Genomic DNA, 113208 nt, shown 5'->3' with positions numbered 1-113208 from the left:
GGTCGGGCCGGGGGAGCTGGCGCTGCCCTACACCTCGCGGATCGGCGTGATGCTCTGGGTGACGATCCTGCTCAGCCCGGTCGAGATCGTCGCGGTCCACCTGCTGCTGCCCTGGCACGTGGTGCGGACGGTCGTCCTGGTCGTCAGCCTGGTGTCGCTGGTCTGGATGCTCGGGCTCACCCTCGCGCTCCAGCAGCGGCCGCACGTCCTCGGCCCGGACCGGCTCGTGCTGCGGTTCGCCCACCTGCGGGAGGTCGTCGTCCGGGTGGCCGACGTCGCCGATGCCCGGGCCGCGACGACCGTCGACCACCCCCGGACGCTGGAGGTGGGCGAGGGCTCGGTCTCCCTCAGTGTGCTGGGGGAGAGCAGCGTCCGGCTCCGGCTGGAGCCGGGGGCGACCGTGCTGGTCGACGGTGCCCCGGTCCCCGCCGAGCAGGTCACGTTCTTCGCCGACGACCCGCGCCGCGCCGTCCGCGAGCTCCGGGCCCGCCCCGCCGAGCGCGCGCTGGACTGACGGCGCGGCCGGCGGGTCAGCCCGCGGCGATCGCCTCGACGAGCAGCCCGCCGGTCAGCTCGACCTGCCACTCCCGGGCGCCACCGGCACGCAGCGCCGCAGCCACCGAAGCAGCGTCGGCGGGCCGCGGCGGGGTCCACATCAGCCGGCGCACCAGGTCGGGGGAGAGCAGGTTCTCCACCGGCACCGACCACCGCTCGGACACCTCGGCCAGGCTCGCGCGGGCGGCCTTGAGCCGGGCGGCGGCCGCGGGGTCGCGGTCGGCCCAGCGGTTGACCGGGGGAGGGCCGTCCCCGGGCCGGCTGTGCAGCGGCAGCTCGGTCTCGGGCAGCTCCCGGCCGCGGGTCAGCGCGCCGAACCAGGTGGTCACCAGCTTGCGGTTGGCCCGCCCGCGGAACACCGGGAGCTCCAGCAGCGCGCCCTCGCTCTTCGGGTCGGCCTGCACCGCGGAGACCATCGCGGAGTCGGGCAGCACCCGGCCGGGGGCGATGTCGCGGCGCCGGGCGAGGTCGTCGCGGGCCTGCCACAGCGACCGCAGCATGCCCAGCTGACGCCGGCTGCGCAGCCCGTGCATGCCCGAGGTCTTGCGCCACGGGTCGACCTTGGCCGCCGGCGGGCCCGCGGCCAGGATCGCCTCGAACTCCTGCCGGGCCCACTCGGTCTTGCCCTGCTCCTCGAGGATCCGGGCCAGCTCGTCGCGCAGCTCGACCAGCACCTCGACGTCCAGCGCGGCGTAGACCAGCCAGTCCTCGGGCAGCGGGCGGGTGCTCCAGTCGGCGGCGGAGTGGCCCTTCTGCAGCGACAGGCCCAGCAGCGACTCGACCACCGCGCCCAGGCCCACCCGGGGCAGCCCGGCCAGCCGCGCGGCGAGCTCGGTGTCGAACAGCCGGGTGGGGACCAGGCCGATCTCGGCCAGGCACGGCAGGTCCTGGTTGGCCGCGTGCAGCACCCACTCCGCGTCGGCGATCGCCGCCTGCACGACCGACAGGTCCGGCAGCGGCACCGGGTCGATCAGCCCGGTGCCGGCCCCGCCCCGGCGCATCTGCACCAGGTAGGCGCTCTGGCCGTACCGGTAGCCCGACGCCCGCTCGGCGTCGACGGCGACCGGACCGCTGCCGGCGGCCAGCGCGTCGGCGTAGGCGACCAGCGCGGTCGAGGTCTCGATGGTCGGGGGCAGCCCGTCGCGCGGTGCCAGCAGCGGGACCGCCGTGAACTCGGGCTCGACCGGCGTCTGCTCGGCGTCGGCGGGGAACTGGTCGGTCGGGCTCTCGCTCGTGGTGTCCACCTCGGTGGTCGGGTCGCTGGTGCTCGGGTCGGTGCTCAGTTGATGACCCCGGAACGGATGCCCAGCGCCACCATGTGCGCCCGGTCGCCGGTGCCCAGCTTGCGCGCGATCCGGGCCAGGTGGCTCTTCACGGTCAGTGCGGACAGGTCCACCTTCTCGCCGATCTCCTTGTTCGTAAAACCGTCGGCCACCAGCCGCAGGATGTCGCGTTCCCGTGCCGACAGCTCGCCGACAGCCTCCTCCACCCCCGTCTGGGTGAGGCCCTGGGCCAGGCTGCTGGCGATGCCCGGGTCGGCGTAGACCTCCCCGGACAGCGCCGCGCGCAGGCCCTCGGTGAGGGTGGCCAGCGGGCTGCTCTTGAGCAGGTAGGCCTGCACGCCGGCCAGGAAGGCCGAGCGGACCACCGAGGGGTCGGTCACCGAGGTCAGCACGGCCGTCACCGGCCACCCCTCGGTGCGCAGCGTGGGCAGCAGCTCCAGGCCGCGGCCGGGGTCACCGCCGCGGCCGGCGCTCTCCGGCCCGGCCTCGGGCAGGTCGACCTCGAGCACGCACAGCGCCCGCGGACCGGACACGTGTGCCCGCACCCGCGCCTCCTCCAGCCCGGCGGCCTCCTCGACGTCGCGCGCGCCCAGCGTGCGCAGCCGGCCGGCGAGCGCCTCGCGCAGCAGGGGGGAGGGGTCGACGACGAGGGCACTGGCGTGCGGGCCGAACAGGACGCCGTCCGACCACGACCTGCCCAGCGACATCGACCCTCCCGTCGTCGGACCGGTCCCATGACGGTGTGAGCAGCAGCTCGACGCTCGACGTCCGGACCGGCGTGTCCGCGCACCCGGCGCAACGGGCGTTGGGCCGAGTGGAGTACGGCCGGGAGTCTATGCGTCGCTGGCGACGGTCTGCGCGCTCGTGCCCAGCAGGTGGACCCCCGCCGGGGGGAGGCCGGCGGCGTTGGCGAGCACGTCGAGGAAGGCGGTGAGGTGCCGGTCCAGGTCGGTGTCCTCCGCCGTCCAGGACGCGCGGATCTCGACGTCGACCGAGTGCTCGGGCGCGGCGATGGAGCCGAAGCGGGTGGAGGCGGTGCGGGTGACGGTGCCCCCGACCGCGTGGTGGCCGGCGCCGGACTCGGCCAGGGCGTCGGTCAGCCAGCTCCAGGCGACCTCGGAGAACATGCTGTCGTCGACCATCTCGGAGTCGGTCGTGGCCGTGACGTAGCCGACGCAGCGGGTGGTGCCCTGCCAGGCCTCGTGGCCCGCGGGGTCGAACAGCACGATGAACCGGCCGCTGGCCAGCTCCTCGTCGTCGTCGGCGGGGTCGGCGATGCTCATCCCGATCGCGTGCGACCACGGCGCGAGCCGCTTGGGTGCCGGGATGGACTCGAGCACGACCTCCGCGCGCGGACGGACGGTGGCCAGCGCCTCGAGAGCGGCGCGGAAGTCCGCGGGCACCGGCGGAGTGGTCCCGTCCTCCGGGCTCTCCCGCTGCTGCGCCACCCCCGCAGGGTAGGTCGCCCACCACCGGTTGACCGCACCCGACGCGCCGCCACGGTGAGCCGGCGCACAGCCGGTGCCCCCGCACGGGCGGCGCGCGGCCGGCCGCGGACCGGTCTGGGAGGATCGGCAGCCGTGGGAACAGCTGCAGGACCGGCCGCCGACTCCGACCTCGTCCGCGCCGCCCGCGGCCTGCCCGTGACGCGCACGCCGGTGTGGTTCATGCGCCAGGCCGGCCGCTCGCTGCCGGAGTACCGCGCGCTGCGCCGGGGGACGGCGATGCTGCAGGCCTGCCAGGACCCCGACCTGGTCACCGAGATCACCCTGCAGCCGGTGCGCCGGCACGGGGTGGACGCGGCGATCCTCTTCTCCGACATCGTGCTGCCGCTGGTCGTCGCCGGCGTCGACATCGAGATCAAGGCCGGCGTCGGGCCGGTCATCGCGAACCCGATCCGCAGCGTGGCCGACGTCGACGCGCTCCCGCCGCTGGAGCCCGACCGGCTGGGCTTCCTGGCCACCGCGGTGCAGCGGCTGGTCGCCGAGCTCGGTGCGACGCCGCTGATCGGCTTCGCCGGGGCGCCGTTCACCCTGGCCACCTACCTGATCGAGGGCGGCCCCTCCAAGGAGCACGCCCGCACCAAGGCCTTCATGTACGCCGAGCCCGAGGCCTGGCACCGGCTGCTCGACCACCTGGCGATCTCGGCGGCCACCTTCCTGCGCACCCAGGTGGACGCCGGGGCCAGCGCCGTCCAGCTCTTCGACTCCTGGGCCGGGGTGCTGTCGGCCGCCGACTACGCCGAGCGGGTGCTGCCGCACTCGCGCGCGGTGTTCGACGGCCTCGGCGACCGCGACGTCCCGCGCACCCACTTCGGGGTGGGCACCGGGGAGCTGCTGGCGCTCATCGGCGACGCCGGCGCCGACATGGTCGGCGTCGACTGGCGGGTGCCGCTGGACGAGGCCGCGCGCCGGGTGGGCCCGGGCTACTCGCTGCAGGGCAACCTCGACCCGGCGGTGCTGCTGGCGGACCGCGAGACCGTCGACCGCGAGGTGCGCCGCATCGTCGAGCAGGGCCGGGCCGCCCGCGGGCACGTGTTCAACCTCGGCCACGGGGTCCTGCCCGAGACCGACCCCGGCGCCCTCACGCACGTGGTGGAGCTGGTCCACGAGCTGACCGCGCGATGACCCCACCCGCCCGCCGCACCCCGACGAGCCGCCTGGTCGTCGTCGGCGCCGGGATCACCGGCCTCACCGCGGCCTTCGAGTGGCGCCGCACCCACCCGGACGACGAGGTCGTCGTGCTGGAGGCCGGCGAGCGGGTCGGCGGCAAGCTCGACACGGTCGAGCTGGCCGGGCTGGGCTACGACACCGGCCCGGAGGCGATGCTGGCCCGGGTGCCGGAGGCGGTGCAGCTGGTCGAGCAGCTGGGCCTGGCCGACGAGCTGGTCGCCCCGCAGACGACGCAGGCCTCGATCGTGCTGCCCGACGGCCGGCACCCGCTGCCCGCGGGCACGCTGCAGGGCGTGCCGACGACGGCCGACGGGCTGGCCGGGGTGCTCACGCCCGCCGGCATCGAGCGGGTCCGCGCCGAGGCCGAGCTGCCGCCGCTGCACCTGGACGGCGACGTCTCCGTCGGTGGGCTGCTGCGCGAGCGGCTGGGCGACGAGGTGGTCGACCGGCTGGTCGAGCCGCTGCTCGGCGGCGTCTACGCCGGCCGGCCCGACGACCTCTCCCTCGCCGCGACCATGCCCGCACTGGCCGCGCAGCTGCCGGCGGCCACCACCGTGCTCGGGGCCGCCCTCGCCGCCCGGGACGCCGGGGCGCGCAGCCGCGGCGACGTCGACGGCCCGGTCTTCGTCACCGTCCGCGGCGGCGTCGGCTCGCTGCCCGGCGCGCTGGTGCAGGCCTCCGGCGCCGACGTGGGGCTGCGCACCCGGGTCACCGCGCTGCGCCGCACCGCCGGCGGGTTCGAGCTCGACCTGGCCGACGGCGGGACGCTCACCGCCGACGCCGTCCTGCTGGCCACCCCGGCCGGGCCGACCGCCGACCTGCTCGCCGACCTCGCCCCCGACGCCGTCGAGCCGCTGCGGGGCATCCCGTACGCCTCGATGGCCGTGGTCGCGATGGCGTTCCCCGGTCAGCCGGTGGCCGCCGGGTCCGGGCTGCTGGTGCCGCCGGTGACCGGACGGCTGGTCAAGGGGGTCACCGTCTCCTCGTCGAAGTGGCCGCACCTGTCCGGCGACGGGCTGCTGCGGGTGCGCTCCTCGGTGGGCCGGTTCGGCGACGACGCGGCCCTCCAGCGCACCGACGCCGACCTCACCGCCGCCGTGGTCGCCGATGTCGCCGACCTGCTGGACCTGGCGCGCCCCGAGCCGGTGCAGACCCGGTTGGTGCGCTGGACCGACGGCCTGCCGCAGTACCTCGTCGGGCACCCGCAGCGGGTGACGGCGGTCCGGTCCGCCGTGGCCGCCGTCCCGGGGCTGGCCGTCGCCGGGGCCGCCTACGGCGGGGTCGGCGTCCCGGCCTGCATCCGCGACGCCCGCGCCGCCGTCGCCGCCCTGGGCTGACCTCCGGCCGGACCGCTGCCCGCGCCGACGGTCGCCGCCAGGTGCGTGCGGCTGGTGAGATGCAGCTTGGCCAGGATGTTGCGCACGTGGCTCTCCACGGTCCGCTCGGACAGGACCAGGTGCTCGGCGATCTGGCGGTTGGTCAGCGCAGCGGCCACCAGCTCGGCGACCTCGCGCTCCCGCCGGGTCAGCGGGTCGCCGCGGCGCAGGGCCCGCTGGGCGCACTCGGCCAGCTCCGCCGCCTGCCGCTCACGGACCGGCATGCCCAGCCGGCTGGCCTCGGCCCGGGCCGCACGGGCCAGCGTCGCCGCCCGCGGTGCACCGGCGGGCTCCCCACGCGCCAGCAGCGCGCCGGCCAGCCCCATCCGGTCGTTCACCGCCGCCGGTCGCGCGTCGGTCCGGACGTCGCTCGCGAGCGCCTCCTCGAACCGGGCGATGGCCTCGTCCCAGTCGCCCCGGACGGCGGCGAGCCGGGCGAGCAGCGCGGCCGTGGACCCCAGGGCGTACACGCCGGCGCCCGTGCCGGCGACGGGCCGGCCGACCAGGCGGGTGAGCCGGTGCGTGGCCTCGGCGTCCGCGAACTCCTCGACCAGCGGCACGACGGTGACGACGACGCCGGGCCCGGCCGCGAAGTCGGGGTCGGCCAGGAGCTCCCGCAGACCGGCCCAGCGCGCCTCGGCCTCCTCCCGGTGGCCCAGCAACAGGGCCACGACCGCGCGGCTCGCCACCACGACCGGGATGTCGTCGACCTGGTCGAGCACGGCCAGCGGGGCCCCGGCCAGGACCCGCGGGTCCCCGGTCACCTGGGCGTGCCACTGCAGGAAGGCCCCGGACATGCCCACCGTCGACGGGTCGTCGGCCAGCTCGGACGCGCCCACCCTGCCCGCCTCGGCGTTCCACGCCACCGCTTCGGCGTACCGGCCGCGCCGGGCGGCGATCGACGCGCGCAACCGCAGGTCGTGCCACCGCACGAGCGGGAGGGGGGCGCGCTGCGCCAGGGCGGTCACCCGGTGCAGTTCCGTGTCGACGCCGCGGACGTCACCGAGCTCGAGGAACGCGTCGATCCGCCACTTGGCACCCCAGAGCTCGGCCAGTGGCCGGCCGGTGACCGTGGCGTGCCGCACCGCCAGGTCACCCAGCCGGGCCCGCTCGGCGGCGTCCAGCCCGTCCTGACCGGCCTTCATCCGGGCGCGGACGGCGTCGACGACCGCCGTCGCCTCGTTGGTCTCCTCCGCGAGGGCCAGCGCCTCGGCCGCCAGCCGGCCGGCTGCGGTCAGCCGCCCGGCGTCGGCCAGCACCGACGCATGCTGCGCCAGCAGACGCGACCGGAGGGCGGGCCGGGCGTCGACCGCCCCGTCGGCGAGCGCCCGCTCGCACATGGCGCCGACGGCGGCGGCCACCCCGGGCCCGTTGACGTCGTGGACGACGAGGGCCGCAGCGGCCACCAGCTCGGGTCGCCGGCACGCGGCGGCCGTCACGGAGGCCTCCGACGCGTGCCGCAGCCCGATCGCCAGCCGGCCCGCCCGGAACTCCGCCGTGGCCAGCTCCACGAGCAGCTCCGCCCGCTCGGACTCCCCGGCCCCGGCCCGCACGGCCGCGTCCCAGGCGGTGAGGAGGAAGCGGGCGGCCTCGTCGAGGGCCAGCGAGCGGGTGGCCGCCGTGGCGGCCCGCCGCGCCAACGAGGACGCGCGCCGCAGCGTCGTGCCGTCGGACGCGGCGCGGAGCCAGTGCCCGGCGACGATGCCGGCGCTCTCGTCGTCGACCCCGACGGACCGTTCCCAGACCTCGGCGACCCGGCGGTGCAGCGCCTCCCGGTCGCTGGGTGGGAGGTCGGCGTAGACGCCGTCCCGGATGACGGCGTGGGTGAACCGCCGCTGTCCCGGTGCGTCGGGCGCCGCGACGAGCACCCCGGCCCGGACGGCGGCGTCCAGGCCGGCGCGGACGTCGTCCGGAGGTCGTCCGGCCACGGCGGCCAGCAGGGCGGGGTCGACCTCCTCGCCGAGCACGGCGGCGGTCCGCAGCAGGTCGACCGCCCGGCCCGGCAAGGTGGCGAGGGACGTCCGGACCACGTGCCGCACCTGCGCGCCGACGTCCCCGCCGCCGGCCTGCGCGAGGACCTGCAGGTACAGCGGGTTGCCGCCGCACCGGCGGTGCACGTCGGCGACCAGCGCCTCGTCCACCGGCCCGGGCGTGGTCGCCGCGAGGTGGGCGCGGACGGCGTCCCGGTCGAGCGGGCCGAGGTCCAGGCGGGTGGTGCCGGGGCGGCGGAGGAGCTCGGGCAGTGCGGTCCCGAGCCGGTCCGGCCCGGTCGCCGGGTCCCGGTGGGTCCCGATCACGAGCAGCCGGGAGCGGTGGACCTCCCCGGCCAGGTGGTGCAGCAGGCGCAGCGAGGTCTCGTCGGCCCAGTGCAGGTCCTCCAGGACGACGACGAGCGGCTGCGCCGCGGCGGCCAGGAGCAGCGCGTCGGTGGCCGAGGCGATGAAGCGGAAGCGGGCGGCCTCGGGGTCGCCGGCGGGCCCGCCGGTCGGCTCCGTCCCGGCGAGGTCCGTCCCGGCGAGGTCCGTCCCGGCGAGCGCGACGGCGACGGCGGTGCCCACCTCGGGGCAGGCCTGCAGCACCCGGCGCCACGGCCACAGCGGCGGGGCACCCGGGTCGTCGACCGCGCGGCCCCAGACGACGCCGGGTGCCTGCCGCAGCGCCTCCTCGACCAGCCGGGTCTTGCCGATGCCGGCCGGTCCGCCGACGAGCAGGAGACCGCCGGACCCGGCGGCGGCGGCCCGCACGGCCTGTCGCAGCCGGGCCACGTCCTCGGCGCGGCCCACGAAGGGTGCCGGGCCGGTCGTCGGCTCCGTCACCGGCCGAGTATCGCGCCGCGTGGCCGGGCCCGGAGCGGATCTGCGTACCGGATCTCCGTGCTGGCACGGATGACCGCTGCCTCCCGGTGCCCGATCGTCGGGTGCACCGGACCGGATCGGCCGCTCCGGGAGGCCCAGGGGAGGTGCCCGATGTTCGCCACGATCCACCGTCTCCGGACTCGGCCGGAGGACGGCACCCCGGCGGAGGCCGGACCGGTCCACCCGGTCCCGCACCAGGAGCAGCGACCGGCTGGCCGGGTGGTGCTGGAGAGCCCGGACGGCGCGGTGCTGTCCTGCTGGGACACCGCCGAGGAGGCCGGTGCCGCCGTGGCAGCCACCCGCGGGGACGGCCGCTGGCCGGAGGCGCGCGCCTACCGCGTCGTCGACGTGTTCACCGGCGCCGCAGCGGGGGAGCAGCCGCGGCAGGCGCAGCTGACCTGGTTCGGCCCCACGGACCGGCACCGCGCCGACGCCCGGGACCGGGCCGGCCGGGAGCGGCTGTGGCCGGCTGTCGCCCGGGTCCCGGGCGTGGTGTGGGCCGTCGCGCTGCGCGGTGACGACGGGTCCTCGGTGGTCGTGGGCCTCGGTGCCGACGACGGGACGGCGGAGGCGGTGCAGGCCGCCGTGATGGGGACCGTCCTGCTGCCCTGGGAGGACCCGGCGGACCTCACCGGACCGGACCGGGTGGAGGTCCACCGTGTCCGGTCCGCGCAGCTGCCGGCCTGGACGACCGCCGGGGTGTCCCGGTGACCGGCCGTCTGGTCACGCCCCGCGTCCGGGCGGGCGTCTGGCAGGTGTCGGACAGCCGGACGACGGTGCGGTTCCGCGCCACCGGCCTCGGGCGCAGCGTCACCGGCTCGGTCGCCGTGTGCTGGGGGTGGGTCGAGGTGGACGGCAGCGGGGCCCCGGTGCGCGCCGGTGCCGAGCTGGACCTGGCGAGCGTGTGCACCGGCATCGCCCGCCGGGACGCCGACCTGCGCACGGCCCGCTTCCTCCACGTCGACCGGCACCCGAGCGCGAGCTGGACGGCCACCGGCTTCCGGCGGGTCGACGGCGGGTGGCTGGCGGACGGGGTGCTGTCGGTGCGCGGGACCCTCGCCCCGCTCGCCCTGCGGGGTGGACCGGTCGGGCCCACGCCCGACGAGGAGCACCTGCACGTCCGCGCCGACGGGGAGCTGGACCGGCGGACGGTGGGGATCTCCGTGCCGGCGCTCCTGGTCGGCCGGACCGTGCGGATCGAGGTCGATGCCCGGCTCGCCCTCTGACGTGGCCGGCGCCGCCCGCGGCGCGCGGGCCGGCCCAGCTGCTCCGGTGGGCGGTACGTGTCCCGTGCCGCACCCGCTGACCCGGCGCCCCCTCCCGGCGCGGACGGGCGACAATGGGGGCATGAGCGAGCAGACCGAAGAGCGCAGCATCGGCAAGCGGGCCAACGAGTTGAACGCCCGGATCCGCTACACGATGTGGTCGGTCTTCAAGCTGGCCCGCCCCCTCGCCGACGACCAGCGCCCGGCCGCCGCCGACGAGGTCAGCGCCCTGTTCGAGGAGCTGGCCGGCAAGGACGTGGTGGTCCGCGGGGTCTACGACGTCGCCGGGCTGCGGGCCGACGCCGACCTGATGATCTGGTGGCACGCCGAGGCGCCCGAGGCGCTGCAGGAGGCCTACGGCCGTTTCCGCCGCACCGAGCTCGGTCGCCGGCTCGACCCGGTGTGGTCGCAGATGGCGCTGCACCGCCCGGCGGAGTTCAACCGCAGCCACATCCCGGCGTTCCTGGCCGAGGAGGAGCCGCGCCGCTTCGTCTGCGTCTACCCGTTCGTGCGCTCCTACGAGTGGTACCTGCTGCCCGACGAGGAGCGGCGCGACATGCTCAAGGAGCACGGCATGCAGGCCCGGCCCTACCCGGACGTGCGCGCCAACACCGTCGCCTCGTTCGGCCTCGGCGACTACGAGTGGATGCTCGCCTTCGAGGCCGACGAGCTGTACCGCATCGTCGACCTGATGCGCGACCTGCGGGCCAGTCGTGCCCGCCGGCACGTGCGCGAGGAGGTGCCGTTCTACACCGGCACCCGCAAGGAGATCAGCGAGCTGGTCGCCGACCTGCCCTGAGGGAACCCCCCGTCCCGCTCACCCCGAGCGAACTCGGGGTGAGCCTCTGGACGGGGCCGGGTCAGGCCTCGGTGAGCCTGATGCTCACCGAGTTGATGCAGTACCGGTCCCCGGTCGGGGTCTGCGGGGCGTCGGCGAAGACGTGGCCGAGGTGGCTGTGGCAGCTGCCGCAAAGGACCTCGGTGCGCAGCATCCCGTACTGGGTGTCGTCGCGGAGGACGACGTTGTCCTGGGCGGACGGCTCGTAGAACGAGGGCCAGCCGCAGTGCGAGTCGAACTTGGTCTCGGAGCGGAAGAGCTCGGCGCCGCACGCCCGGCAGGAGTATGTGCCGACGGTCTTCGTGTCGACGTACTCACCGGTGTAGGGCCGCTCGGTGCCGGCCTGGCGGAGGACGGCGTACTCCTCCGGCGACAGCTCGGCGCGCCACTGCTCGTCGCTCTTGACGACCTGGGGCTGGTGGGCGGATGTGGTCATGACCCCACCGTACGGCGGCGCCGCCACCCGCGGGAGCCGCTCGCCCCGGGGGGTGAGCGGCGTCATCCGCCCAGGTCACCGGCCCGTCACCGGCGGTCATGCCCAGCGGCCGGCGGACCGGTGGCGGGGTGCTCGTACCGTGGACCCGGCGCCGCGACCGGTGGCGCCGCCCCCCACGGTGAGGACCCATGACCACCCCGCTGCCCTTGGCCGACACCTGGTTCACCCGCGACCTGCCCGTGCTCCGGGCGATCGCGCGCCTGATCGACGAGCCGCCGCACGGCAGCGCGCCCTACCTCGGCGCGGTCGTCCCGGCCAGTGGCCTGCCCAAGCCGCAGGTGGTGGGCGCGGCCAACGCGCTCGTCACCGCCGGGTACGTCGAGGCGCTCACCAACCACGCCGGCGAGATCGTCCGGTTCACCGCGATCTCGGGGGAGGCCCGCCGGCTCACCGGGCTGTGGCCCACCCCGCAGTCGGAGTGGGAGCGGCTGCTCGAGCAGCTCGAGGCCCGCGCGACCGGCGCGATGTCGGACCTGGAGCGGGAGCGCTGGCGGGCCTTCGCCGACGCCGCGGCCGCCGTGGGCCCGGACGCCGGTGCCTTGCTGATGTCCGCGCTCATCGGCGGGTACGTGCCGCGCGCCCGGTGAACGCGACAGTGCCCCCGCCCGGTTCCCCGGGCGAGGGCACTGTCGGTGGTTCAGAGGGCTGCATCCGCAGCCCGGTCCGAGATCAGACCGGGTTGACGTTCGCGGCCTGCGGGCCCTTCTGGCCCTGCTCGATGTCGAACGAGATGCGCTGGCCCTCGTCGAGCGAGCGGTAACCGCTGGTCTGGATGGCCGAGTAGTGGACGAAGACGTCCGGGCCGCCACCATCAGGGGTGGCGAAGCCGAACCCCTTCTCGGCGTTGAACCACTTCACTGTTCCTTCGGGCATTGCGCGCTCCTAGCTGAGGCTGTTCGTCGGGGTCCTGCCAGTGCGCAGGGCCTTCCCGACGTGGACGACCCTAGCTGCTCGGGGCTCTCCGTGGGTGATCGGGGCGCAAAGAGTTCTCCAGATCCGGGAATCCGCGGTCCGCGTGGGCTCAGAGCAGCCGGCCCGGTGGTGCCGCCGGCCGGGCGTAGGCGTTGTCGGCGTAGGCGTTCTCGCCCTCGCTGCGGCGTCGCCGCGCCGCCGGCAGCGCCAGCGGCGGGACGACCGGCTCGGCGCGCCAGGACCGGACGTCGATGGTGCCCGGGTCGGCCCACTCGGCGGTGGCCAGCCGGGCCTCCTCGACCCGGCGCAGCGCCCGCGCCCGGCGCCAGCGGTGGCCCAGGACGTCCGTCCCGACCAGCACGCCCACCAGGACGACGACGGTGAGGAAGGCGTTGGTCAGCGCGGTGGCGACGTCCAGCGGGGTGATCTCCGGCCAGGTGACCTGCTCCAGCTGGTACCCGACGACCTCGATGACGACGTACAGCACGCCGTACACCAGGAAGGTCACCCGCATCGCCCGCACCCCCGTCTCCTCGACCCGACAGGTCCTCAACGACAGCCGGTGCCCGCGAGGCGAGCCCGGGAGACGCCTGTGCGGCGCGGGTCCACCCCTCCGGGTGAGCCGGCCGGCCCCGCCGCGGCTCAGGCCTGGGCCGCGGCCTCCGGCACCGTGGGGTGCGACCTCTCGGAGGACCGCCCGGGATCGACCACCCAGCGTGAGCAGACCGCGATCGCCAGGCTGGTGAGCACCAGCAGCAGCAGCGCCGTCCGCAGCCCGACCGCACCGGCGGCCGCCCCGATCAGCGGGGGCCCGAGGAGGAAGGCCGGCCACTGCGCCAGCGCGGCGACCGCGACCCCCTCCCCGGCGGACAGGTGGGGCTGGTTGCCGGCCAGGCCGTAGACGGTCGGGGCGACGCAGCCCGAGCCGATGCCCAGCAGCGCGAACCCGGCGAAGGCGGCCGGCGGCGTCCCGATGCCGACGGCCAGGGCCGTCCCGGCTGCCGCGACCAGCGCCGACCAGCCCAGGAAGGCCCGCTGGCCGATGCGCTGGACGATCCGGTCGCCGGCCAGCCGGGAGGCGAGCATGGCCACGGAGAAGCAGCTGAAGGTCGCGGCGCCGGCCGCGGCACCGGCGTCCAGCGCGTGCGAGGTGTAGACGGCGCTCCACTGGCTGGCCGCGCCCTCGTTGATCGACACCAGCAGCCCGATGCTGGCCAGCAGCGCCAGCTGCGGGGACAGCCGCCGGCGCAGCGGACGCCCGCCTGCGCCGGCGGGGGCGGCAGGGGCGTCCGGCGGGGCCCAGCCCAGCGTGGCCACCAGCGCCGCGCTCAGCAGCAGCCCGGTGCCGGTGAGTTGCGCCGCGGGGGTGATGCCGGCGGCGGCGGCGAGGGTGCCGAGGATGCCACCGGCGAGCTGGCCGCCGCTGTAGGTGGCGTGGAAGACCGACATGATCCGCCGGTCGTAGCGGCGCTCGACCTGGACCGCCTGCGCGTTCATCGCGGTGGCCAGGAAGTTGCCGGCGAAGCCCTGGGCGACCAGCCCGGCGACCAGCGCCGGCGTGGAGGAGGCCGCGGCCAGCAGAGGCGCGTTGACCAGCAGCACCACCGCCCCGACCCGGCTCAGCCGGCGCGCACCGGTCCGGCCGACCACGAGGAAGGTCACCACCAGCGCCAGCAGCGAGCCGGCCGTCATCGCGACGGTGAGCACGCCCCACCGGGCGTCGGTCATCCCGGAGAGCTGGTCCCGGACGTCGGGGATGCGGGCCGCCCAGCTGCCCTGGGTGAGCCCGAGGGCGACGAACAGCAGGCAGACCGCGACGCGGTTGCGCCGATCGGTCGGGCTGGGGTGGACCGGCACCCCCCGATCGTCCCTCGCCGGCTGCGACCCGGCCCGCCCGGCGGCAGTGACGCCGGTCAGCCCCGCCCGTAGAGCCCGGTGAGCAGCGCCACCGCGGCCGGCGCGGCGGGGTGCGGGTCGGTGCGCCACCAGGCCAGCCGGACGGCGATCGGCTCGGCGTCCCGGATCGGCCGGTAGACCACCTCGGGACGGCGGTACTGCGCCGCGGTGCCCTCCGCGGTCACGCCGACGCAGCGCCCGGTGGCGATCGCGGTCAGCCAGTCGTCGACGTCGTTGGTGTGCTCGACCACCGGGCGGGCGCCCACCGGCCACATCTCCGGGGTGGTGGTGCCGGTGCGCCGGTCGACCAGCAGCGTGCGCCCGGCGATCTCGGCCATGGTCAGCGACCGCCGGCGGGCCCACGGGTCGTCGGCTGCCACGGCGCACAGCCGTCGCTCCAGGCCGACCAGGGCGCTGTCGAAGCGCCGGGCGTCCGGCTCGGTGCGCAGGACGGCGAGGTCGCAGGCGCCCTCGGCGAGGCCGGCGGTGGGCGAGTTGGTGCGCACCAGGTGCAGCTCCACCGCCGGGTGCGCCGCGGCCCAGCGGCGCTGGAAGTCCAGGGTGTGCCGGCCCATCGCCGACCAGGCGTGCCCGATGCGCAGCCGGCCGGTGCCGCCGGCGGCGTCGGCCACCAGCTGGTCGGCGTCGGCGAGCAGCCGCCGCGCCCGCGGCAGCACCCGGGAGCCGGCCGCGGTCGGGGTCACCTGCCGGGCGGTGCGGTGCAGCAGCCGGACGCCGAGCTCGGTCTCCAGCCCGGCCAGCGTGCGGGACACCGCGGCCTGGGACACCCCCAACGCGATCGCCGCGTCGGTGAACGTGCCGGCGTCGGCGATCGCCACCAGGCAGCGCAGGTGACGCAGCTCCACGGCCATGCGCGCAGCGTATGGCGCAGACGGAGATTGCATTGTGCGCATCGGCGTCCCGTCGAGCACAGTCGCACCGTGCGGACGGACCAGGCCCTCGCGGACGGCGTGCAGCGGGCCGCCGACCGCCCGGTGGGACCGGTGACCCCGCTGGCCGGCGGCGCCTGGGTGGGCGTGGCGATGATGGCCGGCAGCGCGCTGTCCAACCAGGTCGGCGCCGCGGTGGGGGCGCTGGCGTTCCCGGCCATCGGCGCGGTGGGCGTGGTCGCCGTCCGGCAGTGGGTGGCCGGGGCGGTGCTGGTGGCGGTCGCGCGGCCCCGGCCCTGGCGGTTCACCGCGGCGCAGTGGCGGCCGGTGCTGCTGCTGGTCGTCGTCTTCGCGACGATGAACCTGTCGCTCTACACCGCCGTCGACCGGGTGGGGCTCGGCCTGGCGGTGACCCTGGAGTTCCTCGGGCCGCTGTCGCTGGCGCTGCTGGGCGCCCGGGGCAGGGGGCCGCTGCTGTGCGCGCTGGTCGCGGCCGGCGGCGTCGTCGTCCTCACCCGGCCGCAGCCGACCACCGACTACGTGGGCATCGGGCTCGGCCTGCTGGCCGCCGGCTGCTGGGCGGCCTACATCCTGGTCAACCGGGCGATCGGCGCCCGGGTGCCCGGCGGGGCCGGGCCGGCCACCGCCGCCGGGATCTCCGCGCTGGCCTTCCTGCCGGTCGGGGTGGGCGTGCTCGCCCAGCACCCGCCGACGGTGGCGACCGCCGCCTGCGCGGTCACCGCCGGGGTGCTGGCCTCCGCGGTGCCGCTGTTCGTCGACCTGAAGGCGCTGCGCCGGGTCGCCACCGGCGCCTACGGCGTGTTCATGAGCATCAACCCGGTGCTCGCCGCGGTCGTCGGGCTGGTGGTGCTGGGGGAGGGGCTGGGCTGGGACGCCTGGGCCGGCATCGCGGCCATCGTCGGCGCCAACGTGGCCAGCCAGCTCCTCGCGAACCGGGCCCCGGACGCGACCCGGTAGCGACACGGGGACGTGCCCGGTGCCGCGCCGTCCGCCTGGTTACCCTCGCCCCGCCGAGCCCTCCGGGCGTCGCGTTCCCCACCCCTCGCACCGGAGGTACGAGTGACCCAGACGTACGGGACGGCGGAGGTCGAGGCCGCCGCCGAGCTGGCCGCGGAGCCGCCCGCCGAGCCCGGTCCCGACCCCGAGACGGCGGTCCGCGCGCTGCTGGCGATGGCGCACCTGACCCCGGCCGAGGACGAGGTGGCCGGCCTGGTCGAGGGCTTCCGGGCCGCGCGCGCGGCGGTGCGGCTGCTCTACGCCGTGCCCGAGGCGCGCTACGACGAGCCTGCCGTCCTGTTCAGCGCACGGGCCTGAGCCCGGTCGTGGACGCACCGCGCACCGTCACCGCCGCCGCGGCCGCGCTCCGCGCCGGGGAGGTGTCCAGCACCGAGCTGGTGGAGCAGGCGATCGCCGCCGCCGACCGGCACGACACCCGGTTCGGCACCTTCCTGGACCGCTACGTCGACCAGGCCCGCGCCGCGGCGGTCACCGCCGACGCCCTGCTCGCCTCGGGCGCCCCGGTGGGTCCGCTCACCGGCGTCCCGCTGGGCGTCAAGGACCTGATCACCACGTCCGAGGGCCCGACCACGGCGCAGAGCCTGGTGCACGACCCGGAGTGGAACGGCCGCCGGGACGCCGTCGTGGTCACCCGGCTGCGCCGCGCCGGCGGGATCGTGATGGGCAAGACGACCACCGCCGAGTTCGCCATCGGCGAGTCCGACGAGGGCAGCCCGTTCCCCGAGCTGCGCAACCCCTGGGACGCCGGCCACCACCCGGGCGGGTCGAGCTCGGGGACCGGCAGCGGGGTGGCGACGGGGCAGTTCCTCGCCGGCCTGGGCACCGACACCGGCGGGAGCATCCGCATCCCGGCGGCGTTCTGCGGCATCACCGGGCTGATGCCCACCTACGGCCGGGTGCCCAAGTCCGGGTGCGTGCCGCTGGCCTACAGCATGGACCGCATCGGGCCGATGGCCCGCAGCGCGGCCGACTGCGCACTGCTGCTGTCGGTGCTCGCCGGCGCCGACGACTCCGACCCCAGCTCCGTCCGCGAGCCGGTGGACGACTACCCGGCCGCGCTGACCGGCGACCTGACCGGGCTGCGGATCGGGGTCGACGACATGTCGGCGGCACCGGCCCGGGGCGACGACCCCGCGGTCCCCGGGGTCTTCGCGGCCGCCGTCGAGGCGCAGCGTGCGGCCGGGGCCGAGGTCGTCGACGTGCGGCTGCCGCTGTGGGCGGAGATGAACCTGGTCAACGTCATGACCATGTTCATCGAGGCCGCCACCTACCACCAGCCGGACTTCGAGCGGCAGTGGTCGCGCTACGGCCGGCTGACCCGCAGCCGGATCGCGGCGAGCCTGTACTACAGCGCGACCGACTTCGTGCAGGCCCAGCGGGTCCGCCGCGTCGGCATGCGTCGCGTCGCCGAGCTCTTCGAGGTCGTCGACCTGGTGGTCACCCCGACCGTGACGGCGGGCGCCCCGCCGCTGGTGCAGTCGAGGTGGAGCCGGCTGGACGACGGCGGCACCACGGTGCGGGCCGGCTACTGGAACGCCACCGGCAACCCGGCGCTGTCGGTCCCGATGGGCTTCACCGACGGCGGTCTGCCGCTGGGCCTGCAGATCGCCGGACGCCCCTTCGAGGAGTCGACGGTGCTGCGCGCCGGGGACGCCCTCCAGCGGCTCACCGACTGGCACCTGCGGGTGCCGCGACTCGTGGAGCCCGCGCCGGCGGCGTGAGCAGCGGACGCCACCCGAGCTGCGGGAGTCCTGCGGTCTTCTCGCGGATGGCTCGCGCCGGTCGTGCGGCGGCGGCGGCAGCGTCGTCCTCGTCGCCGGGGGGACCGGCGGTGGGACGAGCACGAGGAGCGGACATGACCACCACTGCTGCCAGGACGCGCACCCGCGAGCTGCTGGGCGTGCTCGCGGTCGTCGGCGCGGCCGCGGCGGTGGCCGGCACGGGCACGTTCGGGGCGTTCACCGACAGCACCGCCCCGCTGGCCGCCACCGTCTCCTCCGGCGTGGTCTCGATCGACCTGGCCGACGCCGGTGGCTCCGCGTACCCGGTCGACGTCGCCGGCTTCGTCCCCGGCGACCGGATGACCCGCGTGGTCGACCTGCGCAACGACGGCAGCGCGCCGATGGCCTCGATCTCGCTGTCCGCCGTCCCGCTCACGTCGAGCGTGCTGGACACCGACACGACCGACGGCCTGCAGCTCACCGTGCGGTCCTGCGACGTCGCGTGGTCGATGACGCTGGTCGGCGGGGCGCCGGTCCACAGCTGCGCCGGGGCCGAGCGCACACTGGCCGCCGGCCCGGTCGCCGGCAGCCGGGCGCTCTCCGCCCCGGCCAGCCTGGCCGTCGGCGGGGTGGACCACCTGGCCGTCTCGGTCGCGCTGCCGCAGACCGCCGGCGACGCGTTCCAGGGTGCCCGCAGCCGGATGGCGGTCACCTCCACCGGCACCCAGGCCACCAGCACCGCCCGCTGACCCGCGGGCGCCGCCGGGTCACCAGCCCTGGTCGGCCAGCTTGTGCTCGAGGACGTACCGGTGGTGGTCGGCCAGCGCCAGCCGGCTGCCGGCCGCCTCGTCGACGACGACGGTGACGCGCGGGTGCAGCTGCAGCACCGACCCGGGCACCGACGCGGTGACCGGCCCCTCGACGGCGGCGGCCACCGGCGCGGCCTTCCCCTCGCCGGTGGCCACCAGCACCAGGTGCTGCGCGCCCAGGATCGTGCCCAGGCCCTGGGTGATCACGTGCCGGGGGACGGCGTCGACGTCGCCGCCGAAGAACCGTGCGTTGTCGGCGCGGGTCTGCTCGGTCAGCGTCTTGACCCGGGTCCGGCTGGCCAGCGAGGAGCCGGGTTCGTTGAACCCGACGTGCCCGTTGGTGCCGATGCCCAGCAGCTGCACCGCGACCGGCCCGGCCGCCCGCAGCAGCTCCTCGTAGGCGGGCCCGGCAGCCAGCGGGTCGGGGCCGGCGCCGTCGGGGCCGTGCACCTGCGCCGGGTCGATGCCCACCGCATCGGTGAGCTCGCGGCGGATCACCTCCCGGTAGGACTCCGGGTGGCCGACGGGCAGCCCGACGTACTCGTCCAGCAGGACGGCCGTGACGTCGGCGAAGGACAGCTCCTCCTCGGTGTGCCGGCGGACCAGCTCCCGGTAGGCCAGCAGCGGGGACGACCCGGTCGCGAGGCCCAGCACGGGCGGGGTGCCCCGGTCGCGTGCCCGGGCCAGCGCCGCCTGCAGGGCGTCGGCGACCACCCGCCCGCAGTTCTCGGGGGTGGGCAGCAGGACGACCTCCACGGTCAGCTCTCCTCTCGGACCCGGCGGCCGGCCGGGACGACGGTGCCGGGCTCGGCGACCACGGGCGGGCGGCCGAGCACGTCGGCGGTGGTCCAGCGCTCGACGACCGCACCCTGCCCGGCGGCGCGGTAGGCCAGCATGGCCGCGCCGACCCGGCCGGCGTCCTGGCCCAGCTCGGCGGCGGCGAGCCGGGGCGGGGCCCGCCAGGCGAGCAGCCCACCCAGCTCCCGGCGCAGCGGCGCCAGCAGCCGTTCCCCGGCCCGGCCCAGCCCGCCACCGAAGACCAGCAGCGCGGGGTCCAGGGCCATGGTCAGCGTGCTCGAGGCCAGGGCGAGCGCCTGCACGGCCTCGTGCCAGGCCTGGTCGGCGGCCGGGTCGGTGCCCAGCGCCGCGGCGACGTCGCCGGCCGTGCTGCCCGGCCGCCCGCCCAGCTCGGCGTAGCGGCGCGCCACGGCCGAGCCCGAGGCGTACACCTCCAGGCAGCCCTGCTGGCCGCACGAGCAGTGGCGTCCGCCGGGGTGGACGGGCATGTGCCCGATCTCGCCGGCCGCGCGGGTCGCCCCGGTCACCACGGCCCCGCCGGTGACGAGCGCCGCGGCGATGCCGGTGCCCAGCGCGACGAAGGCCAGGTCGCCGGCGCCGCGCCCGGCGCCGAGCAGCGCCTCGGCGGCGCCCGCGGCCCGTACGTCGTGCCCGACGGCGACCGGTACCGGGAGTGCCCGCTCCAGGTGCCCGCGCAGGTCGAAGTCCCGCCAGCCCAGGTTGGCGGCGAACCCCACCCGGCCGGTGCCCTCGTCCACGGTGCCGGGGGTGACCACGCCGGCGCCCGCCACGTGCAGCCCGGACCCCGCGGCCCGTGCGGCCAGCCCGGCCAGCACCGCGCTGAGCACGTCGGCGACCGGCGTGCCGTCGGCGGGGGCGGTCGGTGCGGCCACCTCGTGCAGCGGCCGGCCGGCGGTGTCGACCAGGGCGCCCTTGACCGTCGTCCCGCCCACGTCGACGGCGATCGCGATCAGGTCGCCCGTCGGCACGTCGGTCACGCGGCGTCCCGGTGGGCGCGGACGGCGGCGACGACGGCGGCGACCTCCGCCGGGGACGTGCGGGGGCGGCCGTCGGCAGGACCGGGGGCGCGCAGGTGCACCTCGGGTACGCCGGTCCGCGCCAGCAGGTCGCCGACGGTGCCCGACCGCACGGACCCGCCGGCCAGCACGGTCACCCGGCCGTCGGCGGCGAGCGCCCGCAGCTCCGCCGCGCCGGCCGCCGCGGTGGCGGCGCCACCGGAGGTCAGCACCCGGTGCACGCCCAGCGCGGCGAGCTCGTCCATCGCCGCCCGGCGGTCGGTCACCTCGTCGAAGGCCTTGCTGAAGGTGGTCGGCGCGTCGCCGCACTCCTCCAGCAGCGCGACGAGCACCGCACGGTCGACCCGGCCGTCGGCGGTCAGCCCGCTCAGCACGAACCCGACCGGCACGCCGGCGCCGGCGCCCAGGGCGCGGACGGCACGGACGTCGGCGCGCATGACCGCGACCTCGTCGGCGTCGTACCGGAAGTCCCCGCCCCGCGGCCGGACGAGCACCTGCACGCCCACCCGCGTGACCGCGGCCAGGGTGCGCTCGACCATGCCGATGCTGGGGGTGATGCCGCCCTCGAGCAGGTCGGCGCAGAGCTCGACCCGGTCCGCGCCCGCGGCCTCGGCGGTCCGGGCCCCGGCGACGTCGTCGACGCAGATCTCGACCAGGGTCACGCGGGTGCGTCCCCGAGGGCGGCCTGCAGGTCGGCGCCCAGCCGGAGCCGGCCCACGGGGCGCCCGCCGCCGAGCACCGGCACCTCGGTCAGCGCCGCGGCCGGCGCGGTGTCGACGCCCAGCGAGCGCAGCACCGCCAGGGCCAGCACCGTGGTGGCCCGCGGTGAGCCGTCGACGACCTTCATCGCCACCGCCTGGCCGGTGGCAGCCGCGGCCACGAGCACGCCCTCGGCGCCGCCCTTGGCCAGCACGCCGGGCAGCAGCTGCATGACCCGGGTGTTGACGTGGCCGGTGCCGCCGACGAACTCCGGCGCGGCCCGCATCGCGTCGGCCACCGCGCGGGCGTCGCTGCCGGGCTCGCTCAGCACCATCGACCGCACGGCGCGGGCCAGCCCCAGCACCGTGGTGCCGAAGAGCGGGGCGCCGCAGCCGTCGACCGCGGTCGCGGTGACCGGACCACCGCTGGCCGCGGCCACCGTGCGGGCCACCAGCTGCTGCAGCGGGTGGGTGGGGTCGAGGTAGGAGGCGACGTCCCAGCCGTTGTGCACGGTGGCGGCCAGCATCGCGGCGTGCTTGCCGGAGCAGTTCATCCGCACCCGGCTGCGCTGCTCGCCGGCGGCGATCAGCCGCTCACGGGTGGGCTCGTCCTCGGGCCAGTCGACCGGGCAGCCCAGCGTGGACTCGTCCAGCCCGGCCGCGGCCAGGATCTCGCGGACGACGGCGACGTGCCGGTCCTCGCCGGTGTGGCTGCCCGCCGACAGGGCCGTGGCCTCGGTGCCCAGCTCCAGCCCGGCGGACCGGCAGGCCAGCGCCTGCCACGGCTTGGTCGAGGAGCGCGGCAGGACGGCGGTGTCGGCGTCGCCCAGTCGCAGCGCCACGGTGCCGTCGGCGGCGAGGCCGACCAGGGTGCCCAGGTGCCGGCTCTCCGGGAAGCCGTTGCGCTCGAGGACGGCGAGCTCGGCGTACGGGTACTCAGGCATGGATCTCCTTCGCAGCGGTCAGCCGCAGGTCGGGGGTGCTCGGCGTGCGGCGCCGGCTGGCGTCCTGCAGCCGGCCGGCCAGGGCCGACAGCAGCCCGTTGACGACGAGGTACAGGAGGGTGACGACCAGGAAGGTCTGCACCAGCAGGCGGTTGTAGGAGGCCAGCACCTGCGCCCGGAAGAGCAGCTCGGTGAAGGCGACGACGTAGCCCAGCGAGGTGTCCTTGAGCAGGCTGACCAGCTGGGTGACCACCGAGGGGGTGACCCGGCGCACCGCCTGCGGCAGCACCACCAGCCGCATCGACTGCCCGCCGCTCATGCCCAGGCTCCGGGCGGCCTCGTCCTGCCCGCGCGGCAGGCTGAGGATGCCGGCGCGGAAGATCTCGGCGAACGCCGCGGAGTTGGCCACGGTCAGCGGCAGGACGAGCTTCCACAGCAGCGGCAGGTCGATGCCGTACCGCGGCAGGCCGAACAGCGTCACGTAGATCAGCAGCAGCACCGGCAGCGAGCGGGCGACCTCGATGTAGGCGGTGGCCGGCCAGCGCACCAGCCGTGCGCGGCTGAGCCGGCCCAGGGCCAGCACGACCCCGACCGCGGCGGCCAGCACGGCGGTGACGGCGGCCGCCAGCAGCGTGCCGCGCAGGCCCACGAGCAGGTAGGACCAGATCGGCCAGCTGGCGAAGGGCGCCCAGCGGTCGGCGTCCAGCTGCCCGTGCGAGGCGAACTCACGCAGCGCGAGCAGCAGCGCCGCCGCGACGACCAGCAGGGTGACCACGGAGGCGATCGCGATGCGGCGGCGGGTGCGGGGGCCCGGGGCGTCGTAGAGGACGCTCGCCGTCGAGGCCCGGCGCGGGCGGCGGGCGCTCATCGGGCGATCGCCACCCGGCGCTCGACCACGCCGCTGAGCAGGCCGATGGTGAGCGCGACCAGCATGTAGAGGACGCCGGCGCCGGCGAAGATCGGGATGGGCTGCGCTTCCACCAGGTTCACCTTGTTCGTGGCCGAGGTCAGTTCCACGACGCCGACCGCCGCGGCCAGCGCCGTGTTCATCACCAGCGCGATCAGCACGTTGCCCAGCGGCTGGACCACGGCGCGCACCGCCTGCGGCAGCACCACCAGCCGCAGGCTCTGCAGGAAGGTCAGGCCCAGGGCGCGGGCGGCCTCGGCCTGGCCGAGGGAGACGGTGTTCACGCCGCTGCGCACGGCCTCGGCGACGTAGGCGGCCTCGTAGACGACCAGCACGACCACGACGGTGGTGGTCAGCGGCATCAGCAGGCCGACGTCGGGCAGGGCGAAGACGAAGAGCACGAGGAGCGCCAGCAGTGGCACGTTGAGGAACAGCTGGACGTAGCCGAAGGCGACGCCGCGCAGCACGGGCACCGGGCTGACCCGGGCAGCGGCGACGAGCACGCCGAGCACCAGGGCGCCGACGCCGGAGACCGCGGCGATCCACAGCGTGGTCAGCAGGCCCTGCAGCAGCGGGCCGGCGTTGTCGAGCAGGGCTTCCACGGGCGGTCTTCCTCAGGGGGAGCGGGTCCGGTGGGGGGGGGGGACGTGCCCCCGGCCCGGTCGGGTCGACCGGGCCGGGGCGTGCGCAGGCGTCAGGAACCGGGGACGGAGCCGATCTCCGGCGGCGTCGGGGCGTCGCCCTGGACGACGGTGCCGAGCGAGTTCTCCCAGATCTCCGCCCAGGTGCCGTCGGCGTAGATCTGCTCGAGCCAGTCGTTGACGAACTGCTTCATCTGCGGGTCGTCGTGCTGCAGGCCGATGCCGTAGGGCTCCGCGGTGAAGGGGCTGCCGACGACGGTGATGTCCTTGTTGCTCACCGCGTTGCTGGCCAGCAGCGTGATGTCCTGGACGTAGGCGTCGCCGCGGCCCTGGGTCAGCGCCTGCACCGCCTGCGGGTCGGTGCCGAAGGTGATGATCTCGGCGTTCGGCGCCTGCTCCGGCACGGCGGTCACCGCGGGGGTGTTGGCCCCGACGATCACCTTCTTGCCGTCGAGGTCGGCCACCGTCGAGATGCCGGTGGTGCCGGTCTTGACCGCGATGGCCAGCCCGGAGGAGAAGTACGGCCCGGCGAAGTCGACCTGCTCGGCCCGCTCCGGGGTGATCGTGTACGTGTTGAAGACGACGTCGACGGTGCCGTTGGCCAGCAGCGCCTCCCGCGTCTCGGTCGCCGGCGGCACGATCTTCACCTTCGGCTCGCCGAGGATGTAGGTGGCCAGCGCCTTGGCCATGTCGGCGTCGAAGCCGGTGACCTGGTCGGGGTCCGCGGGGTCCTGCTGCGACAGCAGCGGGGCGTCCAGAGCCTCGGCCACGACCAGCTCGCCGCGCTCCTTGATCCGCTCCATGGTCGAGCCGGGGAGGATCGCGGCGGCGTCGGCGACGGGGGCGTCGGCCAGGAAGTCCGTGGCCGGGGCCGAGGACGGGGCGCCGCCGGGCACCGCGGAGGAGGCGGACTCCGAGCTCCCGCCGCAGCCGGTGAGCGCCAGGGCGAGCACGGTGGCGCCGATGGTGGAGCCGGCCAGCGCACGGGGGCGCAACCGGGAGCGGGTCGTCGACATGGCGTTCCTCCTGTCCCGCCTGCGCGGGGTCGTGGGTCCTGCGGGGGCCGTGCGGTGGTGCGGTGCTGCCGGGTACGGGCTCAGTGCGCGAGCACCGTGGACAGGAAGGACCGGGCCCGTTCGGTGCGGGCGCCGGCGAAGAACTCCGCGGGCGGCGACTGCTCGACGATCTCGCCGGCGTCCATGAAGACGACCCGGTCGGCGACCCGGCGGGCGAAGCCCATCTCGTGGGTCACCACGACCATGGTCATCCCCTCGGCGGCGAGGCCGGCCATGACGTCGAGGACGCCGCTGACCAGCTCGGGGTCCAGCGCGGAGGTGGGCTCGTCGAAGAGCATCACCTTGGGTTCCATGGCCAGTGCCCGGGCGATGGCGGCCCGCTGCTGCTGACCGCCGGACAGCTGCGCGGGCAGCGCGTCGGCCTTGCCGGACAGCCCCACCCGGTCCAGCAGTTCCAGCGCCCGGTCGCGGGCGACCGCCTTGGGCAGCTTGCGGACGGCGACCGGCGCGAGCATCAGGTTGTCCAGCACCGTGCGGTGCCCGAAGAGGTTGAAGGACTGGAAGACCATCCCGACCTCGGAGCGGAGCCGGGCCAGCTCGCTGCCCTCCTCCGGCAGCGGCCGGCCGTCGATCTCGATCCGTCCGGTGTCGATCGTCTCCAGCCGGTTCAGGCACCGGCACAGCGTCGACTTGCCCGAGCCCGAGGGACCCACGACCACGACGACCTCACGAGGTGCGATCTCCAGGTCGATGTCGCGGAGCACGTGCAGGTCGCCGAAGTGCTTGTTCACCCCGGAGACCGTGATCATCGCTGGCATCGTGTGGCGCTCCTCACCGTCTCGCTCGCAGGAGGCAGACATAAGTCCAATTTCTGGAGTATGTCAACGGAAGCCTGGGCAAAGTTCACAGAGCTGGTACAAAGTCTGCTGTGGCCACCGTCTCTCCCTGGACGCCCAGCGGCCTGGTGTCCCCCGACTCACCCGGCGCGGTCCTGCAGCTCGTCCGGAGCGGGCACGTCTCCTCGCGGTCGGAGATCGCCCGGTTGACCGGCACCTCGCCCTCGACCGCGGCGACGCGTGTCCAGGCGCTGCTCGACCATGGCTACCTCGAGGAGGCCGGGGAGGGCGCGTCCCAGGGGGGACGCCGCCCGCGGCAGGTGCGGCTGCGCACTGCCGGTGGGGTGGTGGCCGCGGCCGACCTGGGTGGCTCGCACGCCGCGCTGGCCCTGTTCGACCTCGGTGGCCGGCTGCTCGTCGAGCGCTCGGCGTCGATCCGCGTGCAGGACGGCCCCGAGTCGGTGCTGGGCTGGGTGCACGCCCAGCTGGTCGAGATGCTCGACGGCCTCGACGAGCCGGCGCCGCTGCGCGCGGTGACGGTCGGCGTGCCGGGTCCCGTCGACGCCCAGGCCGGCCGGGTGGTCACGCCGGCGCGGATGCCCGGCTGGAACGGCGTCGACGTCCGCGCGCTGCTGGGCAGGCTCGTCGACGTCCCGGTGCTGGTGGAGAACGACGCCAACCTGATGGCGGTGGGTGAGTACGCGGCCACCCCGGAGCCGGGCAGCCACCTGGTCTTCCTCAAGGCGGGGTCGGGCATCGGCTGCGGCGTGGTCATCGACGGGCACCTGCACCGCGGGGCGCGCGGAGTCGCGGGCGACATCAGCCACGCCTCGGCCGGCACCGACTCCGACGTCCCCTGCTCGTGCGGGCGGATCGGCTGCCTGGACGCGGTGGCCAGCGCCACCGCCCTCGCCCGGGACGCGGCCGCCGCCGGTCTGCCGGTCACCGACTCCGCGGACGTCCTCCGGCTGGCCGCCGACGGCGAGCCGGTCTCCGCCCAGCTGCTGCGCTCGGCCGGGCGGGCCACCGGTGAGGTGCTGGCCAACGTGCTGAACTTCTTCAACCCGGACACATTGGTCCTCGGCGGTCTGCTGAGCCAGGCCGAGCCCTACGTCGCGGGCCTGCGCGCCGTCGTCTACGAGCGGTGCCTGCCGCTGGCCACCGACGCCCTGCAGGTGACCGTGACCCGCGCCGGGCCGCTGGCCGGGGTGATCGGCGGGGCGCACCTCGCGCTGGAGCACCTCTTCGAACCCACCCGGGTCAACGCCGCGATCGGCTCGGGCACCGCCGGCCCGGCCACCGCGTCCTGACCCCGGCCGACCCCACGACCGCGGAGGCACGGATGGACCAGGAGCCCGAGGAGGTGCCGGTGCGCGGCTGGTTCGACCTCACCGGCCGGGTCGTCGTGGTCACCGGGGCGACCCGGGGGATCGGGCGGGCGCTGGCCTTCCACCTGGCCGAGGCCGGGGGAGAGGTCGTGGCGACCGTGCGGACGCCCCAGGACGCCGCCGCGGTCGAGGCCGAGGCCGCCGACCGCGGGCTGCCGGTGACCTCGGTGCTGCTCGACGTGCGGGACGTGGCGTCGATCGGCGCGGCCGTGGCGGAGGTGGTCGCGCGGCACGGCCGGATCGACGTCCTGGTCAACAACGCCGGGCTGGGCACCGCCCACCGCGCGCTCGACGTCACCGAGCACGACTTCGACGAGATGATGGCGGTGAACCTGCGGGGCACCTTCTTCACGAGCCAGGCCGTCGCCCGGGTCATGGTCCCGCGCGGCGGGGGCCGGATCGTGATGATCGGCTCGCAGGGCGGTCTCGTCGGGCTGCCCGACGCCGCGGTCTACTGCGCCAGCAAGGGCGGCGTCCACCAGCTCGCCAAGGTCCTGGCCCTGGAGTGGGCCGAGCACGGGATCACCGTCAACACGGTCGCGCCGACGTTCGTCCGCACCCCCGGCACCGCGCCGCTGCTCGACGGCCCGGGGCTGCGCGACGAGGTCCTCGCCCGGATCCCGCTGGGGGTGCTGGGCACGCCCGCCGACGTCGCCGGGGCGGTGGTCTACCTGTCCACCCCGGCCTCCCGGCTGGTGACCGGCACGGTGCTCGTGGTCGACGGCGGGTGGACCGCCCGCTGACCGGCGACGGTGCTCACCCCAGCGGCGGGCGGCGCCGTCCGTGGCCGGTGGCCTGCTCGAACGCGTGCCCGACCTCCAGCACCCGCCGGTCGCCCCGCGGCGGGCCGACGACCTGCAGGCCCACGGGCAGACCGTCGGCGGTGAAGCCGCCGGGCACCGACAGCGCCGGGCAGCCGGTCGGGGTGATGATCGTGCAGGAGCGCATCCAGCCCAGGTAGTCGTCCTGGGGGACGCCGGCGACCTCGGTCGGGTACTCGACCTCGACGGGGAAGGGCAGCACCTGCGTGGTGGGTGCGAGCAGGACGTCGTACTGGTCGAACCAGGCCACGACGCGCTCGTACAGCTTCGTGTGGGCGAGCTCGGCGCGCCCCACGTCGGCGCCGGTCAGCTTCGCGCCGACCTCGACGTTCCAGCGGATCGACTCCTTGAACGCCTCGGGCGTGCGGCGCACCCGCTCGCCGAAGGTCGCCTCGAACTGCCAGCTGCGCAGCACCTCGAACACCTGCTGGGCGTCGGTCAGGTCGGGGCAGGCCTCCTCCACCCGGGCGCCGAGGTCCTCGAAGACCCGGACCGAGCGGCTGAGGGTCTCGGTGATCGCCGGGTTGACGGGGATGCGGCCGCCCAGGTCCGGCGCCCAGCCGATGCGCAGGCCGTCCAGGCGCTCGGGCAGCGCCGCGGCGAAGGGGGCGCCGTCGTCGGTCAGCGAGATCGGCACCCGCCGGTCGGGCCCGGCGAGGGCCGACAGCTGCAGCGCCACGTCGGCCACGGTGCGGCCCAGCGGGCCCTGCACCTGCAGCTGCGACCACCCGACCGGCGCGGGGTGGGAGGGCACCCGGCCGGGCGTGGGCCGCAGCCCGACCACGTTGCAGAACGCCGCCGGGTTGCGCAGCGACCCGCCCATGTCGCCGCCCTCGGCGAGGGGCACCAGCCCGGCGGCCAGCGCGGCCGCCGCCCCGCCGGAGGAGCCGCCGGCGGAGAGGCCGTGGCGGTAGGGGTTGTGCGTCGCGCCGAACAGGGTGTTGAACGTGTGCGAGCCGGCCGCGAACTCGGGGACGTTGGTCTTGCCGACCCGGATCGCGCCGGCGGCCCGGAGCCGGGCGACGACCAGCTCGTCGTGGGCGGGCACGGTGTCCCGGTGCAGCGGCGATCCCCAGGTCGTGCGCATCCCGCCGGTCACGTGGGTGTCCTTGTGGGCCACGGGCAGGCCGTGCAGCGGGCCGACGTCCTCACCCGCCGCCAGCGCCGCGTCGGCCGCGTCGGCCGCCGCCCGGGCGCCGTCGGCGTCCAGCGTCACGATCGCGTTGAGCCCGGGGTCGAGCTGCTCGATCCGGTCCAGGTGGGCGTCCAGCAGCTCACGCGCGGACACCTGCCGGGCGCGGAGGAGGGCGGCCAGCTCGGTCGCCGGTCGGGTGCACAGGTCTTCGTGGACTGAGGTCATCGTCGGCATCCCTGGTCGGTCGGCAGCGCCGGGCCCGGAGCGGCTCGCCGGGACACCTTAGCGCTGAGGTATCCCCTGTGGGGGCGACGCCGCCCGGACCGGGTCAGGGCACGGCGGGCGTGCGCCCCAGGGTGATGAGCAGCCGGCGCAGCAGGCCCGCGAGCTGCTGCTGGTCCTCGGCGCTCAGGCCGGACAGCAGCCGGCGCTCGGTCTCCAGGTGGTCGGGCAGCGCGGCGTCGAGAGCCAGCCCGCCCAGCTCGGTCAGCGTGACCAGCACCGCGCGGCCGTCGTCCTCGCTGGGCTCGCGGGAGATGAAGCCCTTCTCCTCCAGCCGGTCCAACCGCTGCGTGATCGCACCCGAGGTGACCAGGGCCGTGCGCATCAGCGCCGTGGGGGTGAGCTGGTACGGCCGCCCCGCGCGGCGCAGCGCCGCCAGGACGTCGAAGGCGGCCGCGTCGAGCCCGTGCCGGGCGAAGGTCTCCCGCTGGGCCAGGTAGACCTCGCGCTGCGCCTGGGTGACCCGGGCGATGACGCCCATGGGGGAGCAGTCCAGGTCCGGCCGCTCCCGCCCCCACTGCTCCAGGATCAGGTCCACCGCGTCCGCGTCCGCCTGCGCCATGGCGGTCATGCTAGTGACCGGCTGCCGGGGTCCTCCCCGGTCAGCGGAGCCGTTCACCGGGGGACCTGCTGGTCGGCGAGGTGTTCGGCCAGGGTCCGGGCCGGCCGTCCCAGCAGCGCCTCGAGGGCCCAGGGGCTGCCGGTGAACCCGTGCTGCCGGTACCAGTCGAACATCAGCCGGCGGCAGTGGGCGGCGTACGCGGTGACCGGGGGCACCGGCCCGTCGGGGACGGCGTCCACCGCGGTGACCTCGCGGTCCAGCCGCCCGGCGAGCAGCCGGGCGATCGCCGGGGCGGTGAGCGGCTCGGGGCCGGCCACCTCGACCGTGCCGCCGTCGAGGCCGTCCTCGGTGAGCAGCACGGCGGCCACCTCGGCGACGTCGCGGAGGTCGACCAGGGACTGCCCGCGGGTGAGCCCCCAGGCGCTCACGAAGCGCCCGGTCGCCGCGACGTCGGACAACCCCGCGTCGAGGTTGTCGGCGTAGGCGCAGGGCCGCAGGACGCGCCAGGGCACACCGCCGGCGACGACCGCCTCCTCGACCCGGTCCTTGGCGGCGTGGTGCGGCATCGCCCGCACCTGCGGGTGCAGGACGGAGTGGTACACGAGCCGGCCGACGCCGGCCCGGCGGGCCGCCGCGAGGAACGCGACGGCGCCCCGCTGCTCGTGCGCGTCGAAGTTGGGCCAGATCAGGTGCACGGCCCGCGCGCCGGCCAGCCGCGACGGCAGGGAGCCGGCGTCGGTGAGGTCGGCCTCGACCACCTCGACCCCGAGCGCCTCCAGCGCCGCCGAGGCCCGCGGAGAGGAGACGAGGGCGCGCACGGAGTGGCCGCGGGCGCGCAGCGCGGCGACCACGGCCAGCCCCGTGCGGCCACCGGCGGCGGTGACGACGATCATCGGCAGCCCGCGGGCTCAGAGGTAGTCGAACTCGTTGGCGGCCGCGCCACCGGACAGCAGCGCGTAGCCGGGGCCGCGGTCGAAGAACGGCTCGACGTCGTCCCGGCCGTCCCGGACCTCCGCCCGCAGCCGGTCGGTGGCGTCGGCGTCGACCGAGCCGTCCGCGCGCACCACCACGCCGTAGTCCCGTCGTGCGCCCTCGACGCTGACCTTGCGCCAGGCGATGTCCTGGAGCACCTCGGCGACCGGGCGCTCGAGCGGGTCGCCCCACCCGCCCCCGCCCGTCGTCCGCACCCGCACGACGGTGCCGGCCTTCAGCGGCTCGGCGTCGGCCAGCGCGTCGACCTCGTGCTCGTCGGGCCCGCCGGGGTCGACGGTGATCGAGAACGGGCGCCCCGCCTTGCCGCCGTTGACGCCCCAGCAGGACAGGATCGACCGGTCGGCGATGGACATGAAGTGGGCGTCGCGGAGCACCCGGATGTCCTTCTCGTACCCGCAGCCGCCGCGGTACCGGCCCGGCCCGCCGGAGTCCTGCGCCAGCGCGAGCCGCTCGATCCGCAGCGGGAAGCGGGACTCGGTGAACTCCGTCGGCAGGTTCCGGGAGTCGGGGACGACGTGGATCGTGTCCTCCCCGTCGGCGTAGTAGCGCCCGCCCGACCCGCCGCCGAGCACCTCGCGCATGAGGTAGGGCTCGCCGTCGGCGTCGGTGCCGTAGACCCCGGTGTAGCGGATCGTCTCCTGGTCGGCGGGCATCCGGCCGCCGGTGGCCTTGGCCAGCACGCCGGCGAGCACCCCGAGCAGGCGCAGGATGACGAAGGTCCGCGCGTTGGTGGGCGCCGGGAAGATCGGCGTGAGCAGCGTGCCCTTCTCCGGGAAGCGCATCTCGATCAGCGGCACGACGCCCTCGTTGACGTCCAGCTGGGCCATCCGCTCCGGCGTGGCGGCGAGGTTGCGCAGGATCGGTGCCAGCCACTTCTTGAGGAAGTTGCCGTCGGCGTAGTCGCCGCAGTGGTTGATCGGCCCCTTGGCCTGCGGCCCGGTGCCGGTGAAGTCGATGACGAGCGGGACGTCGGCGGTCGAGTCCATGGTCAGCGTGATCCGCTGCCGGTGCAGCTGCGGGACGTCGACGCCGTCGTGCTCGGCGTAGTCCTCCCAGACGTAGGTGCCGTCGGGGATCTGGGCCAGCACCTCGCGCCGGTAGACCTCGGTGGAGCTGGTCAGGCTCGCCTCGAAGCAGGCCTCGATCGCCGCGACCCCGTAGCGGTCGAACAGCTCGCCGAGCCGGCGGGCGCCGGCCAGGCAGGCCGAGCACTCCGCGTCGAGGTCCGCGGCCAGCGAGTCGGGCATCCGCGAGTTGCGGGTCATGATCTTGAGGGCGCTCTCGTTGGGCACCCCGCGGTCCCACAGCTTGATCGGGGGGACCATCAGCCCCTCCTCGAAGACGCTGGTCGCCGCCGACGGCATGGAGCCGGGCACCGCGCCGCCGATGTCGTCGTGGTGGCCGAAGGCCTGCACGAACGCCACGACCGTGGGCACGCCGTCGACGTCGGCGAACACCGGCACCGTGACGCAGAGGTCGGGCAGGTGGCCGATCCCGCCCTCGGAGAGGTAGACGTCGTTGTGGAAGTAGACGTCGCCGGGGTTCATCGTCGCGATCGGGTAGTCGCGGACCACCGGCTGCACGAGCGCGGAGTACGAGCGCCCGGTGAGCTTGCGCATGTGCCGGTCGTGGATGCCGGCCCGGAAGTCGTGCGCGTCCCGGATCATCGGCGAGCGGGAGGTGCGCCCGATCGAGGTCTCCACCTCCTTCTCGATCGCCGCCAGCGTCCCGGCGACGATCTCGACGAGCACCGGGTCGGCCGAAGAAGGGCCGAAGTCGCGACTTTGGCCCTGGGGGGTGCTCATCGGGCGGTCTCCTTGGTCAGCAGCAGGTTGCCGTGGGCGTCGACGGCGGCGGTGAAGCCGGGGTGCACCGGGACCGTCGAGCCGAACTCCTCGACGATCGCCGGGCCCGTGACCACGTCACCGGGGGCGAGCAGGGTCCGGTCGTAGGTCGGGGTGTCTGCCCAGTCGTCGAAGAAGACCGGGCGCCGGCCGGTGACCGCGCGGTCGGGACCGCCGTCCCGGGCGGGCAGCTCGACGACGTCGGGACGGCGGATCGGGCCGATGCCGGTGACCCGCAGGTTCACCCACTCGACCGCCTGGCGCGGGTCGTCGGTGAAGTCGTAGCCGTAGAGCTGGCGGTGCGCGGCGTGGAAGGCCTGCGCCGCCTGCTCGGCCGCCGCGGCGTCCAGCTCGCCGTCGGGGACGGGCACGCGCACCTCGAACGCCTGCCCGACGTAGCGCAGGTCGGCGTTGCGCTGCAGGCGCTGGGCGTCGGGGCCGAAGCCCTCGCCGTCGAGGGCGGCGGCCGCCTGCGCCTCCAGGTCGACGTAGATCGCGCGCAGCCGGTCGAGGTCCAGGTCGGTGTGCCGGGAGACCATCGTCTGCACGTAGTCGTTGCGGACGTCGACGGTCAGCAGCCCGAAGGCGCTGACGTTGCCCGGGTTCGGCGGCACCAGCGTGCGCGGCAGGCCGAGGACGTCCATCAGCCGGCAGGCCAGCAGCGAGCCCGAGCCGCCGAACGTGGTGAGGGTGAAGTCGCGGACGTCGAGGCCGCGGGCCACGGTGACCTGCCGCAGCGCGTTGGCCTGGTTCCACGCCGAGATCTCCAGGATGCCCGTGGCGGCCTGCTCGACCGACAGGCCCAGCTTCCCGCCGAGCTCCTCCAGACCGGCGCGGGCGGCGTCGACCGACAGCGGGATCTCCCCGCCGAGCAGGTGCGGCGGGATCCGGCCCAGGACGACGTGGGCGTCGGTGACGGTGGGCTGGTCGCCGCCGTTGCCGTAGCAGATCGGGCCGGGATCGGCGCCGGCCGACGTCGGCCCCACCTTGAGCGTGCCCTCGGGGGACAGCCAGGCGATCGACCCGCCGCCGGCGCCGACGGTCACGACGTCGATCATCGGGATCTTGCTCGGGTAGTCGCCCACCGAGCCCTCGGTGGTGAGCGTGGGCTGGCCGTCGACGACCACCGTGACGTCGGTCGAGGTGCCCCCGCCGTCGCAGGTGAGCACCCGGTTGAAGCCGGCGACCCCGGCGATCAGCGCCGCGCCCAGCGCCCCGGCGGCCGGTCCGGACAGCATCGTGGTGATCGGCTGGTGCACCACCTCGGCGGCCGACAGCACGCCGCCGTTGCTCTTCATGACGTAGAACGGCACCCCCGGCGCGAGCTCGTCCAGCCGGTGCCGGATGTTGCGCACGTAGGCGCCGACCTTCGGCTTCACCGCGGCGTCGACCAGGGTGGTCACCGACCGCTCGTACTCGCGGTACTCGCGCAGCACCTCGCTGGAGATGGACACCACGGCGTCCGGGCACTCCTCGCGCAGCACCTCGAGCATCGCGCGCTCGTGGGCGTCGTCGGCGTAGGAGTGCAGGAAGCAGACCCCGATGGTGGTGATGCCGGCGTCCCGGAAGAACCGGGCGGCCGCGACGGCGTCCTCGCGGGAGAAGGGGCGGACCTCCGCGCCGGTGACGTCGAGCCGGCCGCGCACGGTGCGCACCAGGTCGGCCGGGACGATCCGCGGCGGCTTGACCCAGAAGTAGCTGTTGCCGTACCCGTCGGGCACCGACTGGCGGGCGATCTCCAGCACCGACTCGTAGCCCTCGGTGGTGACGAAGCCGATCCGGTCGAGCTTGCCCTCGAGCAGCTGGTTGGTGGCCACCGTCGTCCCGTGGCTGACCGCGGTGACGCTCGAGCCGTCCAGCTCCAGCAGGTCCAGCACCTTGCGGACCCCGGTGAGGAAGCCCTCGGCCGGGTCGGCCGGGGTCGAGGGGGTCTTGGTCGTGGCCGTCCGGCCGGTCTCCTCGTCGACGGCGACGACGTCGGTGAACGTGCCGCCGGTGTCGATGCCGATGCGGATCTGGCGGGCGCGGGCTGGTGTCCCCATGGATTTACCTTAGTGGTGAGGTACTTCGAGCGGAAGGGTCCTGAGCTGCCGGTCCGGTGCGGCCGGGGTGGGCGGCCGCACCGGACGGCCTCAGCGGCTGCGGCCGAGGCGGGAGCCCACCCACACGCCCAGCAGGGTCAGCAGCCCACCGCCGGCCGCGCCGACCAGCAGCGGCCGCGCCTCGCCGGGCACCCACCCGCCCGAGGCGGCCACCGGCCGGGGGGCGGGTGAGGGTCGGGACGACGCGGGCTGCCCGGACGACGCGGGCTGGACGGGCTGCCCTTCCGCACCGGTCGACGACACCGCCGCCGCGCTCGGCACCGCCGACGGCGTGTCGGTGGTGGCCGGGCTGGTGAGCTCGGTGTCGATCGCGGAGAAGAACTGCCCGGCCATCCGCTTGGCGACCCCGGAGATCATCCGCTGGCCGACCCCGGCGACGGCGCCGCCGACGACGGCGTCCGCCGACCAGGTCAGCTCGGTGCCCTCGCCGGCGGGGGCGAGCCCGATCTGCACCGTCGCCCGCACCGACCCCGGGCCGCCGGACCCGCTGGCGTGCATCACGTAGGAGGTGGGCCGCTGCATCTCCGCCAGCCGCACCTCGCCGGCGTAGGTGCCGCGGATGGCGCCCACCCCCGCCGAGACGGTCATCGTGTAGCTGTCCTCGCCCACCTGGTCCAGGGACAGGCACCCGGGGATGGTGCGGGCCAGCACGGCCGGGTCGGTGATCACCGACCACACGTCCTCGGGCGGGGCACTGAGCACCGCACTGCCGTCGAGGTTCACGCGGGGACTCCTGTCGCAGAGGGGAGGCGGGGCACCTGTTCGCCGTCGGAGCGCATCAGGTCGTAGAGCTCGGTGGGGCTGATCGGCATCGCGGCGATCCGCCGGCCGACGGCGTCCTCGACGGCCGAGGCGATCGCGGCCGAGCCGGGGATCACGCCGGCCTCGCCGGCGCCCTTGATCCCCAGCGGGTTCAGCGGCGAGGGCGTCTCCTGGTGGTCGATGTCGACCGCCGGCACCTCGCTGGCGTAGGGCATGAGGAAGTCCATGAACGAGGCGTTCTGCAGCTGCCCGTCGCGGTCGTAGGCCATCCGCTCGTACAGCGCCCCGCCCACCCCCTGGGCCACCCCGCCGTGCACCTGGCCCTCGACGATCATCGGGTTCACCACGTTGCCGCAGTCGTGCACCACGGCGTACTGGACGACGTCGATCTCCCAGGTCGCCGGGTCGATCTCCACCACGGCCGCGTGGGCGCCGGCGGCGAACGTCGAGCGCAGCGGCGAGTAGTAGTCGGTGTACTCCAGGCCGGGGGAGTCCCCGACCGCGATCGGCGGCTTCGAGTCGTCGCCCGGCCCGGCGAACTGGGTGGCCTGCCGGGCCGCCTCGTCGAAGGCGTAGCGCAGGGGGTTGGACAGCACGGCGACCGTGCGGAGCGGGATGGAGGCGCCCGGCGTCCCCTTGACCTGGACCAGGCCCTCGTCGATCTCCAGGTCGCCGGGGTCGGCCTCCAGCAGCTCCGCGGCGATGCGCAGCGCCTTCTCCCGCACCCCCTTGGCGGCCAGGGCCACGGCGTTGCCGCTGACCACCGCGGCCCGGGAGGCGAAGGTGCCCACCGCGTACCCGAACCGCCGGGTGTCGCCGGTGGTGACCTCGACGTCCTCCAGGGGGACCCCGAGCTCGGCGGCGGCCAGCTGGGCGAACACCGTCTCGTGGCCCTGGCCCTGCGAGGTGAGCCCGGTGGAGACCAGGACCTTGCCGCTGCCCAGGACCTCGACGTGCGCGCCCTCGTAGGGTCCGGGGCCGGTGCCCTCGACGTACATCGCCATGCCGGCGCCCAGCAGCTTCCCGCGGCCGGCGGCCTCGGCCCGCCGCGCCTCGAGGCCGGGCCAGTCGACCAGCGCCTCGAGCTTGTCGACCAGGCCGGGGTAGTTGCCCGAGTCGTAGACCAGTGGCCGCCCGTCCTGGAACGTCATGCCCCAGTCGTAGGGGAACTGGTCGGCCTGGATCAGGTTGCGGCGCCGCACCTCGAGCCGGTCCAGGCCGCGCTCCTGGGCGATCCGGTCCATCGTGCGCTCCATCGCGAACGTGCCCTGCGGCCGCCCGGCCCCGCGGTACGGGGTCACCAGCACGGTGTTCGTGTAGACGCTGTTGACCCGCGCCCGGTAGACGGGGACGTCGTAGGGCCCGCACAGCTGGGTGGCGGTGTTGATCGGGACGATGATCCCGTAGTTCGTGTACGCCCCGTTGTCGTGCCAGACCAGCACGTCCAGGGCGGTGATCCGGCCGTCGTCGTCGTACCCGACGGTGACCTCCTGGCGCTGCTGCCGCTCGTGGGCGCTGGAGATGAAGTGCTCCCGGCGGTCCTCGACCCACTTGACCTCGTGGCCGAGCTTGATCGCCGCCATCGGGACGAGCAGCTCCTCGGGCCAGGGGTGCATGATCTTGACCCCGAAACCGCCGCCGACGTCGGGGGCGATGACCTCCACCTTCTCCAGCGACAGCTCCAGCTTCGCCGCGATCGCCGCCCGCACCGAGGTCGAGGCCTGGGTGCTGGAGTGGACCCGCAGCGCGGCGTCGTCGGCGTCCCAGCGGGCGAGCACGCCCTTGCCCTCCATCGGCATCGAGGCGCTGCGCTCGAAGTACTGGGTGAAGCTCAGCGTGTGCGCCGACGCGGCCAGCGCGGCCTCCACGTCGCCCCGCTCCTGGTGGTGCCGGGCGGCGACGTTGTCCGGGACGTCGGGGTGGACGGCGTGCACCGCGGCCTCCGCGGCGTCGACGCCGACCACCACGGGGAGCTCCTCCCAGGTGACCTCGATCAGCGCCGCGGCGTCCTCGGCGACGTACCGGTCGACGGCGACCACCATGACCACGGCCTCCCCGACGTGGTGGGCGACGTCGCGGACGAGGGTGTACCCGGTGCGGGCGTGGGTGAGCTGGGGATGCGGGATGAGCACCGGCAGCGGCTCGGCCATCGGGCCGGTGAGGTCCTCGTAGGTGTAGACCGCCAGCAGTCCCTCGACGTCGAGGGCGGGGGAGACGTCGATGTCGACCACGCGGGCGTGCGCGTAGGGGCTGCGGACGAAGGCCGCGGCGTAGGCGTCGGCGCCGATGTCGTCGAGGTAGCGGCCCTGGCCGACGATCAGCCGGGCGTCCTCCCGCCGGCGCACCGGCTCCCCGAACAGCTTGGTCGTCACCGGGTGGCCTCCGTCCGCAGGGCGGTGGTGCGCATCTGCTCGGCGGCGTGCCGGCAGGCCTTCTTGATGTTGGCGTAGCCGGTGCAGCGGCAGAGGTTGCCGCCGACCAGCTCGTCGACCTCGTCGTCGGTGATCGGCACGGCGGGGTCGCGGGCGTCCAGGCCGGCGGCGATGGTGGTCAGGAAGCCCGGCGTGCAGTAGCCGCACTGCAGGGCGTGGCACTCGCGGAACGCCTCCTGGACCGGGTGCAGCACCTGCCCGCCCTGGTGGTCGGGCCGGCTCAGCCCCTCGACCGTGGTCACCGCGGCTCCGTCGACCTGCACGGCGAGCACCAGGCAGGAGCGGACCGCCGCGCCGTCGACGAGCACCGTGCAGGAGCCGCAGACCCCGTGCTCGCAGCCCACGTGGGTGCCGGTCAGGCCGAGGTCGTGGCGCAGCGCGTCCGACAGCAGCCGGCGCACCGGGACGGTGACCTGCTGGGGGACCCCGTTGACCGTCACCGTGACGGTCCGTTCGGTGGTGGTGCTCATGGCCGGCCTCCTGGCTGCTCGAGCGGTGTCGTGCGGTGCGGTGCGGTGGGGGATGCGGGTCTCACGCCGAGCGCTCCCGCGCCTCGGCCGCCGCCGAGGCCAGGGTCCGTTCGGTGAGGGTGCCGACCAGCAGTCGGCGGTAGTCGGCGCTGGCGTGCAGGTCGCCGTCCGGTTCGACCAGCCCCTGGGCCATCGCCCCGGCGGCGGCCCAGTCGGCGGTGTCCACGGGCCGGCCGGCCACGGCGTCGGTCAGGTCGTGCACCTCGGGCACCAGCCCGACGGAGATGTAGGCGGCCCGGGCCGAGGCCACCCGCTGGTCGTCGTCCAGGGTCACGACCACGCCGGCCCCGCAGACGGCGTAGTCGCCCTTGCGCCGCGCCACCTCGGCGAACGCCGTCCCCGATCGCGGCGCCAGCGCGGGGAAGAAGGCCGAGGTCACCACCGCCGGGCCGTGCACCGAGGTCTCCAGCGGGCCGAGGAAGAAGTCGGCCCACCCCACGGTCGACGCCCCGTCGGGCGCGGTCACGGTCACCGAGCCGCCGGTGAGCGCCAGCACGGCGGTCATCTCGCCGGAGGGGTCGGCGTGCGCGATGGAGCCGACCGTCGTCCCCCGGTTGCGGATGGCCGGGTGCGCGACGTTCGCCGTCGCCCGGGCCAGCAGCGGCTGGACGGCGCTCGCCTCGGCCGACCGCAGCAGCGCGGCGTGCCGCACCAGGGCGCCGACCCGGACCCCGGACTCGCCGGCCTCGATCCGGTCGAGCCCGGGGACCCGGTTGATGTCGACGAGCGTGGTGGGTGCGGCGAGCCGCATGTTCAGCAGCGGCAGCAGCGACTGGCCGCCGGCCAGCACCTTGGCGCCCTCGCCCTCCTCCGACAGGACCGCGAGGGCCTCGTCGAGGGAGCGCGGGTCGGCGTAGCCGAACGGGGCGGGCTTCACCTGTCGACCGTGCCCTCGCCGGTCGTCCGCCGGCGGGCGGTCTGGTCGACCGAGGAGGGGTCGGGGCTCTCGTGCCGGCCGCCGAACTGGTCGACCAGGGGCTCGCCGCTGCCGTAGGGGCCGGCCTCGGCCAGCAGGGCGGTGCGCATCTCGGCGGGAGCCAGGACCCGGGCCAGGTGCCAGCCGGCGACGGCCACGATCGACCCGAGCGCGATGCCGCCCAGCGAGTAGTTCTCGCTGAACACCAGCTGCACGTTGCCGATCCCGATGATGATCCCGGCGGCCAGCGGCACCAGGTTGATCGGGTTGGCGAAGTCGACCCGGTTCTCCTTCCAGATCTTCACGCCGAGCAGGCCGATCATCCCGTAGAGGATCACGGTGATCCCGCCGAGGACGCCGCCGGGGACCGCGTTGACCAGGGCGCCGAACTTCGGGCACAGCCCCAGGAGCAGCGCGACGACGGCGGCGACGTAGTAGGCCGCGGTCGAGTAGATGCGGGTGGCGGCCATGACGCCGATGTTCTCGGCGTAGGTGGTCGTCGGGGAGCCGCCGACCGAGGTGGCGACCACGGTGGCGAGACCGTCGGCGAAGATCGCCCGCCCCATGACCGGGTCCAGGTCGCGCTTGGTCATCGCCGCGACCGCCTTGACGTGGCCGGCGTTCTCCGCGACCAGGGCGATGACCGCCGGCAGCACGAGCAGGGTGAAGTTGAACGAGAAGCTCGGCGCGGTGAAGGTCGGCAGCCCGATCCAGTCCGCCGTCCCGACGCCGGAGAGGTCCAGCCGGTCGTGGGTGGTGGCCTCTGTGGCGCCGCCGAGCACCGAGGTGATCGGCCCGGCCGTGGCGTCCAGCAGGGCGGACAGCAGGTACCCGAAGACCAGGCCCAGCAGGATCGAGATGCGCGCCCAGAACCCGCGCAGCAGCAGCGCGGCGACGATGACGAAGGCCATGGTGGCCAGGCCGACCCACTGGTCCTGGGGCCAGTAGGTGTTCGCCACCACCGGTGCGAGGTTGAAGCCGATGATCAGGACGACGGCGCCGGTGACCGCCGGGGGGAGCACGGCGTTGACCATCCGGGGCCCGAGGGCGCTGATCAGCACGCCGACCAGGGCCAGCACCACCCCGGAGACCAGGATCGCGCCCAGGACGTCACCGGAGTCGCCCCCGCCGGCCCGGATGGCCACGACGCCGCCGACGAAGGCGGCGCTGGTGCCCAGGTAGCTGGGCACCTTCCCCTGCACGACCAGCAGGAAGATGATCGTGGCGACGCCGCTCATCATGATCGCCAGGTTCGCGTCCAGGCCCATGATCAGCGGGAAGACGAACGTCGCGCCGAACATCGACACCACGTGCTGGGCGCCGATGCCGACGGTGCGCGGCCACGAGAGCCGCTCGTCCGGCGCGACCGCCCCGTCCACGGGTGGGGTCTTGCCGCCCTCGTAGAGCTTCCAGCCCAGTCCCAACGCCACAGGTCCTCCTCGACAGGTGCGACACCGGACTCGACGCTGCGGGTCCCGGAGCCCGCTCCAGGCCGGTCCTGGACGTCCTCCGGCGCGTCGATCGCCGCACCGGGAAGGTGTCACGGATCACTGGGCGGGGGAAGTACCTCAGCGCTAAATCTTCTGGCTCTTACGAGAACGTAACCGGGGCGATCCGGGGGCGCGCACGCCGACGACCCGCCTGCACGGAGGGGCACCGTGCAGGCGGGTCGGACGCCGGGCCGTGCGCGGGGTCAGGCCTCGACGATCGCAGCGACCGGGCCGCCGCCGGAGGGGCCCTGGTGCACCGCGGCCACCGACACGAACACGGCCGGGTCGCCGGTCACGGCCGCGGCGACGCCACCGACGGTGGCCTTGATCTGCCGGTGCCAGAACACGTCGGAGTCGTCGAGCATCGCGTTGCGCCGGCCGCGCACGTAGCCGGTCGGGTCGGCCTCGCACTTGAGGAAGACGTTGACCAGCCGGTCGCCCAGGTCGCTGGTGCGCGGCCGCTCGGGCAGGTCGAGGCCGGCGTCGCGGATGGCGCTCCAGATGCCGTCCTGGTCGAGCGCGTCGTTCATCACCGAGTGGCCGATCCGGTACTTCCCGCCGTGCCCGCGCGCGTTGCCGACGACGACGATCTGTGCCCGGTCCAGCTCCACGCCCGAGGAGCAGGAGGCGACCGCGCTGAACAGCGAGAAGTCGCGCATCACCTGCTTCTGCTCCGGCATCTCGATCTCGCCGAGCGCGAGCGCGATGCCCAGCGCCGTCGTCCCGTTGGACAGGTCCATCGAGCCGTGCGGCTCGTCGTAGTAGGTCTCCTGGCCGCGCGACTTGGCCTCGCGGATCGTCTCGATGGTCAGCAGCGGCGTCTTGGTCTGCACGTAGTGGACGTCGGCCGGGTCGGTGATGCCCGCCTCGGCCATCGCCCGCCGCACGCCCTCGGCGACCTTCTCGACCATGGTGAGCCGGCCGATGTCCTCGGGCAGCAGCACCTCGCTCATCGCGAAGCCCACGGTCAGCCGCGGCTCGTCGGTCTTCTCGACCGAGTCCTCGGGGAGGGTCGCGAAGATCGTCGCGTGCGGGCTGATCACGCCGTCCGTGCCGCCGGACCAGACGATCGGGACCTCCCCGACCTCCTCCTTGCTCCGCGAGCCCTTCTCCATCAGCACCTCGCGGAACGCCCGGTCGGCGATGATCCGGGTGTAGTCGTTGACGCCGCCGTTGCCCTCGGTCTTGCCGATGACGGCGACCACCCGATCGGCCTCCATGACGCCGTCGTCGATGAGCTTGGCCAGCTCGGAGGCGTCGCTGACGTTGTGCAGGGGGACCTTGCGGACCTCGATCGGTGCGGGCACGGCGATCTCCAGGGGGTGAGGTGGATCGAGCAGGCTGCGGTCGGGCCACCCTAACGCCGATTCTCTTAGCAGTGAACTACTTCGTCGGCATCCCCGTGGCGCCGGTCACCGGTCGGCGGTGCGGTGGACGGGGCCCGTGCCGCCGGTGAGCCGCTCGCCGGACCCGCCCCAGCGGCCGGCGACGATCTCCGCGGCGATGGAGACGGCGGTCTCCTCGGGCGTGCGCGCACCCAGGTCCAGCCCGATGGGGGAGGACAGCCGGGTCAGTTCGGCCTCGGTCAGCCCGGCCTCGCGCAGCCGGGCCAGCCGCTCGTCGTGGGTGCGCCGGGAGCCCATCGCGCCGACGTAGGCGACCGGGAGCCGCAGTGCGACCTCCAGCAGCGGGACGTCGAACTTCGGGTCGTGGGTGAGCACGCACAGCACGGTGCGCTCGTCGACCCGGCCGGCGTCGGCCTCGGCCCGCAGGTAGCGGTGCGGCCAGTCGACGACCACCTCGTCGGCGTCGGGGAAGCGGCGGGCGGTGGCGAACACCGGCCGGGCGTCGCAGACGGTGACCCGGTGGCCGAGGAACGACCCCACCCGGGCGACCGCGGCCGCGAAGTCGATGGCACCGAAGACGATCATCCGGGCCGGCGGGGCGTAGGAGGAGACGAAGAGGGTCAGCTCGTCACCGCGCCGTTCGCCGTCGGCGCCGTAGGTCAGCGTCGCGGTCCGGCCGGCGGCGAGCATGCCGCGGGCGTCGTCGGTCACCGCCTCGTCCAGCCGCGTGGTGCCCAGCGACCCCGCCGTCCGGTCCGGCCACAGCACCAGCCGGTTGCCGAGCCGGCCGGCCGGGCCGCGCACGCAGGTGACCACCGCGACCGGCTCGTGCGCCGCGACCGAGGCGGCCACCGCGCCGAGCTCGGGGAACGTCGCGCGCGAGACCGCCTCCACGTAGACGTCCAGGATCCCGCCGCAGGTCAGGCCGACGGCGAGGGCGTCGTCGTCGCTGACCCCGTACCGCTGGAGCGTGGGCTCGCCGGTGGCGGCCACCTCGGTGGCCTCGGTGTAGACGGCACCCTCCACGCAGCCGCCGGAGACGCTGCCCACCGCCGTCCCACCCGGGCCGACGAGCATCGCGGCGCCGGCCGGCCGGGGCGCCGAGCGCCAGGTGCCCACGACGGTGCCCACCCCGACGGTCTCGCCGGCCTCCCACCAGGCGAGCAGGTCACCCAGGACGTCCCTCATCCGACTGCTCCTCTCCGTTGCCGCCCGGGACGGGGCCGGGTGGCGGGTACGTGCTCGATCACGTCCACCAGCTCCTCGAACGCGGCCAGGCTGTGGCCGGAGACGAACGCGTCGACGCTCGGCAGCGCGGCGACCATCCCCGCGGTGAGCGGTTCGTAGCCCGGCCGGCCCTTGTGCGGATTGACCCAGACCACCGCGTGGGCCAGCCGCCGGAGCCGGGCCATCTGCTCGCCCAGCAGCTCGGCGCCGCCGCGCTCCCAGCCGTCGCTGCACACCACGACCACCGCGCCGCGGGCGGTGCCCCGCTGCCCCCACCGGTCCAGGAACGCCTTGAGCACCTCGCCGATCCGGGTGCCGCCGGACCAGTCGGGGATCGCCCGACCGCCGGCGGCCAGCGCCCGGGCGGCGTCCCGCAGCCGCAGCTCGCGCGTGACCCGGGTCAGCCGGGTGCCGATGGTGAACACCTCGGTCGACGCCGGCCGGGCCCGGACGGCGGCGTGCGCGAACCGCAGCAGCGCGTCGGCGTAGGGGGTCATCGAGCCGGAGACGTCGACCAGCAGCACCACCCGGCGCGGGCGTGGGCGCGCCCGGTGGCGCACCAGCCGGGTGACCTCGCCACCGTCGCGCAGGGCGCCGCGCACCGTGCGCCCGACGTGCACGGAGCCGTGCGGCGCGGGCCGCCGGCGGCGGGAGGGCCGCATCGGGGTGGCCGGGGCGAGCAGGGCGAACAGCCGGCGCAGCTGCGCGCGCTCGGCCGCGGTGAGGTCTCCGACGTCCCGGTGGCGCAGCACCTCCGCGCCGCTGGCCCGGGTCGCCAGGTCGTCGGGCTCCTCGCCGTCCGGCGACCCGGCGGCGGTCCCCAGCGGCGCGGAGCGCACCACCCGTGGCCGCGCGACCGGCGCCGCCCGGCGGGCGCGGGGCACCTCCCCGCCGAACCAGGCGGCGAACGCGGGGTCGTAGCGGTCCAGGTCGTCGGGGCTGCCGCAGAGGGTCAGCCGGCCGGCCCAGTAGACGGCGGCCGGGTCGAGGACGTCGAGGTGCGCGACGGCGGCGAGCATCGCGGCGACCCGGTCGGGGGACGCCGCGACCCCGGCGTGCCGGAGCGTGCGGGCGAACCCGAGCAGGCTGGTGACGACGTCTGCCGGCTCCTGCGTGGCGACGGCCTCGTCCCGGGGCTCGCCCTGAGCGTGCGCGGGCTGCGGAGGACGGGGTCCGCCATCAGCCCGCACCGAAGAGCACCCCGGGCTCCGTGGCGCGCACCCGGTCGCCGTCCTCGCGGTACTTCAGCACCGCGCCCAGCGTGCGGGCCGCGGTGTCGGGATCGAGCTCGCGGGCGCCGAGGGCGTGCAGCGCGCTGGCCCAGTCCATCGCCTCGGCCACGCCGGGGGGCTTGAGCAGGTCCATCTCGCGCAGCCGGGCGGTGGCGCGGGCGACCTGCCGGGCGAGGGTCTCGGTGACCTCGGGCAGCCGGCGGCGCAGGATCGCGACCTCGCGCGCGAAGTCCGGGTGCTCGAGCCAGTGGTAGAGACAGCGGCGCTTGAGCGCGTCGTGCACCTCGCGGGTGCGGTTGGAGGTGAGCAGGACCAGCGGCGGCGTCTGTGCCCGCACCGTGCCCAGCTCGGGGATGGTGATGGTGAAGTCGCTGAGCACCTCGAGCAGGAACGCCTCGAACTCGTCGTCGGCCCGGTCGACCTCGTCGACGAGCAGCACCGCGGGGGAGTCCTCCAGCGCCTGCAGCAGCGGGCGGGCGAGCAGGAACCGGCGGTCGTAGAGACCGGCCTCGAGTTCGGCGGTGTCGGTGGCGGTGCCGGCGGCCTCGGCGGCGCGCAGGTGCAGCAGCTGCCTGCCGAAGTCCCAGTCGTAGAGGGCGGAGCTGGCCTCCAGCCCCTCGTAGCACTGCAGCCGGTACAGCGGCCGGCCGGTGACCTCGGCCAGTGCGGAGGCCAGCGCGGTCTTCCCGACGCCGGCCTCGCCCTCCAGGAACAGCGGCCGGTGCAGGGCCAGCGCCAGGAACGCCGCCGTCGCCAGCCCCTCATCGGGCAGGTAGCCGGTCGCCTCCAGCGCGGCGGCCAGGGCGGCGGGGTCGGTGAGCTGGTTCACACGCGCAGCATCCCACCGCCCTGTCGGCGGCCACCGCGCACCTGTGGTCACCCCGGCCTCAGGCGTCGTCCGCCGGCACCTTCCGGGCCCGGCTGGGCTGCACGCGCATCGGCTCGCCGGGCATCTTCGGGGAGCAGACCCGCTGCACGGTGTGCATGGCTATGAATGCGCAGGTCACACGAGAGCGAATCCGGGTGGGTTATCCGGTGAGCGCGAGCAGGCCCCGCAGCGTTCGTCGGATGTGACGAAACTCGGGAGCGGACACCAGGTCTGGCTTTGGACCGGCAGACGGCTTCGCGCGCCGAGCCACAGCACAACCCACCTGATGAGTCAACTGAACTCGGGGCAGTCCCCAGCGCGGATGAGGTCGGCCTGGTGGGCCTCGCGAGCTATTGCGTCGACGTTGAACCCGAGCATCCGCATTCCAACCCAGACTTAGATCGCTCGCCGCTCGCGTCAGTAGGGCGACTTTCGCCCTGTCGCCGCGGACTTCGACCGCCGACCGCAGTCCACGGCGGAACTGCCGCGCAACACGCCTGCTATCGAACGTCCCCGAGACGCACGCTCGCCTGTGTCAATGTGCTGCCTACTTGATACATACGAACTGAGGACGGCATGTACATCTCTCCGCTGCTCGTGCTCCTGCTCCTGGTCGGCTTGGTCGCCGGCGGCGCGGCGCTGCTCATGCGCCAGTTCGCCCATGGTGAAGACAGCACGGTCCAGCGTGCGCAACGGCACGCCCGACGGACCTCTGCGACCGCAGTCGTAGTGGGCCTCCTCGCCGCGGTGGCCGCTGCCGTCGCCGTGCTGCTGCCGGCGCCGCTGGCTCCGGCGGCCGGGCGGCCCGGGGTGGCCGCGATGATGCTGCCGCTGGCCTTCGGGGTCGCGCACACCGGTGTCATCCTGGTCGGGGAGCTGACCTGGCCCCGGCCTGGCGGGATGGTCCGGCGGGCGCGGCTGGCGCATCGGGGCCTGCTGCAGGCTCTCCCGGCCTGGCTGCTGCGAACGACGATCGGCACGCTGATCACCGGGATTGTGGTGATCGCGGTGGGAGCGGTGACAGACGACCGCTACGACGCCAACCGCAGCATCACCGTCTACGCCGGCAACGGCCTGGTCGAGGGGGCGGCGTCTCCCTACGTGGGCTCGTTCTACGGCATGCCGGCTCTGGTGGGCCTGGGATGCCTGCTCGCGCTGAGCACGGCCGCACTGTGGGTTGTCGCCAACCGCCCCGCAATCGTCACCGACGACGTCGACGTCGACGTCGACGTCGAAAACGCCCTCCGGCGGGCATCGGCCCAGCGAGTGCTGCGCGGAGCGACCGCCGCGGCGATGATCCTGGTCGCTGGCCTGGTGACCGTCAGCGGGCTGGCGATCCGCAGCGCTGCGACGACGGCAGCCCAGGCCGCCCGCCTCAAGGACCTGCCCGTCGGCGCGGCCGCTTCCGTCCTGCCATGGGTGGGCGGCGCGCTGGCCCTCCTCGGCATGGTCGGCGGTGTGGCTGGCGTCGGCGTCTTCTTCGTTCGCACCCGCGTCCCCGTACCCGCCGCCGAGCTCGTCGACGCGGAGCGGTGAGGGCCATGGACGTCACCGTCGACCTCGCTAGCCCCACCCCGCCCTATGAGCAGATCCGCGCCCAGATCGCGGCCGCCATCGACAGTGGGCAGCTCGATGAAGGCACCCGGCTGCCCAGCATGAGAGCTCTCGCCGCCGATCTCGGCGTCGCCATCGGCACCGTGGCCCGGGCCTACCGCGAACTCGAAGGAGCCGGCCTGGTCGCCAGCCGGCGGCGGCTGGGCACCGTCGTGGCCGCCCCCTCCGTACCGGCGGCCGATGCTGGCGACGTGCGACAGGCGGCCGCCGAACTGGCCAGTCGAGCCCACCGAGCCGGGATGAGCGAGGAGACCGCCCTGTCACTGCTGCGCGCAGCACTGGTCGCACTCCGCGCCTGACCTTCCTCGCCCGCTGGAACCGCAGCGCACGAGACCTCGCCCTGCAGCAGGCCACCTGCGTCTTCCTCGACCAGGCGCAGGACGCCGAGATGCGCGATCGCAACGATGCCTTCAGCTGGCTGGCGGACGACCCCTCCCCGGCCGCGCCGACCCGCTGGTAGCCCCTGCACTCCCTGGAGCCCGACCAGTGACCCGGGGCCGCCCACCAGCTGTGGCGGGAGACCTGACGGCCAAGGAGCGCGCCGGTTGTCCTTCACCCGGCGGTCACGCTCTGACCGTTAGGCCCTGACCGTCATGTACCTGTCCACGCCGCTCTTGCCCCAGCGCCAGTTGACCAGCTCCCGGGAGAGCTGATGGTGGGCGGCGGTCTCCTCGCGGCTCCAACCGCGCCGGGCGGCGTGCTGGATCGCGGTGTCCGGGAGCAGCAGCACCCCACCCAGCCAGTCGGCCTGCCGCTCGTGGGCCTCGTCGTACTCGCGCAGCAGCTGGCCATCGACCAGCTGCATCTGGCCGTGCGGGTGGCCCAGCAGGAAGTGGGCGATCTCGTGGCCGAGGCTGTTGTTGATCCGCTCCACCGAGTGGGTCGGGTTGTAGATCGTCAGGGGCCCCTGGGCGGTCTCCAGGGTGATCGCCGACCAGGTTTCGGGATGCCCATCGGACTCATCGGTGAGCTCGGCCAGGTCGCCCGGGGACAGGGAGGGTAGTTCCGCCGGGGTCAACAGGGTGATGCCGTGGTGCTCAGCGAGCAGGCGGGGGTCCAGTCGATCCGCCGGAGTCACGCTCAGCAGCGCACGCTGAGCCGCGGCCTTCCGCTGGCACTGAGCCTTGAAGCCATGCGGGAACACCAATGAGGCCGAGGGCACGTTCCTCAGATCTCCTTGTTCTCTGGACGACCGAGGTCCTGATACGCCGCTCGCACCAGGGCCGCGAGGGCGCTCGCCGTGGCCGGCGGCAGCGTGCGGTCGGCTCGCAGATGGGCCTCGATCGCTTCTGGCCCGGTGGTGCGCTGGGGTCCGGCGATGAACAGGTCAGCGGAGACGCCGAGCCAGTTCACCAACGCCGCGAAGCTGCCGGTATCAGGCAGCTTCCCATTGATCACCCGGGACAGGGTCGCTGCACTGATTCCGATCTGTCCGGCGGCCTCGCGCAGTTTGAGCTTCTCGTCACCGAGCTTGGACTCGATCGCCGAGGCCAGCTCATGAACCCGGAAGGGAGCAGCCTCAGGCACCGCGCGACCTTCTTACAAGTGAAACGATGATGCACTCTTGCAACGTGACGGTCATGGACCTATCGTCTCACATGTGCAACGCCGTTGCACGTACCGACCTCACGACCTTGGGAGGGGTCATGGCACATCGCAGCGCACGCACCGGTCGCTACGTCTCCAGCTCCACGGCGGCTCGGCACCCACGTACCACCGTCACCGAACGAGGGGGCAACACCTCGCAGTCGGTAAACCACCGGTCGGCGATCACCGGCCACTACGTCACCGCGGCCACCGCCCGGCGGCACCCGAGCACCACCGTCACCGAGCGTGGCAAGAGCTCCTGAGGCTCAGGCGGTGTGGGCCGGCCGGCCCGCACCGCCACCCCACTCAAGCGCAGTCGCGACCGTATAAGAGGCATTGCCGTGCTGACCCTGCTGTCCATCGCCTTCCTGCTGCTCATCGCCTACGGCCTGGGCAGCTCCTTGCACTCCCTGCAGGCCGGTCCCGTCCGCGAGGAGTACCTGCGCGTCGTCCGGGCCATGCGCTGGTGGATGGTCCCGCTGGCGGTGGCCGGCCTGGTGGTCGTCGTGACCGTGTACGCCGTCCTGATCACCTACGGCCCCACATGGATGGCGTGGGGCTGGTGGTCAGCCCTGGGCGGGGAGGGCAACGTCAACCTCGGTCAGACCGGTAACGAGGGGCTGTTCTGGTCGGTCACCGGGTGGCTCATCCCGGTGGGGGTCGCACTGGCGGTGCCCCTGCTGGCCCGCCAAGAGGAAGTGTGGTTTCGCCGCGGCACCGAGAACTTCACGGTGCTGCAGACGCTGGCCCGCAGCCTCGTGTTCGGGCTCGTCCACCTGCTCGCGGGCATTCCGATCGGTGCTGCGCTCGCCCTCACCGTCTCCGGCCTGCTCTTCGCCGGGACGTACCGGGTGGCCTACGACCGTCCGCGGATGCCGGCCCTGGTCGCCGCTCCGGAGATCAACTGGGGTGAGTACGAGGCGATCTCGGACACCGGCGAGCGTCTGGCGTGGCTCGGGGAGCGCCTGAGTGGCTTCGATGCGCAGGTGGCCTCCCTGCAGCAGCGCAACCGCATCCGCGCCGAGTGGGAAGCGGACTGGGATAGGGCCCGCGAGCGGGCCACCGACGTCGCGGCCGCGATGCACACCGTGAGCAACTGGTGCGCCATCGGCCTCCTGCTGGCCCTCCTGGCGTTCACGTAGACCGAGAGGGTCTCCCTTCCCACCGCACCTGATCCGGGGGTGATCCAACCCCTAGGGACACCCCCCGCACGCGGGTACCGCCGCGCTTGGTTGACGAGCACTTCCCAGCCGGCCGTCGCACTGGCCTGGCGTGGGTGCGAAGGCCCGCTGACGAGCTCAACGGATGGGGGAGCTGAAGGACGAGCTGGGGTGTGGCTGGAAGACCGCGAGGGGAGGTTCACCTCCCGCGGTGGTCTCCGAGCCGGCCGGGAGGTACCAGAAGCCGTCTCCGCTGGCGTTGCTGACGATGCGGCAGCCGTCGAGGAGAACGTGATCGCGCACCAGGTGCTCGACCTCCTCGAAGAGGCCGGGCACGCCCTGCAGCCGGACTCGGTAGGACTCGGCTGCGGGGGTGGTTGAGCTGGGCAGGATCTTGGGAAGAGTGATCATGTCCGCGATCGTGGACCCGATAGGTCGCTAGTGTCGCCTCCTCGGAAGAGGCGGCTGCCCCACCTCTATCTGAGGGCGCTCAGCGTGCCGCAGCGCCGGCTGCCCAGCGCGTGTCTGGCAACGTCGGTGCGGGTTCTTGTACGGGATGTCATGGCAGGTGAGCTCGATCGAACTCCCGCTGCAGGCGTGGCCTGCGGCGGTGGGTGAGGCGGAGCTCGGCGATGAGCCGGTCGACGTGGTCGATGTGTTCCTGGTCGCCGGTGCCGGCTGCGAGGGTGCGCATCCCGGCCAGGCGCCGGGCGGCGTCGCGGTAATGCCCGGCGTCGGCGTGGGTGAGGTCGCGCTCGATGATCCGGGCGTGGATGGGGAGTGTGGCAGGCGGGTCGATGACCTCGTATGCGGTGGCCAGCGTTCCCCAGGTGTGGGTGTCGTCGGGGTCCAGGTCGAGGTCGTGGGCGAGCTGCCAGGCACGTCGCGGGTTGCGCAGGGTGCCCAGCGCGAAGCTCACGGCGTTCTGCGGTTGCTGCGCGAGCCGGCTGATGACGTCCTCCTCGATGTCGTCCCAGGCCCGGCCGGCGGCGGTGGCGGCCTCGTGCAGTCGGGCTGCGGTGGAGTCGGTCGGCCATCGGCCGAACACCGAGCGGCGGGCGGCGAGGATGTCGTCCGCGTCGTACCGGGGCTGCTGGTGGAGCAGGGAAACCCACAGGTCGGCGCACTCCTGAGCCTGGTGGAAAGGGCCGATCTCGGCCCCCTGCCGGGCCCAGTCGGTTGCGAGATCGACCCGGCCGATCTCGATGAGGGCGACCGCGGTGTCGTAGAACCAGCGGGCGATGCGCCGGTCGCGTGCGTGGGTGCGGATGACGGCGTCGGCGTCGCGGTCGAGGACGGCGAGCCGTTGCTCGTTCCAGGACAGCACCCAGTGCTCGTGCCGGTGGCTCGAGGCCAGGCGGTCGGCCGGCGGGTCCCCGACCCGTTCCCGGATCTCGCCGAGGCGGTGGCGGTAGGCGGTGATGCCATCGGGTCCGAGGGCCGGGGCGTAGGCAACAACGTCGAGCTCGAAGTAGTCGACGTCGCCGTCGAACTGGAACGCGATCATCCAGTCGACCAGCCGGCCCGGTGGAGTCGACGCGGCGGCCGCTGTCCTCGGGTGCAGGGCGAGCAGCCGGCGGCACGCGTCACCGATGACCCCGGAGGAGTCGTCGGCTCGCGCGATCACCTTGATCGCGCTCGTCAGCGCCTTGTGGGTCACCGCGTGCACCTCGACCGGTTCTCCGGTCGGCATGGCCTGCTCGAGCAGGTCGACCGCTTCGTGCATCACCATGCCGTGCTGGCGCGCCGAACCCCATCGGTGCAGATCGGCACGAGTCCGGATCAGCGGCAGCACCGCGGCGGCGAGAGGTCCCACCTGCTCATCGTCCCGGGCTCGTGGGAACTCGCCAACCCCGCCAACTGGGCACGGCCAGCGCCTGGAGCGCATTGACACACCGCGCAACCCGGGATGTGGAAGTGGATCGACGGTCCACAGGACCGCCGCAGAAGCGTTCCGCCGTCATTACGTCGGTGCAGCTTTACGTTATGAACGAGCCCACGGAAACGGAACGGCGCATCTGTCGCTTTCCCGGCTGCCAGCGGCCGGCGGCGGCATCGCATGCCGGGGCCGGCCGTCCGCCGGAGTACTGCGACGACAGCGCGCACAACCGGACCGCCGCTTGGCATGCACGCCGCCGACTGCGAGCGGGGCAGTCCGGGCATGCGCCCGGGGTCGAGTCGCGGCCGGTGGACGCTGCGCGGCAGCGGGCCGGTGAGTTGCACGGCCAGGTCGCCGGCATGGTCGAGCACCTGGGTCAGCAGCTGCAGGGGCTGCTCGAGGAGCTGCGGACCGTGGCCGATCCGGAAGCGGCCGAGCTGCAGATTGAGGCTGCGGCGAGTCAGGCGGCCGAGCAGGTGGCGACCGCCGAGGCGCGCGCCACTCGGGCTGAGCAAGCGCAACGGCGCGCCGAGGCCGAGCGCGCCGAGGCCGACGCCGCTGCGGAGGAGGCCTCTGCGCTGAGCGAGCAGCTCGGTACCGGGCTCGAAGAGGCTCGCCAGCGGTTGGCGGAGGTCCAGGCCGAACGAGACGGGGCGATCGCCGAGCTGGCCGGCGCCCACGCGGCCGTGGAGGGGGAGCGGCAGAAGTTCGCTGCAAAGCTGGCCGATGTCTCACAGCGGCTGACCGTCACCGAGGCGCGGCTGGTCGAGGCGCACGGCGGCCGGGACGCCGCGACGCAACGGGCCGAGGCCGCCCTGGTCGCGCAGTCCGAGGCAGAGGAACGCTTCCGCAACGCCGTCGAGCGGATTGATGCCGAGTCGAAGCGCGCCGCCCGGGCCGAGCAGGCAGTCGAGTCGCTACGCCGGGACCTGGCGCTGGTCGAACGGCGAACGATGGACCTGCATGAGGAGGTCGGCGATCTGCGCGGGAAGCTGGCGACGATGACCGCCCAGCGGGACGCCGCCGTTCGCGGCGCCGAACGCGAGAAGGCCCACGGTGAGCAGCGGGTCGACGACCTGCGTGCCGGTCACGAGAAGGAACATCGCCGACTCCAGGCGGAGTTCGGCGAGCTGCGGGGTGAACTCAACGCCGCACGCGAGGAGGTCGCCGTGCAGCGCAGCAGAGCCGATCGGGCCGAAGCCCGACTCGACAGCACCCCCGTCGTACGTGAGACCCGGCGCCCCCAGTCGCCCGCCGGGCGTGGAAGGGGTCGAGGCGAGAGCACGACCCCGGGCGCCGACCAGGCCGGTGGCTGATGTCCAGGAGGCTTGGCCGGGGCCCACCGAACTGGTTTATGGGAGCGGCGCCCCGCCGGTGTGCCGTAGAACTTGTCTTCCGAAGATCGGTGGCTGGCTTCCGATCGTGTCAGGCAGCGGCCGCGAGCAAGAAGCCCACCGCGAGAGCAGGGCCGTAGGGGATCGTGCTTCGACGGTCTCCACCGCGCATCACGGTCACGACGGCCTGCGTCACGGTGATCAAGGTGAACGCGGCGAAGGCCAACAGGAGACCGCGATGGGTGGCATGACCGAGGCCCAGCCCGCCGAGCGTCGCCAGGCGGACGTCACCGAACCCCGCTCCCGCGAATCGCCAGCACAGGAGCATCGTCAGCCCCGACGCCATCGCCGCGACGTCGCTGAGAGCCAGTCCCGGCCAGTCGCCGTGCACGGCCAGTGCCACGGTCAGCAGAGCACAGGTCAGGACGCCGGCCTGCCGGACGAGTGCGGTCGGGACGCGCTGGGTGACCGCATCGCAGCACGCCGCCGCGACGAGGGCGCACCCCCAGAGCAGCAGGACGGGCGCGAGCTCCCAGATCCCCGTGCGTTGTGCCACCGCAACCGCCGCCGTCCCGGTCGCGATCCCGCCGAGAGCCCCCGCCAGACCCAGACCCCTGCTCATGGCGTCCCGTCGCGCCAGCTGCGCGAGCCCGCGTGCCAGCAGCACGGGTGTGGCCGCCGCCCCGGTGACAACGGCTGCGATCACCACACCCAGCCACACCGCGTCCATGCGCGCCAGGTGCCTCCCCGCCGGTCCGCGAACGACTGCTCCCATGCGCTGGCACCTCGTCTGCCGAGACGCGAGGGAGCGGGTTGCGAGTGTGCGGCGCAGAAACCTGACAGGGCCTCGCGATACACCCATCTGGGGGACGACCGGCAGAGCCACCGTGACTCTGAGTCACCCGAACGGGTGTCATGGTGCTCGACGTCACACCGAGTTCACGGGGGAGAGGAAGTCTCGATGCACGAGCAGGCAGACCAAGAGCGGAGCGGAGGACGCGTGCAGGTGACGCGGACGGCGGTCATGGCAGCGGTGGTTGCCGTGCTCACGATCTCGGGCTGCTCGTCGTCCGGCGGCGGGGCCTCGACTGCACCGACCAGGACGACGACCCCGGGGCCGTCGTCGAGCGCCGCACCATCCGCGACCGATCCGGCCGACGAAGCACGAGCACAGGCCGTCGAGTTCGTCCCCACCTACGTCCAGACGATCGACGACCTCTACCTGGACCCGACGCGACCCCTCGACGACCTCTACGAGGTGGCCGTCGCGCCGGAGGCCACAAATCAGGCCACTGCCATCGGAACCTTTCGTTCGCAGGGCTACCGGCAGGTCGGGCGATCCGAGCTGGTGACGGCGACCGCCGACAGCGTCGACCTCACGACCGATCCGGCGGCGTCGCCGTCATCAGCAGCCCCGACCGTCGTGGTCACCGCATGTGTCGACGTGGAGCAGGTGCAGGCGACCGATGCGTCCGGGACCTCGGTCATCCCCGCCGACCGCCCGAGATACCTCGTCGCACGGTTGACGGTGGTCAACCCGGACTATCCGGACGCCTCCGGATGGCGGGTCAGCGAGGCTCCGAACAGGCAGGCGCAGTCATGCGACGGATGACGGTCGCGCTGTCCGGGGCGCTGCTCGGCCTCTGCGCCCAAGGCGTGTACTCGGGCACGGCCATAGCCGATCCGGTCACTTGCCAGCAGTACAACTCGCTCGGCATCTGCGTGGTGGAGGCCGAGTCCGCTCCGCAGCCGGAAAGTCGGCCGGTCGCAGTGGGCTCCGGTAGCGGTGGTGCGAATCAGGAGACTTCTTGCACCCTGGACGCCACCGGCGCCGCCATCCCCTGCCAGGAGGGCCCGTCGTGGTGGGTTCAGAGCCTGCAGTGCTACGCCCAGCCGATGCTCGAGCCACCCCCCAAGGACTCGCCGATCTGGGGCGGTCACACCGACGGCGCCATCTACTCGTGCACCTTCTTCACGGACGGTGGGGCCTTTCCCGGCACGAACGGGTTCACGTTCTGGTCGGCCACCGCTCCGGCCGGCCCCGCAGCCGTCGATCCCGCGGCGCTCGCCGAGCAAGCGCTGCGCACCCTGACCCTCCCGGAGCCGACGACCGGTCGATACCCGGCCGGGACCATGCGGGATGGGCGGCCCTTCACGGTGGTCAACGCCTACACGTGGTTCTGGACCGACCCCGCATCGTTCCGGGAGTTGACCGCGCAGGCGGACGCCGGCGGTGTCTGGGCCGAGGTGACGGTGACGCCGACCGCCTTGAGCTTCACACCCGGCGACGGGGCGGACGCTGTCTCCTGCCCCGGCCCCGGGGTGGCCTGGCAGCACGGCGACGGTGTCTGGGCGCCATCCCCGACAGGCTGCCAGTACCGGTATCCGCATTCGTCGATCCACCAGCCCGATGAGCAGGTGACGGCGACCTACGGCATCAGTTGGTCGGTCGCCTGGACGTCGTCGACAGGAGCGAGCGGCACTCTGCCGGACCTGACGACGACGTCGAATGCGACGTTCGCGGTTGCGGAGCTGCAGGCGGTGGTGACCGGATGACGGCACAAGTAGAGGGGACGACGACGTCAGCCGGGCGTGCCGCGGCTCCGGTGCGTGAGGCGGCACCACCACCTGTCCCCACGCTGCGGAGCGCGGCGGCGAGGCGGCGCACCAGCCGCAAGTCACTGGTCTTGAGCGTGCTCGTCGTCCTGCTCGGTGGTCTGATCGCCTTTGCCGCCGGCCGGATGCTGACCGCCCAGACCGAGGTGCTCGCGGTCGCCCGGGACGTGCAGGTGGGCTCGACGATCACCGCCGACGACCTGACGATCGCGAACGTCACCTCGGACCCCAACCTGTCACCCATCCCCGCGGCCCAGCAGTCCGAGGTCGTCGGAATGGTGGCGCAGGTCCCGCTGACCCGTGGCGAGCTGTTGACCCGCGCCCAGGTTGGCACGGGCACCGGACTCGCGGTCGGGGAGATGCTGGTGGCCCTGCCGTTGAAGGAAGGCCAGTTTCCCGCCCGAGGGGTGACGCCGGGGCAGCAGGTGCTGATCGTTCCGACTCCTGGTGCCGCGGGCTCCACAAGCGGAACCGATGCCATGGGCGGGACGTCCGATCGGTCGACCGAGGCGACCGTCGCCGAGGTGGGACCGGTGAACCCGACCACCCAGGTGACGGTCGTCGACGTGCGGGTCCGTGAGGCCGAGGGTCCGGCGGTCGCCCAGCTCGCCTCCACCGGCAGCCTGGCCTTGATCCTGCTGCCGACCGGGCGGTGACCGGGTGCTGACCGTCGTGGCCTCCGGCAAGGCAGCCCCCGGCGTGTCCACGTCCGCGTGGGCGCTGGCCTTGTCCTGGCCCCGACCGCTGCTGCTCGCCGACTGCGATCACGCCGGCGGCGATCTGGCACCGGGGCTGCTGGCCGGACGGGTCAGCGTCGACCGGGGCCTGCTCTCCTGGTCGGCTGCCGCTCGGCGGGGGGTGCCGGCGACGGCAGCCGCCACACTGTTGGCCGAGCACGCGGCGCAGGTCCCCGAGCATCCGCAGGTGGCGCTGATCCCCGGCTTCACGACGGCCACGCAAGGCGCGTCGTTCACCTCCGAGACGTGGGAGCGGCTCGCGCTGGCACTGGCAGCATCCACGACCGCCATCGGTCGGGACGTCGTGGTGGACGCCGGACGACTGGTCACCGATCGTGGATGTTGGCCGGTCCTGCGGGCCGCTGACCAGGTCCTCCTGGCGGTGCGGCCCAGCGTGCGGTCGGTGCACGCGGCACAGGACGCCGTGCGGCGGGTGCGTCGGGAGCTCGGTGACCTGGCAAACGTGGCCGCGCTGGTGGTCGGGAACGGGCCGTACTCGGCCAGTGAGGTGGTCAAGGCGCTGCACCTGCCGCTCGCCGGCGTGCTGCCCTACGACCCGCGCGCGGCAGCTGCCCTCTCCGACAGCGCGGTCTCGAGCATGAAGACGCTGCGGCGGTCCGCGCTGATGCGGGCGGCGTCGTCCCTGGCCGGCGAGCTGGCTGGCTCCGCCGAGGCCCCTTCGATCGCTGAGGCGGCAGCCCGATGAGCCCCGAGGACACTCGGTCGCCATCCTCGACAGCATCGGAGCTCCCGCAGGTCCCGACGCGCCCGCTGCTGCCCAGCCTCGGAGCCGACGTCCCAGGAGACGTGCACCAGGCCGAGGCCACGCCGTCCGATGCCGCGGACCTCACCGAGGCCGAGTACCGCGTCGTGGGGGAGCTGCGCGACCGGGTGTCGACGCGGTTGACAGCGGAGGACAAGAACTACGCGGCCGGTCCGCGTCGGGAACTGACCAAGAAGCTGATCCGCGACGAATACGACCAGTGGCTGCTGCACGAGGCCAACCGCGGCCGTGCCGTCCCCGCGGTGTCCACCGAGGACAGGATCTTCGCCGCGGTGCTGGCCGAGCTCGACGGACTGGGGCGGTTGGCGCCGCTGCTGACTCGGGACGACGTGGAAGACATTCACTTCGAGGGCTGCGACCCGACCGTGCTGCGCACGGTGGGCGGCCAGCTGGTGGCCGGGCCACCAATCGCCTCCACCGACGAGGAACTCGAGCAGCTGCTGCGGTCGATCGGGTCACGTTCGGACGGCGGGCAGACCAGCCGGGAGTTCTCCTCGGCCAGCCCCATCCTCAACGTGCGTCTGAAGGGCGTCACCCAGCTGGGAGCTCGCCTGCAGGCCGCGATGGACGTGCTGCCCCGCCCGGCCGGAGTGATCCGGGTGCACCGCTTCTCCGACCCGAGCCTGGACGACCTGCACCGGCTCAACATGGTCGATTCACCGGTCGGGGCCTTCCTGCGCGCGGTGATCGAGGCCGGCGTCTCGCCGCTCGTAACCGGGGCACCGGGCGTCGGCAAGACCACGCTGCTGCGCGCACTCGGCAACGCGATCCCGTGGAACAACGTGGTCATCACCGTGGAGGACGAGCGGGAGCTGGGCCTGCACCTGCCGCGGTGGGATTCCGACCAGCAGCGCCTGGTCAAGCGGCACGCCGTCTGCCGCCCGTTCGAGTCGCGGCTGCCCAACGCCGAGGGCAGGGGCGGATTCGACATGGGGGACGCCCTGCACCTGGCGCTACGCGCCTCGCCGACCTGGGTGCTGGTCGGCGAGGTCCGGGGCGCCTACGTCACCTCCTTGCTGGAGGCCGCGACCAGCGGCATCGCCTCGGTGATGTGCACGATCCACTCCCCGTCGGCTGACGGCGTCTTCGATAAGGTCCTGATCAACGCGCTCAAGGCACACCCCACGCCGTCACCGGAGCTGGTCCTGCGCTCGCTGGCCGCCCTCGGCCTGGTCGTGCACGTGCAGCGCGACCACGGCTACGCCCGGTTCGTGTCCGGCATCTACGAACTGGGTGCGATCGGCGACTCCGGTCGCCCCGACCTCAAGCCGATCTTCGCGCCGCGACCCGACGACGGCCGTGCCCAGGCCACCGGGCCGGGGATGCTCAGCGACTCGCTGGCCGAACGGCTGACCGCAGTCGGCTTTGACCTGAACTGGCTGCACCCGGATGCCTCCGACTGGCCCACCGACCTCCGCCGGCAGGAGTGGGCGTCGTGACCGCCGGGACGCTGCTGCTCGTCCTCGCCGGGCTGATGGTCTCCGGCGGTCTGGTCGCCGCGGTCGCAACGGTCCGTGGGGTCGGCCTGTCCACTGGTTCGCTGTCCGTACGCCGTTCCCGCCGACGGCGGATCACGTCACTGCACCTCGGCGCCGTGGCAGGCGCGGTGCTCGCGCTGCTGATCACCGGCTGGCCGGTCGCCGCGCTGGCCACTGCCGGCGGCGTCGTCTTCATCCCCAAGGTGCTCGGCGGCGGCAAGGCCGCCAAGCGGATGATCGCCACCTCCGAGGCGCTGGCGGACTGGACACGACGGCTGGCGGACCTGATCAGCTCGGGCGCTGCCGGTTCGACCCGGGATGCGCTGCGCCGCTCGCTGAGCTCGGCGCCGGAGGCGATCGCGCCGGCGGTCACCAACCTGGTGACCCGGATGGGGCCGCAGGGCGTGGAGCCCGCGCTGCGGCAGTTCGCCCGCGATGTCGACGACCCGGCCGCCGACAAGATCGCCATGGTGCTCATCCTGCGGGAGCGGAACGGCGGGCCAGGTCTGGCCGAGGTGCTCACCACGCTGGCCGCAGACCTCGACGACCGATCGCGGATGGTTCGCGAGGTGGAGGCCGAGCGCGCCAAGCCACGCGCGAACATGCGCACCATCGTGGTGGTCACCCTGGTTCTGGTCGTCGCGATGACGCTGTTCGCCCACACCTTCCTGTCGGGCTACTCCACGCCGCTCGGGCAGGTGGCGTTGCTCCTGGTCGTCGTGCTCTTCGGGACGGCGCTCCGGTGGATGCGTCGCCTGTCCGACCCGCCCCGGCCGCCGCGTGTGCTCGTCGACCCCGACCTGGTCACGGTGGACCGGTGACCGGGCTGCAGACGGTCACCCTGGCCGGCATGGTGGTGGCCCTCGGTCTCGTCCTCGCGGCCCGCGCGCTGCGTCCCGCGCCGCCGTCGCTGACCGCGGCGCTCGAGCAGCTCTCGGCCAGCCCGACCGCGGGAGCCCTGCCCCCGCCGGGATCGACGTCGAACCCGGCGGGAGACCGGTGGACCTGGCTGCCGTCGCCGATGGTCCGCGTGGTCGAGGGACGTCTCGGCGTCTCCGATGCCGACCTGGCCATCCTCGGCCAGACCCGCAGTGAGCTTGCCGCGCGCAAGCTGACCCTCGCCCTCGCCGGGTTACTCGCCCCCGCGGTGCTCGGCCTCGTCGGCGTGCTGGCCGACATGCCGGTGCCGTTCGTCGTGCCCGGCGCCGTCGGGCTGGGGTTGGCTGCGGTCGGATGGCTGCTCCCGTCGGCCGAGGCCCGGGAGGCGGCGGGCAAGGCGCGGGCGGAGTTCCGCAGCAACCTGGAGTCCTTCCTCACCTTGGTGGCCGGCGAGCGCCGGGCGCGAGGCTCGGTGGAGCAGGCCCTCGAGGAGGCCGCGGAGATCTCGGGCAGCCTGCCGTTCGTCCGCATGCGGCGCTCGATCCGGCGCGCCGCGCTGTCCGGTCGCAAGCCCTGGAGCGACCTGCGCGACCTCGGTGACGAGCTCGCGGTTCCCGAGCTGCGCAGCCTCGCCGACATCGCAGCGGTGGCCGCCGACGGGGCGTCGGTCTACAACACCTTGCTGGCCAGCGCCCGCACCCTCCGGCACGCCGAACTGTCCGATGCCCGCAGCCAGGCCAACGAGGTCAGCGAGCGGATGTCCCGCCCGCTGGCGCTGCTCGTCACCGGACTGACGTTGTTCGTCCTGGTCCCGTTCCTGCTCCGCATGTTCGCCGTCAGCACCTGACCACACCACCAACGGGAGATCCCATGTTCCAGCTCACGACCCGTCGCCATGGCCCTCGTGCAGTCCTGGCCCTCTATGCGGCGTTGCACGCCGCGGTCCTGACAGCGTTCGCGTGGCTGCGCGCCGAGCACGTGAGCGACGACCGCGGCTCGGATTCCTCCGAGAAGGCGTTCATGGTCATCCTGGCCATCGCGCTCGGTGGCGCGGTCACCGTCGCCGCGGTGGCATTCGTGGCCAGCAAGACGGCGCTGTTCCAGTAGCGATACGCACCAGCAGCGCCATGCCTGAATCCTGTGCCCGGAGACGCACCCCGGTGCCGCCGTGCGGTGTGGTCGTGTGTCCAGGCGGGCCGAGCCGCGGTGGCGGGCGAGATCGGGGTTCGTCGAGCGTCGAGTTCGCGATCCTGTTCCCGATCATCGTCGCGCTGTTGCTCGCCGGGCCGCAGCTGGCGCTGTGGTACTTCGCCCGTGAAGCCGCCGACGCCGCCGCGCACGCCGGGGCGCGGGCAGCCAGCGTCAGCGGCGCGGCCGGGGGAGCGGGACAGGAAGTGGCCGACCAGTACCTGGCCCGACTCGGCACCGGCACCATCACCCGCTACTCGGTGGAGGAACAGAACACCGCCACCACGGTCACCGTCCACGTCACCGCCGAGGTGCCCAACGTGATCCCCCTGCCCGGCTTCGCCCCGACCGTCGACGTCACCGTGACGCGCGGCAAGGAGCGCTTCACCACGCCGGACTCGCCATGAACCGCCGCCTGCAGCCGGTCACCGCTCCGACCGGCCCGCCGCGGAGAGACGACCGCGGCTCCGAGTCCGTCGAGCTGGCCATCCTGCTGCCGGTCGGCATCCTGATCCTCGCGATGCTGGTGATCGGAGCCCGGATCGCACTGGCCGGCGACCGCGTCAGCGGCGTCGCCGGCATCGCCGCCCGAGACGCCTCGCTCGCCCGCTCAGCCAGCGCCGCTCAACAGGTCGCCACGGCCAGCGCCACCGACGCGCTGGTCGACCGGGACCTGCACTGTGCCGACGTCCAGGTGAGGGTCGACACCACCGGGTTCGACAGTGCCCCAGGCGTTCCAGCCTCGGTCACCGTGACCGTGGCATGCACCGTCGACCTGTCCGACATCGGGGTGGCCGGACTGCCCGGCTCGCGCACCCTGCGTGACACCGCCACCAGCCCGCTCGACCCCGCCCGGGACCTGTCGTGACCTGCCCGGGGCGGACCGACGCCCGAGTCCGCGACGACGAGCGCGGATCGGTGGCGGTCCTCTTCTGCTTCATCGTCCTCATCGCCAGCGTCCTGGTGACTGGCCTCGTGGACGCCGGCACGGCGATCCAGGCGGCCAACCGCGCCGACACCTACTCCGCCGAGGCGGCTCGGGCGGCCAGCATCGCGGTCGGCCCGGTCCCCACCGGAGGCAGCGCGGACGCCACGTTGGCCGTGACCGCCGCCCGCGGCTACCTCGAGCAGGCCGGCGCGGTCGGCACGGTGAACGTCCTCGGCCCCGGCGTGGTCGAGGTAAGCGTGACCGTCACCGCCTCGACGCCCCTGCTCGGCATCCCGGTCAGCCAGACGCGCACCCACACCGCGCAACTGCTGGTCGGCGTCACCCAAGGGGAGGGCTTGTCGTGACCGCGCGCGCCGTCCGCTTCCTCACGGCCGTGGGTGCGCTGGTCGTGCTCATCGCGGTCGTCGTCGGCGTCCCGCTGCTCCTCGCGGCCCTGCAATTGGTGCCGCACGGCCTGCCGTCCCTCGGCGAGGTCGTGACCTCGCTGAAGGTTCGAGACGACGGACGACTCGCCCAGATCGTCCTCGCTACGGGTGCGTGGGTGTGCTGGGCGCTGTTCACGCTCTCGACCGCGGCAGAACTGATGGGGCTGGTCCGCGACCGGCCGGCTCCACCACTGCCGGGGCTGCAGATCTTCCAACGGCCGGCGGCCGCGCTGGTGACTGCGGTCGCCGTCGGCTTGACCGTCGCCCCTGCATTCGCCAGCGCATCCCCGTCCGGGACCGCATCTGCCCGGCCGCCGCTGCCAGTCGTGACCGTGTCCACTGGCCTGTCCGCGTCGGCGCAGCCGGACATCGGCGTCCGGGTCTCCCAGACGGCGTCCGCGCACTCGACTCCAGAGGACCCGGCGGCCCCGACTGCGACGCCCCCGACGTACCAGGTTCAGCGCCGAGACACCCTGTGGGCGTTGGCCGAGCGCTACCTGGGCGATCCGCTGCGCTATCCGGAGATCGTGGAGCTCAACGCCACCGCCGTCGGTCCGGACAACGAGATCAGCTTCGGCACGGTGCTGGTCCTGCCGGCGGACGCTTCCGGCCTGCCGCCGGCCGGGGGCGGCCCGGAGCCCACCGGCGCGACCGTTACCGAGGAGGTCACCGTCGAACCGGGGGACACCCTGTGGGACCTCGCGGAGGAGGTCACCGGGAGCGGTGAGGGCTGGAGACAAGCTTGGGAGTTGAACCGTGGACGCATCCAGCCGGGCGGAGCGGCCTTCACCGATCCATCGTTGATCCGGCCGGGATGGACGCTCAGCATCCCTACACCGGTGGACAGCCCCGAGCCCGAACCGAACCCACCGCTGCCGCCGGCACCCGCGCCTCTCCCGACGACGGAGCTGCCCCCGCCGTCCGGTGACGCCCCGACGACGTCCGTGCCGGCGCCGGACACCCCGGCCCCGACGCCGTCGGAAGCGGCCGCGCCGACTGCTGAGTCGTCGCCCACCCAACAGAACGAGCACTCGACAGACGAGAGTGCATCCGAGTTGCCGATGGTCGCCTTCGCGGGTGGTGGGCTGCTCCTGGCCGGTACCTCACTCGCTGCTCTGCTGCGCTATCGGCGACGCCAATTCCGTCACCGCCGTCCCGGCCGGGTCATCAGCAGCACCCCGCCCGAACTCCTCAACACCGAGCGAGCCCTGCTTGTGGCGGGAAGCGCCGGCAGCGCTGACGTGAGCTGGCTGGATCAGGCCTTGCGCAGCTTGGTGCACGGCTTGTCGACGGTCGAGGGCGCCCGGCTGCCCGACGTCGTCGCGGCGTGTACGACTGAGGACGTCCTGACCCTGGTGCTCGCGAGTCCCTCGCCGCAGGCACCGGAGCCGTGGGCCGTGGACCCGGCGGGGACCCGCTGGTCGATCCGACGCGGCGACCCGCTGACGTATGGCGAGCACCGGCGGACCCGGTTCTTCGCCCCGTTCCCGACGCTCGCGTCCGTGGGTCACACCGCTGCGGGGGAGCACTGGCTCGTCGACCTCGAACGCGTCGGGGCCATCTCCCTGTCCGGCGACTCCGTGCGCGGCACGGACCTGGCGCGGTTCCTCGCCGCCGAGCTGGCACACAACAGCTGGTCGGAGATGCTGCAGGTGACCATGGTCGGCTTCGGCCAAGAGCTGGCCGCGATCAACCCCGACCGCTTGACCTACACCGAGGACGTCGACAAGGCGGTCGCGGCGCTCGCCGGGCGGCTGGAGTCGGTCACCGACGCCATGCGGGTTGCCGCCACCGACGTGCTTGGGGGCCGGCTGCACGACGTCGCGGCCGATGCCTGGGCTCCGCACGTGCTCTTGGTCGCCTCGGACGCGACCGAGGACTGCGACGAGCTGGCCGAGCTGGTGACTGCGATTCGCCAACAGCCGGCCCGAAGCGCGGTCGCGGTGGTGCTGGTTCACGACACCGATGCCGCCGACGACGTCCATTGGCGGTTGACCATCGACGACGACGGGGTTCTCCGGATCCCAGCACTGGACCTCAAATTGATCGCCCAACAGGTCCCGGCCCACGAGGCCGCGCAGCTGGCTCAGGTGCTCGCCCTGGCGTCTGTCACCGAAGACCAGCCCGTGCCGCCGAGCCACGGCAACCAGCCCTGGGACGCGCACGCCGACGCCTGCGGCGGCCTACGCGTCGACCCGGCCGGCACATCGCGGCGGGAGCGACCAGACTTTGTCGCGGCTGACGGCCCGGCGCCGGGCCCGACGAAGAAGCCGCTATCGCCGACAAGCTCTGTGCTGCCGTTACCCAATCGGACCTACCTGGACCAGGCGGCGACGACCGAGCAGGACCTGCAGGCGCTGGCCCCGGCCACCGATGAGGGCATCCGGCGCCAGGTAGAGAGCGCCGACCCCGACCTGGACGACGACCTGGCCGACTGGGCCGATCCGTCCTGCGCGCGACCCAAGTTGACGCTGCTCGGCCCCGTCGAGGTGCGCGCTCAGGGCTCGCTGCCGGAGCGCAATCCGCGGCGGCAGTTCTACACCGAGGTCGTCGCCTACCTGGCGACCCGGCCGGGCGGCGTGACCAGCGAGCGCTACGCCACCGCCATCTGGCCCGACGAGCCCGACGTCGTCGGCAAGACGAAGGTGCGCCAGTCCATCTCCGTCGTGCGAGCCTGGCTCGGCATCGATCCGGATACGGGCGCCGACTACCTGCCCTCCGGGCTCACCGCCGCAGCGGCGGGCCGGTACCGGATCGACGGCATCCTCATCGACGCGGAACTGTTCCGCCGACTGCGAGTTCGCGGGCTAGCCCGAGGAGCCGACGGGATCGGCGACCTGTGCGCGGCGCTCGGCCTGATCACCGGGCGCCCCTTCGACTTGCCCGCGCCGCGGAACGGCGCCGCCGGGGGCTACAGCTGGTTGGTGGACGGCAACGCTCGACTGGACCACGAGTACGCCGCGATGATCGTCGACGTGGCCCACACCGTCGCCACCCACTACCTCGCCGTCGGCCAACCCGAGCTCGCCGCGGCCGCCGCCGAGGTGGCCATGAAGGCAGGGAGCTACGAAGACGTGCCGTTGCTCGACTTGGTCGCCGCCTGCGACGCGCAGGGCAAGAGGGCCGAGGCCGACGGGTACGTCGCCCGCATTCTGGCCAACCACGACGCCGAGGTGGAGGAAGACCTGCCACCCAGGACGGCGGAGATCCTCTTCCGACGACAGTGGACCGATTGAGGCCTCCTGACCCAGTGCGGCTTCCGAGACGACCCTGGGACACAACACCCGCTGCACCACATCGGCATCCGCCGCCGCGCCGGCACCCCCGTCCTGCTGCTGGTCCACGACCTGCACATCCGGGTGCTCACCAGCAGCGACGCCTGCTCAGCGATCTACGACTCGACCCGGGACTGCCGACCACAAGCCGCAACGTGAACGATGTCGCGGGACCTGCGAACGGTGTCCGGCGACATCGCAGAACGGTAATCGAACCCGCACAGTCAGCTTGGAAGGCTAGGGCTCTTAGTGGTCCGAACCCGGGGTCAGAGCGCTGTTCGTCCTCGGTCGTGCCTTCAACGTGCCGTCGTTCACCGGGGGGCACGTGACAGTCGAGGTCGCTCGGACACAGCCGGCCGCCTGCGCCCGCCGGCTGACCGGCCCGCCGACGCGGTCACACGACGACTCGGCCGCGCAGGCGCGGCCGCAGGGAACGTTGCACGGCCACGACGCGGCGACCTCAGTCGTCGTCGGGCGTCGACGCCTCGGCGAGGGTGACCAGTTGGCGTAGGCAGTGTTCCCGCAGCGGCTCCGGGAACCCGTCGGCGAGGCGGTAGTACACGACCCGGCCCTGCTTACGGTTGACCACCAAGCCTGCCGTGCGGAGCAGGCGCAGCGCGTAGCCGACGGCGTCCTCATTAGCCTCGAGCGCCAGCGCCAGGTCGCCGACGCACAGCTCTTCCACCATGTCGAGGGCGAACAACACGCGGGCACGGGTGGGATCGGCCATCAGACTCAGCACGCTGGTCAGCTGGGCTGCTTCGTCGCGGCCGGGCAGCCGGGCACGGGCATGGGCGACCCGCTCCGGGTCGACCGGATGCGTGTGGGTGGGGTCGGACATTCAGAAACACCTCCACTGCACTCATACCCGTACGGGTCTACGGGTAGCACGGGTTCGCCGGCGAGATCCCCGGGCGGCATCCGAGCCCTCCGGCGCCGGAACACCCGAGGAGTAGTCATGACCGTGGCCGCGCAGATGCTCGACACCTACCCGAAGGACCTCGGCGGGGTGGACAAGGACAAGCTCCGGACCTGCATCGAGGCGTGCATCGAGTGCGCCCAGGCATGCACCGGCTGCGCCGACGCGTGCCTGTCCGAGGACACCGTCGCCGAGCTCACCACGTGCATCCGCACCAACCTGGACTGCGCCGACGTGTGCGACAGCACCGGCCGGGTGCTGTCCCGGCACACCGGCTACGACGCCAACCTCACCCGGGCGGTGCTCGAGGCCTGCGCCGCTGCGTGCAAGGCGTGCGGCGACGAGTGCGCCTCACACGCCGAGATGCACGAGCACTGCCGGGTCTGCGCCGAGGCCTGCCGGCGCTGCGAGCAGGCGTGCCGCGACCTCATCAGCTCGCTGAGCTGACCGAACCCGTCCTGACCAGCAGGCGTCCCGGCGCACCAGCACGCCCGAACCGGCGCCGGGACGTCGGCAGAGCACGACCATCCACATCAGCCCCCGCGGACCGGCGGCAAGCGAACGGAGCACCACCCCATGGCGACCAAGAGAAGCAACGAGGACCACCGGCGCAGTCACGGCGGCGAGGAGTCCGGCCAGCACGACGACTCCGGTCACGGCGCGATGCAGAAGAAGATGTACCTGCGCTTCGCGGCGATGATCACCACGTCGATGGTGGTCATGTACTGGACGATGTTCGCCGGCACGTGGGAGTGGAGCCACGTCCGGTTCAGCGAGAGCCGCGTGTTCATGGCCCTCACGATGGGCGGCACCATGGGGCTGGTCATGCTGGCCTGGATGCTCAACATGTACAAGAACCTGAAGGGCAACATCGCGATCGTGGCGGTGAGCCTGCTGCTGCTGGGCGGAGGCATCGCACTGGACCGCAGCCAGGCCACGGTGGACGACCGCAACTGGATGAGCGCGATGATCCCGCACCACTCGCTGGCCATCACCCGCTCTGAGCGCGCCGACATCGACGACGTCCGCGTGTGCCGATTGGCGGTCGATATCATCCGGGCCCAGGAGCGGGAGATCGCCGAGATGGAGTGGCTGATGCAGGACATCGAGGAGAACGGGGAGGCCGAGACCGCCGAGGAGGCCCAAGCCCGGCCCGTTCCGGAGTTCGAGGGCTCGGCGCTGCGCGACTGCCCGACCGGCTGACCGCGCGGCCCGCAGGAATCACGGGATGCCCTTGGGCCGGCACGAGCACCGCCGTCCAGGCTCGGGTCGCCGTGCCCGCTCTGCGTCCGACGGACACGGCACCACCCGCCGCCGTCGCCGGCCCCTAACCCGCGGCGGCGTCGCGGTCACGATCTGTCACCAGCGACCACGGCGGGGAATACAGCTCCCACGCCCTAGAACGCGAGCTACGCCGCCACAGCGCGCGGGCCAGCGTGCGCAGCGTCGCGGACTGCTTCGACAACGCCCTGGCCGAAAGCGTGTTCGCCACGCTGGAGTGCGAGCTGTTCGACCAGCAGCCCGGCGGACGCTTGACCACCCGACGCGAGGCCAAGGTCGCCGTCTTCGACTACCTCGAGACGTTCTATAACCCGCGCCGACGCCACTCTGCCCTCGGCCAGATCGCGCCGCCGGCATTCGAAGCACGGCACACTCTCACCACCGCGGCCTAAGCCTCAGACCGCAGGACACAGGTGTCCACGCAAGCGGGTCAACTCCACTCCTCGGAGTACGTCCATCTCCGTCAGGCTGAATCTTTGGCTGCGGGATTGCGAGGTCTCGATCGGTCGGAGTGGACGATGCAGCTGACCTCAGAAGCCATCCTCTGAGGGTGGATGTTCCTCAGCCGTTCTCCGCGACGTACTGCTCGGGATCCTTATCGCGGATCGGGATTCCCGTGTAGTGCCGTGCCTCGTAGGTCAGGACCTGCACGGCGATGTCGTGGCGGGTCTGTAGGTCGGCGTGGTGGCGGAAGTCCAGCAGGTCCTCGCGTTCCTCCTCGCCCATGTGGTCGTCGTTCGCCTTTCGGGCCTCCCACACCGCCGTCCACCAACCGTCCGAGCCGACCTCGTGGTCGTGGCTTGCACGAACGGCGTCTCGGATCTCGTTGTGGTCCTTGACCGCGTCCACGACCTCATCGCGCACGCCACCGTCTGGATTCCCGCGACCAAGTTGGAGCAGCTTCGGGTAGAAGAACAGTTCTTCCGCCTCGGCGTGCACCTCCAGGAACACCTCAAGCCGGGCCCAGACCACGGTCAGGGCTTCGATGTCGTCGCGCGGCAGCTCATCGAGGATGGCGAACATTCGCCGCTGCTGGTGGTGCTGCTCAAGGATCACTTCGGTGATGTCCATGCTCCTAATGTGCCCGGCTGGGCGCGAGCCCGCCTGCCGCGAGAGGAATCAACATGCGCATCGCCAGTGGCTCAGGACCCCCTGGCCGGCCCATCAGCGCAGCGGCACTGATCGGCGGTGCCGGGCCGATCGGGCTGCTGCTCGCCGCGCTGCTCACTGCCGAGGGCCTGACCGTGCTCATCACCGAGGCGAGTGCCACCCGCAAGACCAATGCGATCGAGACCGGCGTTGCCGCGCACAGCGCTGGACCCCACAGAGGGCGACGTCGCGACTCGCGTCCGAGAGTTGACCGACGGACGAGACGCCGACGTGGCTTTCGAGTGCTCCAGTGTGGACGCGTGCCGTGCGTGGTCTGACGCTGTCGCTACCTGGTGGTGCTCGTCGTCGGCGGCTGGGTCGGCGGGGTCAGCTTTCTCGTCGACCCGGACGGGAGCGGTCTCGGGATGACGACGGACCAGCTGCCGGGGTGGCCGCTGCTCGACGACTACACCGTGCCCGGGCTGCTGCTCGTGCTCGGCTTCGGGGTGCTGCCCTTACCGGCGCTGGTGCTGCTGGCCCGCCGTCGTGTGGCCGGTTTCGTGGCCGCAGGGGGAGTCGGCCTGGTGCTGGTGGCTTGGATGCTCGTCTAGCTCGCCGCGCTCGGCGTCCTGCTCCCGGGGATGCAGTTCGGCTTCCTCGCCCTGGGCGTCGTCCTCACCGCTCTCGGGCTGGTCGGTCCGCGGTCCGCTCGGCACCGGCGGCTGGACGAGCAGGGCGGGTCGTCCGGACGGGCCTGACCGGGGGAGCAGTTGACCTCCTTCCGGTCGTGATGCGGGACCGGCGGCGGGGATGCGACTCCGGCCGCGCAGGAACTGCGCGCCTTTCAGAGACCGCAGCCGATGCCGAGGTCGTCGGCGGGGAACTCCAGGAGACGTCGGAGGTCGGCGCCGAAGCGGGTGGCAGGGGCACCGTCGACGACGTTGTGGTCGACGCTCACCGTGAGGTCCAAGACGTCTCGCACGACGATCTCGTCGCCGACCACACGCGGGCGTCTGCTCAGCCCGCCCACGACGACCAGCAGCGAGGCCAGCGTCGGTGGGGCGATGGCGAAGCCACCGCCGGCGGCGAACATCCCGACTGCCGTCACTTGCGCGGTCCCGGTGAGCCGGTGCGCGCGGACCGACCGCCTCATCACCGCGTACAGCACCGGGAACAGGCCAGGGACACGGCCTGCCAACCGGGGGAAGCGCTGCAGTGCGCGCCCGGCGGCGGTGGTGGCCATGTCCGCCTGGACGCCGCGCAACTCGGTGCTGATGTCGGCCACGTCGCGGATGTCGGCGTCCCGGATGACGTGGACGAGCCCGAAGGGCGCCCTTGTTCGGTCGGCAGCTCCACGATCGTTTGGACGTCGACGTGACGGTGCTGGACCAGCCGGCCGCGCCAGTCCCGGTAGGCGTGCACCTCTGGATGGGCGGCGATGGTGCGCGCGACCGCGGCGATGACGAACGCGGTCATCGACAACGGCGGCTCGTGGTCGGCGAGCCGGCGTCGGGCCTCGGAGATGTCAATCTCGAGCAGGCCGTGCATGGGGACGATCCGGCGACCGGCGCGGACGGCCGCAGTGACGGCCCGCCGGCTCGACGGAAAGGGCAGCACCTCGAGGTCACGGGGACGGTCGATGCCGGGCATGCAATCGGCCTTCCCCATGGTCGTGCCACACCGACTGCAGGCCGCCTGGAGCGCCCGTCCCGCACCGACGGACCTCAGGCGCAGGACGACGGCCCAGATCGGACCCGGCCCGTTTCGCCGAGAGCCGGCCTGGACGGGAGGCCTTGTCATTGGTGTGCAGACACCGCGCCGGGAGCAGGAACGGACCCCCGAGTGAGCCGCAAGGCAACAGCTGTCGGCTGTCCGGGGCCGTTTCCTGCCCCGCCGACGTCGATACCTTCCCCGTGTGGGGTTATCACCGCTGGGTCTGCTCGTCAGCCTGGGTGTGCTCGCTCCGAACTTCATCCTGCTCCGGCTTCCGCCGCGCACGCCGCTTCCGCACGTGTACGTACCGCGGCTGCTGACTTGGCTAGAGCGATCGGGGCAATCGCTGTGCTTGGTGCTCCCGGTGATCACGAGGCCCGACCGCACCGTCTGGTGGTGGGCCGGCCCCGCGCTGGCGTGCTGGCCCTCTACTACGCCTTGTGGGTTCGCTACGTCGCGGTGGGGCTGGCGGGGGCAGCGCTGTATCGGCCGTTGTGGGGACTCCCGGTACCCATGGCGGTCCTGCCCGTTCTGGTGTTCCTCCTGGTCGCCGCCTGGTTGAACAACGCCTGGATAGCGGTCGCCGCCTTGGTTCTTGCCGCCGGACACCTCCCCGCGGCTGCCCGCATGCCCGATCCGTAGACGAACCGCGGTGACTGGGCGACGCAGTGCCATCCGAGGGCGGTGGCGCTGCCTTCATTCCTGACGCCTTGAGTCCTGATTGTGGACACGCTGAACCCGGGCTTGGCCATACCGGTGCGCGACGGGACTGTTTCTGGGAATCGCTCGACTTGGACTTTCACTATCCGGCGGTGTGTGCGCAAGCATTCTCTAGGGCTACGGCGATCGCGCCCATGAGCGGTGCTCGCGCTCCCAACTGTCCCGTCGCTACGTGTGCGACGCCCAGCGACCTCGCCGCGGCCGCCGCATGGAGCGACGTCCGCACGGGAGCAAGTAGCAGGGTGTCAGCGTCGGCCAGTTCACCGCCGATGACGACGAGTGCTGGATTGAGCAGGTCGCACACTGAGGCCAACGTCGCCCCCAGGTGATGGCCTGCTTCTGCGAGTACTCGACGCGCGAGCTGGTGACCATCGCGAGCCGCGGTCACCAGGTCGTCAATCGTCTGCTCACGGTCGTTCCCGTAAACATTGGCGAGTAGAGCCGGGCCCCCAATCATCGCCTCCAGACACCCGCGTTTGCCGCAGACGCAACGTGGGCCGAGCGGGTCTGTGGTGACGTGTCCGATCTCACCGGCACTTCCACCAACGCCTCTGTGCAGTCGCCCATCCAGGATCAGGCCGGCTCCCACTCCGGTGGCAACCTTCACGTACACCACGTCGGTGAACCCCTCAGCCGCACCCCAGGTCCATTCACCGAGCGCCCCGAGGTTTGCGTCGTTGTCGATCGACACCGGAAGCTGTTCAGGGAGACCCAGAGCCTGCATGACCACTGTGGGGGCTCGTGCGACGGTGCCGCGGGTGCCGAAGTCGTGAAGGGCGTCGGCGGTCGTGGGGGCCGGCGGGTGTGCCGTGCCGACCAGCCACGGCACACCCATGCCGACGCTGACCAACTCGCCGAGGTCAACGCGTGCTTCGCGCAGTACGTCTTCGATCACGCCCGCGGTCTTGGTGAGGACTTGGTCCTGTGGTAACCCCGCGACAAGCGCGAGTTCGCCCTCGATGAGGATCGTGTGGTCCGGTCCGACGAGCGCGGCGCGCACGTGTCGCTGACCGACGTCGATCCCCAGCACGATTCCGGCCCTGCGGGAGAGGGCGATGCGTGTGGCTGGTCGTCCGCCGCTCGATCCGGGAGGGGAGAACAGACCGGGCATCTCCATCAACTCGCCGACGGCGGTCAGTTCGGCTACCAGGGTCGACACCGTTGATGGGGCCAGCCTTGTCTGCCGTGCGAGCTCTGCACGTGAACACGGGCCGAACCACCGGAGCGCAGCCACGACCCGGTCGCGCGCGCTGCGGTTGCCCCACCGTTGCGAGGTCCTCATCGGCGGCAGCACGTGCCGATCCAGACCAGGCGAGCTCGGGTTCCCGTTGCGCTCTACTTCATCACCCGCTCTCATCACTCCTGACTCTGCACGGGCCCTCTGCGACGACACGCGCGGGGTTACGTCGATTTCGACCAAACGTGGTTAGAGGGCCGGGAAGTCGGGCAGTCGGGCGGGGCGACCTTGCAGCGCCGCTTCGAGAACACGGAGCAACCTCCTCAAGTTCGTCGCTGAAGTCGCTGACTCTTGCTGTGACTGGAGAGCCGGTGCCTCGACAACACCCGCCCCTCAAGTATCGGCGCCCATCGAGCGCCTTCCGTTTGGAGACTTCCGTGAGCCAACCTGAGCAGCAGCAGACCCCGCCCGGCACCACCGCCGCCATGGACCCCAAGCCCGATCACGGTGAGCAGAGCTATCGGGGGAGTGGCCGTCTGGCCGGCAAGAAAACGGTGATCACCGGTGCCGACAGCGGCATCGGGAAGGCAGTGGCCATCGCGTACGCCCGTGAGGGCGCGGACGTGCTGATCGCCTACCTGGACGAGCAGAAGGACGCCGAGGACACCAAGCGCTGGGTCGAGGAGGCCGGCCAGCAGGCAGTGCTGGTGCCTGGCGACGTGTCCGATCCCGCCCACTGCCGGGCGATCATCGCCAAGGCGGTGGAGGAGTTCGGCAGGGTCGACGTCCTGGTCAGCAACGCCTCGACGCAGCGGACCCACACCGAGTTGGAGGACATCTCCGACGAGGAGTGGGACATGACGCTGGCAACCAACCTGTCGGCGTTCTTCCACCTGACCAAGGCGGCCGTTCCCCACATGCCGTCGGGTGGATCGATCATCGCGACGACATCGGTGAACTCCGACACCCCGCCGCCGCCGCTCCTGCCCTACAACGCCACCAAGGCCGGCATCGCCAACATGGCCGCCAGCCTGGCCGGGCTGCTGGCGAGCAAGGGCATCCGGGCCAACAGCGTCGCACCCGGGCCGATCTGGACCCCCCTGATCCCGGCCACCATGCCCGCCGAGCAGGTGAAGAGCTTCGGCTCCCAGGTGCCGATGGGGCGCGCCGGCCAGCCCGTCGAGGTGGTTCCGCCCTTCGTCATGCTCGCCTCGGACGAGGCGAGCTACATCTCCGGTGCCCGGATCCCGGTCACCGGAGGTTCGCCGATTCTCTGAGCGGCAACGTTCCGTGGACATGTACCCCTTACGGCTGACCGCACCGGCCAAGCCGTTGGTCTTCGGCGGCCAGGCCATCGCCCGCCAGCTCGGGAAAGCCGGCATCCCGAACTGGGGAATCGGGGAGACGTGGGAGTGCAGCGACGTCGACGGCAACATCGGCGAGGTCACCAACGGACCCCTTGCCGGCCGGTCGCTGCGCCAGCTCGTGCAGGAGGTGCCCGAGGAACTCATGGGTGCAAGCTGGAGCGGCGAATTCTTCCCGGTGCTGACCAAGTTCATCGACGCGACCGGCAGCCTGCCGGTGCACCTGCATGCCGATGACGAGACCGCACAGCGGCTGGAAGGCCAGGCCAACGGGAAGACGGAGGCCTGGCACATCCTGTCCGCCGCTCCGGGAGCGACCGCGTTGTGCGGGCTCAAGGCCGGGGTCACTCCCGAGCAGCTGCGCGAGGCCCTGGAGACCCAGGACTTCGACGCGGTCATGCGCCGGCTACCGGTCCGGGCTGGGGAGACGATCTACGTTCCCGGCGGCACGTTGCACAGCTTCGGCCCCGACACCCTGGTCTATGAGATCGAGCAGACCTCCAACATCCAGCAGCACGCGATGCGCTGGCACATGGAGGACGGCTCACCCGTCGACGACGAGGAGTTCACCGGCAACCTGCAGATGCTCCAGGAGGAGATCAAATTCGACCCGAAACCCGATTTTGGCCCTGGACTCGCCATCCGAATGGGGGACGGGGTGGAGCGGGTATTCCTGTGCGCCGGCCCGTACTTCGCCCTCGAACGGTGGCACGCCGGCACAGCAGCGCCACTCACCCACACCTTCCAGACCGCTCAGATCCTGAGCAACGTCGGGGCGCCGGTCACGGTCACCTCGGGGCAGTGGTCGGAAATCCTCGGCCGCGCCGAATCACTGCTCCTCCCGGCGACCCTGGGACAGGTGCAGATCACTGGACCGGCAGACGTCCTGTTCGGCTATCTGCCCGATTTGGACCGCGATGTCCGCCAACCCCTCGCCGCGGCCGGCTACGGCACGAAGGTGATCGCCCGCCTCGGCGAGGGCCTCGACTGATCCCCGCACATCCCGCGCCACCATCCACGAGAACGGAGTTCCACGATGAGCAGCCAGCTGACGATGCAGGACCCGACCACGCGCTTCCCTTCTCCACAGGACACAAATTTTGTGCAGCAGCAGGAAGGGCCCGGCCAGCAGCAGCAGATGTCGCCGCGGCCCGACTCCGGCGAGCAGAGCTATCAGGGCACCGGCCGGCTCACCGGGCGCAAGGCACTGGTCACCGGCGGTGACTCAGGCATCGGCCGGGCGACGGCGATCGCCTTCGCCCGCGAAGGCGCCGACGTGGTGATCAACCACCTGCCCGAGGAGGAGTCCGACGCCCAGGAGGTCGTGCAGCTGATCCGGGACGCCGGACGCACGGGCGTGGCCATCGCAGGAGACCTCAGGGACGAGGCCTTCTGTCAGCAGCTGGTGCAGACCGCCGTCGACGAACTCGGCGGCCTGGACATTCTGGCGAACATCGCCGGACGGCAGCAGTACGTCGAGGACATCACCCAGCTCAGCACCGAGCAGTTCATCGACACCTACACGACCAACGTCTTCGCGCTGTTCTGGCTGTGCAAGGCAGCCATCCCGCACATGCCCCCGGGCTCGACGATCATCAACACCGCATCCTTGGAGGGTTACCAGCCCAACCCCATCCTGCTGGACTACGCCTCCACCAAATGGGCGATCAACGGCTTCACCAAGTCCCTGGCCCAGCAGGTGGTCAAGAAGGGCATCCGGGTCAACGCCGTGGCGCCCGGCCCCGTGTGGACCCCCCTGGAGGTCTCCGGCGGCCAGCCGCCGGAGGCACTGAAGTCCTTCGGCGCCAGCGAGTCGCCGATGGGCCGGCCGGCCCAGCCGGCGGAGATGGCACCGGTGTTCGTGTTCCTGGCCAGCCCGGAGTCCAGCTACGTCAACGCCACCACCATCAGCGCCAACGGTGGCGTGCCCACCCCTTGACGCCGTCGCGATGCGGCGGGCCCGGCCGCTCCTCCGCGACGGCCGGGCCCGTTCTCGCTCACCCACAGGAGATCGCATGTCATTCGTGACCACCAACGACGGCGTCCGCCTGCACGTCGAGGAGCGCGGCAATGGCCGCCCGCTGGTGCTGCTCCACGGCTGGACATTCAGCGGTCGGTTCTTCGACCGCAACGTCGAGGCTCTGGCCCAGCACGCCCGGGTGGTGACCGTCGACCTGCGCGGGCACGGGGACTCCGACAAGCCAGAGCACGGCTACCGGGTGGCCCGGCTGGCCCGGGACCTCTTCGACGTCCTGGAGTCTGTCGACCTGGTCGATGCGACCGTGCTCGGCTGGTCACTGGGCTGCCCGGTCATCTGGTCCTACCTGGAGCTGTTCGGCCCCCACCGGCTGGCGCAGGCGGTGTTCGTCGAGCAGACCCCGCGCCAGTACCTCGCTGTGGACTGGCCCTGGCACCACGCCCAGTCCTTCGACGACGCCGCGCTCGCTGCGATGCAGGCACAGGTCGCCGCCGACCCGGCCGGCCAGGATCGCCAGCAGCTGCAGACGATCATGCGCACCGAGCCGACCGACGCCGAACGCGAGCTCTTCCTCGCCGAGATGGCCAAGTGCCCGCCGCGGGTCCGGAACGCGGTGATGGCCGACCACACCCGGCACGACTGGCGCGACCTGCTGCCCACGATCGACCTGCCCACGCTGGTGTGCGTCGCCCGTCAGGATCGGGTGTTTGATTGGCGCGGCCCGGCCTGGGTCGGGGAACACGTGGCCGGTGCCCGGACGGAGTTCTTCGAGGACAGCAGTCACGCGCTGATGCTCGACGAGGCGGACCGCTTCAACGACGTCGTCGCCGGATTCCACGTCGGGATCCGGTGACCGAGGCCGGTGGAGTGCGGGAGCGCTCGCCGGTGGATTCCTGGAAACAGGCGGCAATCTCCGTGGCCATCGGCGTTCTCGTCGGCGCGATGGCCGTCCGGTGGTTCCCGCCGTCTCTGTTGCCGTTGATCGCCTGGAGCGCAACTGCGGCCGTCTACCTGGGCTGGGTTTGGGTTACAAGCTGGCCCTGCGACGCGGCTGTAACCCGCCGGTTGTCCCGCCACGAAGATCCGTCACGTAAGGGCATCGCTGTCTTTCTAGTGGTGGCCTCGCTGATCAGCTTCGGGGCGGTCGCGGTGGCGCTAACGGGGTCCACCAGCGAGCAGGTAGGCACCCGGGCGCTCACGATCGTCCTGGCACTCTGCACCATCGTGCTGTCCTGGGCCTTGATCAACACCGTCTACGCCCTCACCTACGCACGGCAGTACTACGAGGACGACGGGGGCATCGACTTCAACACGGATGTACCTCCGTCCTACAGCGACTTCGCCTACCTGGCATTCGAAATTGGCGCGACGAATGGGGTGACTGATACCGCCACTCAGAGCACGAGAATTCGCCGGACGGCCCTGGGTCACCAGCTGCTGTCCTACCTGTTCGGTACCGGCATCCTCGCCGTGGCCATCAGCCTCATTCCGAATCTGGCGCCCTGATCGCCTTCCGCCCTTGACCGTTCCCCAGGAGGCCCCGCTCATGAGCGACCTACAGACCTTGCCGTTCCCTTTCGGGGTCAATCAGTTCACGACCCTGCCGTGGTCCTTCGAGGATGACGTCCGGAATTACGCACGCCTGGGCGTCGACGCGATCGAGCTGTGCGAGGTGAAGCTGGACGACGCTCGGCGGGACGAGCAACTGGCCCTGCTGGCCGACTCCGGCCTGACCGTCAGCTCGGTGCAGCCGAAGGTCCGCACCGTCGTCGCCAGCGCTGGACAACCCGAGCCGAAGGGCCGGGAGGAGCGGCTGGCCGATCTCGAGCGCAGCATCGTGCAGCTCGCCCCGCACGCGCCGGGCGCGGCCTTCGTCACCAACACCGGCCCGCCGCCCGGCAACGGCGACATCGCCGAGGCGATCGCCCAGACCATCGCCGACCACCGGCGGCTGGCCGCGGTCGCCGCCGACTGCGGGGTACGGATCGCTCTCGAGCCGCTGAGCCCGGTCTCGATGAACCAGGAGACCTGCATCTGGACGTTCCGGCAAGCACTGCATGTCGTGTCCGAGGTGGGACGCGACGAGCTCGGCATCTGCGTGGACCTGTGGAACCTGTGGCAGGACGGCGACCTGGTCAGCGACCTGCAGAGTGCGCCCGACCGAATCTTCCTGCTGCAGGTCAGCGACTGGCGCACGCCACGCTCGGGAATGGATCGGCGCAGCGTGGGAACCGGCGAGATCCCGACCGGCCGACTGCTGCACGCCGTGCATGACGCCGGTTACCGGGGCCCGTGCGTCGTGGAGATCTTCAGCGAGAATGTGCCGGACTCGCTGTACGAGAGCGACCTGGAAGCACTCGTCCGGGACAACCGCGACGCGCTCGAGCACGCCTGGACAATGGGGTGAGCAGCCCGCGACCGAACGCGGCCCGGCAGGCCCTGGCGGCGCGCGCCACCCTCGGCGGGTGGCACCCGGTCGAGTGGGCGTGCGAGTTCGCCGGGACAGCCCTGCAGCTCGGTGCCGCCTTCTGGCTGGTGGCCGCCCTGGAGAGCCCGCTGTCCCCGCTCAACAAGGCGATCCCATGGCCGACGGTGCGGCTGGCGCTCATCGGCCTGGGCATCGGGGCGCTGGCCTGGGCGGTGGCGCTCTCACCACTGGGCCGGCGCAGCGGCGCCCACCTCAATCCGGCGGTCACCGTCGGGTTCTGGGCCCGGGGAGTCACCCACGTGCACGACCTGGTCGGCTTCATCCTCGCCCAGGTGGCCGGCGCGACACTCGGCGCGCTGGTGTTCGTGCTCACCGCCGGCTCGTGGGCACGGACCGCGGGATACGCGCGCACCGAGCCCGCGGTGGGGCCGTGGACGGCGCTGGGCGTCGAGGTGGCCATCTCCTTCGTCCTGGTGCTGGCCATCCTGCTGTTCGCGTCCTCGGCGCGCACCCACCGGTGGACACCGGCCATCGCCACCCTCGCCCTCACCGTCCTCATCCCTCTCGGCGGACCGCCGACCGGGGCGAGCATGAACCCGGCCCGCACCCTCGGACCCGATTTGGTAAGCGGCAGCTTCCCCGCCCTGTGGGTCTACCTGCTCGGGCCGATCGCGGGAGCACTGCTGGCCGCTGCGGCCTTCCCGCTGCTGGCCGGCGGACGGCGCGTCCTGACCGGCAAACTGCACCACGACCCGGCGTACCGCAGCGTGCACACCGATGCCCTCCGTTGACCGGGCCTGCGCCTCCGATGTGTCTGGAGTCGGCTCTCATGTAGGTAGTGGTGAGGACCAAGGCGGCTGAACACGAGCAACGCCGAATCAGCAAGGAAGCGGTCCGCAGCGTCCAGCTCGTCATCTGCCTGGCCGGCTTGAACCAACGGCGTTTCACGAAGTACGTCCAGGCAACTGGAGCGAGAACAGCGGCGCGGGCCAGCGTCAGGTGGCGGCCGTGGGTGGTGACCGAGTCCGAGCGGGTCGTCGACGCAGTGGAGACATTCCTTGGAACGAGGTGATGGCCGGTTGAATGCGAACGGCGAACACCGGCGTTCAATGTCCACACCGCCGCTGGTGAGAGCTGCCGCTCGCGCGGGACGACCGCGCAGCGTGGCACATCGGGTCACCGGCGCGCTGTTGACAGTGCTGCAGTGCGGCGTGGCCAGCGCGGCCGGCTGGTGGATGGCCGAGGCCATTCTGGGACACCAACAGCCGGTCTTCGCCGCGACCGCAGCGGTCATCTGCCTCGCGGCCGGGTCCGGGGGCCGAGCGCGCCAGGCGGTCGACCTGCTCGCCGGGGTGCTGGCCGGCGTGCTGGTGGGCCAGCTCGTGCGCACCGTGCATGCCGAACCTGGCGTAGTCGGGACACTGGTCGCGGTCACCGCCGCGATGCTGATGGTCTCACTGCTGGACACCAGACCTCTGGCGTTGATCCAGGCCGGCTCCTCCGCGCTCTTCGTGCTCGTCCTGCCGCCGGTGCAGACGCCGTTCGTGCGGCTGCTCGACGCCGCCGTCGGAGGAGGGATCGGCTTACTGGTCAGCCAGGTGCTGCTGGCACCAGACCCGGTACGGCTGGTTCTCGAACCTGCCTGCTCGATCCTGGACGACGTGGCAGCAGCCTTGCGAGCTAAAGACGCGGTCGAGGCGGCCGAGCACGCGCGCAGCGCCATCACCCGACTGGGGCAGCTCACCACCACCCAAGCCACGGCCCGCGACGTAGCCGCCCGCACGATCCGGGGCCGACTGCGCACGGCCCGGCTGCAGGAGCTCAATCGTGACCTCGCCGACCTCCATGTCCTTTGCGCGGCGACGATCCTGCACACCGCACGGCCACAGGATCCTTACCGGGCATTCACCCAGTGCGCCGAGGACCTTGGTGCAGCTGCAGATGCGCTCGGTCAACCAGGTGGACGAGCGGGTGGAGTCATTCGCGAAACCGCTCACAGCCTCTTGGCCCCGGACGCGACTCACTGACCGCGAGGTCCGCGGGAACGGAAGCCGAGCTCGACCCTCAGCCGGGGGCGCACGTTGATGGACTTCAGTGGAGTCTTTCAGGTGGTAGGCCACCGGGACTCTGGCCTAGTTGACCCCCTGGCGGTGTCGACGTCGTGAGGCCACCGCGTCAGCCATTGCGGGAACGTGCCGAGGAGCTCCAGGGAAGGGGCTCATCCGACGAGTCCAGCTCTATCGCGGTCACATGGTGACGCAGACCATCGAGAAGTTCGCTGGCTGATGCTTGGTTCGATGCTCGGAACCGTGTCGTCGAGGCACGTGCGTCGCGGGTCCTAATCCGAGGGTTGGAAGACCTTCGGCGCGGGGACGGCGTGTCGCACGTGCATCCGGTGGGCAGAGCATAGCGAGCTGCAGTCGTCGACCGGGGGAGCACCACGTGAGCGGACAGGTCGTTGTCGTCACCGGGGCCAGCGCGGGGATCGGCCGTGCGACGGCCGTCGCCTTCGCCCGGCGCGGGGACAAGGTGGCGCTGCTGGCCCGCGGGGAGACGGGGCTCGCCGCGGCGGCCGAGGACGTCAGGACGGCCGGGGGCACCCCGCTGGTCGTGCCGGTCGACGTCGCCGATGCCGCGGCGGTGGACGCCGCGGCGGACCGGGTGGAGGCCGAGCTCGGGCCGATCGACGTGTGGTGCAACGTCGCCTTCAGCACCGTGTTCGCGAAGTTCGAAGACATCAGCGCCGCGGAGTTCGCCCGGGTCACGCAGGTGAGCTACCTGGGCTTCGTGCACGGCACAATGGCGGCGCTGCGCCGGATGAAAGCCCGGGACCGCGGGGTGATCGTGCAGGCGGAGTCGGCGTTGGGCCGCCGCGGCATCCCGCTGCAGAGCGCCTACTGCGGGGCGAAGCACGGCATCAAGGGGTTCACGGAGGCGCTGCACACCGAGCTGCTGATCGACAAGAGCAACGTGGCGGTGACCATGGTCTACATCCCGGGCGTGAACACCCCGCAGTTCCAGTGGGTGCTCAACAAGTTGCCCGAGCGACCGCAGCCGGTCGCGCCGATCTACGCTCCGGAGCTGATCGCCGACTGCCTGGTGCACGCCGCGGAGCACCCGCGCCGCCGCGCCTGGTGGGTGGGGATCCCGACGGTCTACACGATCATGGGGAACATGGTCTGGCCGCAGTTCCTGGACTGGTACCTGCAGCGCACCGGGGTCTCCGGCCAGCAGACTGGCGTCCCCGCCTCGGCCGATCCGGAGGTGAACCTCTGGGAGCCCGCCGACCGCGAGTGCGACTTCGGCGCCGACGGGGTGTTCAGCGACAAGGCCTGGCACCGCGACCCGCAGATCTGGGCCAGTCAGCACCACGGCGCGGTCGCGGTCACCGTGGTCGCCGGGGTGATCGCCGGGATGACCGCCTTGATGCGACGAAGTTGAGCATCGGCTGGCCAGGGCGCTGACTTCGAGCGCGCCCGACCTTGGTTCCTCAGTCACGACGCCGTCGCATTAGGGCACTGCCATCGAGAAGGGCCGTAACGTCGTTCGGGTCGTCGTCCTCCGAGACACCCGCACGGCTGAACCCTCGGCCAGCGAATCGTCCTACCCGACAAGCGTCACGGAAGCCGCCGAATGATCTACTGGGACTGCTGCACGAGATAAATGACCTGCCGGCTCCGTCGGCCGTTGTGGCGGCGCAACGCGCTTGTTCGCTCGCGTTGTGCTTCCGATCGCGGATCTCATGCCGGCGCTTAGTCAGCTCGACCCCCCTGCGGTCTGCGCGTCCCAAGGCAGCACTCCGACGATGGTCCACATCGGGTCCGGCTCGACGCTGGGCTCAGTCATCCGGACCAGCCCAAGGGAGAGAACGTCCCAGCGGTCGGGGACGTCGATGACGCACTCTCGGGTATCGCTCTCCCCGGGCAGCGGCGCGTGCCGGAAAACGCCGACGGCGAAGGCGACGCGGTGGCCATCAACGAACGGGGTCGGCTGGAAGCGCCACACGGCTCGCGGTTGTCCCGCCTGCCGGATCGTGTCCTCGCGGAGAGAGATCTCCTTAGTCACGCCGGCGGCTTACCACTCGTCGCCGTGCAGGGAGACCGTCTGCGTGTCGCGCAGTGACTTGGCTGTGATGTAGGTGTCCTCGGCGTTGGTCCAGACCAGCCACCCGCCAGCAGGACAGACCGGCGTGCGGGCCGTCCTGGAGGCGGAAGTTGAAGCGCAGGGGCGGGCTCTTGGCCACGTCGACGACCGGAGCCAGGGGATCCGACGATTAGCGAGCATGTCCTCCGCGAGGTCGTCGGGAGCACCCGACGACGTACGAACCGTGCCGATTGGCACGTCCAGGAAGCGGCTTCTGAGCTGACGCTCCAACGAGCGTTGATCGGCGCTTCTCATTGGATGAAGGGCTACCGAGAACGCCGCTGCTGAACGAGGCGCTCGTGCGAGCTTGTCCCGGTAAACCCGTCCGGTTGCCATTCCCGCTGGGGGGCGTCACGCAGGCCCCGCCTCCTTGCAGGGCGGCGAAGTTTGTACCAGCGATTGCACCGCGTATGTCACCCCGGCGAGCCGCTCCGTCACCCCTCCGCCGGCACCAGCACTCGGGCGGTGGATAGGCACGGCCGCGCCATGGCGCTGGTCACCTGTCGCCGAGTCGTGCTCGTCCCGATGTCACCCCGGTCGGGGGTGACGGTTCCTTGAACGTCTCTTCGGAGCGTCGACGGCATCGCACTGATGCCGGAGGACCCGAAGATGTTCTACGACCCCACCATCGTCGGCAGTTGGCCGGCGCTAGCCGCACGGCTGGACGGCGACGCCGTCCTGACCCGCTGGGCACAGGCCGAGCCGGACCTGGCCGAACTCACCACCGTCCCGGAGCTGCTCGCCGTCTGGTCCAGGGACGCTGAGTCTGACCGCACCGATGTCGTCCTCGCCGCGCTGGTCCGGTTGGCCGCCGTCGATGGCGGCCGAGATGACGACGCCCTGCTGCTGATCCTGCACCTGCTCAGCGGCCTGGTATGGACGATGGCCGCGCAACTGAGGGACCTCAGCCCCGAAATCGTCGCCGTGGTGGTCGGCGAGCTCGCCTGCCAGGTGCGGCGCTACCCCTGGCAACGGCGTCCGCGCGCGGTCGCCGCGAACCTGGGCGCCGAGACGCGGCGGATGGTGCTCCACGAGCTGCGACCCCGGAGCCGACGGCACCCCGAGTGGGGAGAGCTCCTCACCGCCGACGGCGACGTCACTCGGCTGGGTCGAGCCACCGCCTACGACAAGCGGGAGGACCTCGACGTTGCCGACCTGCTGCAGTGGGCGGTGCGGTCCGGGGTCGACGCCGGTGACGTGGCGCTGCTGGTCGCCACCGAGTACGCCCGAGCCCTCGGTGAGCGCAATGCCGACCAGCAAGTGGCCGCCGCGCACGGCATCACGACCCGCACCCTGTACCGCCGGCGGCGCCGCACGCTGAGTGGCCTGCGCGACGTGGCTCCGCAGTACTTGGGGGCCGTCGCGTGACCGCACCCCTGCCCACCGTCGGCGTGACCGATCGCGACTCCGGCAACCTCGGGGGCCACGGCCACCTTCTGTCCGTCGCGGAGATCCAGCAGGTCCTGCGAGAGCTGCAGGCCCGAGGGCCACGACCTGACACCGCAGGGATCACCGCACCGTCGCTGCGCCCGAGCAACGGCAGCTTCCAGCGGCCCGCGCCGACGAGCAAGTCGGTTCCGGTCGCGCGACGTCCGAGAAGGGCGGGGGCGAGCCCGCCGGTTCGAGGCCGGAGTGACACCGAGAGGGAAGGGCCTGTCGGCGGGGGTGATCGAGCCGCCGGGACCAAGCAGCCCAGGGCTCACCGCGGTGAGCTGGAAGCCGGCTGGATCGGGGTCGTGGCCGCTCACGCCGGCGCCGGTGCTTCCACGGTGGCGTTGGTGATCAGCGACGCCGCGGCAGCGGACGGCCAGCGGGTGCACCTCGTCGACACAGCCCATCCGTTCCGGTCCGGGCTGGTCGCCGCGGCCTCGGAGGAGCTGGGTACCGACGCCACCGGATCTTGGCGGCGCGGCCTTCGCAGCGGCGTCACCATCGACCGCCGCGCCACCGACACGGCATCCGGTGACTGGCCGGTCCCTCCGGTCGCCGACAGCCCGCCGCTGACCGTCATAGACCTCGGTTCCGCCGCTCCGCAGAACCTGACCCGTCTGGCCGGCCGCAGCCGTGCCGTCGTCGTCTGCCGACCCACCGTGCCCGGGGTGCGGCTGACCGAGCAGCTGCTGGAGCAGCTGGGAGGGCGACCGGTTGTGGTTGCCGCCGTCGGTCCACGCCGGTGGTCCGGCGAGGTCACCGGCAGCCTGGGCCCTCGCCTGCTCGCCCTGCGGGCCGCCGGTCGCGTGGTGCCCGTGCCGATGCACCGGCGCCTCCAGGTCACGGGCCCCACCTCCGCACCGCTCCCCAAGCCTCTCCGCGGGGCCGGCCGCGCGCTGCTCGAGCTGCTCGACGACGGCCCTCACGGGGCCGCGGCCGAGGCGTCAGCCGCCACCGATCCCGTACTAACTCCGGAGGACACCCGTCGATGAGGACCCTGTTCGCCGACACACTGACGGCGGCCGCCGTCTGTCCGGCCGCACCGCCCGGGGTGCAGGTCTACGCCGACCAGATCCAGTCCTGGGTGAAGTGGGGCGTCCTGGCCATCTTGGGCATCTGCTTCTTCGCCAGCGTCGGGATGTTGGTCTGGGGGCGGGTCACCCACCATCCCCGCGGTGCCCGGCTCGGTATGGACGGCATTCTGATCTGCCTGGTCGGCGCGATCCTCTACGTCGTCGGATACGTCATCGTGCTCTCGATCGTCGGGACCGGCTGCTGATGGTGATCCGCCGAGGCGGCCGAGAGCCGGGCAGCGCGCAGTGGTCGCGACGGAAGTTGCTCGCCCTGCTGGTCATGGCAGCGTTGACGGCTGCGGTCCTGATGGCAGGCCTGGTGCTGGCCGTGGTCCACGCGGTCGCCCCGACTGGAGACGGCGGCGACGCCAGCGGCTCGGTCGTCAGCGCGACAGGCCCGGCGACGGAAGCTGATCCGACCGGCACGCTGCCCGCCGCCGAGGCTCGCGATGCGCTCGCCGCCAGGCGGATGCCTGAGGTGCCGGAGTCCGCCTCCCGCCCCGCGCCCCTCTCCAACCGTGACTCCGGCCCGCCGATCGTGCTGCCACGCGCGACCCACACTGGCCAGGCGGGCGTGCCGACCGGCTTCCCGCACACCGCCGAAGGAGCGATGGCCCAGCTGGCAGCCATCGACCAGGCCGCGCTGCAGTCCGGCTCGCTGACCGGCGCGCGCGACGTGGTCGCCGCCTGGGCGATGCCCGGTGGCCCGACGACGACGAGCTGGTCCGGCGTCCGGGCGATGAGCACGCTCCTCAGCGCCGCGGGCCTCTCCGGCGGAGGATCGCAGCAGCTCGCCGTCGTCCTCACTCCCCGCATGGGCCAACTCAAGGGCAGCGTCGGGACCGACTTCGTCGTGCCCTGCGTGGACTTCGAGCTCGACGTGACCCTGGTGCAGACCGCCCGCGGTGCAACCGCCGACTGCCAACGAATGGTCTGGCACCGCGGCCGCTGGATGATCGGACCGGGCGACGAACCCGCGCAGCCGCCATCGGTGTGGCCCGGAACCGACCTGGCGATCGACGTCGGCTACCGGGAGCTGCGTCATGGCTGACGCTCTCCGTGCCGGCGACGCGGCGGACGTAAGCACCAGTGTGCTGGCGATCGACCTGAACCCGATCAGCTGGCTCGGGGACGCCGCCTCCGCGGCCGTCGCTGATGTCTGGAAGGCCGCCATGATCGCCCTCTGGTCCGCCGGGCTCTGGCTGCTCACCCTGGCCTTCCAGATCATCGACGCGTTCACCACCCCGGACCTCTCTGCGGAGGGACCGATGGGGGCGGTGCTTCCGACGACGCTGTGGATCGGTGCGTCGGTCGCGGTGATCATGATGTTCGTACAGCTGACCGTGGCACTGATCCGCCGCGATGGACAGTCCCTGGGGCGGGTGCTACTGGGTGTGGCGCAGTTCGGGCTGGTCTGGGTCGGCTATCTCGGAGTCGCCGGCGCCCTGGTCACCGCCGCGGCCGGACTGTCCCGCGGGATCCTCCGGGCGATGCTGGACATCGACAGCCTGTCGGCCTTCGATCCCAGCAGCTCCTGGCCCCGCGAGGTGGTCGACACGACGGTGGCCACCGTCCTGGGCATCTCCTCGCTGCTTCTCCTCATCCCCGCCTCGTTCTTCTACCTGGTGATCATGTTTGTCCGGGAGGCGGCGCTCATCATCCTGGCCGCGACGGCTCCGATCTCTGCCGGTGGCCTGCTCAGCGACAGCACCAAAGCGTGGTTCTGGAAGAGCCTGCGCTGGTTCATCTCCTGCCTGCTCATCGCGCCGGTGGCTTCGCTGGTCCTCGGCGTCGGCGTCCAGCTCTCCGCCGGGGTGGTCGCGGGGAACGGTGACTCGACCGCCCAGGCCGCGGGAATGGCCATCGTCGGCGCGGTCATGATCGCGATCGGTGCGGTCTGCCCGCTGGTGCTGTTCCGGCTGCTGGCCTTCGTGGACCCAGGAACCGCATCCGGTGCGGCGTTGCGCCAGTCGTGGACCGATGCGGGCAGCCTGTCGGGTGTGCTGTCCGGTGGTGGCGGCCAGTCCGTGGGCAGTGTCGCCGCGGTGCGTAGCGGCGGTGACGGCCGGTCGGGCGGGGAGGCCGCAGCCGAGGCCCAGTCCTCGGGTCGGCTGGCCGCGATGTTCGGTGGGGTCGGCGCCGCGGTGGGTGCCGGCACCTCGCTGGCTCACCGTGCGGTCGCCGTCGGTGCGGACGTGCTCGGCTCGGCCGGCGTCGGCCACCCCGCCTATGGCCTGCCGCCCAGCGACGCGGGCAGCAGCCGGCGGGGCGGAGGCCGGTCGTCGAGCGACACGGGCGGAGGTCACGACGGCGGTTCCGGTGACGGTGGCTCGGCCGGTGGACCGGCAGCTGACGGTGGCAGTCCATCGACTCCGCCGCCGGGGCCACCGCCCTTCGATGGGGAACCCCCTGCCGGGACTCCACGGGCTCCCCGCGGGGGCCTGGCGGGCTGGGCACAGGAGGGGACGGCGGCCGGTGGTTCCGGCGGCGCCGCGGCTGCCCAGAAGGCTGCGACGGTGGCGCTGTGACGGCCCCGGCACGGCCGGTCCGGTACGGGTCGTGGTCGAAGGACAGGCAGGGCTGGTTCCTGGGGCTCGGCGGCGGGGCGTGGGTGGTGATCGCGCTGGGCGGCCTGCCGCTGTTGCTGGCCGCGGGCTCGGGCGAGTGGTTGCTGGCGCTGGGATGGGCCCCGGTGTGGGTGATCCTCATCGCGCTGGTCGCCGTCCCGGTGCGGGGCCGCTCGGCGTTCCAGTGGTCCTTGGAGTCCCTGCGTTGCTGGACGGGAGCCGTCCTGGGCTGGACGGACTGGCAGTCCAAGGCCGCCGCCGGAACTGCCGACGACCTCGACGAGGCCGACCTGCCCGGCGTGTTGTCGGGTATCCGGACGTACGACGGCCCGCCGTTCGGGCCGTTGCTCGTCCGCCCGGCCGTCGTGGCCGACCACCGGGAGCGCTCCTGGGCCGCCGTCGCCGGGATCACCCACCCCGGGATCGGACTGTCCGAGGCCGCCGCCCGCGCCCGATTGGGGGCGGGCCTGGCCGAGCTGCTCGAGGGCGCGGCGACCGCGGAGCTGGTGTCGGTGGTGGCCCTGCAGATCCGCACGCTGCCCGAGGACGGTGCCGAACGAGAGGCGTGGCAGCGCACCCATCTGCGCCGGAGCGCTCCGGGGTTGGCGCTGGCGGCCAACGCCGAACTCGCCGCGGTGATGACGTCCGCGGGAGTGCGCCACGAGGCATTCGTGACCGTCGTCGTCCCGGAGCGGCGGATCGCCCGCGCGGCCAAGGAAGCCGGCGGCGGCGTCGACGGCCGCGCGCGCGTCCTGTACGGGGTGATGGGCGAGATCGAGGCCCGGCTGGTCGGTGCCGTCGGCTGCACGAGCGTCACCTGGCTGGACTCTCCCGGCTTGGCCGCCGCCATCCGCACCGGCTTCGCGCCCGGTGACCGGGCCGGTCTCGCGGCGGCCGAGTTCGCCGCGAGCTCCGATCCGCAGGTCGCCGCGGCTCTGCCGATGGGCGCAGCCGGACCAACCGTCGCGCCGAACCCCGAGCGTCGCCACTACGCCCACGACGCATGGCACTCGGCCACCTGCACCGTCCTGCTGCCCGACAAGGGCGCCGTCATGGGTGCCCTGGCACCGGTGCTGACCCCGACGGCGGCGGGGGAGCGGCGGTGCGCCACGGTGTTCTTCGAGCCGATCAGCACGGCGAAGGCCGACCGCCTCGTGGGCAACGAGTCGATGAGCTCGGAGCTGGCGACCGAGATCCGACGTCGCGGCGGGTTTCAGGTCCGCGCGTCCCACCGCCGCGACGCAGCCCGTGTCGAGGGCCAGGACGTCCGGCTCGCCGAGGGAAACGCGCTCGTCCGCGTCGGCATCGCCGCAGCGGTGACGGTGCCCGGGACGTGGTCGATCACCGACTACGGCCGCCGGCTGGAAGCGAGCATCACCGGAAGCGGATTCAATCCGCTGCGGCTGGACCTGGCTCAGGACTCCGGCTTCGCTGCGGCCTGCATCCCGCTCGGCATCGGTTTGCCTCGACGTCGGGGCACGAAGTGATCGGCCGACCCGCCGGGCGCGTGCGGGGGAGGGGAGTGGCGAAGCTCGTCTCGGACTTCGGCCACCGACTGCCGCCGGTCGCCTCACTTCCGGCTCTGCCGGACGACCGCGACCCCTTCTCCTTCCTGGTCGGCCGGCGCGGCCGGACCGGTCAGGCCACGGGCTGGTGCCCGGTGCCCGCGCCGCTGGCTGTCTACCGGATGACGTCGGAACAGGCGGGTGGGGTGTGGCCGCTGATCGCCGGCAACGGGCTGCCTCCCACCGGCGCCGTGCTGGGCATCGACTACCTCTCCGGCGGCGCCTTCTCCGTCGATCCGATCGGCTGGACGCTGCAGGCGATCGCCGGCGTCACCAACCCGAACATGATCTTCTTCGGAGCCCCCGGCCGCGGTAAGTCCGGCACCGTCAAGATGTTCGCCCTGCGGCAGATGGCCTACGGCTACCGCACGCTGGTCCTCGGCGATGTCAAGGACGAGTACGAGCCGCTCTGCCGGGCGCTGGGCGTCCAGCCGCATGCGGTGGGTCACGGCCTGCCCGCACGGATCAACCCGCTGGACTTCGGACCGCTGGGCAACGACTGGACCCAGCTGCCCCGCGCGGAGGCACAACGCCGCGCAGCGATGGTGTTCTCCCGCTGGCTGCTGCTCATCCGCGGTCTGGTCGGGTCCCAGCACGTGCCGTTCGGGCCCACGGCCGAGACCGCCGTCGGCCAGGTGATCCGCGGCCTGACCGGCTACGCCACCGGCGCCGACCGAATGCGCGAGATCACCATCCCGCAGGTGTGGGAGGCGCTGCGCGCCCCCAGCGCCGAGCTGGTCGACTCCTGCCGCTACGCGACAAGCCAGCAGTTCCTCGACGACACCCGACCGGTGCGCGACGCGCTCGGGGCGCTGGTCACCGGACACCTGGCGGGCCTGTTCGACGCACCCACCACCATCTCCGTCGACTGGCGCGCCCCCATCCAGTCCCTGTCGCTGTCCCGGTTGGACCCGCTCGGCGACGAGGCCGTCGGCGTGGCCCTGACCTGCCTGAACTCCTGGGGCCGGGCGATGACCCAGCTCGCCGAACCTGGCGACCTGCGGATCGTCATCCGCGACGAGTGCTGGAAGCAGATGCGACTCGGCGCCGACGCTGTCCGGTCGCTGGATGCGGACCTGCGCTTGTCCCGCAACGACGGCTGCATCCAGGTCGTCGTCGCGCACAAGCCGTCGGACATGCTCACCGTCGGCGACGCGGGCAGCCAGGCCGTGGCGATCGCCAAGGACCTCCTGCACCTGTGCGCCACCAAGGTGCTGCTGGGTCAGGACGACCAGATCGGCGACGAGCTCTCCGACCTGCTCGGACTCAGCCCCATGGCCGAGCGCATCGTCACCGACTGGGCCGCCGCCGCCCGAGGGAGGGCGCTGTGGCTGGTCGGCAGCCACGTCGCGAAGGTGCAGACGGTCCGCACCTCGATCGACGTGGCCCTGACCGACACCAACGACGCCATCGCGACCTCCACGTCCGGGTCCGGCGTGGAGGCAGCTGCGGTGGCCGCCCGCCGGGCGGGGGTGGCGTAGCCCATGGCAGGAACGGACGCCGGCCGAACGGCGACGGCGGCGGGTGCGGCAGTCTTCATCCTGCCCCTGCTGGCCATGTCCACCGTGCTGCTCCTCCTCGGCGGGGCAGCGTCGAGCGAGACCCACCCCGACACCACGTGTGGGGCCGGTGGCACCGGGGCCGCAGTTGCCGGCATCGCGCTGGACGCCGTCCAGATGGGTCACGCGCGGACCATCGCCGACGTCGCCGCCGCGCGTGGCCTGCCCGCGCATGCCGCAACGGTGGCGCTGGCCACCGCCTGGCAGGAGTCGCGGCTGCGCATGCTGGCCAACGACGGCAGCAGCCTCGAGCTCACCGCTGAGCAGGCCGCGGTGACCGCCGCCAGCCTGAGCTATCCGCACGACGGCCTCGGGTCCGACCACGACAGCGTCAACACCTTCCAGCAGCGCTGGATGGCTGGCTGGGGCACCGTCGCCCAGCTGATGGATCCCGTCTACGCGGCTGAGGCGTTCTACACCCGCCTCGTCGACGTGCCCGGCTGGGAGACCATTCCGCTGACCCAGGCCGCGCAGGCCGTGCAGATCTCGGCCGCCGGCGGCGCCTACGCCCGCTGGGAGCCGCTCGCCCAGCAACTCACCGCGATGCTGTGGCCGGGTTCCCAGCCGGTGGATGCGGACACGGTCGGGGCGGTGGACGGCGTCTGCCCGGGCCTGTCGGTGCCCGACGGAGCGTGGGCCCGCCCCAGCGCCGGCGTCCTCACCTCCGGCTTCGGACCGCGATGGGGCAGCCAGCACGCCGGCGTCGACCTGGCCGGCCCGCGCGGCAGCCCGGTGTACGCCGCCGCGGCCGGCACCGTGCTCACCGCCGCGTGCACCAGCGCCTTCTGCGACCGCGACGGCGGCCTCGACCTGGCCGGCTACGGCAACCTCGTCGAACTCGACCACGGGGACGGAGTGACCACCCGCTACGCCCACCTCTCGGGCTACACCGTCACTCCCGGGCAGCAGGTTCCGGCCGGTGCGCTGCTCGGCTTCCAGGGCTCCACCGGCAACAGCACCGGCGTCCACCTGCACTTCGAGGTCCGCCTCGACGGCGCACCCGTCGACCCGGCGCCCTGGCTCGCTGAACACGGAGTCGACCTGTCCCTCCACGCGGGGGCCGGCGCGTGACCACACCGCCCCGGCGTCGCGATCCCCAACCGATCGGTCGAGGATGGGAGCTGGCCGTCGTGGCAGCCGGGGGCACCCTGATCGCCGTCGCCCTGGCCGCCCTGGCCGGACTCGGGATCGCCTCGGCGTTGTGGGGCGGCGGCTGGGTGTGGCCGCACGGCACCGACACGGTCGTGCGAGTCCTTGGTGGACTGCTGCACGGCCACCCCGGCCGCGGTCTGCCGCCCGACCAGCTGCGCCAGGTCGCCGGGCCCGTCCCGGCGTACGCCTGTATCGCCGCAGCCGAGCTCGTCCTGCTGAGCGGGGCGCTCACGACCGCCGTCCTGGCTGTTCGCTACCGGCGGCCCGGCGACGCCCGCGGCGGCATGGCCACGCGCCGGGAGGCCGAGCAAGCACTGGGGCTGCGCCAGCTCCGCGCCGGTCGCGCCGTCATCCGCCCGGACCGCTACCCGTCTCGACGCGGCCGAGGCCGCCTCCGCCGTCTGCTGTCCACAGGCGGCGATGCAGTTCGCCGTCGTGCCCACAGATCCGGCGCGAGCCCCTACTCGGGGTCGACCGGGCCACGACCGTCGACGGCGACATCTCGTCCAACCGTTCGTTCCGAGAAGGAGTCATATCGATGAGCTCGACCGACAACGGCCACCGGCCGGACCTGCTGACCGCCCGGGCCGAGGCTGCGGCGCTGTTCGCCGCCGCCGCCCGCAACGAGAAGGCCGGGCCGACAGCCCAGCTGCACTGCTTCACCGCGGCCACCACTCTGGCGCCCCCCGGCCCGGTGCCCGCGATGGCCGACAGCACCGACCCCGACCGGCTGATCGAGCAGGCGCTGCGCGTCCTCGGCAACCTGCCCGCGCAGGACTTCGCGCACCCCGACGTCCTCGCCGCCGCCCAGCACGGTCACCGCGCGCTCCGGGCACCGCGCTGATGGCCACCTCCCTCGGGCAGCTCCTCGAAGCCCTCGTCGACAGCGCCCACTCGGTCGACGAGGGCCCGGCCGTCCGTGCCGACGCCGCCACCGCGCTCGGCCACGTCGGCCGAGCGCTGACGCATCTGCGTCGCGACGGCGTCTCACCTACCGCCGGCGACCAGCGGGAACAACGCGTCGCCGCCCTGGCTACCGCCTGCACCGAGCTGGCCGCTCGCGCTCCGGCGACCGAGTCGACGCTGACCCGGATAGCGGCCGCCGCAGCCGACACCGTCGGGGTCCTCCACGCCCAAACCACGGTCGCCAGCCGGTGGGCCGCCGCCACTGCCGTCGCCGCGACCGCGACGCCACTGGCCGAGGTGATCGCCCGCGGCCTGCCCGCCGGCCCGGCGGCAGAGTGGCTGGCCGAGGTCAGGCACCAGGCGGTCCTGGTGCAACGAGCAGCCGCGCTCCAGCCGCCGACACGCACCGACGCCTCCATCCTCGACCGCCCCGTCCCGGGCCCCGCGGCCGATCGGACCGTCGATCCCGCAACCGTGGTTCCCGACGCCGTTGGCGTCCTGCTGCGCGCGACCGCTCGGGGCAGCGATCCACCCTCGGTCGCCGAGGTCTCGGCCTACACGATCGCCGCCCAGACACTCAGCTCCGCTGCCGAACGCCTCGGCGCGGCCGGCGCTGCAGCTGCTGGACAGAGCAGGGCGTCGGACGCCTGGCGTGCGGTACGTGTTGCTCTCCGTCCGTACGAGGACGGCAGCCGGCGTCCTCACGCGCACGCGCCGTCCGGCGTGACCGCAGCCGGACGGCTCCATGCCGTCCTGAGCGAGGCAGGGTCCGACCCGGCCACCTGGACGGCGTCGCTGCGCGCGTCGGTCGCGGCCGGTGCTCAGCACCTGCCGACCTTCGCGAACCAGTTGCTGTACCGCACCGTCCGGCACTGGGCCGATACCGGAACCCTGATCGGCTACGCCCGCGACATGCCGCCGCGCGACGAGCGCGTGGCGGCCTACCTGCGCGGTTATCAGCTCGGTGGGCTCGTCCGCGCCGACGCGGTCGACCTGCAGCCCGTCGCCGGTGCCCTGCACAACGCCCGGCTGCTGTCCCTCGCCGTCGCCGATCACGCCGCCGGCCCAGGTGTACGCGCGACGGCCGGCTTCCCGCAGCGGGCCTGGCTGGCGAACCGGGCGCTGCTCGACGACCCGCAGACGCCGGTCGCGCTGAGCGAGGCCCGCCAGCAGGCCCACCAACAGCTGCAGGCGGCCCGAGCCCGGCCCGGTCCGAGCCGGGGGCGCTGACGCGGTGCGCAGGCAGGCGTTCGACCCGACCGACGTGGGCTGGCGGCTGGGCCGGTCGCGGGCTCCGCACGGGGTGGAGCTGTGGTGCCGGTATGACCGCACCACCGGCGTCTACGGCGAGCAGGGGTCCGGCAAGACCCTCGACCTGCTCGCCCCCGCCCTGCTGACCCACCGCGGCGCCGGTCTGGCCACGCTGACCAAGCTCGACGACCTGCTGCTGACCGCCGGACGACGCCAGCAGCCACCGGATCCCGGGGACCCACCGCGCCCCATCGCGGTGCTCGACCCGTTCGGTGCCGCGCCCGGGCTGCCCGAGCTGGTGTGGGACCCGATCGCCGGTTGTGTGGACCCCCAGATCGCCGAGCGCCGAGCCAAGGCCTTCGCCGCCGGCACCGTCGCCGGGGCAGTCACCGGCGGCCGGCAGGACAACGCCGCCCGGTTCTACGCCGCGGAGACCGCGAAGGTCCTGCAGGGCTTCCTGCACGCCGCAGCACTCACCGGCCGCACCCTCGAGCACGTCCTGGAATGGGTCGCCAACCCGGTCGCCGCCGAGCAACCCGCCGAAATCCTGCAGCAGCACCCGCACGCCGCCCGGTTCTGGGACGGGCTGCTCGCCGGTGCACTGCACGGCAGCCCGGACACCGTCGGCAACACCGTCACCACCGTCCAGCAGGCAATGGCGCTCTTCTTCCAGCCCGAAATCCGTGCCCGCTGCGTGCCTTCGCCCGGACGGTCGGCAACCGATCTCGCCGACCTGATCGCCCGGCAGGGCACCGTGTACCTGCTCGGCCGGGAAGATCCCTACGCTTCGGCGGCGCCGCTGATGACCGCGGTCGCCGAACACGTCCTCGACACCGCCCTGCGAGCCGCCACCACCTCGACGCACGGGCGGCTGACCCCCTGCTTCCTGGCCTGCCTCGACGAGCTGCCCTCCACCACGCCGCTGCCCACGCTGCGGGTGCGCATGGCCAACGAACGTGCGCTCGGCCTCTCCTTCATCTACGCCGCCCAGACGTGGAAACAGATGGTCGTCTCTTACGGCGAGGACGAGGCCCGCTCGCTGTTCGGGCTCACCAACAACCTCGTCGTCTTCGGCGGCGGCAAGGACATCCACTTCTACCGGGAGCTGTCCGACCTGCTCGACGACGTGCGGATCAGCCGCCAGACCGTCACCGACGGGCCTGGCGGCGTCGGCACCTCCCGCTCCGGTGAGGACGTGCGGGTCCTGCGGCCCGGCGACATCCGCCGCATACGGGAACGCCACGCCTTGGTGGTCGCCGGCAACGCGCCACCGATCATCGCGCGGTTGCAGCGTTGCTTCGACGGCAAGGACGGCGAGCGACTGAAGCGGGAGCTGGACGCCGCACGAGCGGACGTCAACCGGGCCCGCGCCGACTCCTCGGATATTGGTGAGCGCACCGCTGCTGCCCTCGCCTATTCCCGCGACCACCGTCTCGGCCCGAGGCAGGACGAGGACACCGAGCGGCCGTTCGGATCGCTGCCCGGGGCGTGGTCGTCGTGATCGTGCTGCCGTTCCCACCGCCACCGCTCGCGGTCCTGCATGCTCTCGAGCTCCTGGAGGTCGCTCGGCGACGTGACCGTGGGGGAGCGGCCCGCACAGGTGCCGTTGCGGACCTGGAACGCCCCTGGGAGCCGGCCAGCTGCAGCGCCGAGCTCGGCGCTGCGGTCTGGAGCTGGTGCGACGACGTCGTCACGTGGATCAACCACGAGTACGCGTGGCGACCCGCGCAGATGGTCCCGGCCTGCTGGGCGCGTCATCCCCACATCGCCCGCGAGCTGCCCGTGCTGGCGGTCCTGCGCTGGACGGCGGAGAACGCTGCTGGGCCCGAGTCGGTGGAGGAGTGGAACCGCTACGCCTTCCCACTGTTCAGTGACCGCATGACCGAACGCATCGGAGAGAGCACCTGTCGCATCGGCAGGCACCAGGACTGGCCCGCCGAGAGCCGCTACATCGCGTCTCTCGACGCCTCGTCGCAGTGACCAGGGCGGAGGGCTCCAGCGGGGCACCGCGACGTGGCGGTCGCCGGGAAAGACGTAGCCCCGGCGACATGGCCAGAGGCCAGCGGTCCACCGGGGCTTTCGCGATCAATGTACGCGAGGATTGGGCGTCATGACAACGCCGACGCCCCCGACCTCTCCACCGGCCGGATCTTGGGTGGAGGCTTGGCTGAGTGCGCCGCGGTTCGCGGTCTATCTGACCGCCACCGGAGGGGATCGGGCTCGGGCGCTAGCCCTGTACGAGTGGAACGCCCAGCTCAGCGCTGCACTTCTGCACGACCTGGCGCACGTGGAGGTCGGGCTGCGCAACGCGTACGACGTCGCCCTCACCAGTCGCTGGCCCGGACCGCCGCACTGGAGTCTGGCGGGAAGCACCGTGTTCGCGCCGCTGTACCGCAGACGAGGACGACGCCGCGTCGACGTCAACGAGAGGCCTCGGGAGAGCCTGCGCCACGCGGTCGCCAACGCCGGTGGACCGGCCGCCCCGCCTGGCAAGGTCGTGGCGGAGCTGATGTTCGGCTTCTGGCGCTACCTCAGCTCCGCCGCGCACGAGAAGACGCTGTGGGTGCCCGCCCTGCACCGCGCCTTTCCACCGGGTACCGACCGTGCCGCCCACGTGGACGGACCCGTCGGTCGGCTGCACGACCTGCGCAACCGGGTGGCCCACCACGAACCTCTGCTGAGCACCGACGTCGCCGCGCGCCTGGCCGACCTGCTCGGCCTGGCCATGCGCGTGGATCCGCAGCTCGGACAGCACGTGCAGGCCACCAGCACGATTGCCAGCCTGGTGGCCACTCGGCCGTAATGCTCCATTCCACTCTCGCGCAGCCGCTACCGCGGCCATGTAAGCCGAGACGACTGGCAGGCTGGTCCAAGATCGTCTGGCGTTGCCGGGCGTACCGGATGTCGCCCCGCTGTGAGAACGCATAACCGGGCGGGTCTTGCGGGACGCCCGGGTACGGGCGCCGGCGCTGGCCCGCTGTTCCCGCTGGGGGTTCCCTGTGCGGTCGACGGCGGATCTGTCCCTCAGGGCGGCTTTAGGGCTACGCGGCTGACGCCTGCAAGGGCTCCATGCGCGTCACAAGAGGACGCGGCCGGGGGTCGCAACCGGCGGCGACTCGCGATGGAGGACCGCACGGTCACGGCGTCTATTGCGCTGCGCGTCCAGCCCAACAGCCGGCGGAGCTACGCCTACCTGCGCTGGTCAGAAAGTGGCCGCAGCCCGGAGCGGTACGTCGGGGACCTCGACGCGCTTTACCGGATGCCCGACTTCCGTCGCGCAGGGCGGCTGGTCTTGGAGGGTCAGCGCCTGTCGGCCTGACTTTCGACGCCCTGCTGCCAGACCGCCAGGATGTCTGGTCGCAGTTCTCGGCGGCGCGCTCGGGGGCGCGTGCCCTCGTTGATGGACGTCACAAGCTCACAAAGCTCGGCCGCGCCGTCCGGCCGCCATCCTCGGGCCAGCGCCCAGCCGTAGATCTCGTCGGCCATCAAGCGGTACCCGGCGTCGTGCAGCGTCAAGAGGGCGGTGACGGCGATGTCACGGCCGTACCCGGCAAGCCCATTGCTCTGATTGATCCCGTTCGTGATCGTTTCCAGCCCGCGCTCAACGATGGGGTCTCCGACCGCGAGCTCCGAGGGTGTGCCGTGCAGCGACGGCGATAGCAGTTCCGGTTGCCGCGCCGCGCGCCAGGCGGCCACGTCCTTCTCGTTCCAGGTCAGCACGCACAGCGCGCTTGTCCGACGGTCTGCGTCCAGGTTCGCCAGGTGGTCCCGGTCAGGCCAGGCGGCCAGCACGGGGCCACCAGACCAGCGGCAGCCGGTGAACGTTCGCCACGACTCTGTCTGGACGCGCTCCGATAGCTCGAGGAGCGGTCCGTCGAAGCCGTCGGTGTTCCTTCGGGGCACGAACAGGAGCGGCTGGCCGCCGAGGCGCTCGGCCGTCCGCAGTAGCCACTGGGCAGCGCGGGCGACGGACCGGCTGTCGTCTGCGGGGTGAGCTGCCAGCGCGCGGGGGATCGTGCGGACCTCTTCGAACACGGGGACTCCCTTGTTGCTTGGAAGTCGCCAGCGTCGCAGGGACGTACGACAAAACTGGAGCCAGCGACGTCCTAACGGCACGGTGGGGATGAGGCCTCGGCTACCTGGCGAGAACGGAGGGTCGAGCGGGGCCACGGACGGCTGGTGAATCTGTCGGTCCACCAGGCTAGCCTCGACTCAGGTCGTCCTGCTCTGTTGACGTCAACGCGCTGAACTATTCGAGTCTGTCACTCCTGGAATAGAATCCTGGCGGATTGAATCAAGATTAGCTAAGCCACATGGGGGAAAGCAATGCACGACTCAGGTGCTCATTATCGACGAACAGACTTGCAGGTCCATACTCCACGTGACGCCGCGTGGAAAGGGCCGAGACCGTCGGACGACGGTAGTCGGCGAGCTTACGCTGAGTCGTTCGTGGCGGCATGTCGCGAGAAGGGGCTGCAAGCTGTCGCGATAACGGATCACCATGATCTCTGCATGGTTCGGCATATTCGAAACGCCGCTAATGCGGAGACGGACTCTCTGGGCAACCCGCTTCCTGGCGATGAACGGCTTGTCGTCTTCCCTGGGATCGAGTTGACTCTCGGCGTGCCGTGCCAAGCCCTTCTGATTCTTGATGCGGACTACCCTGAGGATCGGTTTGATGGGGTCCTGGAGGCGCTGGCGATCTCGATCGTGAGCGAGACTCAAGACCGACTCCCGGCCGTGTCGGGGATTGAGCACATCACGTCACTCAAGGCCTTGTACGACCATCTCGACCAGCGCGACTACATTCGCGGACGCTATATCGTCCTGCCGAATGTGACCGATAGTGGTCACCAGACGCTCTTGCGAACAGGCCTCCATGGCAAGTATAAGGAGATGCCTTGCGTCGGAGGTTATCTCGATGGCTCAATCGAGAAGCTCGGAAGCGGAAACCGCGATATTATCGCGGGCAAAGCGAAGGCCTACGGCAACAAGCGAATCGCCGTATTTCAGACCTCAGATGCGCGGTCGAGCAACTTTGCTAGTTTGGGTAAATTCTCAACCTGGATCAAGTGGTCGGTGCCGACTGCTGAAGCAATTCGGCAGGCGTGTCTTGCTGAGGAGTCGCGGATCGCTCAGGCTCAGCCTCAAATCCCCACGGTCTTTGTTTCGCATCTGCAGGTAAGCACATCCCGGTTCCTTGGCCCGCTGGACTTGCGGCTTAACCCTCAATATAACGCCGTTATTGGAGGACGGGGGACCGGAAAATCGACGATTCTGGAGTACATTCGCTGGGCGCTCTGCGATGACCGTCAAGCCCAGGACGTAGCGGAGGAGCTCGCCGATCCTGCTGCGCGCCGTAAGCAGCTGATCGACGCAACGCTGGGGCAACTCGACGCCTCCGTCGACGTGCACCTGGTCAAGAACGGAATCCCACACGTCGTCCGGCGGTACGCGCGCACCGGCGAGGTTCTCATTCAGGTGGGCGATGGCCCGTTCGAGAAGGCGCGCGATTCCGACGTGCGTGCGCTTCTGCCGATCCAGGCATACTCGCAGAAGCAGTTGAGCAGCGTCTCTGTGCGCCGGGATGAACTAATCCGTTTTGTCACTTCTCCCATTGAGGGTCGGCTGCGAGAGTTACAAGCGCGCCTGGAGGAGGTGGAGGCTCGCACCCGCCAGAACTACGCGGCCCTAGAGCGCTCCCGCCTCCTTGAAAGGGCGATCACTCGCGCAACGCTCGAAGAGGCCTCCCTGGGGCAGCAAGCCGCAAACCTACGGGCGGAACTGTCGGACGTCTCAGCTGAGGATCGGGCGACACTTGATCTCAAGCCTCACGTGGATGCAGCCAGGGACACTGCTCAACAATGGGATGATTCGGTCGCCCGTACCGCGACGGAGTTGGCCGATCTAGCATTGGCGGCGCAGGTCCGCCTCGGACAACTCGCGGCCCCACTCCCGGAAGCGCTTCAGTCGGACGAGTCACTCGCGGCGAAGCGCGCAACGGCAAGCGCGTTCCTCAACCGCGCCGTGCAACTCGCCGAAGCCGCCGCTGCCACGTTCAGCAGTGATTCCGGGGTGAGGGTCGCCTATGACGTCGCCGGTCAAGCTTGGGATGCGCGGGTTGCCGCTTTCGAAGCACAGTATGCGGAGGTCAAGGCTAAAAGCAGTGTTCACGAGGCGAGGCTTCAGCAGTTGGAGGAACTGGAGCGGGGGCAAGCGGCCCTTCGCTCCCAGATTCGGCGACAGCAGGAGGAGCGCTCCGCCTTGGGTGATCCGTCGGCGGAGCACCAGACCCTTCGAGTGCAGTGGCTAAACGGTCTCTCCGAGCGCTCGGTCGCCCTGGAAGAACAGTGCGCACGTTTAAGCACGCTTTCCGACGGACTACTTCGGGCCACCGTAAACCGATCTCGGGGCGTTGAAGTGATTGGGGACCGCGTGCGCGCTGTCGCGCAAGGCTCCGGTCTCCAGCGGGCCAAGGTTGAGAATTTCGTCGCAGCGTTGGCGACTGAGGTTGATCCTCTGGCTAGCTGGGAAAAGGTGCTCGAAGACTTCGAGCTCCTCGTCGGCCTAGACGATTCTGTCGAGGTGACGTCAGAGATGATCCCGATGGCCGCACGGCTCCTCGGTCTTCCTGAGGTCAAGCGCTTTCGGGCTCGCCTAACGCCCGACTCATGGTTGGATCTTGCGCTGACGCGCATCGAAGACCAGCCGGTGTTCGAGTATAGGACGCGCGAGTCGGAGTACATCGACTTCTCGTTGGCGTCCGCTGGCCAACAGGCCACCGCCCTTCTGCGCGCGCTGCTCAACGAAGCTGGCCCGCCCCTGGTCATTGACCAGCCCGAGGATGATCTCGACAGTCAGGTGATACAAGACGTCGTAACATTGCTCTGGAGAGCGAAGGGGAGCAGGCAGATCATTTTCTCCAGCCACAACGCGAACCTCGTAGTCAACGGGGACGCGGAGTTGGTCATCTGTTGCGACTATCGCACCACAAATGACCAGTCTGGAGGTCGCATCAAGCTTACGGGTGCTATCGACGGCGAGCTGGTGCGTGCGGAGATAACGAAGGTCATGGAGGGCGGAGAAAAGGCGTTCCGGCTGCGGCAGGAAAAGTACGGCTTCTAAGCGGACCGCGTCGCGGTGTCCTCAAGGGTGGAGTCGTTGAGGTCGGGCTTACCGGTCGAACCGGGACAGGAAGTCGTCGGCGAGGTAGCGCCACCCGTCCGCAGGCACCTTACCGTCAATGCTCTCTGCGATGGCGTCGTAGTCCAGCTCCGCATCGGCCCACTGGGGTCGCGCGTAGACGTTGACCGTGCCGCCGGACGTATCCCAGTAAAGGTTGTAAACCTGCTTGCGCTCGTCGGCACGCGTCATAACCCGGACGCCGTCAGAACCGTTGCGCAGATCGGTGCTCACCTGGGAGAACTCGGTCCGGTATGACCAGCTCCGCCATGCGCCCTCGAAGGCCAAGTCGAGCATCACCTTGTCGAAGCGCAGCTCGTCTCGGCCGCACATGAGCATGCCCAGGGCCATGCCCTCCGAGACGGCGTTGCGCTGCTGTGAAGATGTGAGCTTCATGATCATGGACGCTAGCCTGGCCCGGCGACAATTCGGCGTCGGCGCTGACGAGACCACGGAGCGTCCCTACCCTTCGGGCCTGCTGGGCTCCCGTTGGCTAGCGTGGCGCAGTTGGAGCCCGGCGTTGATCAGTGCGCGGCGCACCGTCGTGGCATGGACGGGACGGTCCTGGCTTCGAAGTGTTGGGCCTGCGCGGAGGTCCGCCACAGTGCGCCTTTGGCGTGGTCGTCGAACGGGATCAGGGCCAGCACGCTTGCGGCCGCGGGCTCGCCGTCATCCGGCCGGCGAGACAACGACGCGGTCGCTTCGCCCGCTGCTTGCCGGTCCCCGGTAACCCGGCCGGTCGGGCTTTTGGCGTCCAGGGCGATGGCTGCCATTCGGTGTCTCGTAGGCCGCCCTCAGGGACAGGTCCGGGGCCTCGGTCCCGCGTCACCGTAGGTGGATCCCTTTGTGTCGGTCGAACGACGGATCTGTACCGAATGCGACAGGCAGAGATGACGTCGTCCGGGCTGCGACTTCCCGGGCAGCTGACGGCGCCGCTTGGTCGCCCTGTGGAAGCTCCCTACCTTCCTCGTTAGCACCGCTGGCGGGATCCACGCCGAACTGCAGGCTGAGAATGAGGTGCCGCGGATGCTGCGAGCTCAGCTGTCCGCGTGCTGGCCGTGAGAGTCTGCCGCCCGGTCACTGGTGGAGATGACTCAGTAGCGCAGCCGGGGATTTGGACGTTGGCGTCGCCGTCCTGTGCCGGAAGCGCTGCTCTCGCCCGTCGGTCAACCTCGCTGCGTGCCTGAGCGGCGTCGAAGACCTCGGACAGCGCGATGTCAGGCGCGATGCCGGTGCGGGCCACCAGGGCGGTGAGGTGGGCCGGCCAACTGGTGGACGGGAGGGCGGCGATGACTTCGGCGGCGCGACGTGTGGCGTGGACCTGACCCTCGACGGTGTCCAGGCGGTCGGCGTAGACAGCAACGCGGGCGTCAATGAGCGTGCGCGCCAGGCTGGGAGAGCAAGCAAGGGCCTGGCGCAGCGCGGTGGCGCCAGCCGTCTGCAGCATCTCGGCGGGATCCTTGCCGGTCGCGACGGCGAGGTGGCGTGGGTCGTCACCGCAGGCGGTGAGCTGCCAGAAGATGCGTTGCGCTGCCGTCTGTCCGGCAGAGTCGGCGTCGGTGGCGACGATGACCCCCGGTCGTCCTTCGCCGATGAAGGGGCGCAGTCGGTCGACCTGTACATCGGTGAACGCGGTACCCAAGGGCGCGATGCCGACGTACCTGCCGTCGCCAGCCAAGGTGGCGGCCAGCGCGTCGAGGGGGCCCTCGACGATGACGGGGACGGCGCCGGCCGTCAGGGCTGTGGCGCCCTCGGTCAGGCCGTACAGCTCGCACCCCTTGGTGAACAGGTCGGTCTCGGGGGTGTTCAGGTACTTGGGTACGGCTCGACCGGCTTCGTCGCCGTCCTGCGCGGGGTTGCGGCGGCCGATCCAGCCGTGAATCTCCGCGCCGTCGCAGATGGCGAAGACCAACCGGTCGCGGAAGCGGTCGATGACCCGGCCGGTGGAGGCGTAGCTGCCCAGCCCGGCGGCGACGATCTCGGTGTCCGTGGCGCCGAGGCGACGCAGATGGTCGGTCAGCTCAGTCCAGCCAGCGGGTGCGTAGCCGAGGGTGAACCGTTCGTCGTCGGCGAGGTCGGTGCCGAGCCGGCCGATGAGGTAGGACGGCGCCCACGAGTCGCGGAAGCAGGCGGCGAAGAAGTCAGCGGCCTGCTCGTTGAGCTCGAGGAGGCGCTGTCGGTCAACGCGGGGTGCGTCGCCCAACTCGGCATGGCCGATCGCGCGACCGGTGTCGGCGGCACCAGCGGGTTCGTCCTCGGGCGGCCCAGGGGCGTCCGGCTCGTCAGGTTCCGCGAGACCGGCCAGCCAGTCCCCATCGAGGACGCCGTCCGGCGTCGGGAGCTGGTCGAGGTCGTCGGGCGGCGAGCATGTGGTGGAGCGGTCGCCTGAAGTCGGATCGGTGAGCAGGCCGATCCGCCACACCAGAGCGGTGGTCAACTCCTCGGGACGCAGCGGCTCGTCGTCGGGGTGGCCGGCGCGCAGTAGGTCGTACGCGGTGTTCAGGAGCTGCTCTGGGGACCAGCCGGTGAGGCGGGCCGAGCTGACGGCGGCGACCAGCGCGGGCCACCCCGGATCGCCGAGCACCCGGTCGGCAGACGGGCCGCCGACGACGGCGGCCAGGACCGGCGCCCAGTCCGGGCGCAGCGTCTGCGCCGAGACGGCACCGCCTGAAAGCGCGGCAGGGGAGAGGTGCCCGGACAGCCGCCACCAGAGCGCGGCGGCCGGCTGCTCGTCGGGCAGGGGACGGTAGCCGGCGGCCCGGACCAGCGAGGTGACGTCGATGCCGGCGCGCTCGGCGGTGCTGAGACGCTCGGCGAGGGTCGGCCAGTAGGGGTCGGCGGTGAGGCGCGGGTCGATGCCGTGGGCCAGAGCCGACCACCCTGCGGCGGCCGTGCCCGGTTCACCGAGCAGCCGCTCGACGCGGGCGTTGAGGGTGCGTTGGGCGCGGGCGTCGGCGGCCGCGGGCAGTCGGGGGCCGGTGGGGCGCCGGTCGGCGCCGTCGACGGCGTGGGCCGCGCGCCAGACGGCGAGGTCGGCGACGAGGTCAGGATCGCGGTCGAGCAGCGGCAGCGCCCAGGCGGGGGCGCTGGCCGGGGTCCAGGCGGGGGCGCTGGCCGGGGTCCAGGCGCGGGCCCCATTGATGACGGCGGTGGCGAGCGCGGCGACCTCGTCGGCGCGGTAGGTGAGGTAGGCCCGCCATCGGGGGTCGGTCCGCAGCGTCTCGGGGATGGCGGGCAGCCACGGCAGTGGACCGGTTCTGGCCGAGTGGTGACCGGCGGGGTCGATGCGCCAGTCGAGGACCGCTGCGGCGTCGCGGGCGTCGTGCAGACCGCGCGGCGAGGCCAGCGCCCGCCTGAGGAGATCGATCGGGTCCTGGCCGGCGATAGCGCACAGCGCTAGGTGCGCGCGTAACACCGGGTAGGCGTCCTGCGCGGTCAGTCCGGGCACCGCGGCCTCGGCGGCGTTGTCGATCGCCCCGAGCGCGGGGGACCCGAGCCGGTCCTCCGCAGCGGTGCTCAGCGCGTGGGAGTACCGGTCGGCGCTGGAGGAGAGCCGGGCGGCTGGGTCGGCCAAGGCCCGGCTGTGGCTGGCGGCCGAGGTTTGGCTGCCGTCGCGTCCGAGGACCCGGGTGAGCAGCTCGACGGCGGTGGGCGGCAGCAGCGCGTCACGGGTGATCACGCTGTGCGGATCGCCGTCCCCAGCGGTGAGGAGGAAGACGTGGTTGGCGTGTCGGCCGCGGGTGAGCGCCACGTACAGCAGCTGGCGGGTCTCCGCGCCGGTGGCGACGGCGTAGCAGGTGTCAGCCGTGACGCCTTGGGCGCCATGAACGGTGGTGGCGTAGCCGAGGGTGACGTGCTCGGTGACGTAGCCGGCGGGCAGGGTGACGTGCCGGCCCGTGCGCTGGTGGACGACGTCGAGGGCTCCGCGATCGTGGACGGCGGTGACGGTCCACCGGTCGCCGTTCTTCACCCAGTCGGCGGCGCCGATTGCCAAGGTGCGCTCGTTGCGTCGGGTGATCACGGCGTCGCCGGTGGAGGCGGACATCGAGTCGGCCAGGGTGACCTCGCGGCCGATTGGTCCGGTTTGCCGGGCCAGGCGATCGGTGCGGGCGCGGGCGTTCAGCTCGGTGACCAGCTCGCGGGTGGGGGCCAGCATGATGGCGTCGCGGCCCGCGGCGCGGTCGGTGGCCCAGGCGGTGTAGGCGTGCTCGGTGACCGTGGCGAGGTCGCCGACGTGCACCCGGCCGTGGTCGACGTAGTAGGCCAGCGCGGCCGGGTCGCCGTCGCGCAGCGCCAGCGACGCCGCGCCCTCCGCGTGGTTGGCACTGCCGGTCTCCGGGTCGGTGAAGCGGACGACCTGGGAGAGGCTGACCGCGCCGTGGGTGGCGGCGAGGTCGCGCAGCACTCCGCCGGCGCCCACGGCGGCGAGCTGCTGGTCGTCACCGATCAGCCGGACCGACCCGCCGACTGCGGTGACGTGCTCGACCACGCGGGCGAGGTCTGCGGTGCCGGCCATGCCGGCCTCGTCGATTACGACGAGGGTGCGCGAATCGATAGTGGGCAGCCAGGGCGGGACGTCGAGGTCGGTGGTCAGCGCGTGGATCAGCTTGGCCAGGGTGTCGGTGCTGGCGCCGATCTGCTCGCGCAGCACCGTGGCCGCCGCCGCGGAGGGAGCCAGTCCGACGACGTTGCCGCCGCCGGCGCGCCAGGCGGCCGACAGCGTCCGCAGCGCGGTGGTCTTGCCGGTGCCGGCCGGCGCCAGTGCCAGCTGCACCGGCGCGCCCGACGTGGCCAGCTCACGGACCAGCTGCACCTGGCCCGGGTTCAGCGTCACCCCGTTGGCGACCGACTCCAAGAGCGCGACCTCGACGGCCGCAGCAGGGGTGACATGCCCGTCGCGTCTGCCGGCCGCGGCGAGGATGAGTTGTTCAGCGGCGAGGATCTCGCTCGATGTGTACAGCGCCGAGCCGGCCGCGACGTACACCGACGTGCCGTCGGAGCGGCGCAACGCGGCGGGTTCGTCGGCGACGGGCCGGCCTGATGTCACCCCGCCGTCCAGGCGGATCGACAGCGGGGGTGACAGCGCGGCCGTGACGACCGCGTCGACCGCCCGGTCCACGTCACTCAGTCCGATTCCGGCGGCCCGGGCCTCGCGCTCTGCCTCGGCGCGGACGTGGTTCTCCTGCCAAGTCGCCCGCGCGCTGCTCAGCACCGCGAGCACCTGGTAGGCGGTCTCGGTCACCCATGCGCCCGTCGGGCCGCGTGAGCGGCCGGGGGTACCGCGCAGGACACCGTCCAGGTACGCGCGCAGTCCCGCTTCGCCGCCCAACGTGGCCAGCGCCTGTGCCCGCCACGAGGCGCGTTGCTCGGCGTGGGAGCGCGGCTCGTGCTTGGCCTGGCGGGTCTCCAGGTTGGCCCGCTGGGCCAGGGCCGTCGCCTCGACCGTGGTCGGTGGGCGGCCGTGGTCGGCCTGGAACCGCATAGCCAGTGCCGCGCGGCGGACGTCGATGGCTCGCCGTCGTGAAGACCAGAGTCGGGGGAGTGGCCCCTCGATACCGACGATCTCCCGCACCGGCCGTTTGCCCGGCTCGGTGCCGGGCCGGTCGGCGAAGCGGACGCCGAGCCGGTCGACGACTAGCGCCTCCAGCCGGGTGTTGTAGCGCTCGGAGGCGGCGACCTTGTTCTTGTAGATCGGTCGCCCGTCCAGCGCCAGCCACCGGCCGTCGAGGGTCTGCACCTTGTTGCTGATCGCCACGTGGGTGTGCAGGTCCGGGTCGCCGGCACGGGAGTCGCGGTGGGTGAACGCCGCCGCGACCAGTCCTCGGACCTCCACCTGTGCCACCCCATTGCGGCCGACACGGGTGTAGGTCGCGTGGTCCTCCAGCCACGTCAGCGTGTCGGCGACGGCGTCGGCATGCGCCTGCTCGATGACCGCGGCGACCTCTGGCGGGGCGATAGCCCAGAGCGTGGAGACACTCTTGACCGGGCTGAAGGTCAAATCGTAGCCGGCCACCGGGGTCGTGGCCTGCCGGGAGATTCGGGCTAGGTGGCCGGACAGCTCCCGGGCGTCGGCCGGGGGACGGCCATAGCTCTCGATGAACATCGCGCCCGCCACGGCTGTGCGGATGCGTGCGCGGTCCTCGTCTGGAACCGGGGTGACGGCGTCCAGTCCGCGGCCGGAGTTGTACTCGCGGAAGCCCTCGGCGCAGCGACGGCGGAACTCATTGGACTGGTCGAAGACCCGGTACGGCGCGCCCAGCCGGCTGGCCTGATCAACGTGCTGCGCGTCCTTGCCCGCGAGTCGGGCCGCTCGCTCGATCTCCTCGGCGTTGGGGTGACGTCCCCTGCCGAACAGCGCCACCATCTGCGTCTCGGTGACCCGCTCACCGAGCGGGAAGTTCGGCACACCGGCAAGGCCGCGGCCCATCCAGACGCCCGGGGCCTCGCCCCGCTCGCTGTAGTAGTCGCCGAGGCTCCCGAATCCGCGTGTCGTGGCGTCGTGCGCAGCCACTTGGCGGGTCAGATACGTGTACCCGTCGCCCGCGGTGAGCTTGTGCAGCGTCATCACGTCCTGACGCTAGGAAGCTCTGTCCCACCAAAATCATCCTGGATGCACTAGGTGTGTGGCACTCGATCTTGAGAAGTCTGTGGCACTCGATCTTGAGAAGTCTGTGGCACTCGATCTTGAAAATTCTCCAGTGGGCCTGACGCTTGGGCGAGCACCGTGGCAGTCGGGCCCTACAACGGCCGTTTTCGACCGCGGCCGTGGCGGCGAGTTGACGGTGCGACCGTGCGGTTCCAGCGCTGCACGACCTTCGCAATCGCAGCGGCGTCCGTCATGTCGACCGTCGCTGCGAGCACTCGCTTCTCGACCTGGGAGGGACCTGCAACGCGCCGCCGGCCAAAACCTGCGCCGCTACCGGCAGCGGCGCGGCCTGTCACAGGAAGCCTTCGCGGACCTGGTAGGGGTCCACCGCACGTACATGGGCGGCCTCGAGCGCGGCGAGCGGAACCTAACGCTTAGAGCGGTCGAGCGCATTGCAGCCGTCATAGAGGTCGATCCGCTGCACCTCCTGCTGAGCGAGGCGCCGTCACCCTCAGTGAAGCGCGGGCCGACTCGGGGCGCGGGGCCGGCATGAGTGCACGCTCGTTGCGGACGACCCTAGGCCGACCCGTCAGCACCGTCAGTCGCAGCGATCCCGGCCGCCTCGCGGTCGACTAACGTTGCGCCGCTGAGTCAACGGCACCGTGGCAAGCTTCGCTGGTGCGGCACGGGGCTCGCTAGCGCTCGACGACGACCGGCCTGTGGCTTCGCCGCGGCGAACCACGGAGACGACTGCAGGTGACGGACGTGAGTGAGGTGACGGGCTTCCATGGCACCAGTCGCCAGGCTGCTGAAAAGATCATCGAGCAGGGATTCCGTCCGAGCCGCAACGTCTACGACTGGCTGGGGGATGGCATCTACTTCTTCCAGGATGGCTTGGAACGGGCCCGAGGCTGGGCGAAGCAGGAGCACGGCGACGATGGGGCGGTCTTGCGGGCCAAGATCAGCCTTGACGGCTGCATGGACCTGCTCGATCGTCGTTGGTTCAGCGTTCTGTCGGAAGCCCATGACACGGTGATCACGCTGCATCGTCGAGCGGGTCTGAGACTGCCGACGCAACAAGGGGGCGCTCACGGCATGGACAGGTTGGTCATCAACATGGCGGCGGAGGCCCTCTCTGATGATGGGCAACCGATTCGAAGCGTGCGCGGCATCTTCCAAGAGGGGCGCCCCGCCTTCCCGGGTTCCGCTCTCTTCGACCAGGCGCATATTCAGATTGCGGTGCGTGACCCTGCAGCCATCACCACCCTCGAGCTCCTGGCGGCCGACACCCATGACTGACGTGTCCCGAGCTCACGACATCGTGACGGCTCATCTCGCGAGCCTCAGCAACGACGATTACCTCGCCGCGGTTCGGCGGTACGAGCCAGAGCTACTAGGAGAGGGCGCGATGACTGAGGACGCTGGACTGGCTCAGCTGGGGCTGCCTGGCCTCGAGACGACGGAGACAGCCAAGGTCTTGGCGCTGCGGCCCCGGCCTGAGCACCATCCGTTGAATGCCTACCTGGCGTCGGCGCTGACGGGCCTCGAGGGTGCCGAGCGGCAGCTCATCTTCCAGCTGTCGGACGCCGTCTCGCTGGTCTGCCAAGACCTCGGGATCGAGCTGTACGAGCCTCGCAAGAAGACCGACCCGGTGCACCACCCCGACGTCGAGGACACCGAGGTATTCCACGTCGATCGAGAGCGAGTCCTGCGCTCGGATCTCTTGATCTACCTGGCCCACTATCCAAGTACCGGAGCCGGCGAAGAGCTGACCTTCGCCTACGACGCCATGGTCCCCATCGTCGTGGTCGGGCACAACGAATCACGCATCAGTCGGATGGTCACGGGGATCCCGGGGACCGTGGTAACCGTCTCGTATGACGAGCCGGAGGAGTTGCGGGCCGGCCTGCATGAAACCCTGCTGCAGCTGCGCCCCCAGCTTGTGCAGCGCAAACTCGCTTATAGCGATTACGACGTCAACATCATTGGGGACCGGATCCGCCAGCTCAGGGAGGCGAAGGGGCTCACGCGGGAAGACATCGTCAAAGTGAGTAGCGATCGCCACCCGTTGAGCGTGGAAATGCTCGCGCGACTGGAGCAGTCCAACGACAAAGACGCCAATCCCAGCTTGCTGCAACTTCGTGAGATCGCTACAGCTCTCAGTACGACTGTATCGGATTTGGTCGAGCCTGACATGGACGAGCTCATTATCAACAACTTGAGCACCTGGGTTACCGATCGGCAAGCCGCCCGCTTCGGCGACATTAGTTCGCGCGACCGCAACAAGTTGCTCCGCAGGGTGCTCCTTCGCCTCATTGACAGCCTTGAGGATGACTAAGGCCATGCGGGGCGCTCCGGCGGCCACGGACAACGCTCCTCGCTGGTCGCAGGTCGTCGGCAGGAGCGCATCTCAAAATGAACTTCCGCCGGCCGACGCCGTGGCAGATGCCGTCCGAGCAGCGGCGCAGCAAGCATCAGCGCCGGTGGACTTGAACTCCGTCCTACGGCAATGGCCGGGGCTGCGCGTCTCAATCGAGGATCTCGACGGCACGGGCTATCTGCTGGACCTAGGGCAGCGCGGCGGCGAGATTTTGCTGCGGTCGCGCGACTCTCGGGGCCGGCGGAGGTTCACCTTGGCGCATGAGCTGGGGCACTGGCTACTTGGTGCCCCTGCCGTGCCTCCGCACGTCGGTGGCCACGATAGCCCGCGGGTTGAGCGTTGGTGCGAAGAATTCTCGGTCAACCTGCTGCTACCCAGAGCCTGGCTTGCGGAAGATGTCGAGCGCCTAAAGACGCGTCCCCACTTGGCTCGTCACCTTGCGCGCCTGCCAAAGCGCTACGGCGTTTCGCGCGCCGCTGCCCTGCGGCGTGTCGCTGAGGTCAGCGACGTCAGCATCTTCCTTCGTGACTGGACCCAGCCTCGCGGAGTCTTGGCCGCCTGTTTCGTCAGCGACCAGCCTGGACCGGCCCGCGATCTCGTGGCCCTCAAGCGCTGGGCGGAGAATCTCACGGTGCCCCTGGGCGAGTCGGAGCCGAGGGCGGTCGGCGGGGCGCTGGTTGTCTCGAGCGCGTTTATAGCGGATCGTAGTGAGACTCTGATTGCGAGTTTTCCAAGGCGTGAGGCTCAGCAGAACCCCACACCTGCGTAGCTGCGGCTATGGCCGCGGCCGCGATAGCCTGAATGACCTCGCCCTGGTCTGCGCTATCAAAGGCAAACTCGGCCCCGAGATACCGCCGCAATGCGGGTTCGCTGTCGCCTGATGAAGGCGTCATACATTCCTAGATCAGCAATTAAGGCCTTATGGAGAAATAGCAAGTGTGCATACCTAGCGATCATGTCAAGCCATCTTCGGGACTTGTCGGTGTCGGTTATCAGGGCGCTAGCCTCGATGACTTCGTGAGGCGCCTGGTTAACGCTAATATCGCCACGCTCGTCGATGTGCGTTTGAATGCAATATCTCGACGCAAGGGCTTCTCGAAGACCTTGCTCGCCTCAACCGTTCGAGCAGCAGGGATCGAGTATCGGCATCTGCGTGTGCTTGGCAATCCGCCGGCCAACCGGGCTGGCTTCAGCGACAACACCGGTGCCGCGGGGCGATTGGCACGTCAGCGCTATGGCGATCTGCTCACCCAGCCGGAGGCGGTGGAGGCGCTGTGCACGCTGTCGACGCTGGGTCAGGGGCAACGCGTCGCCGTGATGTGCTTCGAGTCTGACGAGACGTCTTGTCACCGAAGCATCGTGCTGCAGCGGGTTGCTGAGATTGCCGGCCTGAGCGGTCAGAACAGGGGCAGTGCCGCCGCCTCGAAGGCTCTTGGGTAGTACGTGCCGAGAACGCTGAAGGTGCGGCGCTTCTGAGCATCAGCTTGGTTGCCGACGTAGAAGGCCGGTGAGCGAGTCGAGCCGCACATGACTTCGAAGAAGTTGTGGACGATGGCCGCCTGCAGTTCTGCATCGCTCGCCAGCGCGAGCTTCCGCTGCAGTGCCGTCAGCTCCCAATGGGACTGCTGCACGGATAGGTGACAGGTTGGGTCAGGCGGCCTGAGCTGCCTGTGTGGGGTCGATGATCTCGTATTCGATCGGGGTGAGGCGACCGAGGGCGGCTTGGCGTCGTCGACGGTGATAGGTCCGTTCGATCCAGGTGACGATGGCGACTCGTAGCTGCTGGCGGGTGGCCCAGGTCTGCCGGTCCAGGACGTTCTTCTGCAGCAGTGCGAAGAAGGACTCCATGGCGGCGTTGTCCCCGCATGCGCCGACCCGGCCCATCGAGCCGACCATCTGGTGACGGCCGACAGCCCGGACGAATTTTCGGGACCGGAATTGAGATCCTCGGTCGCTGTGAACGATGCAGCCGGCCACGTCCTGCCCGGCGGTGCGACGCATCGCGACCGCGTTCGCGAGGGCGGCGACGGCGAGCCGGGACTTCATCCGGGAGTCGATGGAGTAGCCGACGATGCGGTTGGAGTGCAGGTCTTTGACCGCGCACAGGTAGAGCTTGCCTTCGCCGGTCTTGTGCTCGCTGATGTCGGTCAACCACACGGTGTTGGGCGCATCGGCGCTGAACTGGTGCCGGGTCACCCCGTGCTCATCGACGGTGGCCAGCAGGTCGTCGTGGACGGGCGGGCCGGCCTTCTTCGCCTTGCCGCGGCGGGGCTTGCCGAACGCTGACCACCAGCCGTTGGCCGAGCAGATCGCCCAGGCCGTCCGCGCCGCCATCGGCTGCCCGTTGTCGGCGGCCTCCTCGACCAGCAGCCGGTAGCCGAACTCCCGGTCATCGGTGTGGGCGTCGAATAGCGCGTTGGCCCGGTGGGCCCGCTCGAGCTCCCTGGCGGTGACCGGGGCTGCCAACCACCGGTAATAGGGCTGGCGAGCCAACCCCAGGACCCGACACGTCACCGTGACCGGCACCCGCACAGGGGTGCCGACCGCGGCCAGCTCACGGACGAGCGGGTACATCATTTTCCCGGCAGGTTCGCCTGGGACAGGTAGGCCGCCGCCCGGCGCAGGACCTCGTTCTCCTGCTCCAGCAGCCGGATCCGCCGCCGGGCATCACGCAGCTCGGTGTTCTCCGCCGCGGTCGTGCCGGGCTTGATCCCGGCCTCGACATCAGCGGCCTTCATCCAGTTCGTCAGGCAGGACTCACTGATCCCGAAGTCCGCGGCGACCTGCTTGAGATGGGTGCCGGGCTCACGGTTGCGGGCGACGTTCACGACGTCGTCGCGGAACTCCTTGGGGTAGGGCTTGGGCACGGGGAACATCCTTCCAGCGGCACCTGTCGGCACCACAGATCAGATGTCACCTACTCGTGCAGCAGTCCCAATCGATGATGCCCTGTTCGTGGGTGCGGCACCGCGCGTCACCGCAGCGATAGCGGTACTTGGCGGTGAAGCGCGGCGCTGCGATGGCGGTCTTGGGTGCGCCGCCTCCGAATAGTTCGGGCTGGTTGACCCACTGGTCCAACACGTCCTGCTGTTTGGGAGTCCAGCCGCCGTGCCGCGAAATCTGCAGACCGAGGATCTCGGCAGGCCGTACGAGAGCCAATGAAGGTGCATTGGGGTTCTGGCGAACAGCGTCCAGGACGGCACACATAGAGTCGGTCACCAGCGGCTCCAAGTATGGCACTCGACGGTGCCAACCTTTAACGGACTCGCCCAGTCGAAGGGACGATGCATCGATGCGGTGGCTTGACGGCGCTCAGCTGAAAGTCCCCAGACCTGCTCACTGAAAGTCCCCACCCGTGGAGCTCCGCCGAGACGGCGGGGGCTCCTCCGAGGATGGCGGTCTCTGACCACCGCACCACCTCGAAGG

The 113208-nt window shown here is 72.3% G+C and carries 113 protein-coding genes (1 of these 113 only partly in view); 64 read left to right on the top strand and 49 right to left on the bottom strand.

The annotated features are described in order from the left end of the window. Positions 1-514, top strand: partial view of a hypothetical protein gene (locus ACGBYP_RS17855; protein ID WP_411586239.1) — the 3' portion only. Its footprint begins 83 nt before the window's first position; 514 of the gene's 597 nt are visible here — the last part of the coding sequence; its start codon lies off the left edge, out of view; it ends in the stop codon at positions 512-514. Positions 515-530: 16 nt separating this feature from the next. On the opposite strand, the gene ACGBYP_RS17850 is transcribed toward ACGBYP_RS17855, so the two are convergent. The 3 genes from ACGBYP_RS17850 to ACGBYP_RS17840 all read right to left on the bottom strand — a co-directional run bounded on the left by ACGBYP_RS17850 (position 531) and on the right by ACGBYP_RS17840 (position 3286). Next, positions 531-1799 (bottom strand): HRDC domain-containing protein, encoded by a 1269-nt coding sequence (locus tag ACGBYP_RS17850; protein ID WP_411586237.1) that lies wholly within the window; start codon positions 1797-1799, stop codon positions 531-533. 35 nt (positions 1800-1834) lie between these two features. Next, positions 1835-2545, bottom strand: a complete 711-nt coding sequence (locus ACGBYP_RS17845) for a LuxR C-terminal-related transcriptional regulator (RefSeq protein ID WP_411586235.1) — start codon at positions 2543-2545, stop codon at positions 1835-1837. A gap of 126 nt (positions 2546-2671) precedes the next feature. Further along, complete coding sequence (locus tag ACGBYP_RS17840) at positions 2672-3286, bottom strand: DUF3000 domain-containing protein (RefSeq protein WP_411586234.1); 615 nt, start codon at positions 3284-3286, stop codon at positions 2672-2674. A gap of 132 nt (positions 3287-3418) precedes the next feature. Here ACGBYP_RS17840 and hemE point away from each other — a divergent pair, with 132 nt between their 5' ends. Further along, positions 3419-4465 (top strand): uroporphyrinogen decarboxylase, encoded by a 1047-nt coding sequence (hemE, locus tag ACGBYP_RS17835; protein ID WP_411586232.1) that lies wholly within the window; start codon positions 3419-3421, stop codon positions 4463-4465. Then, complete coding sequence (hemG, locus tag ACGBYP_RS17830; RefSeq protein ID WP_411586230.1) at positions 4462-5847, top strand: protoporphyrinogen oxidase; 1386 nt, start codon at positions 4462-4464, stop codon at positions 5845-5847. The genes hemE and hemG overlap by 4 nt, the downstream gene beginning before the upstream one ends. Here hemG and ACGBYP_RS17825 read toward each other — a convergent pair. Next, the gene (locus tag ACGBYP_RS17825) at positions 5781-8702 is read right to left on the bottom strand and encodes an ATP-binding protein (RefSeq protein ID WP_411586229.1); all 2922 of its coding nucleotides are present in this window, start codon (positions 8700-8702) and stop codon (positions 5781-5783) included. The two genes, hemG and ACGBYP_RS17825, sit on opposite strands and share 67 nt — an antisense overlap. A gap of 258 nt (positions 8703-8960) precedes the next feature. On the opposite strand from ACGBYP_RS17825, the gene ACGBYP_RS17820 reads away from it, so the two are divergent. The 3 genes from ACGBYP_RS17820 to hemQ all read left to right on the top strand — a co-directional run bounded on the left by ACGBYP_RS17820 (position 8961) and on the right by hemQ (position 10805). Further along, on the top strand, positions 8961-9452 hold the full coding sequence (locus ACGBYP_RS17820) for a hypothetical protein (protein ID WP_411586228.1): 492 nt from the start codon (positions 8961-8963) through the stop codon (positions 9450-9452). Further along, positions 9449-9967, top strand: a complete 519-nt coding sequence (locus ACGBYP_RS17815; protein ID WP_411586227.1) for a YceI family protein — start codon at positions 9449-9451, stop codon at positions 9965-9967. Before ACGBYP_RS17820 ends, ACGBYP_RS17815 begins: the two co-directional genes overlap by 4 nt. 121 nt (positions 9968-10088) lie before the next feature. Continuing rightward, the gene (gene hemQ, locus ACGBYP_RS17810) at positions 10089-10805 is read left to right on the top strand and encodes a hydrogen peroxide-dependent heme synthase (RefSeq protein ID WP_411586225.1); all 717 of its coding nucleotides are present in this window, start codon (positions 10089-10091) and stop codon (positions 10803-10805) included. Positions 10806-10866: 61 nt separating this feature from the next. On the opposite strand, the gene msrB is transcribed toward hemQ, so the two are convergent. Then, positions 10867-11280 carry a peptide-methionine (R)-S-oxide reductase MsrB gene (gene msrB, locus ACGBYP_RS17805; RefSeq protein WP_411586223.1) on the bottom strand — a complete coding sequence of 138 codons (414 nt, stop codon included), beginning with the start codon at positions 11278-11280 and terminating at the stop codon, positions 10867-10869. A 188-nt stretch (positions 11281-11468) separates the two neighbouring features. On the opposite strand from msrB, the gene ACGBYP_RS17800 reads away from it, so the two are divergent. Next, the gene (locus tag ACGBYP_RS17800) at positions 11469-11927 is read left to right on the top strand and encodes a hypothetical protein (RefSeq protein ID WP_411586221.1); all 459 of its coding nucleotides are present in this window, start codon (positions 11469-11471) and stop codon (positions 11925-11927) included. Between the two features lie 82 nt (positions 11928-12009). Here ACGBYP_RS17800 and ACGBYP_RS17795 read toward each other — a convergent pair whose 3' ends face one another. From ACGBYP_RS17795 to ACGBYP_RS17780, 4 genes are all read right to left on the bottom strand, one after another. Continuing rightward, positions 12010-12213 carry a cold-shock protein gene (locus ACGBYP_RS17795; RefSeq protein WP_014741881.1) on the bottom strand — a complete coding sequence of 68 codons (204 nt, stop codon included), beginning with the start codon at positions 12211-12213 and terminating at the stop codon, positions 12010-12012. A gap of 148 nt (positions 12214-12361) precedes the next feature. Then, the gene (locus ACGBYP_RS17790) at positions 12362-12766 is read right to left on the bottom strand and encodes a hypothetical protein (protein WP_411586220.1); all 405 of its coding nucleotides are present in this window, start codon (positions 12764-12766) and stop codon (positions 12362-12364) included. Between the two features lie 128 nt (positions 12767-12894). Further along, entirely contained in the window at positions 12895-14109 is a 1215-nt protein-coding gene (locus ACGBYP_RS17785; protein WP_411586218.1) for an MFS transporter, read from the bottom strand. 56 nt (positions 14110-14165) lie between these two features. Further along, complete coding sequence (locus tag ACGBYP_RS17780; protein ID WP_411586216.1) at positions 14166-15020, bottom strand: LysR family transcriptional regulator; 855 nt, start codon at positions 15018-15020, stop codon at positions 14166-14168. A gap of 69 nt (positions 15021-15089) precedes the next feature. Between ACGBYP_RS17780 and ACGBYP_RS17775 the strand changes: the two genes are divergently transcribed. The 4 genes from ACGBYP_RS17775 (at position 15090) to ACGBYP_RS17760 (ending at position 18546) form a co-directional block, all read left to right on the top strand. Then, a complete protein-coding gene (locus tag ACGBYP_RS17775) occupies positions 15090-16016 on the top strand; it encodes an EamA family transporter (protein WP_411586215.1) in 927 nt (308 codons plus the stop codon). 102 nt (positions 16017-16118) lie between these two features. Then, positions 16119-16373, top strand: a complete 255-nt coding sequence (locus ACGBYP_RS17770) for a hypothetical protein (RefSeq protein WP_411586213.1) — start codon at positions 16119-16121, stop codon at positions 16371-16373. Positions 16374-16381: 8 nt separating this feature from the next. Next, positions 16382-17797, top strand: a complete 1416-nt coding sequence (locus tag ACGBYP_RS17765; protein ID WP_411586212.1) for an amidase — start codon at positions 16382-16384, stop codon at positions 17795-17797. Between the two features lie 134 nt (positions 17798-17931). Continuing rightward, positions 17932-18546 (top strand): TasA family protein, encoded by a 615-nt coding sequence (locus tag ACGBYP_RS17760; RefSeq protein ID WP_411586211.1) that lies wholly within the window; start codon positions 17932-17934, stop codon positions 18544-18546. Positions 18547-18564: 18 nt separating this feature from the next. Here the strand turns inward: ACGBYP_RS17760 and nagB are convergent, their stop codons facing one another. The 8 genes from nagB to ACGBYP_RS17720 form a co-directional block, all read right to left on the bottom strand. Continuing rightward, positions 18565-19362 (bottom strand): glucosamine-6-phosphate deaminase, encoded by a 798-nt coding sequence (nagB, locus tag ACGBYP_RS17755; protein WP_411586209.1) that lies wholly within the window; start codon positions 19360-19362, stop codon positions 18565-18567. A gap of 2 nt (positions 19363-19364) precedes the next feature. Then, positions 19365-20402 (bottom strand): ROK family protein, encoded by a 1038-nt coding sequence (locus ACGBYP_RS17750; RefSeq protein ID WP_411586205.1) that lies wholly within the window; start codon positions 20400-20402, stop codon positions 19365-19367. Further along, on the bottom strand, positions 20399-21103 hold the full coding sequence (locus ACGBYP_RS17745; protein ID WP_411586203.1) for a copper homeostasis protein CutC: 705 nt from the start codon (positions 21101-21103) through the stop codon (positions 20399-20401). Before ACGBYP_RS17745 ends, ACGBYP_RS17750 begins: the two co-directional genes overlap by 4 nt. After that, complete coding sequence (locus ACGBYP_RS17740; RefSeq protein ID WP_411586201.1) at positions 21100-22083, bottom strand: asparaginase; 984 nt, start codon at positions 22081-22083, stop codon at positions 21100-21102. The genes ACGBYP_RS17745 and ACGBYP_RS17740 overlap by 4 nt, the downstream gene beginning before the upstream one ends. After that, the gene (locus ACGBYP_RS17735; protein WP_411586199.1) at positions 22076-22951 is read right to left on the bottom strand and encodes an amino acid ABC transporter permease; all 876 of its coding nucleotides are present in this window, start codon (positions 22949-22951) and stop codon (positions 22076-22078) included. Before ACGBYP_RS17735 ends, ACGBYP_RS17740 begins: the two co-directional genes overlap by 8 nt. Continuing rightward, positions 22948-23592 (bottom strand): amino acid ABC transporter permease, encoded by a 645-nt coding sequence (locus tag ACGBYP_RS17730; RefSeq protein ID WP_411586197.1) that lies wholly within the window; start codon positions 23590-23592, stop codon positions 22948-22950. The genes ACGBYP_RS17735 and ACGBYP_RS17730 overlap by 4 nt, the downstream gene beginning before the upstream one ends. A gap of 92 nt (positions 23593-23684) precedes the next feature. Next, on the bottom strand, positions 23685-24647 hold the full coding sequence (locus ACGBYP_RS17725; RefSeq protein WP_411586196.1) for a glutamate ABC transporter substrate-binding protein: 963 nt from the start codon (positions 24645-24647) through the stop codon (positions 23685-23687). Positions 24648-24727: 80 nt separating this feature from the next. Next, positions 24728-25465, bottom strand: coding sequence for an amino acid ABC transporter ATP-binding protein (locus ACGBYP_RS17720; protein WP_411586195.1), 738 nt, complete (start codon positions 25463-25465; stop codon positions 24728-24730). Between the two features lie 110 nt (positions 25466-25575). Here ACGBYP_RS17720 and ACGBYP_RS17715 point away from each other — a divergent pair, with 110 nt between their 5' ends. Both ACGBYP_RS17715 and ACGBYP_RS17710 read left to right on the top strand, forming a co-directional pair. Continuing rightward, entirely contained in the window at positions 25576-26793 is a 1218-nt protein-coding gene (locus ACGBYP_RS17715) for an ROK family protein (protein ID WP_411586194.1), read from the top strand. Positions 26794-26825: 32 nt separating this feature from the next. Then, complete coding sequence (locus ACGBYP_RS17710; RefSeq protein ID WP_411586192.1) at positions 26826-27614, top strand: SDR family NAD(P)-dependent oxidoreductase; 789 nt, start codon at positions 26826-26828, stop codon at positions 27612-27614. A gap of 13 nt (positions 27615-27627) precedes the next feature. On the opposite strand, the gene ACGBYP_RS17705 is transcribed toward ACGBYP_RS17710, so the two are convergent. From ACGBYP_RS17705 to ACGBYP_RS17640, 14 genes are all read right to left on the bottom strand, one after another. Then, entirely contained in the window at positions 27628-29052 is a 1425-nt protein-coding gene (locus tag ACGBYP_RS17705; RefSeq protein WP_411586190.1) for an amidase, read from the bottom strand. A 103-nt stretch (positions 29053-29155) separates the two neighbouring features. Then, the gene (locus ACGBYP_RS17700; RefSeq protein WP_411586188.1) at positions 29156-29671 is read right to left on the bottom strand and encodes a MarR family winged helix-turn-helix transcriptional regulator; all 516 of its coding nucleotides are present in this window, start codon (positions 29669-29671) and stop codon (positions 29156-29158) included. A gap of 53 nt (positions 29672-29724) precedes the next feature. Further along, positions 29725-30564 carry an SDR family oxidoreductase gene (locus tag ACGBYP_RS17695; protein WP_411586186.1) on the bottom strand — a complete coding sequence of 280 codons (840 nt, stop codon included), beginning with the start codon at positions 30562-30564 and terminating at the stop codon, positions 29725-29727. 15 nt (positions 30565-30579) lie between these two features. Further along, the gene (locus ACGBYP_RS17690) at positions 30580-32469 is read right to left on the bottom strand and encodes a hydantoinase B/oxoprolinase family protein (RefSeq protein WP_411586184.1); all 1890 of its coding nucleotides are present in this window, start codon (positions 32467-32469) and stop codon (positions 30580-30582) included. Next, positions 32466-34550, bottom strand: a complete 2085-nt coding sequence (locus ACGBYP_RS17685; protein ID WP_411586182.1) for a hydantoinase/oxoprolinase family protein — start codon at positions 34548-34550, stop codon at positions 32466-32468. The genes ACGBYP_RS17690 and ACGBYP_RS17685 overlap by 4 nt, the downstream gene beginning before the upstream one ends. Positions 34551-34640: 90 nt before the next feature. Next, positions 34641-35333: an SRPBCC domain-containing protein gene (locus ACGBYP_RS17680; RefSeq protein ID WP_411586181.1), complete on the bottom strand. Its 693-nt coding sequence runs from the start codon at positions 35331-35333 to the stop codon at positions 34641-34643. Continuing rightward, a complete protein-coding gene (gene cutA, locus ACGBYP_RS17675) occupies positions 35330-37744 on the bottom strand; it encodes an aerobic carbon-monoxide dehydrogenase large subunit (RefSeq protein WP_411586179.1) in 2415 nt (804 codons plus the stop codon). Before cutA ends, ACGBYP_RS17680 begins: the two co-directional genes overlap by 4 nt. Further along, the gene (locus ACGBYP_RS17670; RefSeq protein WP_411586178.1) at positions 37741-38274 is read right to left on the bottom strand and encodes a (2Fe-2S)-binding protein; all 534 of its coding nucleotides are present in this window, start codon (positions 38272-38274) and stop codon (positions 37741-37743) included. Before ACGBYP_RS17670 ends, cutA begins: the two co-directional genes overlap by 4 nt. Positions 38275-38335: 61 nt before the next feature. Continuing rightward, complete coding sequence (locus ACGBYP_RS17665) at positions 38336-39211, bottom strand: FAD binding domain-containing protein (protein WP_411586177.1); 876 nt, start codon at positions 39209-39211, stop codon at positions 38336-38338. Further along, on the bottom strand, positions 39208-40680 hold the full coding sequence (locus tag ACGBYP_RS17660) for a uracil-xanthine permease family protein (RefSeq protein WP_411586175.1): 1473 nt from the start codon (positions 40678-40680) through the stop codon (positions 39208-39210). Before ACGBYP_RS17660 ends, ACGBYP_RS17665 begins: the two co-directional genes overlap by 4 nt. A gap of 263 nt (positions 40681-40943) precedes the next feature. Then, entirely contained in the window at positions 40944-42047 is a 1104-nt protein-coding gene (locus ACGBYP_RS17655) for a ring-opening amidohydrolase (protein WP_411586173.1), read from the bottom strand. Between the two features lie 105 nt (positions 42048-42152). Beyond that, complete coding sequence (locus tag ACGBYP_RS17650; RefSeq protein WP_411586171.1) at positions 42153-43274, bottom strand: XdhC family protein; 1122 nt, start codon at positions 43272-43274, stop codon at positions 42153-42155. Beyond that, a complete protein-coding gene (locus ACGBYP_RS17645) occupies positions 43271-44503 on the bottom strand; it encodes a vWA domain-containing protein (protein ID WP_411586169.1) in 1233 nt (410 codons plus the stop codon). Before ACGBYP_RS17645 ends, ACGBYP_RS17650 begins: the two co-directional genes overlap by 4 nt. Then, positions 44493-45374: an AAA family ATPase gene (locus ACGBYP_RS17640; RefSeq protein WP_411586168.1), complete on the bottom strand. Its 882-nt coding sequence runs from the start codon at positions 45372-45374 to the stop codon at positions 44493-44495. Before ACGBYP_RS17640 ends, ACGBYP_RS17645 begins: the two co-directional genes overlap by 11 nt. A 615-nt stretch (positions 45375-45989) precedes the next feature. On the opposite strand from ACGBYP_RS17640, the gene ACGBYP_RS17635 reads away from it, so the two are divergent. Next, positions 45990-46949, top strand: a complete 960-nt coding sequence (locus ACGBYP_RS17635) for a hypothetical protein (RefSeq protein ID WP_411586167.1) — start codon at positions 45990-45992, stop codon at positions 46947-46949. Between the two features lie 5 nt (positions 46950-46954). Further along, entirely contained in the window at positions 46955-47326 is a 372-nt protein-coding gene (locus tag ACGBYP_RS17630) for a GntR family transcriptional regulator (protein WP_411586165.1), read from the top strand. 278 nt (positions 47327-47604) lie between these two features. Here ACGBYP_RS17630 and ACGBYP_RS17625 read toward each other — a convergent pair whose 3' ends face one another. After that, entirely contained in the window at positions 47605-48105 is a 501-nt protein-coding gene (locus tag ACGBYP_RS17625; protein WP_411586164.1) for an ImmA/IrrE family metallo-endopeptidase, read from the bottom strand. Between the two features lie 89 nt (positions 48106-48194). Continuing rightward, a complete protein-coding gene (locus ACGBYP_RS17620; RefSeq protein ID WP_411586163.1) occupies positions 48195-48554 on the bottom strand; it encodes a hypothetical protein in 360 nt (119 codons plus the stop codon). Between the two features lie 119 nt (positions 48555-48673). Here ACGBYP_RS17620 and ACGBYP_RS17615 point away from each other — a divergent pair, with 119 nt between their 5' ends. Both ACGBYP_RS17615 and ACGBYP_RS17610 read left to right on the top strand, forming a co-directional pair. Continuing rightward, a complete protein-coding gene (locus ACGBYP_RS17615) occupies positions 48674-48877 on the top strand; it encodes a hypothetical protein (RefSeq protein WP_411586162.1) in 204 nt (67 codons plus the stop codon). A 78-nt stretch (positions 48878-48955) separates the two neighbouring features. Then, on the top strand, positions 48956-49756 hold the full coding sequence (locus tag ACGBYP_RS17610; protein ID WP_411586161.1) for a hypothetical protein: 801 nt from the start codon (positions 48956-48958) through the stop codon (positions 49754-49756). A gap of 156 nt (positions 49757-49912) precedes the next feature. On the opposite strand, the gene ACGBYP_RS17605 is transcribed toward ACGBYP_RS17610, so the two are convergent. Further along, positions 49913-50185: a hypothetical protein gene (locus ACGBYP_RS17605; RefSeq protein ID WP_411586160.1), complete on the bottom strand. Its 273-nt coding sequence runs from the start codon at positions 50183-50185 to the stop codon at positions 49913-49915. 148 nt (positions 50186-50333) lie between these two features. Then, positions 50334-51662 (bottom strand): DUF6880 family protein, encoded by a 1329-nt coding sequence (locus ACGBYP_RS17600; RefSeq protein WP_411586159.1) that lies wholly within the window; start codon positions 51660-51662, stop codon positions 50334-50336. 98 nt (positions 51663-51760) lie between these two features. Between ACGBYP_RS17600 and ACGBYP_RS17595 the strand changes: the two genes are divergently transcribed. Then, positions 51761-52969, top strand: coding sequence for a hypothetical protein (locus tag ACGBYP_RS17595; protein ID WP_411586157.1), 1209 nt, complete (start codon positions 51761-51763; stop codon positions 52967-52969). A gap of 109 nt (positions 52970-53078) precedes the next feature. Here ACGBYP_RS17595 and ACGBYP_RS17590 read toward each other — a convergent pair whose 3' ends face one another. Beyond that, a complete protein-coding gene (locus ACGBYP_RS17590) occupies positions 53079-53717 on the bottom strand; it encodes a peptidase (protein WP_411586155.1) in 639 nt (212 codons plus the stop codon). 270 nt (positions 53718-53987) lie between these two features. Between ACGBYP_RS17590 and ACGBYP_RS17585 the strand changes: the two genes are divergently transcribed. The 12 genes from ACGBYP_RS17585 to ACGBYP_RS17530 all read left to right on the top strand — a co-directional run bounded on the left by ACGBYP_RS17585 (position 53988) and on the right by ACGBYP_RS17530 (position 65279). After that, positions 53988-54599, top strand: coding sequence for a hypothetical protein (locus tag ACGBYP_RS17585; protein WP_411586153.1), 612 nt, complete (start codon positions 53988-53990; stop codon positions 54597-54599). Further along, positions 54596-55543 carry a hypothetical protein gene (locus ACGBYP_RS17580; protein ID WP_411586152.1) on the top strand — a complete coding sequence of 316 codons (948 nt, stop codon included), beginning with the start codon at positions 54596-54598 and terminating at the stop codon, positions 55541-55543. Before ACGBYP_RS17585 ends, ACGBYP_RS17580 begins: the two co-directional genes overlap by 4 nt. A 137-nt stretch (positions 55544-55680) precedes the next feature. Further along, a complete protein-coding gene (locus ACGBYP_RS17575) occupies positions 55681-56259 on the top strand; it encodes an SAF domain-containing protein (protein WP_411586151.1) in 579 nt (192 codons plus the stop codon). Between the two features lie 4 nt (positions 56260-56263). After that, complete coding sequence (locus ACGBYP_RS17570; protein WP_411586149.1) at positions 56264-57046, top strand: hypothetical protein; 783 nt, start codon at positions 56264-56266, stop codon at positions 57044-57046. A gap of 101 nt (positions 57047-57147) precedes the next feature. Further along, positions 57148-58563 (top strand): CpaF family protein, encoded by a 1416-nt coding sequence (locus ACGBYP_RS17565; RefSeq protein WP_411586148.1) that lies wholly within the window; start codon positions 57148-57150, stop codon positions 58561-58563. Next, a complete protein-coding gene (locus ACGBYP_RS17560; RefSeq protein WP_411586147.1) occupies positions 58560-59423 on the top strand; it encodes a type II secretion system F family protein in 864 nt (287 codons plus the stop codon). The genes ACGBYP_RS17565 and ACGBYP_RS17560 overlap by 4 nt, the downstream gene beginning before the upstream one ends. Continuing rightward, complete coding sequence (locus tag ACGBYP_RS17555; RefSeq protein ID WP_411586145.1) at positions 59420-60328, top strand: type II secretion system F family protein; 909 nt, start codon at positions 59420-59422, stop codon at positions 60326-60328. Before ACGBYP_RS17560 ends, ACGBYP_RS17555 begins: the two co-directional genes overlap by 4 nt. A gap of 23 nt (positions 60329-60351) precedes the next feature. Further along, complete coding sequence (locus ACGBYP_RS17550; RefSeq protein ID WP_411586143.1) at positions 60352-60588, top strand: hypothetical protein; 237 nt, start codon at positions 60352-60354, stop codon at positions 60586-60588. Positions 60589-60662: 74 nt separating this feature from the next. Further along, positions 60663-61076, top strand: a complete 414-nt coding sequence (locus ACGBYP_RS17545) for a TadE/TadG family type IV pilus assembly protein (protein ID WP_411586142.1) — start codon at positions 60663-60665, stop codon at positions 61074-61076. Continuing rightward, a complete protein-coding gene (locus tag ACGBYP_RS17540; protein WP_135144811.1) occupies positions 61073-61537 on the top strand; it encodes a TadE/TadG family type IV pilus assembly protein in 465 nt (154 codons plus the stop codon). The genes ACGBYP_RS17545 and ACGBYP_RS17540 overlap by 4 nt, the downstream gene beginning before the upstream one ends. Next, complete coding sequence (locus tag ACGBYP_RS17535; protein ID WP_411586140.1) at positions 61534-61962, top strand: hypothetical protein; 429 nt, start codon at positions 61534-61536, stop codon at positions 61960-61962. Before ACGBYP_RS17540 ends, ACGBYP_RS17535 begins: the two co-directional genes overlap by 4 nt. Beyond that, positions 61959-65279, top strand: coding sequence for a LysM peptidoglycan-binding domain-containing protein (locus ACGBYP_RS17530; RefSeq protein ID WP_411586139.1), 3321 nt, complete (start codon positions 61959-61961; stop codon positions 65277-65279). The genes ACGBYP_RS17535 and ACGBYP_RS17530 overlap by 4 nt, the downstream gene beginning before the upstream one ends. Positions 65280-65778: 499 nt before the next feature. Here the strand turns inward: ACGBYP_RS17530 and ACGBYP_RS17525 are convergent, their stop codons facing one another. Next, entirely contained in the window at positions 65779-66159 is a 381-nt protein-coding gene (locus tag ACGBYP_RS17525; RefSeq protein ID WP_411586137.1) for an ArsR/SmtB family transcription factor, read from the bottom strand. Between the two features lie 117 nt (positions 66160-66276). On the opposite strand from ACGBYP_RS17525, the gene ACGBYP_RS17520 reads away from it, so the two are divergent. From ACGBYP_RS17520 to ACGBYP_RS17510, 3 genes are all read left to right on the top strand, one after another. Next, the gene (locus ACGBYP_RS17520) at positions 66277-66684 is read left to right on the top strand and encodes a four-helix bundle copper-binding protein (RefSeq protein WP_411586136.1); all 408 of its coding nucleotides are present in this window, start codon (positions 66277-66279) and stop codon (positions 66682-66684) included. Between the two features lie 129 nt (positions 66685-66813). Next, complete coding sequence (locus tag ACGBYP_RS17515; RefSeq protein ID WP_411586134.1) at positions 66814-67440, top strand: DUF305 domain-containing protein; 627 nt, start codon at positions 66814-66816, stop codon at positions 67438-67440. Between the two features lie 233 nt (positions 67441-67673). After that, positions 67674-67910, top strand: coding sequence for an IS3 family transposase (locus tag ACGBYP_RS17510; RefSeq protein ID WP_411586132.1), 237 nt, complete (start codon positions 67674-67676; stop codon positions 67908-67910). A 169-nt stretch (positions 67911-68079) separates the two neighbouring features. On the opposite strand, the gene ACGBYP_RS17505 is transcribed toward ACGBYP_RS17510, so the two are convergent. Then, positions 68080-68589: a hemerythrin domain-containing protein gene (locus ACGBYP_RS17505; protein WP_411586130.1), complete on the bottom strand. Its 510-nt coding sequence runs from the start codon at positions 68587-68589 to the stop codon at positions 68080-68082. Positions 68590-69032: 443 nt separating this feature from the next. Here ACGBYP_RS17505 and ACGBYP_RS17500 point away from each other — a divergent pair, with 443 nt between their 5' ends. Then, positions 69033-69218, top strand: coding sequence for a hypothetical protein (locus ACGBYP_RS17500; protein WP_411586128.1), 186 nt, complete (start codon positions 69033-69035; stop codon positions 69216-69218). 233 nt (positions 69219-69451) lie between these two features. On the opposite strand, the gene ACGBYP_RS17495 is transcribed toward ACGBYP_RS17500, so the two are convergent. Then, entirely contained in the window at positions 69452-69715 is a 264-nt protein-coding gene (locus ACGBYP_RS17495; protein ID WP_411586127.1) for a 2-oxo acid dehydrogenase subunit E2, read from the bottom strand. 44 nt (positions 69716-69759) lie between these two features. Continuing rightward, a complete protein-coding gene (locus tag ACGBYP_RS17490; protein WP_411586126.1) occupies positions 69760-70257 on the bottom strand; it encodes a hypothetical protein in 498 nt (165 codons plus the stop codon). A 480-nt stretch (positions 70258-70737) separates the two neighbouring features. Here ACGBYP_RS17490 and ACGBYP_RS17485 point away from each other — a divergent pair, with 480 nt between their 5' ends. After that, positions 70738-70962 (top strand): hypothetical protein, encoded by a 225-nt coding sequence (locus ACGBYP_RS17485; protein ID WP_411586125.1) that lies wholly within the window; start codon positions 70738-70740, stop codon positions 70960-70962. Between the two features lie 160 nt (positions 70963-71122). Here the strand turns inward: ACGBYP_RS17485 and ACGBYP_RS17480 are convergent, their stop codons facing one another. Further along, entirely contained in the window at positions 71123-72199 is a 1077-nt protein-coding gene (locus tag ACGBYP_RS17480) for an ROK family protein (RefSeq protein ID WP_411586123.1), read from the bottom strand. Positions 72200-72654: 455 nt separating this feature from the next. Between ACGBYP_RS17480 and ACGBYP_RS17475 the strand changes: the two genes are divergently transcribed. The 9 genes from ACGBYP_RS17475 (at position 72655) to ACGBYP_RS17435 (ending at position 81428) form a co-directional block, all read left to right on the top strand. Beyond that, on the top strand, positions 72655-73494 hold the full coding sequence (locus ACGBYP_RS17475) for an SDR family oxidoreductase (protein WP_411586121.1): 840 nt from the start codon (positions 72655-72657) through the stop codon (positions 73492-73494). A 13-nt stretch (positions 73495-73507) separates the two neighbouring features. Then, a complete protein-coding gene (locus ACGBYP_RS17470) occupies positions 73508-74572 on the top strand; it encodes a class I mannose-6-phosphate isomerase (protein WP_411586119.1) in 1065 nt (354 codons plus the stop codon). A 45-nt stretch (positions 74573-74617) separates the two neighbouring features. After that, a complete protein-coding gene (locus ACGBYP_RS17465) occupies positions 74618-75520 on the top strand; it encodes an SDR family oxidoreductase (RefSeq protein ID WP_411586117.1) in 903 nt (300 codons plus the stop codon). 76 nt (positions 75521-75596) lie between these two features. After that, complete coding sequence (locus ACGBYP_RS17460) at positions 75597-76412, top strand: alpha/beta fold hydrolase (protein WP_411586115.1); 816 nt, start codon at positions 75597-75599, stop codon at positions 76410-76412. Next, positions 76409-77065: a DUF1345 domain-containing protein gene (locus ACGBYP_RS17455; protein WP_411586113.1), complete on the top strand. Its 657-nt coding sequence runs from the start codon at positions 76409-76411 to the stop codon at positions 77063-77065. The genes ACGBYP_RS17460 and ACGBYP_RS17455 overlap by 4 nt, the downstream gene beginning before the upstream one ends. 40 nt (positions 77066-77105) lie before the next feature. Next, complete coding sequence (locus tag ACGBYP_RS17450; protein ID WP_411586111.1) at positions 77106-77966, top strand: sugar phosphate isomerase/epimerase family protein; 861 nt, start codon at positions 77106-77108, stop codon at positions 77964-77966. Continuing rightward, the gene (locus ACGBYP_RS17445; protein WP_411586109.1) at positions 77963-78778 is read left to right on the top strand and encodes an MIP/aquaporin family protein; all 816 of its coding nucleotides are present in this window, start codon (positions 77963-77965) and stop codon (positions 78776-78778) included. Before ACGBYP_RS17450 ends, ACGBYP_RS17445 begins: the two co-directional genes overlap by 4 nt. A gap of 372 nt (positions 78779-79150) precedes the next feature. After that, positions 79151-80014 (top strand): FUSC family protein, encoded by an 864-nt coding sequence (locus ACGBYP_RS17440; RefSeq protein WP_411586108.1) that lies wholly within the window; start codon positions 79151-79153, stop codon positions 80012-80014. A gap of 415 nt (positions 80015-80429) precedes the next feature. Continuing rightward, on the top strand, positions 80430-81428 hold the full coding sequence (locus ACGBYP_RS17435; protein WP_411586106.1) for an SDR family oxidoreductase: 999 nt from the start codon (positions 80430-80432) through the stop codon (positions 81426-81428). A gap of 315 nt (positions 81429-81743) precedes the next feature. On the opposite strand, the gene ACGBYP_RS17430 is transcribed toward ACGBYP_RS17435, so the two are convergent. After that, entirely contained in the window at positions 81744-82052 is a 309-nt protein-coding gene (locus ACGBYP_RS17430; protein WP_411586104.1) for a hypothetical protein, read from the bottom strand. A gap of 669 nt (positions 82053-82721) precedes the next feature. On the opposite strand from ACGBYP_RS17430, the gene ACGBYP_RS17425 reads away from it, so the two are divergent. The 14 genes from ACGBYP_RS17425 to ACGBYP_RS17360 all read left to right on the top strand — a co-directional run bounded on the left by ACGBYP_RS17425 (position 82722) and on the right by ACGBYP_RS17360 (position 96953). Then, on the top strand, positions 82722-83498 hold the full coding sequence (locus ACGBYP_RS17425; protein ID WP_411586102.1) for a hypothetical protein: 777 nt from the start codon (positions 82722-82724) through the stop codon (positions 83496-83498). Further along, a complete protein-coding gene (locus ACGBYP_RS17420; RefSeq protein WP_411586101.1) occupies positions 83495-84553 on the top strand; it encodes a hypothetical protein in 1059 nt (352 codons plus the stop codon). Before ACGBYP_RS17425 ends, ACGBYP_RS17420 begins: the two co-directional genes overlap by 4 nt. Further along, complete coding sequence (locus ACGBYP_RS17415; protein WP_411586099.1) at positions 84550-84840, top strand: hypothetical protein; 291 nt, start codon at positions 84550-84552, stop codon at positions 84838-84840. The genes ACGBYP_RS17420 and ACGBYP_RS17415 overlap by 4 nt, the downstream gene beginning before the upstream one ends. A 56-nt stretch (positions 84841-84896) precedes the next feature. Further along, entirely contained in the window at positions 84897-85685 is a 789-nt protein-coding gene (locus ACGBYP_RS17410; protein ID WP_411586097.1) for a hypothetical protein, read from the top strand. Next, a complete protein-coding gene (locus ACGBYP_RS17405; RefSeq protein ID WP_411586096.1) occupies positions 85678-87162 on the top strand; it encodes a type IV secretion system protein in 1485 nt (494 codons plus the stop codon). The genes ACGBYP_RS17410 and ACGBYP_RS17405 overlap by 8 nt, the downstream gene beginning before the upstream one ends. Next, complete coding sequence (locus ACGBYP_RS17400; protein ID WP_411586095.1) at positions 87159-88688, top strand: SCO6880 family protein; 1530 nt, start codon at positions 87159-87161, stop codon at positions 88686-88688. Before ACGBYP_RS17405 ends, ACGBYP_RS17400 begins: the two co-directional genes overlap by 4 nt. A gap of 35 nt (positions 88689-88723) precedes the next feature. After that, positions 88724-90247, top strand: a complete 1524-nt coding sequence (locus tag ACGBYP_RS17395) for an ATP-binding protein (RefSeq protein WP_411586093.1) — start codon at positions 88724-88726, stop codon at positions 90245-90247. Between the two features lie 3 nt (positions 90248-90250). Further along, complete coding sequence (locus ACGBYP_RS17390) at positions 90251-91396, top strand: M23 family metallopeptidase (RefSeq protein ID WP_411586092.1); 1146 nt, start codon at positions 90251-90253, stop codon at positions 91394-91396. 619 nt (positions 91397-92015) lie between these two features. Further along, entirely contained in the window at positions 92016-92321 is a 306-nt protein-coding gene (locus ACGBYP_RS17385; protein WP_411586091.1) for a hypothetical protein, read from the top strand. Beyond that, the gene (locus ACGBYP_RS17380) at positions 92321-93613 is read left to right on the top strand and encodes a hypothetical protein (RefSeq protein WP_411586089.1); all 1293 of its coding nucleotides are present in this window, start codon (positions 92321-92323) and stop codon (positions 93611-93613) included. The genes ACGBYP_RS17385 and ACGBYP_RS17380 overlap by 1 nt, the downstream gene beginning before the upstream one ends. Positions 93614-93617: 4 nt before the next feature. Continuing rightward, positions 93618-95135: a type IV secretory system conjugative DNA transfer family protein gene (locus tag ACGBYP_RS17375; protein WP_411586088.1), complete on the top strand. Its 1518-nt coding sequence runs from the start codon at positions 93618-93620 to the stop codon at positions 95133-95135. Beyond that, positions 95123-95614: a hypothetical protein gene (locus tag ACGBYP_RS17370; RefSeq protein ID WP_411586086.1), complete on the top strand. Its 492-nt coding sequence runs from the start codon at positions 95123-95125 to the stop codon at positions 95612-95614. The genes ACGBYP_RS17375 and ACGBYP_RS17370 overlap by 13 nt, the downstream gene beginning before the upstream one ends. Positions 95615-95789: 175 nt before the next feature. Further along, complete coding sequence (locus ACGBYP_RS17365) at positions 95790-96437, top strand: hypothetical protein (protein WP_411586085.1); 648 nt, start codon at positions 95790-95792, stop codon at positions 96435-96437. Between the two features lie 318 nt (positions 96438-96755). Next, positions 96756-96953, top strand: a complete 198-nt coding sequence (locus ACGBYP_RS17360; protein WP_411586083.1) for a hypothetical protein — start codon at positions 96756-96758, stop codon at positions 96951-96953. Here ACGBYP_RS17360 and ACGBYP_RS17355 read toward each other — a convergent pair. Further along, entirely contained in the window at positions 96935-97669 is a 735-nt protein-coding gene (locus tag ACGBYP_RS17355) for a hypothetical protein (protein WP_411586082.1), read from the bottom strand. The two genes, ACGBYP_RS17360 and ACGBYP_RS17355, sit on opposite strands and share 19 nt — an antisense overlap. Before the next feature lie 291 nt (positions 97670-97960). On the opposite strand from ACGBYP_RS17355, the gene ACGBYP_RS17350 reads away from it, so the two are divergent. Beyond that, positions 97961-100759 (top strand): TrlF family AAA-like ATPase, encoded by a 2799-nt coding sequence (locus ACGBYP_RS17350; protein ID WP_411586081.1) that lies wholly within the window; start codon positions 97961-97963, stop codon positions 100757-100759. Positions 100760-100807: 48 nt separating this feature from the next. Here the strand turns inward: ACGBYP_RS17350 and ACGBYP_RS17345 are convergent, their stop codons facing one another. The 3 genes from ACGBYP_RS17345 to mobF all read right to left on the bottom strand — a co-directional run bounded on the left by ACGBYP_RS17345 (position 100808) and on the right by mobF (position 107381). Next, positions 100808-101218: a hypothetical protein gene (locus tag ACGBYP_RS17345; RefSeq protein ID WP_411586080.1), complete on the bottom strand. Its 411-nt coding sequence runs from the start codon at positions 101216-101218 to the stop codon at positions 100808-100810. A gap of 122 nt (positions 101219-101340) precedes the next feature. Next, positions 101341-101589 (bottom strand): hypothetical protein, encoded by a 249-nt coding sequence (locus ACGBYP_RS17340; RefSeq protein ID WP_411586079.1) that lies wholly within the window; start codon positions 101587-101589, stop codon positions 101341-101343. 197 nt (positions 101590-101786) lie between these two features. Continuing rightward, positions 101787-107381 carry a MobF family relaxase gene (mobF, locus tag ACGBYP_RS17335; protein ID WP_411586753.1) on the bottom strand — a complete coding sequence of 1865 codons (5595 nt, stop codon included), beginning with the start codon at positions 107379-107381 and terminating at the stop codon, positions 101787-101789. 58 nt (positions 107382-107439) lie between these two features. On the opposite strand from mobF, the gene ACGBYP_RS17330 reads away from it, so the two are divergent. The 5 genes from ACGBYP_RS17330 (at position 107440) to ACGBYP_RS17310 (ending at position 111222) form a co-directional block, all read left to right on the top strand. Further along, entirely contained in the window at positions 107440-107955 is a 516-nt protein-coding gene (locus ACGBYP_RS17330; RefSeq protein ID WP_411586078.1) for a helix-turn-helix domain-containing protein, read from the top strand. Between the two features lie 212 nt (positions 107956-108167). Next, on the top strand, positions 108168-108701 hold the full coding sequence (locus tag ACGBYP_RS17325; RefSeq protein ID WP_411586077.1) for a hypothetical protein: 534 nt from the start codon (positions 108168-108170) through the stop codon (positions 108699-108701). A 109-nt stretch (positions 108702-108810) separates the two neighbouring features. Further along, positions 108811-109740 (top strand): helix-turn-helix domain-containing protein, encoded by a 930-nt coding sequence (locus tag ACGBYP_RS17320; protein ID WP_411586076.1) that lies wholly within the window; start codon positions 108811-108813, stop codon positions 109738-109740. Beyond that, a complete protein-coding gene (locus tag ACGBYP_RS17315) occupies positions 109733-110551 on the top strand; it encodes an ImmA/IrrE family metallo-endopeptidase (RefSeq protein ID WP_411586074.1) in 819 nt (272 codons plus the stop codon). The genes ACGBYP_RS17320 and ACGBYP_RS17315 overlap by 8 nt, the downstream gene beginning before the upstream one ends. Positions 110552-110799: 248 nt before the next feature. After that, entirely contained in the window at positions 110800-111222 is a 423-nt protein-coding gene (locus ACGBYP_RS17310) for a DUF488 family protein (protein WP_411586073.1), read from the top strand. Here the strand turns inward: ACGBYP_RS17310 and ACGBYP_RS17305 are convergent. From ACGBYP_RS17305 to ACGBYP_RS17295, 3 genes are all read right to left on the bottom strand, one after another. Continuing rightward, positions 111180-111413, bottom strand: coding sequence for a hypothetical protein (locus ACGBYP_RS17305; protein ID WP_411586072.1), 234 nt, complete (start codon positions 111411-111413; stop codon positions 111180-111182). The genes ACGBYP_RS17310 and ACGBYP_RS17305 overlap by 43 nt on opposite strands. A gap of 19 nt (positions 111414-111432) precedes the next feature. Then, positions 111433-112649, bottom strand: a protein-coding gene (locus tag ACGBYP_RS17300; RefSeq protein ID WP_411586071.1) for an IS3 family transposase whose coding sequence is annotated in 2 segments (ribosomal slippage) — positions 111433-112362 and positions 112365-112649 — 1215 coding nt in all. Because the reading frame shifts where the segments join, the coding sequence is not laid out codon by codon here. A gap of 46 nt (positions 112650-112695) precedes the next feature. Further along, entirely contained in the window at positions 112696-113001 is a 306-nt protein-coding gene (locus tag ACGBYP_RS17295; RefSeq protein WP_411586070.1) for a hypothetical protein, read from the bottom strand. Positions 113002-113208 lie beyond the last annotated feature (207 nt).

Source organism: Modestobacter sp. SSW1-42 (assembly GCF_046635825.1).
In the GTDB taxonomy this organism is placed as follows: domain Bacteria; phylum Actinomycetota; class Actinomycetes; order Mycobacteriales; family Geodermatophilaceae; genus Modestobacter.
The sequence above is the reverse complement of the archived record's forward strand: the minus strand, read 5'-3'. Positions and strand labels throughout refer to the sequence as shown.

What these genes read in the sequence shown, in the direction of transcription:
- ACGBYP_RS17720 (WP_411586195.1), bottom strand. Translation starts at nt 25,465, where the DNA reads ATGCCAGCGATGATCACGGTCTCCGGGGTGAACAAGCACTTCGGCGAC.
- ACGBYP_RS17340 (WP_411586079.1), bottom strand. Translation starts at nt 101,589, where the DNA reads ATGGCAGCCATCGCCCTGGACGCCAAAAGCCCGACCGGCCGGGTTACC.
- ACGBYP_RS17345 (WP_411586080.1), bottom strand. Translation starts at nt 101,218, where the DNA reads ATGATCATGAAGCTCACATCTTCACAGCAGCGCAACGCCGTCTCGGAG.
- ACGBYP_RS17385 (WP_411586091.1), top strand. Translation starts at nt 92,016, where the DNA reads ATGAGCTCGACCGACAACGGCCACCGGCCGGACCTGCTGACCGCCCGG.
- ACGBYP_RS17650 (WP_411586171.1), bottom strand. Translation starts at nt 43,274, where the DNA reads ATGAGGGACGTCCTGGGTGACCTGCTCGCCTGGTGGGAGGCCGGCGAG.
- ACGBYP_RS17500 (WP_411586128.1), top strand. Translation starts at nt 69,033, where the DNA reads ATGACGACGGACCAGCTGCCGGGGTGGCCGCTGCTCGACGACTACACC.
- ACGBYP_RS17790 (WP_411586220.1), bottom strand. Translation starts at nt 12,766, where the DNA reads ATGCGGGTGACCTTCCTGGTGTACGGCGTGCTGTACGTCGTCATCGAG.
- ACGBYP_RS17425 (WP_411586102.1), top strand. Translation starts at nt 82,722, where the DNA reads ATGCCGGAGGACCCGAAGATGTTCTACGACCCCACCATCGTCGGCAGT.
- ACGBYP_RS17760 (WP_411586211.1), top strand. Translation starts at nt 17,932, where the DNA reads ATGACCACCACTGCTGCCAGGACGCGCACCCGCGAGCTGCTGGGCGTG.
- ACGBYP_RS17460 (WP_411586115.1), top strand. Translation starts at nt 75,597, where the DNA reads ATGTCATTCGTGACCACCAACGACGGCGTCCGCCTGCACGTCGAGGAG.
- ACGBYP_RS17600 (WP_411586159.1), bottom strand. Translation starts at nt 51,662, where the DNA reads ATGCGCTCCAGGCGCTGGCCGTGCCCAGTTGGCGGGGTTGGCGAGTTC.
- ACGBYP_RS17380 (WP_411586089.1), top strand. Translation starts at nt 92,321, where the DNA reads ATGGCCACCTCCCTCGGGCAGCTCCTCGAAGCCCTCGTCGACAGCGCC.
- ACGBYP_RS17350 (WP_411586081.1), top strand. Translation starts at nt 97,961, where the DNA reads ATGCACGACTCAGGTGCTCATTATCGACGAACAGACTTGCAGGTCCAT.
- ACGBYP_RS17845 (WP_411586235.1), bottom strand. Translation starts at nt 2,545, where the DNA reads ATGTCGCTGGGCAGGTCGTGGTCGGACGGCGTCCTGTTCGGCCCGCAC.
- ACGBYP_RS17415 (WP_411586099.1), top strand. Translation starts at nt 84,550, where the DNA reads ATGAGGACCCTGTTCGCCGACACACTGACGGCGGCCGCCGTCTGTCCG.
- ACGBYP_RS17490 (WP_411586126.1), bottom strand. Translation starts at nt 70,257, where the DNA reads ATGCCCGGCATCGACCGTCCCCGTGACCTCGAGGTGCTGCCCTTTCCG.
- ACGBYP_RS17590 (WP_411586155.1), bottom strand. Translation starts at nt 53,717, where the DNA reads ATGGACGCGGTGTGGCTGGGTGTGGTGATCGCAGCCGTTGTCACCGGG.
- ACGBYP_RS17320 (WP_411586076.1), top strand. Translation starts at nt 108,811, where the DNA reads ATGACTGAGGACGCTGGACTGGCTCAGCTGGGGCTGCCTGGCCTCGAG.
- mobF (WP_411586753.1), bottom strand. Translation starts at nt 107,381, where the DNA reads ATGACGCTGCACAAGCTCACCGCGGGCGACGGGTACACGTATCTGACC.
- ACGBYP_RS17505 (WP_411586130.1), bottom strand. Translation starts at nt 68,589, where the DNA reads ATGGACATCACCGAAGTGATCCTTGAGCAGCACCACCAGCAGCGGCGA.
- ACGBYP_RS17705 (WP_411586190.1), bottom strand. Translation starts at nt 29,052, where the DNA reads ATGACCTCAGTCCACGAAGACCTGTGCACCCGACCGGCGACCGAGCTG.
- hemG (WP_411586230.1), top strand. Translation starts at nt 4,462, where the DNA reads ATGACCCCACCCGCCCGCCGCACCCCGACGAGCCGCCTGGTCGTCGTC.
- ACGBYP_RS17515 (WP_411586134.1), top strand. Translation starts at nt 66,814, where the DNA reads ATGGCGACCAAGAGAAGCAACGAGGACCACCGGCGCAGTCACGGCGGC.
- ACGBYP_RS17315 (WP_411586074.1), top strand. Translation starts at nt 109,733, where the DNA reads ATGACTAAGGCCATGCGGGGCGCTCCGGCGGCCACGGACAACGCTCCT.
- ACGBYP_RS17360 (WP_411586083.1), top strand. Translation starts at nt 96,756, where the DNA reads ATGGAGGACCGCACGGTCACGGCGTCTATTGCGCTGCGCGTCCAGCCC.
- ACGBYP_RS17780 (WP_411586216.1), bottom strand. Translation starts at nt 15,020, where the DNA reads ATGGCCGTGGAGCTGCGTCACCTGCGCTGCCTGGTGGCGATCGCCGAC.
- ACGBYP_RS17630 (WP_411586165.1), top strand. Translation starts at nt 46,955, where the DNA reads ATGGACGTCACCGTCGACCTCGCTAGCCCCACCCCGCCCTATGAGCAG.
- ACGBYP_RS17405 (WP_411586096.1), top strand. Translation starts at nt 85,678, where the DNA reads ATGGCTGACGCTCTCCGTGCCGGCGACGCGGCGGACGTAAGCACCAGT.
- ACGBYP_RS17540 (WP_135144811.1), top strand. Translation starts at nt 61,073, where the DNA reads ATGAACCGCCGCCTGCAGCCGGTCACCGCTCCGACCGGCCCGCCGCGG.
- ACGBYP_RS17735 (WP_411586199.1), bottom strand. Translation starts at nt 22,951, where the DNA reads ATGAGCGCCCGCCGCCCGCGCCGGGCCTCGACGGCGAGCGTCCTCTAC.
- ACGBYP_RS17800 (WP_411586221.1), top strand. Translation starts at nt 11,469, where the DNA reads ATGACCACCCCGCTGCCCTTGGCCGACACCTGGTTCACCCGCGACCTG.
- ACGBYP_RS17580 (WP_411586152.1), top strand. Translation starts at nt 54,596, where the DNA reads ATGACGGTCGCGCTGTCCGGGGCGCTGCTCGGCCTCTGCGCCCAAGGC.
- ACGBYP_RS17700 (WP_411586188.1), bottom strand. Translation starts at nt 29,671, where the DNA reads ATGGCGCAGGCGGACGCGGACGCGGTGGACCTGATCCTGGAGCAGTGG.
- msrB (WP_411586223.1), bottom strand. Translation starts at nt 11,280, where the DNA reads ATGACCACATCCGCCCACCAGCCCCAGGTCGTCAAGAGCGACGAGCAG.
- ACGBYP_RS17605 (WP_411586160.1), bottom strand. Translation starts at nt 50,185, where the DNA reads ATGATCACTCTTCCCAAGATCCTGCCCAGCTCAACCACCCCCGCAGCC.
- ACGBYP_RS17550 (WP_411586143.1), top strand. Translation starts at nt 60,352, where the DNA reads ATGTTCCAGCTCACGACCCGTCGCCATGGCCCTCGTGCAGTCCTGGCC.
- ACGBYP_RS17685 (WP_411586182.1), bottom strand. Translation starts at nt 34,550, where the DNA reads ATGGGGACACCAGCCCGCGCCCGCCAGATCCGCATCGGCATCGACACC.
- ACGBYP_RS17520 (WP_411586136.1), top strand. Translation starts at nt 66,277, where the DNA reads ATGACCGTGGCCGCGCAGATGCTCGACACCTACCCGAAGGACCTCGGC.
- ACGBYP_RS17615 (WP_411586162.1), top strand. Translation starts at nt 48,674, where the DNA reads ATGGCACATCGCAGCGCACGCACCGGTCGCTACGTCTCCAGCTCCACG.
- ACGBYP_RS17710 (WP_411586192.1), top strand. Translation starts at nt 26,826, where the DNA reads ATGGACCAGGAGCCCGAGGAGGTGCCGGTGCGCGGCTGGTTCGACCTC.
- hemQ (WP_411586225.1), top strand. Translation starts at nt 10,089, where the DNA reads ATGAGCGAGCAGACCGAAGAGCGCAGCATCGGCAAGCGGGCCAACGAG.
- ACGBYP_RS17690 (WP_411586184.1), bottom strand. Translation starts at nt 32,469, where the DNA reads ATGAGCACCCCCCAGGGCCAAAGTCGCGACTTCGGCCCTTCTTCGGCC.
- ACGBYP_RS17695 (WP_411586186.1), bottom strand. Translation starts at nt 30,564, where the DNA reads ATGATCGTCGTCACCGCCGCCGGTGGCCGCACGGGGCTGGCCGTGGTC.
- ACGBYP_RS17740 (WP_411586201.1), bottom strand. Translation starts at nt 22,083, where the DNA reads ATGCCTGAGTACCCGTACGCCGAGCTCGCCGTCCTCGAGCGCAACGGC.
- ACGBYP_RS17670 (WP_411586178.1), bottom strand. Translation starts at nt 38,274, where the DNA reads ATGAGCACCACCACCGAACGGACCGTCACGGTGACGGTCAACGGGGTC.
- ACGBYP_RS17465 (WP_411586117.1), top strand. Translation starts at nt 74,618, where the DNA reads ATGAGCAGCCAGCTGACGATGCAGGACCCGACCACGCGCTTCCCTTCT.
- ACGBYP_RS17635 (WP_411586167.1), top strand. Translation starts at nt 45,990, where the DNA reads ATGTACATCTCTCCGCTGCTCGTGCTCCTGCTCCTGGTCGGCTTGGTC.
- ACGBYP_RS17795 (WP_014741881.1), bottom strand. Translation starts at nt 12,213, where the DNA reads ATGCCCGAAGGAACAGTGAAGTGGTTCAACGCCGAGAAGGGGTTCGGC.
- ACGBYP_RS17390 (WP_411586092.1), top strand. Translation starts at nt 90,251, where the DNA reads ATGGCAGGAACGGACGCCGGCCGAACGGCGACGGCGGCGGGTGCGGCA.
- ACGBYP_RS17595 (WP_411586157.1), top strand. Translation starts at nt 51,761, where the DNA reads ATGAACGAGCCCACGGAAACGGAACGGCGCATCTGTCGCTTTCCCGGC.
- ACGBYP_RS17450 (WP_411586111.1), top strand. Translation starts at nt 77,106, where the DNA reads ATGAGCGACCTACAGACCTTGCCGTTCCCTTTCGGGGTCAATCAGTTC.
- ACGBYP_RS17725 (WP_411586196.1), bottom strand. Translation starts at nt 24,647, where the DNA reads ATGTCGACGACCCGCTCCCGGTTGCGCCCCCGTGCGCTGGCCGGCTCC.
- ACGBYP_RS17525 (WP_411586137.1), bottom strand. Translation starts at nt 66,159, where the DNA reads ATGTCCGACCCCACCCACACGCATCCGGTCGACCCGGAGCGGGTCGCC.